Source organism: Micromonospora sp. NPDC005254 (genome assembly GCF_042872525.1).
Classification (GTDB): Bacteria; Actinomycetota; Actinomycetes; order Mycobacteriales; family Micromonosporaceae; genus Micromonospora.
Genome location: NZ_JBIAKM010000009.1, coordinates 1 through 112,743 on the forward strand (window position 1 = coordinate 1; position 112,743 = coordinate 112,743).

A 112,743-nucleotide genomic window follows, 5' to 3' on the forward strand; every position below is an offset into this window, starting at 1 on the left:
GTTCTAGCTTGGTCGCTGAACCAACTACCGGAGACCTCTTCAATTAGCGACCACCGCCACGCCCAATATCGAGGCCCTACGAAACACGGCCTAGGTCGTGGTCCAGCCACAGCTCGTCCAGACGCTGGCCCCGGTACCGCTCGAGGAGGTCAACTCCGGCGGCACTGGTACGGGCCACCTCGGCACTACGGCCATCCACGAACGAACGGAGGTCATCGACCAGGACGATCACTCGGAGGGCATCCACGCGATGATGATGCCTGGCACCGTCAGGATCCGACATCCGGATTTGCCGCTGGTAATGCGTGGCGATCGTGAACGTGCCCCCTATCAATGCGGCTGAGGGAGCCAGCGCTGGTGCCAGCCAAGGCACAGGGCAGGCTGCTTACCATCGGTCGGCGGTCGATGATCCGGTGCGGGGAGCAGGTTGGGAGCAGCGAAGCGCCGTGAACAGCCTCGAACTGCGTCCAACGGCGTCGAACTGCCCTCAACTGCACCCACCCCTGCCTGCGGCCCCACGTTGCCGCAGGTCAGAGTCGGTGTGGCGTCCTGGTTCCCGCGGAGTGCTCCGCAGTTCTGTGATGCATTCGACAACGCTCTATGTCGCCTGGTAGGGGAGTGTGTGCAGGTCAAGGCGGTAAGGAGCCGACGGTTGCCCGACCTTGCAACTGGGAGCAGGCTGGGGTGCAGGTTGGCGAAGTGGTCTCCGCGCCCGAAGTGCTCATCGACGCCGGACGGAGACGAGGGCTTTGACCTGTAGTGATGAGGTCGAGCGGTGCGGCGTGACCTTCCAGTAGAGGTCGAAGTGGTCAGGCGTTGCTGCTCCCGGGATGGCTGGCGCCGGCCGACGTCCCGGTTCGCCTAAGGCCACGTCTAAAGGCGTGCTGCAGATCGATGTGGAGCGTTGCGGGTGAGCTTGCTGGAGTGCGCCGCTGTTTCGTCATTCGAGACACCGATCCCACGGGCAACGTCCTAAGCAGGCCCTTCAGGCTGCGGACCTCTTCGGCGTGCCCGAAGCCGTCGGGGTTGTCCCTCGGAGGCGGTAGGGCAGCGTCCGCTCATGTCGATGAGCGGGTAGGAGATCATGCGCGATGATCCGGTGCGGCATAGGAGGTGTCACTGTTCGGTGCTGAGCTGAACTTTCGTGTATCGCCACGTGCCAGTACTTCTTTGATCATCGGGCGGGTGTAGGCCTTCTCCGGATCCTTCGAAGCATCGCCGCCGTGGTAATACTCGCCTTCGTCGAACGCCTCGAACACGTCAAGAAACACCTCGGGTAGCGCTGTGTCGAAGGTGGCCGTGTGGTGAGCATGAAACCAGTTGACAATCTCGTCGCACGTCCCAAACGGCAATCGGCCCTGGTCATAGCGGGTGGCCAGTTCCATGGCCAGACCATCCAGGAAGGCGTCGTAGTCGAGCCGGGTCCACGCCGTCCATCGTTCGATGTCCTCTGTTCCCGTGATAATTTCCTCGCCGCGCGCGTCCCGGCTGACGAGCTCCGTCAGCACCTCGCTCATCCGCATACGGAATTCCACCACGTACGCGACCGCCCGACGACTCTCTTGTCGATCATCCAGTAGCTCCCTGCCTCGAGTGCCGGTGAGCCGGCAGAGGTCCTGCACGCTTCTGCCGCTGATCACGCGCGACCCATAACTAGAGGTGGTCGCAGTACGGGGAGCAACGACGGCCAAGGGCGTGACCCAGGTCCCGTAGAAGAGTGCCCAGGCGCTTGACCTCTTCCGCGGTGGGCGGAGTGATGGCTGCGCCGGCCGCGATGTGCTCTCCGGCTTCGTACAGCGTGACGTACAGACCTTCGGCGGTTGCGCGGTCGAGCCGCAGAACGATGTCATCCCCCATACGCAGACCCTAATCACACGTCTCGCGGCACCGGTTGGCCAAGGCCGGGTGCGCGGATCTGTCGCTGACCACCTTGCCTGGTCGAGTTCGGAGGATTGCGGCTCATCTCAACCGGTGTCGGCGGTACTGCGGGAAGGGCTCGCCGACCTCGATCCCATTTTCGTCCAGTGCGTTGTAGATCGTCAGCCAGCCGTCGGCGAATCGCAGGCCCAGCGCCACGGTGCCGTCCGCCAGGTCGCCCCCGGCGTACTCCAGGAGCTCCACCGCCTCAAGGGGTTGCCCGCGCCGAGCAGCCAACGGCGCGGGAGCATCGTCGCACCACCGTAGGCGGAAGCCATCCGAGGTCGGCCACATCGGTGCCCGGGTCACGTCGATCGTGCACCAGGTGATCGACAGGTCGTCGAACTTTTGATGGTTGATCTCCAGGCGCTCCTCTTCGAAGTCGAGCACCACCGGGCAGTCGGCGAACCACGAATCGTCGTCGTCCTCCCAGACCACCCAGGTAGACGTCAACCTGCGGCCCACAAGGCCCCGCAGTCGCTGAGCGTGACGACTGGCGACGTCAGCGACTCCGTTGCACCAGTTTGGCTGGTAGCCGGGGATACCGAAGTTGAACGTCATCGAGGCAAGGTAGTCCTGATCCGGACAATCCTCGACGGGGTATCCGGGTCTGCTGCGAGGTGTTCACGGGCAGGTCAGTCGAACCAGTTGAACAGCAGGTCACCAAGCCGGCCCGGACGGTGGTAGGTGACATCCCGGCGTTCTTCGTCGGTTAGCAGCCGGAGGTACCGATCCTCGATCGGTTGCTCCAGCTCCGCCGCAGCGGCGACCCGCAACCCCGCTCGGCGATAGATCTCCCGGCCTGGGACGTCAGCGAACAACAGGGTGATCAGATGAGGATCTCGCGGTTGAGCTGCGGCGACCAAGGCGGCCGCGGAGTTGAGAAGGACGTACAACGGCTTGCCGTCACTGAGTCGCACACCGATTCGGTTGTAGTTTCGGCCGACTGCTGGTTCCTCGACCGAGGTGGTGACCGCACCACCGGCTCCTCTAATGCTCTCGTACACCGAGGCCAGCCATGTGGCACACGCCGCCGAGTCAGGGCGCGGCGTGGTCACTCCGGCTCGTAGCAGATCGATGATGGGCACGCAGGGCATCATCCTGTATCGCAGCGGTGTCTCTACGGCGAAGCCCGGGAACGAGCGCTTCCGTCTGAAGCCCGCGACCTGGCATCCGGATCAGCCGCCGTCCGTGCGCGCTACCCTCAGCCGGCGCCGTCACGCTCCGTGGCCAGCCTCCCGTGCCGGTCGACGTCCGGAACTGCCGATGAGGGTGTCGGCGCGAACTTCGCTGCCGGTTCAAGTTGCGCCGTGGACCTATGCTGATGCGGTTCTGTAGGTCGAAGCCCGAGTACCGATCTTTGCCAGGGAGCCGGCGCCATTGGCGAGGGGGGTCGTGCGGCTGCCCGGGAGACCAGGCTGTGGAGCCGCTGTGAGCAGGCTTATCGCTGAGTCCCGTCCGGGCTGTCGGCCGTTCTGGCACACGTGCGTCCTACTATCGTGGAATGTCCGTGCCTGCTCGTCCGCCGTTGCCGCCCGACGTCGACCCCAATTTGTGGTTCGACACCGAGCGATGCGGACGGCACTACCTCCTCGACGGCAACCCGCACACGTTCGCCGGACGCATGTTCGCCTATTGCGCAGAGCGCGGCATCCGTACCCAGGTGTCGAAGGGGGAAATCGGCGACTGCTCCGAGCAGACCCGGTACTTCGTACGGGGGTTCCTGTCCGGCAATGAGCTGCCCCCGCCGGTGTCCGGCGGCGGCACCGAACCGGCCCATCTCGCCTGGCGCGAGGCGGCCGCTCATTTCCGCAACACCGGATACTGGCTCGACGTCGACGCCGCCGGTGACATCGATGCCGCCCCGCCGGAGGACACCGAAGCGAATACCGATGGCGGCGTTGTGACCGAGGCCGAGGCGGAAGAGCTCCCCACCGAACTGCAGGCCTTGATACGAGAACAAGCAACGGCACGCGTGGCGCTTGTGGTCGACGTGTCGACCAGCGATGCGGACCGTGCCGTTGAGGTGGCCACAACACTCGCCCAACGGGTCCGCAGGCGGACCTGTGACGGCCCCGGCCCTGTCGAGGTCAGTCCGCCGGTGTCGTTCACCCGGGTGTATGCGCTGGTCGGCGTCACCGGACACCGCCCATGGGTGGCGATGCAGACAGCGATGACAGCGCTGGGCCGCAGCGGCTGGGCTCCCTCGGCCGCGGTCGAGGGCGAGCAGTACGTGACGGCGGAGTTCAGGGCGTACCGCGAGCTCAACCGAGGTCTCGACGCGCTAGGAGTGAGCGCGGTGGAGATTCACGCCGGCTATGGACTGGGCCACGACCCGTCCCGTACGCCGGGCAGTCGGTAGCAGGGCGAGTGACGACGGCAGCCAGCCCGGCTACCGCCCCGCCCTCGATCGGGCAAGGTCACCGTGCTTCGGATCGGTGCCGCGCTCACTCTTCTGCCGCGGACAAGGCGCGTCGATCGTGAGCGTGCTCCCCGATCGACCGATGCGGCTGCGGGAGCCAGCGCTGGCGCCAACCACAGCACTGGGCCCGAGCTCACGATCGGTCGGCGGCCCGGTGCCGCCCCGGTTTGGGGGAGCAGGTTGGGAGCAGCGAGGTGCCCTGAACGGCCTTGAACTGCATCCAACGGCGTCGAACGGCGCTCAACTGCACCCACCCCTGCCTGCGGCTCCACGTTGCCGCAGGTCAGAGTCGGTGCAGCGTCCTGTTTCACACGGAGTGCTCAGCGGATTTGCGCAGCGGTCGACAGCATTCTATGTCCCCTGGTAGGGGAGTATGTGCAGGTCGCGGCGGTAAGGAGCTGCTGGATGGTCTGGCCTTGCAAGTGGGAGCAGATTGGGTGCAGCTTTGTGAGGTGGTCGCCGCGCCCGAAGTGCTCACCAACACTGGAAAGAGCCGAGGGCTTTGACCTGCGGTGAGGTGGGCGAGCGGTCGGCGTGACCTCCCAGAGAACACCGAAGTGGTCGAGGTTCGCTGCGCCCGGTCTGGCCAGTGCCGGCTGTCGGCCGGGGGCTCGTTGACGCCGCTCGCGATGTCGTGCTGCATCGACCTGCGGCTCTGGCATCCGCCGTGGTGGCGCCGGTGTACATCCCGGACGCTGAGACACGAATCCCACCGGCAACCCCCTGGCCAGGGATTCCGGTCCGGTGACCTCTTCGGCGGACCGAAGGTGTTAGCGTCCTTATGGTCTCTGGACATCTGCGGGTCGGACGACTGTCCCGCGCCGCCTTAGAAATTCCCCGACGTGGTCGTAGAACGCCGAGCACGCCTGTTCACCGGCCCGTCTGACCCACCCGGGTCTAGACGGCAGCTACAGGAGTTGGTGGCAGCGAGTGGGGCGCGTTCAGGATTGCTGACCCTGGTTGCGCAACGGCCGGGCTTGGTCGACACCGCACCAGGCCCGGCCGCTGCGTCACGCGGCTAGGAAATGTTCCAGCGCCGGTTCCAGTTCACGCTGCAGGTCCATACCTGCAGTGGTGCGCCGATGTCGTAGCTGACATCCTTGACGCCGAGGCACTTCTTGCTCGTCATGTTGACGAGTTGCAGCCAGGGGTCACCCGGCGTCGCCGGAGCCGCGATCCATTCCTGCGGATTCGCACGCTTCAGCCTCCGTGCTCATGTGGTGCACCGACCGTGTAGAGAAGTGTGGCGAGCGACAGGAGCGCCACAATGATGCGGATTCTCATGCCGGCCCCTCAGCTTCCTTCTGTCATTGGTGCGCCGATGGTGTAGAGCAGCAGGGCCAGCGACGCTAACGTGAGCATCGCGTAGGCGGCCTGGCGCCAGACGGTGGACATGGTCATGTTTCACCTCCCGTGATGTGCTGGGGTACCGGATCGGGTTGGTCGTGGCGGCGACGCATCGCGAGCGCCGTCAGCGCGACGGTCCCGGCGCCGATGAGCACGTCGCCGGGACTGACGAGCTTCTTCAACGGCGTGACCGGGATCGTGTCACCGAGGAGCGCGAACCGGGTCGCATCGTCCGCGGGTTCGTTCTTGGGCGTGGTGAGATCCGGCCGTAGGCCGACCGCCTCAGCCCCGCTCGGCTGGTATGGCATGCGTCCGTTGAGGGCGACCGTCACTCCGTTGGCGAGCGCACCTACCGTGATGGCGACGCCAGCGACGCGGATCGCGAGCGGCCATCTGGGAAGGTTCACGGCCAGCCACCACAGGACCAGGCCGAATACGACGACCAGCGTGCCGGGATGCCGCAGGGCAGCCACGTGGTACTGCGCCGCCTGGACGACGGCGGCCAGCCACAGGAGCCACACGGCCGAGAGTCGGATGCTCCGCAAGCCGGCGATTCGACCCCCGCTGGCGTAGCCGACAAGGACACCCACCATCGGCGGTGCGATGAGCAAGATCAGACTGTGGATCGACATGGCGCCACCGTGTGGGCCTCGAAGGCCCTAAGTCCGGTCATTTGCGGTCCCTCTCGTGGAGTTCCCCTCAACAGACCAAGTCCAGTGTGGATTGCCGGATCTGATCACGGCATGGTTCTTCCGTCCATCGGTTCACTGATGATCGGGCTTCACGCGTAAGGGTTGAGGTTGCGTCCGCTGGAGTGGTGTACGACTTGCCCGTGATGGGCCGACCATGTGACGCGGAGCGGTGAGGAGAATGTCGGCAACGACACCTTCCTCACCGCTCCTACGATCATGCCTCATGGATCACGCCCAAGTGGACGGCCACTCACCCGTGATAAGGCGGGTCTTGTAGTGCCACCAGTTGTCGGGGCCGTAGACCTTGACGGCGACCTTGCTGCCCGACGTGGAGTGTGCGCAGTTCACGCCGTACCCGGTCTTGATCCGTCCACCGATATCGTTCTCCCAGCCGCCCCAGTCCCCGGCCGGCCACAGCTGACGCTTGTGATTGACGTCCCCGCCGGCTGCTTTGACGTAGATCTCCAGGGTGCCGCCCGGGTTCCGCATGCCACAGAAGCTGTCGTAGATCAGGCCGCCGAGACTGTACGCGCCGGACCAGTTCCCGTCTGCTTGGACCCAGCTGTGAAAGAGTTGTCCGGGATTCGAGAACCCGGTGGCATTCCCAATCCAGAACACCTCGTCAGAGCCGTTCTGGTTCACCAGCCACATCAGCTCTCCCGGCTGAGCGGTGAACCAGGCGCCGGGCGCGGTCGTCTCGAAGACGATCCCGCTCGCGGGCGGTGGCCCCGCGTACGCGGGGGCACCGGGTATCAGGATTCCGATGATCAGCATGGCTGCGACCGCGCATCTGCGCAACATAAGCTTCTTCCCATCCATGTATGTTGACGTGCGCTCATCCTGCGGGAGCCCGCTTGCCGAAACCTTGCGACTTCCTGCCCGTACCGCGTCCGTACCAGGGGAAGGCCCGTTTGCCGGTGGCGAGGTACCGCCACCCGGCCGGGTTCACGCAGAGGCCACATGTCGGCTCCGGCCGGCGTTACGCGGGGTTCTCCCGTTGGCGATCTCATAGCACCATGTCGTTAGCGGATCGGTGCACAACGTCGTGGAATGGCAATAGTCCGCACCACGTCCGGATCTTTCAATCGACGGCGCCGACCGCGGCCACCATGAGAGACAGCGAAGGCAACGATGTCCAAGGTTTCCACACTTGACCCTCCGATGTAGCGTCGACCATCGGCACGTTGGTCGGGATTCGGGGATGCCTCAGAGGCCGGCTGACGCCTCGAGGTGGAGCAGTTCGCTGCGGACCCGGTCGCCATCTGGATGGGCGAGTTCCTGAAGTACGACGAGGGCTTGTCGGTACGCGTCGCGAGCGCAATCCAGCCGGCCGGCGGCGCGGTGCCTCTCGGCGAGGTGGGTCAGTGTGACGGATCCGTAGTACCGGTCGCCGAGGTCGCGGTATAGGTCGATCGCCCGCTGGTAGCTGGCGACGGCCTCGTCGTCGTCGCCGAGGTGGTGGTGGGCGTATCCGATGGTGTCCCAGGCGTTGGCCAGTCCGGCTTGGTCCCCGAGATTCCGGGTCACCTCAATGGCCTCCTGGCCTGGGATGAGGGCGTCGTGGTGGTCGCCCAACAAGATTTGATACCAGCTCACCGCGTTCAGCGCGTGTCCCAACCCGTGTCGCAGGGCGTTCGCCCGGCAGATGGCGACCGCCTGTCGCGCGTGGTCGAGTGCCTCCCGGTAACGGCTCTGCTGCTCGCGCAGCATTCCGAAGTAGTGATGTGTCCGGGCTTGTCCCTCAAAGTCGTCGCGCTCCCGGTACAGCTCGAGTGCTGCCCGCAGGTGCGCCTCGGCCTCGTGGCCTTCGCGCAGCCGGATATGGGTGCGGGCGAGGTGGACGTGAGCGGAGCCTTTCGCGGCCACGTCGGTCGACCGTGCCGCCGCGCGCAGCGCCTGCCGTTGGATCGTGACCTGTTCGTGCCACATCCCTTGCCGGTACAGGAACGTCGCCGTTGCGTCCGCCAGGTGCCAGGCGTATGAATCGAAGCCGGCGTTCACGGCGTGGTCGACGGCGGCGAGCAGGACGCGATGCTCGGCGGCGAACCACCGTAACGCACCGGTGTGGTCGGTGGGCGGGTCCACGGTGACCCCAGCACGCGGGAAGTCGAGAGGGCTCGAGTCGCGGGCGGGTTCGAGTAGCCGGTCGGCGGCGCGGGCGGTGTGCAGGTAGTGGTCCAGCATCCGGCCGGTCACGGCGTCGGGCTGTTCGTCAAGGGCCAGCTGGCTCGCGTACTCGTAGACGAGATCGTGCAACGTGTACCGGCCGAGGGCGTATTCCCCGATCAGGTGAGCCCTGGTCAACTCGGACAGGACCGGGCGGACTCCTGCCGGGGGCAGACCGAGAAGACTTGCCGCCGCGCCCGCTGATATTTCGGGTGAGGGATGCCGCCCGAGCAGCCGGAAGAGCCGTGCCGCGGCCGGGCCGAGGGCCTGGTACGACCAGGAGAAGACGCAACGCACATCGGTGCTCGCGTCGCCGGTGGACAGGGCGTTCAGGCGGTCTCCGTCGCGCAGGTCGGCGGCGACGTCGGCGAGCGACAGACCTGGTTGGATGGCGGCTCGTGCGGCGGTTATGGCCAGCGCGAGCGGGAGCCCGGCGCATTGGTTGACGATTTCGACGATGGCGTCCGGCTCGGCGTCGGTTCGGCGGGAACCGATGCGGTGTGTCAACAGGCGGCGGGCTTCGTCCGGGCTGAGCGCTTCGACGGTGAGAGGGTGAGCGTCGTCTGCGGCGACAAGCCCGGACAGCGGGTTGCGGCTGGTGACCAGGGTGAAGCAGTACGGCGCGCCGGGCAGCAGGGGGCGGACCTGCTCGGCGTCGCGGGCGTTGTCCAGCACCAGCAGCATCCGTCGGCCTGCGAGCAGGCTGCGGTACAGGCTGACTTGGGCCGCCGGGTCGGCTGGCAGCCGCTGCGGTGTGACACCCAACGCGTCAAGGAACCTCCGGACGGCCTCATCCGGGTTCATCGGCGAGCCGCCTGGATCGAAGCCGCGCAGGTTGACATGCAGTTGCCCGTCGGGGAACCGGTCGGCGACCCGATGGCCCCAATGTACGGCCAGAGCTGTCTTGCCCACCCCAGCGGTGCCCGACACGACCGCGATGGCGACGGCCGGGTACGGCTGCCGGTGGGTGTGGAGCATGTCGTCGAGCCGCGCGAGGGCCTCGGCTCGGCCGGTGAACCGGCGGACGTCGGCGGGAAGCTGGGCCGGGATGTGGGCCCGGTCGTCGCTACGCGACGGGGCCGCGAGGGGTCGTGACTCGGCTTGAAGGGTGTGTTGAGCGGACGTGACGTGCTGTTGCCGTAGAACGCGCCGGTGGACGTCCATCAGGTCGGGGGACGGCTCGATACCGAGGTCCTCGACGAGTCGCCGTCGGATACGGGCGTAGGTGTCGAGCGCGGAAGCTTGCAGGTTGCCGGCGGCCAAGGCTGCGATGAGCCGCGTGTGGAGCGGTTCGTGCAGGGGGTTGGCCGCAGCGAGTTCACGCAGTCGTGGTAGGCAGCGGTCGGGTTGGCCGGCTGCGAGGGCCAGGTCGGCGTGGCGCAGGGTTGCCGCGATCTGCTCCTCGGCCACTGCGGTGGCCAGGAATTGGTGGTGCAGATTCGGCACGTCTTCCAGCGGGTCGCCGCGCCAGAGCGCCAGCGCGGCTTCCAGAAGGTCGAGTGCCGCCATCGGCTCGGCGGCGCGGGCATGGCGCACCTGGCGGCGGAATTCGGCCAGGTCGAGCTGCTCGTCGGCGAGGTTGAGCTGGTATCCGGCCGGGGTCCGGGTGATCAAGGCGGCCTGGCCCGGTCCGGTCGGCTGCAGCGCCGACCGGAGCCGGGACAGGTAGGTGTGCAGCGCGTTCGCCGGCGCCGCGGGTGGGGTGTCCCAGAGCAGGTCGATCAAGTCGGAGACCGGTACCGGAGTGTTGACCGACAAGGCGAGCCGGCCTAGCAGAGCGCGACGCCCCCCGCGGCCGACCGGCGCCGCCACGTGCCCGCGGTTGACGGTCAGCGGGCCGAGGATCGCCAGCCGCAGCGGTTCGGCGGGGCAAACCTGCCTGGAGGGCGGGATCGGGCCTGAAGGGCGGGTGGCCGCGCGGCGGAGCGTGGCCGCGTCGTGAGGGGGCAGGCCGAGCGCGGCGACGAGCGCCTCGACGGCTGTGGGCCTGGGTCTGCGGCTACGGCCCTGTTCGAGGTCGCGTATGGCGGCCACGCTGAGACCGGCTTGTGCGGCAAGTTCCCGTTGGCTGATGCCGCCCGCCCGTCGGCCGGCCCGCAGCAGCGCGCCGAATCCGCTTCCTTCTTCAGTGGTGTCCATGCTCACGCCCCGTGCGTCATACCTTGCCTGCCGCCTATACCGCGGTGTCCATCGATGTCGCCCGAGCGGCAGTGAACAAGCCGCTGAAGTGACCCTATCGGCTGGACACCTCGAGGTCTGTCAACAACTCGTCGTAGATCCTTCGCAGATCGAGCAGCGTCTCCGCTGCTGCAACCGCGGACACCCCGGCGCGACGCTCCCGTGGCGTAGAAGATCATTGGCCGTGTCGGCAGCAGGGTACGGGTCGTCTAGCCCGGGTGCCTCCCCCGGATCATCCGCCGCCGTCACGTCAAGCATCCGGACGATGGCCTTGGGAAGCCGGCCCGGCAGGCGAGGTGAGTGCCGCAACATCGGAAGAAGCTAACGGCGGACCACAGGTACTGGTCCCCTCGATGAGGAGCGACGCGTGCCCGAGCCCAGTGCAGCCGCGTGGGCCGCGACCTCTTCGGCGGATGCGAAGAAGTCAGCCGTGATTCTCCCGGTCGTCAATCGGGCGACGTCCGCTCATGCCGATGACAGCGCGTTGGCTCGGTCCTGCACCATCGTTCCAGCGTTAGGGTCACGAGCATGACCGATCAAGACGCTCGCGAGATCGCACTCGCCTTCCTCGCTGACCGCATGGGCGAGGTCCGCGCCGGTGAATGGGTGATCACCGGTGTGCGGGAGCACGAGGCCGCATGGTCTGTGGGCTACCAGTCACGCGCCTTCATCGAGTCAGGCCGCATCTCCGACGCGTTGGTCGGCAACGGGCCGGTGGTCGTGCCCAAGTCCGGCGCGGACCCATGGCTGGCCTGGTCCGGTCGGCCGGTAGAAGAACAGATCGCCGAGGGGCGGCCCACTCTCGGATGAACGCACTGACAGGCCGCCGGGCGGGAGGCATTGCTGCGGTGTGTCGTCAGTAGTGACTGAAGACCTGGCGAACCGTAATGCCGAGCACGGCCGACACTTGCGCTGCCTCGTCGGGCGACAACCAGCTGCGGCCTGGATTGCGAACCAGTAACTCGAATCGCGCAAAGGCGGCCGGCCAGTGGTACTCCAGGTCGTTGAGCGAGACGGCTGCGCTGCAGCACGGTGTCACGGTGTCCAGTGTTGCGAAGCGAGTGGCATAGGCATCATCCATCCGCTCTTGCCACCAGTCGGCATCCAGCGGAGCCTTGCAGGCCGGGCAGCCGACTGCCTCGAAGTTGGCGCCCTGGTCAATGAACGTAACCTCGGCGTACTGGCAGGCGACCAGCTCGCCCGCGCCCGGACACATCGCCGAGACGACCTCGGCCGCAGTATCCGCGGCGCCCTGCGCCGGCACCCAGGCCGGCACGGTCGGCACGATACGAAGGAGATCCTCACTCACGCCCATATCCTCTACCAGCTGCCGCCAAGCCGATATCCGCACATGCCGCTGACATTACGCGGCGATCGTGAGCGCACTTCCCCATCAACCGATGCAGCTGTGGGGGCCAGCGCTGGTGCCAGCCAAAGCACTGGGCCGGCAGCTTACGAGCGGTCGACGGCCGGCGGTCGGCGAGCCGGTGCGAGCCGGGTTGGGGGAGCAGGTTGGGAGCAGCGGGGTGCCCTGAACGGCCTTGAACTGCGTCCAACGGCGTCGAACGGCGCTCAACTGCACCCACCCCTGCCTGCGGCTCCGCGTTGCCGCAGGTCAGAGTCGGTGCGGCGTCCTGTTTCCCGCGGAGTGCTCCGCGGTTGTGTGCAGCAGTCGACGGCGTTCTATGTCGCCTGGTAAAGGAGTGTGCACAGGTCGAGGCGGTAAGGAGCCGTTGGCCGGGCCCGGCCTTGCAACTGGGAGCAGATTGGGTGCAGGTTGGCGAAGAGGTCACCTCGACCGAAGTGCTCACCGACGCCGGACCGAGACGAGGGCTTTGACCTGTGGTGATGTGGTGGAGCGGTGCGGCATGACCTCCCAGTAGAGGTCGAAGTGGTCAGGCGTTGCTGCTCCCGGGTTGGCTGGCGCCGGCCGGTGCCACGGGTCGCCTAACGCCACGCCTGTAGGTGTGCTGCACATGGATGTGAAGCGTTGCGGGTGAGGTTGCTGGAGTCCGCCGCGGTTCCGTCATCTGAGACACCGATCCCACTCGCGGCGCCGTGGCCAGCGCATCCTCTGTGGTGACCCCTTCGGCGGACCCGAAGGCGTCAGCTTGGCACCTCCGCGGCAGTAAGGCGGCGTCCGCTCATGCCGATGAGCGGATGCTGTCCCGGTCAGGTGCTCGAAGGAATGCCTAGCCGGTTGGGGCGTCGGCCCGTTGAACGCCGCCGAGCAGCAGGCGGGCACCTTGGCGGACAACGTTCCAGTCGGTCTTCGGACAGCGGTCGAGGTTCTTGGCAAGCCAATGCCGCCGGTCTTCGTGTTCCCGCCGCAGATGGACGAGGTCAAGGTCCACGCCAGGTAGCCCGCCGCGGCGTTCCAGCTCCTCGACCCGCTGCCCCATGGCGTCCATCAGCTCGCGGTTGAGGGTGTGCACGGCCTCAAGGTATGCGGTGGTCGGGACGCTGAGCCGGACTGCGGGGTCGGCGGTGAAACCGATCTCGCCGTCGTCCTCGTGCCGCCAATCCATGGTGATCTCGTCGCGATCGCCGCGGGTGGTACGCCAGAACCGGAGCTTGGGAGGATTGCGCAGGTAACCGAAGTCCAGATGGTGCTCGCCGTGCCAGATCGCGGCCGTGACGACTGGATGGTCGGGCACGTCCGCGTTCCCGTCGTCGGTCCGTTCCTCACCCGGTTCGGCCAAGAACTCGAGCGGGTCACACGTCCACTGCGCGGGGTCGGAGGCAATGAATGGCTGCAGATCGTCGGGCACCGGCTCCAGCACCTCAGGTGTAAGGACAATGACGTCTTCCCAGAGCCGGGCCAGGTAATAGTCGATGTAGGGATGCGGGTGAACTTCCCGGGTGCGGCACAGCAGCTCCTGCCCGCTTGCTTCAAGCCAGTACCAGCCCTCGGTGAGCCCGAACCAGTGGAGCCTCGGCTGGTCACTGCCCCACGGCGACACCTCGTCCAGTGGGTACAGCTCGAACCGGAACCTGATCATTGAGCCTTTTCCAACCTGATCTTGCAGGTCAGGGACGGTGTGCGTAGCCCGGTGATCGATGAGGGCGAGGCTCCAGGTAAGACAGCAAATCGACCAAAACCCGATGCCCCAACACGGGAGCCTCGCCTGTGCTGTCTTACCCGTCCACGATCTCATTGTCCAGCCGGACCCTGAACCACCTGGCCGATCGTATCCGCAGCCACCGCAACCAGCGTCGATCCAGGTGGCGACGCCTCGACGCGGGACGGCAGGCACTTCTCGCTCTGGCTCACCTGCGCAACGGTGATACCTACACCCGCCTGGCTGCCGGGTTCGCCGTCGGCGTGAGCACCGCATGGCGGTACGTGCAGGAAGCGATAGCCCTGCTCGCGGCGACCGCCGATGACCTGGCCACCGCCATGGACCGGATCCGCCGGCTGGCGTACGCGATCCTGGACGGCACCCTGATTCCGATCGACCGGGTCGCCGACCAGAGGCCGTACTACTCCGGAAAACATAAGCGCCACGGCGTGAACGTGCAGGTCATCGCCGACGCGGCTGGCCGCCTCGTCTGGGCTTCGCCGGCACTGCCCGGCTCGGTCCACGACCTGACCGCAGCCCGAACCCACGGCATCATCGAGGCGCTGACCAGAGCTGATGTGATGACCTTCGCGGACAAGGGCTATCAGGGAGCCGGCGGGAGCGTGCGCACGCCGTTCAAACGGAGCCGCTTCCGGCCCAAGCTGTCACGCCGGCAGAAGGCCGTGAACCGCGCCCACGCGAAGATCCGCGCCCGCGGCGAACGAGCGATCGCCACCCTCAAGACCTGGAAGATCCTGACCAAGCTGCGCTGCTGCCCACGCCGAGCGACCACGATCGTGCAGGCCATCCTCGTTCTCCACCGCGTCGAAGCCAACCGCTACGCAGGATGAAAAGGGCTCATTGGACTGATCCCTGCGATGCCCGCGCGTCTGCTGGGTCGCCTGGCCGTGCCGGAGGAGGCGGATTCGCATTCGGTGGGTGCTCACCGGTTCGACCACTCGGCCGGTGGTGAGCCCGAGTGCCTGACGGCGTTGCGAGCGCTGGGGCCGCTGCCGGTGGAGCGCCTGCTCGGCGCGCTCGAGTTGGTTGTCGGCCGCCATGACTGGAGTTGTGCGCCGGACCTGGTGGCGGGTCTGCTCCGGCCGCCGGATGCCCAGTATGTGTGGATGGCCGCAGGTGGTCACGATAGCGAGGCGACGTCCGCGACGGCTTTGCTGCACCGACTGCGTCCCGGACTGGCCGACCGTACGGTTGTGTTGGTGCGAGAGCTTGCGGCGCACCCTGTGATCGCGCCGCTGCTGGCGGTCACGCCGGCGGCGACCAATGAGCCATCGATCGCGGCCGAGCACGGTGCAGCTCATCTCGGCTTGGCGGTGGCGGTTGCTGGTGCCGTGGTCCACCAGGCGGCGCCACCAGTGATCGTGGAGCGTGCCGCCGCTACCGTCGGCCTGGGAGTCGGCGCCGCGGTGCTACTGCTGCGGGACGCACTCATGCCTCCGGCATATGCGGCGGCGTTGCTCGCCAGGATCCGCGCGGAGTACCTGCTGCCGCGCCATATGTCCGGCACGGTGACCGTGGCCGAGCACCGGTTCGGGCTTGCCGAGCATGAGTTGCCCGAGCAGGCCGACTTCGCAGGCAACGGGATGGTCGCCGTGGCCGACGGCGGCATCGTCGTGCGCACCGGTGTCGCGGCGGGCATGGTCCGCGTTGAATTGGCCGTGCTCGCGGAAGCCCCGGACGAGCTGGAGTCCGGCTGGGAGGAGATCGTCGAAGTGAGCTGGCGTGCCGCCGAGGGGCGCGCATCAGTGATGGCGCCGGACGGCACGGGCAGCCGCGGCCTACGCCGGCAGACCCCGCCGTGGCCCGGCGAATACCGGACCCGGGTACACGCCCGCGGGCGCGACGACCTCGACGCCGAGCTCGAGAGCTACAAGCTCGTCGTCTGGGGCGCACCCGCCGCACCGGAAATCGCCTACAAGCTCACCGACCAACTTGGGCACCGGCTGCGCGGCGACCCCGAGCCGGCCCGGCCCCCCGAGCACGCGTACCGATGGATTCGCCGTAGCCCGCTCTCCCAGGCGGCGACTGTCACCGTCGTCACTGGCGCTACGGTCGAGCAGGCGTTACGTGCGTTCGGAGCCGACCCGGACCAGCCGGAATCGGTCGATGACATTCAGCGCGACCTGTCACTGCGTCGTGCCATCGACCCCTGGATCACCGTGCTGGACGGCGGTGACGCGGTCCTGGTCGTGGAGGACAACGGCTTCCGCGGCACGGACGCCGCAGTGCTGCGTAACGCGTCGGCCGGTGGCCGGGCCGCCAGCATGTTCTGGAACGTCAACGCCGTCACCCGGCTCTCCTTCGCCGAGGCAGGTCAACTGCTCGCTGCCTTCGAGCCATGGGGGCGCGACGAGTACCCGCCGGAGGTTGCCGCAGCTCTCGCCGGGATCGACTTCGCCGAGCTCGGTGATCGCAGTGAGAAGGGACTGGTCGCGGTCGCACGGTTCACCGGCCGGGGCATCACCGCTGCCGACCTCAACCGGATCCGCGCGGCCGGCATCGGTTACCGCATAACAGGATAGGCACCCAGCCGCACCGCGGTCCGAGACGAGGACCTCAGCCACATCCATGACAGCGGACGATGGATCCTGTTCCAGCCCGACGCATACCGCCGAGGTGCTCTAGCGGCTGTCCACCGCCAGTCACCCGCTACAGCTGGCCACGAGCTACGTGGAGGTAGCTCGGAATATCCATTGCCATCCGATCGGCGCAGCGCCTACCTTGAATGAGCAAGGTCGTCCCGACCAACCTGAGGAGTTCCCCGTGTCGCAGTACGCCTACACCGAAACCACGCGGCTCATGCCGCGCGGCGGTGTCGTGCTGCCCTCGATTGGACGAGCCCACGATCTGTGCGCGAGTGAGCGGAACTGGAAGCCGGGGTGGCGGCGCGAATAGCGCCAGCGCAAGCTGCGAAGCCGCCCACCCTGACAGGGATAGGGCGGCTTTCTCGTTACTGGAACAACTTCATAGGGGCGTAGCTCAACTGGTGGAGCACCGGTCTCCAAAACCGACGGATGCAGGTTCGAGTCCTGCCGCCCCTGCTTTTCGTCCCGGCTTCGGACGGCGGCGTTGTAGATTCTCAACTCCACAGTGGATGGCATTGGTAAGGCCCCAGCCGGCGCCCGTATGGGCCGGCCGGGGGCACTACCTCCGGGACGAGGGAGACGGCTGACCCGCTCGCTTTGGGAGCGAGAGACACGGGGTTCGACACCCCGGTCCCGGACGATGGGGTTGTAGCTCAGTTGGGAGAGCGCCGGTTCGGCAGACCGGAGGTCGAGGGTTCGAATCCCTTCTTCTCCACGCTTCATGGGCCGTTGGAGCAAGCTGGCAGCTCACCTGGTTCTCAGCCAGGAGGTTACGGGTTCGAGCCCCGTACGGCCTACGCACGCAGGATGCCATGCGGTCGTGGTGAACTTGGCGGACACGTCGGTCTTCCAAACCGAAGAAGCGGGGTCGTTGCCCGCCGACCGCTCAACCGTTCCGGGATGCTCTGCTGGCAAGGGCGACGGGACTTTGGATCCCGGTACGAACGCAGGTTCGATTCCTGCTCCCGGAGCTCGCACTTGACCAGCGGAGAAAGTCGTCTCGGATCTGCGAATCCGGAATTCGACTTCCTCTTGGTGGATGGTTCGACTCCGGCCGGGGGCTCCACGCGGTTGTAGCTCAGTTGGTAGAGCGCGACGTTGCCAACGTCGAGGTCCCGGGTTCAAGTCCCGGTAGCCGCTCGATGTCTCTTACATAGAGACAATGCGACATCACCGAGTTGACACCTATCGTTGAAGTGCCAGTGGACGCCGATTCTCGTCATCAACGCCGACCTCGGCCCGCTCCACCGGGTCACGGTCGCCCACGCGATCCGGATGCTCTGCCGGCGGGTCGCCGAGATCCACGAAGCCGAACCCGACCAACTCATCGGCGTGTTCCCCATGCCGAAGGTGGTCCGGCTCGTCCGGTACGTCGGCACCCGGTGGCGGTACACGAAGGGCCCCGCCTGGTCCAAGGGCGGCGTCCTGGCCCGCGACGAATGGCGGTGCGGCTACTGCGAGGGTCCGGCCGTGACGGTCGACCACATCCTGCCCCGCTCCCGGGGTGGGGCGAACACCTGGCGCAACACGATCAGCGCCTGCTACGCCTGCAACCAGCGCAAGGGTGATCGGACCCCGGCCGCGGCTGGGATGCCGCTACGGCGGCAGCCGGTCGCGCCTGCCTGGTCGTCGCTCGCGCAGCGCTGACTTTCGGCCGGCGAGCCGGTCCCCGTGCTGACCGACGGGGCGAAGGGTTGGTTCTCGCGACCAGCTACCGGCCGCCGGCCCTCATTCCGAGATGGTGCAGCTGGCAGCACGTCCGATTCTGGTTCGGAAGATCGGAGGTTCGAATCCTCCTCTCGGAGCGCAAGGGGATGGCCCGGAAGCAGGGCACCCGGCGGGTTACGGCCCGTCGGGAGTTCGCCGGAGTAGCGCCCGGCTCCCCGCGCCAAGCCCTCGTAGCCCAACGGCAGGAGGCAGCGGCATGAGGTGCCGCGCAGTGTGGGTTCGAATCCCTCCGAGGGCACCAGGCCGGCGTAGCTCAGTTGGCAGAGCACGCGCCTTGTAAGCGCGAGCGGGCCGGTTCGATCCCGGTCGCCGGCTCCACACACCCGGTGGGTGTCTCGCGGGCCGGGACGCCCGTAAGGCAGGGATAGCGCCCCTGACGGTGATCCGTCGGTGAAAACGGCGGCGCCGCCCCGGCACGCGAGAGACCCACCGGGACCACGCCAGCGAAGCTCACCATGGCAGAGCGCGCCCCTCGTAAGGGCGAGGATGCGGGTTCGACTCCCGTCGCTGGCTCTCTCGCCGACGTAGCTCAGGTGGTCAGAGCACTCCGCTCATAACGGAGAGGTCCGGGGTTCGAGTCCCCTCGTCGGCACGCAACATCACGCGCTCGTGGTGGAACTTGGTAGACACGCACGGCTCAGGTCCGTGTGCCGAAAGGCGTGGGAGTTCGACTCTCCCCGAGCGCACGCAAGGGCTGAGCGCTGGTGCGCAGGAGAGATTCGCAATCCCTCCCCGCGGGGTTCGACTCCCTGTCGGTCCACGTTGTAGCGCAGCGTGACTAGAGCACTTACAGCCAGTGGGATGCTCTACATGCCAGCGAGCTACATAGTCGATGACGTGCAATTCGCCGCCGTGGTTGCCCGCTGCCGCTCATGGCGGCAGGTGCTTCGGGAGACTGGCAGCAAGATGACCGGGACCAACGCGGCCCGGCTCCGAGCTGCGCGGTTGAACCTCGACGTCTCCCATTTCACCGGTGCTCGAAAGTGGACGGACGACGAGCTGCGGGACGCTGTAGCCGCAGCCCAGTCGTGGAATGAAGTCGCTCTCCGACTGGGCTGCCCCGCGACATCGGCGAAACGGCGGGCCATGCGCCTCAGCCTCGAATACGGGCACCTTGACCGGCGGGCCCAGGCGTCGCTGCGTTCGCTGCCCGCAGACATGCAGCCGCAGCTCGACCGCGTCAGGTTCGCAGGCGAGAACTTGGCCGCCGCGTGGCTCCAGCTCGCCGGCTGCACCGTCGCGATGGTGCCAGGTCAGGCGCCCTACGACATCGTTGCGGGCTTTCCCGACGGGAGCATGAAGAAAGTCCAGGTGAAGACCACCCAGACACGGCAACTCAGCGACCGCGGCCTAGAGCCTCGGCCGCGATTCTCGCTCACCGTCTTCGCCTACGTCTCCGCGCTGGAACGGGCACAGCTCCCGTACAGCGGCGACGAGGTCGACTACTTCTTCCTGATCGCATCGATCGACGGGATGTGGTTCGTGCCGCACGCTCGCGTTGCCGGTCAGACCAGTTGCAATCCTGGCCCTGAGTACGACGAGTTCCGCGTCCACTGGCCCGTAAGAAATGAGTAACCGCCGGCCGCCGGCCGGTCCCGATGCCGACGCAGAGCAGCTAGGAGTGCTCGCCACCCTGTCACGGTGGAGACCGCGGGTTCGAGTCCCGTCGTTGGCGCAACCAACTCGATCGCAGAACAGCCGACCAACGGAGGCGACGATCATGAGTTTCACGATGCTCCCGGGAACCCGGGCACCCGTCAGGGTGTGGACCGACCCGGACACCATCGAGCAGCTGGCCGCCCAGCAGCTCCGCAACATCGGCGCGCTGCCCTGGGTTCAGGGTGTCGCGGTCATGCCGGACGTCCACTACGGCAAGGGCGCGACCGTCGGCTCGGTGATCGCGATGCGGCAGGCCGTCTCGCCGGCCGCTGTCGGCGTCGACATCGGCTGCGGCATGTCGGCGGTCCGGACCTCGCTCACCGCCGCCGACCTCCCGGACGACCTGGCCGGACTCCGCAACGCGATCGAAGCGACCATCCCGGTCGGGTTCAACCAGCGCGACACGGTGGTCAACCCCCGCCGGGTGCGCGGCCTGGAACAGGCCGGCTGGGACGACTTCTGGAACCGCTTCAACACCCTGCACGACGGGGTGAGCAGGCTGGAAGGTCGGGCCCACAACCAGATGGGCACCCTCGGCGGCGGTAACCACTTCATTGAGGTGTTCATCGAGCAGGGCGGCCCGGACGCCGGGCAGGTGTGGTTGATGCTGCACTCCGGGTCCCGCAACATCGGCAAGGAGCTGGCCGAACGGCACATGGCGGTCGCCCGCACCCTGTCGCACAACGCGGAACTGCCGGACCGGGACCTGGCCGTGTTCCTCGCCGGCACGCCGGAGATGGACGCGTACCGGCGGGACCTGTGGTGGGCGCAGGAGTACGCCCGCCGGAACAGGGCGGTCATGCTGGCCCTGCTCTGCGGCGTGGTCCGCGCCCAGTTCCCGCACGTCACCTACGGGGAGCCCATCTCCGCGCACCACAACTACGTCTCCGAGGAAACCTACGACGGGGTGGAGGTGCTGGTGACCCGCAAGGGCGCGATCCGCGCCGGCCGCAGCGACCTGGGCATCATCCCCGGGTCGATGGGCACCGGGTCGTACATCGTGCGAGGCAAGGGGAACACGGACGCGTACTGCTCGGCGTCCCACGGCGCCGGCCGGCGGATGTCCCGGGGCGAGGCGAAGCGGACGTTCACGGTCGATGACCTGGCGTCGCAGACTGCCGGGGTGGAGTGCCGCAAGGACGCCGGGGTGGTCGACGAGATCCCGGGCGCGTACAAGGACATCACCGCTGTGATGGAGCAGCAGTCCGACCTGGTCGAGGTGGTCGCCCACCTGAAGCAGGTCGTGTGCGTGAAGGGTTAGACCGGTCGGTGCCCGGCGGGGCACCGATCACCGTGAAGGGTTGGCCGAGTCTGGTCGATGGCGCCGCGTTGCTAGCGCGGAGCGGGGAAACCCGCCGGAAGTTCGAATCTCTCACCCTTCGCCAAGCCGTCGTAGCTCAGCCTGGGTAGAGCACGGAGCTGATAACTCCGGGGTCCCCGGTTCAAATCCGGGCGTCGGCACGCAACAGAAGGTCTTGCCTCCGTAGCTCAGTTGGACAGAGCGCGACGCTACGAACGTCGAGGTCGCTGGTTCGAATCCAGTCGGGGGCTCTTACGGGACGTGGCGCAGTTTGGTAGCGCACTTGGCTGGGGGCCAAGGTGTCGTCGGTTCGAATCCGGCCGTCCCGACTGAACGGGTACTAGCTCAACTTGGTGGAGCGCCGGCTTCGGGAGCCGGAGGATGGGCGTTCGAATCGCCCGTACCCGACTCATGGTGAGGCCAGCCGAGGGCAGGCGACGGCCGCTGTCTCGAAAACAGTTGGGGTGAAAGCCCGTGTCGGTTCGATCCCGACCCTCACCGCCAAGCGCCGCGCGACTCTTATTGTCGGACTCTTAGTGGATGATCGAGGGCGTGGAGAAGCGATGCTCGAAGTGCCAGCAGAGGAAGCCGCTTACGGATTTCGCGTTGAACCGTCAGCGACCGGACGGCCGGACGACGTACTGCAAGAGCTGTAAGAAGCAGTACAACGCGACGTATTACAACCTGACCAAGGACCGGCACAACCCAAGCCGCGCAGAGCGGCGGGTACGCCACAGAGCAGGAAACACCCGTCGATTGATCGAATACCTCTCGACGCACCCCTGCGTCGACTGCGGGGAGACCGACGTCGTCGTTCTCGACTTCGACCATCAGCGGGACAAGATTGCCGACGTCAGCCGCCTCCTCAAGGACAACGCGCCGTGGGTGCGCATCGCGGCGGAAATCAAGAAATGTGATGTGGTTTGCGCAAACGACCACCGGCGTCGGACTGCGCGGACTCAGGGATGGGCTCGCCTCACCGAGCCCCAAGCGCCGCTAGCTCATGGGGTAGAGCTGCTGACTCTTAATCAGTAAGTGCAGGGTTCGAGTCCCTGGCGGCGTACCAATTCCCCCGGTAGCTCAGCGGATAGAGCGCTGGTTTCCTAAACCGGGTCGTCGCAGGTTCGAATCCTGCCCGGGGGACAACGCGGGCCGCTAGCTCAATGGCGTAGAGCTGCGGACTTTTGATCCGAGGGTTCGGGGTTCGAGTCCCCGGCGGCCCACTTGCGGGATGGCGCAGTCATGGAAGCGCGCTGGGCTCATAACCCAGAGGTTCCCGGGTTCGAATCCCGGTCCCGCTCCCGCCCTGGTAGCTCAGCGGGAGAGCGCCGTCCTGACGCGACGGAGGCCGGGGGTTCGACACCCTCTCGGGGCACGCATGGAGCCGTCGACTAATGGCAGGTCGCCGCCCTTTCAAGGCGGATCGTGCGGGTTCAAATCCCGTCGGCTCTACCAACGTCCAGTTCCCAGGCACAGAGCGCGCCGAACGGCGAGTGCGGTGTCACCGAAGATCGCCGGTTCGAGTCCGGCCGCCTTGGGACCTGGCCCTTTCCCCTGTAGCTCAAAGGTAGAGCGGCCGGCTGTTAACCGGCTGATCTTGGTTCGAGTCCAGGCAGGGGAGCCAAGCCCGTGTAGCTCAGCGGCAGAGCACCGCTCCCACACAGCGGGTCGCCCTGGTTCGAGTCCAGGTACGGGCACTGGCCTTCGGGCCGCAGTTGTGGCTGTAGCTCAGTGGTAGAGCGCCCGGTTGTGGCCCGGGAGGTCGCGGGGGTCAGTACCCGCCAGTCACCCCAAGGGAGTGCGCCACCGATGGTGAGGTGGGCCGGGCTGTAACCCCGGTGCGTTCGCGCTCAGGGAGTTCGAATCTCTCCACTCCCACGCATGCCTGCGTAGCTCAGGGGACAGAGCACCAGCTTCCGGAGCTGGGTGTCGGGGGTTCGATTCCCTCCGCGGGCGCTTCTGCCTGGTCGTGTGCCCGAGTGGTGAGGGAGCGGTCTGCAAAACCGCGTACGCCGGTTCGATCCCGGTCACGGCCTCAACTGCCATCCACTGTCGGATAACGAGCGAGATGCTCAGGTCGACCAACTGCCGGGGCTCAGGACGCGCTGCGCGTCACCGGATCTCGTTGTCGGGGTGGTCGCTGTCGTAGGCCTGACGGGCTTCGGAGATGGCTGCGCGGTGTGCCAGTGACCAGTCGGCGAGTGCTTTGACGAGGTGGGTGAGGCTTGTGCCGGTTGCGGTGAGGCGGTAGTCGACCTGGGCGGGCACGGTCGCGTACACGGTCCGAAGGACGAGGCCGTCTCGTTCCAGGCGGCGCACCGTGAGGGTCAGCATGCGCTGGGAGATCCCGTCGATGGCGCGCTGGAGTTGGCGGAAGCGTCGCGGCCCATTGGCGAGTTCGACGATCACGAGAACCGACCACTTGTCGCCCACCCGGTCAAGAACGTCTCGGATGCCGCAGTCTGCGTGATCCGGCTGTCCGCATGGTTCGAGCTCGGCGGCTCCCGCAGTTACTTCGGTGTGCGCTGGTGACACGAGACTGCCTCCTTGTGAGCCACCGGGCGCGGGTCCAGGCTCTCACTGTAGTTACTGAAGAGAACCACGGTAGGGGACCGAATCGCAATGATCATGGTGACCGGCGCCAACGGACAGCTCGCTTCGCTCACACTCGCAGAGCTCGGCGAGCGAGACGTACCCGCCTTGGCAGGAAGTCGCACTCCCACCAGCGCACAGCGCCACCTTGACTTCGACGACCCCGCAACCCTCGATCTCACAGGCGTTTCGACCCTGGTCCTCGTCTCGGCCGGGTATGCCGAGGACGACCAGGTCATCGCGCGTCACCGGACTCTTCTCGACGCTGCAGGCCGCGACGGCGTGGCCCACGTGGTTTACACCAGCCTGACCAGCGCCGGGGACCACCTCGGGTTCGCGCTCGCCCACAGGGCCACCGAGCAAATGATCAAAACCGGCGGGCTCGCGTGGACCATCCTGCGAAACGGGCTGTACGCCGAACTGTTCGGTGCCTTGCTCGCGTGGACTCCCGACGGCCTGGAATCAGCATTCGGGACCGGTGCACTCTCCGCGGTAGCGCGGGCCGACCTGGCAGCTGCCGCAGCCGTCGTCGCAAGCGAGCCCACCGCGCACGTCGGCAAGGTGTACGACGTGGTCGGGGACCCGATTACCGCTGGCGGTATCGCCGACCGTCTCGGCGTCGCGCACCACACAATCGGCCTGGGTGAGTACCGCACCCGACTTCTCGGCGAACCCAACCTGCTGCCGTTCCAGCCGCCGATGCTGGCCTCAATCGCCACCGGTGTCCGCCACGGGTTCCTCGACAACACCAGCCCCGACCTCATGCGCCTGCTGGATCGACCGCTCACGGATCCACTCACCGTCGCTGCGGATGCCACGGCCGCCACGCGCCCTGGCACGCACTGACACAGATGCTTCACAAGAATGCCCTCCGCTCATGCCGATGCGCGTGCGAGGGCTTGAGGGGCTGCAACGGCGTTGAGTTTCGCTATGGTGTCCATTCTGTCGTCCCATGCACCCGACCTCTGACCCTCTAGGGGAGCGTCATGACCGCTACGTACAGGAGGCACGGGTGAGGCTTCTTCTGACGTCCGGGGGCGTCCAGAACCCGAGCATTCGCAATGCGCTGGTCGACCTGCTGGGCAAGCCGATCGCCGAGTCCACGGCCCTGTTCATTCCGACCGGTGTCTACCCCTTCCCCGGCGGAGGTGAGAAGGCGTGGAAGGCGATTCACGGCCAGGCCACCATCCCGCTGACCCAGCTCGGTTGGAAATCCCTGGGGATATTGGAGCTCACCGCACTGCCGACCATCCGAGAAGAGAACTGGGTCCCGGCCGTCCGGCAGGCCGACGCCCTCCTCGTCTGGGGCGGCGATGTGCTCTACCTGACCTACTGGCTGCGCCAGTCGGGTCTGGCCGACCTCCTACCGTCGCTGAGCGATACGGTTTACGTGGGGGTGAGTGCCGGGAGTATCGCGGTCACCCCGTACAACTGCGATGCCGAGTTCGACCTCGAATTCGTCCCCGACGGCAGCGACATGGCGGAGGGCGCTGACCGGGCGCTGGGGCTGGTGGATTTCACGCTGTACCCACACCTCAATCACCCGGACATGGAGGGCACCGAGCTGTCCACCATTCAGAAGTGGGCGTCCGGAATCCCGGTCCCGACCTACGCCATCGACGATGACACCGCCATCAAGGTGGTCGACGGCGCCGTCGAGGTTGTCTCCGAGGGGCACTGGAAGCTGTTCCCCTGATAGCCGCCGCCAACAGCGATCGGCATGCCGGGTGTCAGTGCGGGTACGCGCCGGACTGGGCCGGGCCCCACACCAGAGCGAGGCCGTCCAGCACTGTGGATCGCGGGCGAGGAGCCGCTGCGGTTCCTTCGCAGCGGCACCACAACCGTCGCCGGACGCGGACCAGCCTCCATGGCGATCATCGACCCATCCCGCTACGATCCGATATCGACAGATAACTGAGCGTCAATACGGCGGTGGTCGCAAGCCCTGGACGCTGGCAATCCGGCGCCGCTACGAACGTGGTGCCGGCCTGAGGATCACGCCGCCTCGACGAAGGGAATCCGGATGACGGAGAGCGCGCAGACCACCGAGAGTCGGACGGTTCCGCCCGCGCGGCCGTACCCGTTCAGTGTGCCCGACCGCCTCGTCGTCGATCCGACCTATGGCGAGCTGCGCGAGAACGAGCCGATGACCCGGGTAAAGCTCCCCTACGGCGAGGAGGCGTGGCTCGCCACCCGGTACGAGGACGTCCGTACGGTCCTCGGTGACGTGCGGTTCGGCCGCGCCCTGTCCGTCCAGCGCGACGAGCCCAGGCTCACCCCGCGCCAGCAGTACAGCGGCATGCTGACCATGGACCCGCCCGATCACACTCGGCTGCGCCGGTTGGTGGCGAAGGCGTTCACGGCACGTCGGGTGGAGGCGCTGCGACCCCGAACCCAGGAGATCGCCGACAGGTTGGTCGACGACATGGTCCGGCTCGGTCCTCCGGCCGACCTGGTGGAGCACGTCGCCACGCCGCTGCCGATCCAGGTGATCTGCGAGCTGCTCGGGGTCCCGTACGCCGACCGCGACCGCTTCCACGTCTGGTCCGAGGCGATCGTCTCGACCACCTCGCTGCCCCTGGAAACGATCCAGGAGTACCTGAACAATCTCTGGGGGTACATCGGTGGTCTGGTCGCCGAGCGGCGCCGCGACCCGGGGATCGACGACCTGCTCGGCGCGTTGGTGCGGGCCCGCGACGAGAATGAGGATCGGCTCAGCGAGACCGAGCTGGTGGAGCTGGCCGGAGGGCTGCTCGCAGCCGGCCACGAGACCACGGTGACCCAGATCCCCAACTTCGTCTACGTCCTGCTGCACAATCCGGACCAGCTCGCTCAGCTGCGGGCCGATCCGTCGCTGGTGCCGGCCGCGGTCGAGGAACTGTTGCGGTACGTGCCGCTCGGCGTCGGCTCCTCCTTCGCCAGGTACGCCAAGGAGGACGTCGAGGTCGGCGGTGTGCTGGTCCGGGCAGGTGAGCCGGTTCTCGGCTCGCTGTCGTCGGCGAATCGGGACGGTACCGTCTTCGCCGACCCGGACCGGCTGGACTTCGACCGCGAGCAGAAACCGCACCTGGGCTTCGGGCACGGCGTACACCACTGCGTCGGCGCGCAACTGGCCCGCATGGAGTTGCAGGTCGCCGTCGCCACCCTCGTGACGCGCCTGCCCGGATTGCGGCTTGCCGTGCCGGAAGCCGAGCTGGAGTGGAAGCGGGGCATGTTGGTGCGGGGCCTGCTCGGCATGCCGGTGGTCTGGTGAGTACCGCGTGGCGGATCGGGGTGGACTCGGGCCGCTGCATCGGCACGAGCATCTGTGCCGGTACCGCGCCTGAGCACTTCCGCCTGGTGGGCGGCCTGTCCGAGCCGCTGGCCGACGTCGTCGCCCCGGCCGACGTCGTCCTCGACGCCGCCGACTCGTGCCCGGTGGAAGCGATCACGGTCCGCGACGCCACCGACGACCGGCTGATCGCGCCGGAGGAGTGACCCGACCGAGGGCCGCGACGGTCGTGCCGCCGCGCTGGGCGCGAAGACCGGCGCGGGCGGCGGATCATGGTAGGAGCGAGGCCTCGGCGCACGCGTTGGCATTGCTGCGGTCGCCGCCTATGGTGGAGACATGTCCCCGGTGACGTTCCGCTCTCCTGTCGTCACCGGTGTGGCGGCAATCGGGGCTGCCTGCGTGGCGACGGCGGCGTGCCGGATGGTCGGGATGCGAGTGCCGGTCGTCCGCGTGCTGCACATCGCGCCCACCTCCCGGCTGTCGAGCCCGGCGCGAACCGGCCGAGGCCCCCCGCGGAATCGTTGCATCACGGAACGACCGCCAGGGCGAAGCTATCAAGCTTCGGCCCTTTTCTTTTTCCCTTCGAAAGGCAGAGGTAGACCATGAGCGTCGATCATCGAACCGTCGACCAGGGTTGGCTGGCTGATCTGCGAGCGTCCCTGGCGGAAGACTTCGCCACGCAGACGGCTCGGCTACGGGAATTGACCGAGCTCAACGCGGACACCGGCGACCCGAGCGAGGCCCACAACCGGGCCGCACTGCTGGTGGCCACCCGCCGCAACATCGAGCAGATCACCGGTGCGCTGAGCCGCATCAGCGACGGCACCTACGGTGCCTGCACGAAGTGTCGCCAGAACATCCCGGCCGAGCGGCTCGAAATCCTGCCGCACGCGCAGTTCTGCGTGTCCTGCCAGGCGAAGCACAACGGCTGATTCCCGGTGTGGCTGCCGTGCCTCGGTGGGCACGGCAGCCACAGGCCGTCACGCAGGAGATGACTCCGCCACGGTGACGACGTCCAGGACGTCAAGGATTCCCAGCAGCCCGGCGAGGGTCACGGCCTCGGAGCGGGTCAGGGTCAGCGAGTAGGTGGCGTCGGGGTCGTCGGGGGACTCGTAGACGAGATCTCGCCGGCCGCCCGAATGGTGCGTGACCACGCCCACGCGGCGGCCGTCGGCGGTGGTGAACATGCGGCGTACCCCGATACCGGGCAGCGGGGTCAGTTCGACAATCATGGGGACTCCAGCGGGCAGGGCGGCGAATGTGCGCGGCGGCTCGGCAGCGGCGCAGGCCGGCGAGTGTGGCCAGGCGAAGTGCGGCGGGGCGCGGTGACAGCGCGGCCGACCGGCCATGGCGGCCAGCCGGGCGGCGCCATGGGACTGGCGCGGGCGGGGCGAGTGGATCAGGCAAGGCCCCGCGCATGGCGCGGGGGAGCACGATCCGCCGACCAAGCGGGCACACAACCGGGGATCGCCCGCCGTGCGGAACGGAACACGATGCACAGCCCGATCGACCGGGTGGCGGAGAGCACCAGTACGAGCACGGCAAGCAGCAGCAGCATCGTCGGCAGCGGCGCTCGCCCGCCGACGCGCCGAAGGCTGCGTCGATCGTGCATGCCCGAACCATAGCCGTCGCCCAGAGTGGAGACCACATCCGCATCGGGTGACCGCCCATGCCCCGCCAGCAACGCCGGCGACGACCCCGCGCGCCGGGCTGGATAGTCCATCGCTTCGTGAGCGCCGGAATGCTACGAAGGGACGTGCCTGACATGACCAGTTCCCTTGATGCCACGTCCCTGGAGACTCCGCGGCTGCTGTTGCGCCGCTGGCAAAGCAACGATCTGGACGGCTTCGCCGCGGTGAACGCACAGCCCGAGGTCATGCGCTACATCCATGACGGCCGCACCCTGGACCGGGCCGCGACCGCGGAGCGCCTGGCCAACTATCAGCGGCACTGGGAGGAGCACGGCTTCGGCCTGTACGCGGTGGAGATCAAGGAAACCGGCGAGCTGGCCGGTTTCACCGGGCTGGCGGTGCCAACCTTCCTGCCCGAGATCATGCCGGCCGTGGAAATCGGCTGGCGGCTCGGCCGCGCGTACTGGGGCCGGGGCTTCGCCACCGAGGCGGCCCAGGCCGTGGTCGCCCACGCTCGTGCCGAGCTCGGACTGCGGCGGCTGGTCAGCATCCACGTTGTCGGCAACGAGGCGTCGGCGCGAGTGATGGTCAAGCTGGGCATGGCGCTGGACCGCGAGACCGTGCAGCCGGACACCGGCCGCCAGGTCCGGGTCTATGCGATGGATCTGTAAGCGGTCCACCCAGCGGCCGTCCCGACAGCCGTTTCGGGGAGCCCGCTCACGATGAGCCGGCTCCCCGGAACCTGGCCCGGGCTCGAACGGTGCTTTCCCCTACGGCGACGGCTCGCACAAGTGGATCCCACCGGTCTAGCTGATCCGAGCAGAGGCGGTTGTGGTGAGGACAGCGCGTCGGTGAAAGGCTCTCTTGCCCGTTGGCGGCGATCCTCGCGAAGTCGCGGGACGTATCGACTGTGTGATGATCGGGTGGTGCGGGTGATGATGGCCACCGATGCGGGGCACCCGGGGCGGAAGAATGAGGACTTCGCCGGTGCCGTGCCGTCCGGCATGGTTCTGGTTGACGGCGCGGGTGGCATCGCCGGCGCCGAGAAGGTCTGCCATCACGGCGTTACCTGGTACGCCACCCGTCTCGGAGGTGCTCTCCTGGGCGCGCTGTCTGATGACCGGACCCTACGTGAGGTGCTGGCCGAGAGCATTGAGCGGATCACCGACGAGCATCGCGACACCTGCGATGTCACGAATTCCATCAGCCCTTACTCGGCCGTGGCGATGCTCCGATTCTCGGATGGTCTCGTCGAGCACCTGGTCCTCGGAGACGCCGTGGCGGTCATCGGCCGGACCGGGGCCGATCCCTTCGTCGCCCACGATCCGCGCGAGGTGATGATCGCCCGCTCCGTGGAGGCCCGGCTGAAGGGCGTGCCGGAGGGCACTGACGAGTACCGGCGACTCCTGCTGGAGTTGCGTGCACAACGGAACAGCCCGGGCGGTTTTTGGGTGGCCAAGGACGACCCGCGGGTGGTGGACGAGGCGATCACCGGCAGCTGCCCAACGGACGAGATGACCGTTGCTGCGCTGCTGAGCAACGGCGTGAGCCGGCTGGTGGACACCCTCAGACTGACCAGTTGGGCGGGACTGCTGCACCTGGCGGGGACGGTCGGACCCGGCGAGATCATCCGCTGGGTCAGGGAGGCTGAGGTTCGCGGCGACGTCGCCCCCGACGACGCGACGATCCTCTGCTGCAGCCGGACTAGACAGCTCGGCGACGGGTGACTCGATTGCCTTTTTCCGGCCGGGCATACTCGCTGCTCATGACGTACGACCTCGCGGTTTGGCAAGGCGAGCGCCCAGACGAGTGGAACGCGGCCGAGACCTTCAGCGCCTTGTACGACCAGTCCAGGCAGACCGCTTAGCCTGGACGGCGTCCCCATGCCGAGATCAGCGGCGCGAGGGTGAGGTCGAGCTCGCCGGCATCGACGGCGGCCAGGTGCGCGTCGATCTCGGCGTCGTCGGCCAGCCCGGCGGCGAGCAACTCGGCGCGGACCATGCGTACCGTCGCGATCTCCAGCCGGTCGCAGGCCACCCCACCGACTGGGAAGCAGCCGGCCGCCGCCACATCGACCAGGCCCGCCGCGCGCAACGCCTGCGGCAGCGTACGGCCGTAGCGCAGGTCGGCGCCGCGGCGCGTCATCAACTCCCGGACGGCACGCCGCAGCCGGTTGGCACGCCGCTGCGCCGGACCGACCTCATCGAGACAGGCCAACGGCTGCAACTCGGTGTCGGCATCCTCGACCAACAACCAGCCGCCGGGCCGCAGCGCCGCCACCATCGTCGCCAACGCCCGGGCCCGGTCGGGCACGTGAACGAGCACGAGCCGCGCGTGTACCAGGTCAAACGTGCCGGACTGCGGCGGCGGGTCCCCGACGACGTCGTGCCGAAGAACCTCGTACCCGCCCTGCGGGTCCAACCAGGCCGGATTGATGTCCGTGGCCAGCACGTAACCGGCTGGTCCGACGGCCGTGGCCAGGGCCTCGGGAATGCTGGGACCTCCGGCACCGACTTCCCAGCAGCGCCAGCCCGCCCGCACTCCGAGCCGGTCGAGGTGCCCACGCGTGACACCGTCGAACAGTTCGGCCAGCCAGCTGAACCGTTCGCCCGCCTCACGCCGGGCATTGTCGAGCAGGTAGCGGTGATCCGGGGCAGGCTCCGTGGAGTGTGGCGACGGGGTCCTGGTCTGCGCGCCCGCAGTATTCACCGGTCCGCCCGTCGTGTGCGGCTCGGGCCCGGGATCGACGACGGGCTGCGATGAACTCATGCCCACATCCTCACGCCCGATCGCGTACGGCGTCAGCGCGACACGGGCTGAAACCAGACACAGCAACGCCTCGACCGGCCCAGTCGCAGGGGGCTCACGAGTCGGCGAGCCGAAGGAGATCACGTAGGTGGGCAACCTCGGAGCGGTTCTCCGGACCGAATCGCTGCAGTGCTCGGCGCCACGCGTCCACCGCCGCGAGCAGGTCGCCCGCGGCGTGGTGCGTGGTGCCGAGGTGGGTGAGCGTGCGTTTGAGCGGGACGCGCGCCGACGGTGCGCTGGCGACGGGCGCGGTGGCTACCGGCGCGCGAGCTGCGGGGGTGGCGTCGTTCGGTGCCCTCGCCGTAGGGGCGCTGGCCGCCGGGGCCGTGGCTGTCGGGGTGCTGGTCATCGGGCGGCTAGCCATTCGCCGGGCGGTCGTGCGGGAGCCGCGCGTCGGCCGGTTGGAGATCGACGAGCTGGTGGTGCACAGCCAACCCGCTGCCGAGGGATGACCCGCTCCCGCGCTGGGCGCGAGACCGTCGTTGGTGGTGCGCGGGACACCGTGGAGGTGGCGGGCAGCACCGAGTCCGGGAGACTGGCGGGGCATCAACTCGCCCGGGTCAAGAACCAACGCGGTGCGGTCCGTCGGCGGGACGCGTTCGCGCCGACGGACCGCACCGGAAACGACGCCTACGGTTTGCGGGCGAGGAGCCCGACGAAGGTGTGATAGGTGTCGGTCTGCATCGGCGCGGGCGTGCCCGGCTCTGGACGCCACTCGGCCAGCGGCACCAGCCCCGGCTCCAGCAGCGTCAGCCCGTCGGCGAACGAGAGGATCTCCTCGTCCGTACGCCAGCGGCCGGTGCCCAACGACTCGTTGAAGACCCGCTCGACCTCGCGGGCCTTGCGAGAGCCTTCAGGGTCCCGCTCACCCGGGTCGCGGAAGTGTGAGATCGCCACATAGCTGCCGGAGGGCAGCGCGTCGATCAACGCCGCCGCCACCGCTCGCGGATCCTCGTCGTCACCGAGGTGGTGCAGGATCGCGAAGAGCAACAACCCGATCGGTCGGTCAAAATCGAGAAACCGACGTACGTCCGGATGGTTGAGGATTTCCTGTGGTGCCCGGACGTCCGCCTGGATCACCGTCGCGGTGCCCTCCGCGGCGAGCAGGGCCCGTCCGTGTGTCAGGACGATCGGATCATTGTCCACATACACCACCTGAGCCTTCGGGTTCTGCTCGGTGGCGACCTCGTGCACGTTGCCCTGGGTGGGCAGCCCCGATCCGATGTCGAGGAACTGGTCGATGCCCGCCTCGGTGACCAGGAAACGAATCACGCGACGCAGAAAGGCCCGGTTCGCCTGACCGGCTGCCGGCCCATCCGGTGTGATCCGCAGGGCGTGCTCGGCGACCTGTCGGTCGACCTCGAAGTTGTCCTTGCCGCCGAGGAAGAAGTCATAGACCCGGGCCACGCTGGGAATGCTGGGGTCGATGCCGGGGGGTGCCGCCTTGTCGCGGGTCACAGGCGTCTCCATTCGATCGGGACGGGCGCAGTCTGAGGTCTGCGGGCGGTGCCGGATTGCGGCGAGTCTAGCGATCGGAAGGGTTGAATTTTACCCCGACTGGTATCGCTCCCAGCGAACCGTCCCGTGACCAGCACACTCGTTCAGCGACGCCGGCTGGCGGTAGGCCCGGCGCCATCACGGTCATGTTGCTGGCGGTCGGCCGGGACCCGGCGCCGCGTCCCGTTAGGCTCGCCGACATGCCGGACAGCACTTCGACGTCGCGCGTAGTCGGCGGCGATGTCATCGAAGGGCGGCAACGCCTCATCTTCGTCAACAAAGGTGATCACTACGCACTCAGCACGCTCGGCGTTTTCGCGGACGGCGTCGTCCTCTGGCGATACGGTTCAACTGATCTCGACGGCCTTCGCGCTGTGTTCGACGATGGAACGCTGACCCTGACGCCACCCGAGGGCTCTTCGCTGATCATCAGCGACACGGCGAGAGGATCCGTGCCGGCACTGGAGTCGTGGCTGACTCCGGAGCTGGTGATCGGCGAACTCGCCGACGAGGTGGACCTTCTCAACAACCGGCCGGATTCCTCCCGGCGCTGCTGGAACGCACTGCTGGTGTACGCCGCGGAGCCGACCGGGGCAAACCTGGAAATCGTTCGCGCGCTGTATCACGCGGTGCCCGAACACCGCCGGATCTACATGCTCGGTGACATGGACCAGAACGACGTCCCGGTCCGGATCCTGCTCGCTGAAGTGGGTGAGACGATCCAGGCCAGGCGCTCAGGCCACATGCTCACGGTGACCCCCGAGGCCCGGAAGCAGGCACTCGACTATTTCCGCAGGAGCGAGGCTGGTATCGCCAAAGCCCGGACACAGCAGGTGGCGGACGGACCGGAGACAACCGTCCCGCTGACCATCGGCGGGCACGTCTATCCGCAGGGCTGGCCGGACCCCGCGGGCCTCGAGGTCCTGCAGATCGACTATCCGGCGACGGTGATACACGGCGGCCGGGAGTACGCGAGCGTCATGCACGCCTACTGGGCGCTGTCCACTGATGACGCCGAATGGCGCCATCGGATCGCCACGGCCGTCCGTGGCCTCGACGCCCGGGCTGTCGGCGAGGAGGCACCCCGGCGGGCAGGCTGGCCGGCGGCGCGGCTGAGCGTGATGGCCTCGCTGCTGCGGGACAAGTTCGAGCGCCATCCGGCGATGGCGGAAACGCTGCTGGGCACGGGTGACGCCCGGCTGCTCTACAACGACTGGGCTTCGAAGTATTGGAGTTCGAGCGGCACCAACTGGATTGGACGGCTGCTGGAACTCGTCCGGTCGGAACTGACTCACCGATAACCGGTCCCGCCGAAAGGGATCACCGGCCCGTGAACGGTCCGGGCCGGTGATCAGGAGACAGTGTTGCGGGTCAGCGGCCCTGCAGGCGCTTCACGTTGTCGCCGAAGGTCCAGCCCTTCGACCCGTCCCAGTTCGCCGACCAGGTCATCAGGCCCTTGATGCCGGGGACACTGTTGTACGCCTGGGTGACCAGCGACGTCGACATGTAGCCGCCACCGGCACCGGACTGCGCGGGCAGGCCCGGAACCTGCTTGTCGTACGGCACGCGGATGGTGGTGCCCTGGATGGTGAGGCCGTTGTTCAGGCACTGCGTCTGCACCGTGAAGCCCTGCACGGTGCCGGCGGGGTACGAGTCGCCGGCGCAGCCGTACATGCTGCCGTTGTAGTACTGCATGTTCAGCCACCAGAGCCGGCCGTTGTCCACGTACTTCTTGATGATCGGCAGGTACGAGCCCCAGATCGAGCCGTAGACCACACTGCCGCCGGTGACGTAGGCCGTCTCCGGTGCCATGGTCAGGCCGAAGTTCGAGGGCATCCGGGCCAGCACCCCGTCGATGATCCGGATCAGGTTGGCCTGCGACGTCGACAGGGTGTTGATGTTGCCGCTACCGGTCAGGCCGGTCTCGATGTCGATGTCGATGCCGTCGAAGTGGTAGGCCGTCAGGATCGGCACGATCGTCGCGATGAACCGGTCGGCGACCGCGGTGGAGCTCAGGTCGATGCCCGCGGCGGCCCCGCCGATCGACATCAGGATCGTGGCGCCGGCGGCTTTGGCCTGGCACATCTCGGCCGGGGTGGCCACCTTCACGCCAGCGTCCATGCCGTTCTCCCAGAGGACCGTGCCGTCTGAGCGGATCACCGGGAACGCCGCGTTGATCACGTTGTAGCCGTGCTGGTTGAGCCGGCTGTCGGTGATCGGGATCCAGCCGAGTCCGGGGTGGACACCGTTCGAGGCACCGTCCCAGTTCTCCCAGTAGCCCTGCAACACCTTGCCGGTGGGCCGCGACTTCACCGCGCAGGTCCCGCCGGTTGGCGGCGGCGTGGTGGGGGGAGGTGTGGTCGGAGGCGGCGTGGTGGGTGGCGCGGTCGTCGGTGGTGGCGTGGTGGGCGGCGGCGTGCTTCCCGAGCACGCGCCCAGGTCACGCCACAGCGACGGGGTCGCGGCGGGGTTCCAGCCGGCGCCGGGGTACGCGGTGTGGGTGACCAGAGCCTGGTAGAGCCGGCCACCGTAGGTGACCTGGGTGCCTGCCTGGTAGGTGGTGCCCTCGGCCCAGGCCGGCGCGGTGCAGGCGACCAGCGCGACGGCGTTGGCCGAGGGCACGGCCGCCATGCTGCTGGGGACGAAGGCGACGGCGGCCGTGACGGTCATCGCCGCCCCGGCCACCACTGCGAAAATCCGACGGCTTTTCATGGCTCACTCTCCGGCTTCGGCGACCCGTGACCTCCACATATTGACGTTCGTGTGGCTTAATAGCAAGGGTTGTTTACAGATAGCGGCCGGGTCGTCGCCGTCGCCGGCGGCTCCGGGGCGCCCAGCCGGGTCCGGGGCCGCCGAGGGGACCGGTGCCCGGGTGCCGCGGCGACCGCCTCGACAGGCGGCGGCGACTGTCGTGCTGGATACTTCCCCGATGACCAATCCTGACCTCGATCCGGACGTCTATCCACCCCTCGATCCTCGCGAGCCCGTTCCGGAGACCGCCGAAGAGCTGCTTCCCGGTACGCCGAATGAACTGCCGGCCGCGCCGACTGAACCGATGCCCGACGACGGCGAGCCCGGAGGCGTACCCGAGCCGGCGTGACAGTCGTCCGGCAGCGCTGTCCGACCCCTAGGCGGGGGTCAGCGTGTAGACCCAGGTGATCTCGGCGTTGCGGGACCCCGCGCATGGTCGCCGACCGAGGCGTGAGATACGTTGGCGATCATCGATACGTGGCGGGATCGTCGACGTATGACAGGCGTGTTCCCGTCCTCGCTGATCCGCCGCCTACTGCCGGGTCTGCTGGCCGCCGTCGTGGTGTCGACGGCGGTGCTCACCACCGCGATCAGCGCCGCTCCGGCAGCCGACGCCGGGGCCGCGCCGCCGGCCGCGTACCCCGGAATCGTCCCGGCCCCCGGCGGGCCCGCGGCGCCGACGCCAACCACGGCGCCCAGTACGCCGAGCACCTCGCCCTTCCCGCCGAGCGCGCCCACGAACCTGACCGCCAGCGAGGTCCGGACCGGGTCGGTCACCCTCACCTGGACGGCCGCCAGGCCGGGCTGTTGCGCCGTCACCGGCTACGACATCACGTACTACCAGGCGTTCGACGACGTCATCTACAGCGCCAGCGTCGGGGCCGTCACCACCACCACGATCAGCAACTACCTCCGGCCGGGCAAGCAGTACTCGTTCCGGGTGGCCGCCCGGGACAGCCTGGGACACCGCTCGGCCTCGACAGACGCGCTGACCGTGGTCACCCCGGTGACGGACACCGGCCCGGACACCACCCCGCCGAGCGCCCCGCAGAACCTGGCCGTCGGCGAGGTGACCGCCTCGACCGCCACGCTGTCCTGGTCGCCGTCGACGGACAACGTCGGCGTGCTCGGGTACAACGTCTACCAGTTCGACGGCTGGTTCACCTCGACGCTGATCGCCACCGTGCCGGGAACGACGTACACGGCGTCGCTACCCCCGTCGACGCCGCTTCGCAACCTGTTCTACGTACGGGCCCGGGACGCGGTGGGCAACGTGTCGATCGCGTCCAACACGGTCGCCCTGCCCACGACGTCCACTCCGCCGCCCCCACCGCCCTCGACCTGCCGGGTCACCTACCGGAACCAGTCCGAGTGGCACGGCGGCTTCGTGGCCACGGTGACGGTCCAGAACGCCGGGGCGGCACCGATCGACGGGTGGATCGTCACCTTCAGCTTCCCGGGAGACCAGCAGGTCATCTCGGGGTGGAACGCCACGGTCGGCCAGACCGGCGCCACCGTGACCGCCCGTAACGTCGACTGGAACCGCGTCCTCGCGCCGAACGGCTCGGCGAGCTTCGGCGTCCAGGGGCGGTGGAGCACCAACGACGCGCCGCCGACCAGCTTCTCGTTGAACGGCGCCCCCTGCACGGTGGGCTGAGCGCGTCCCTATTGGAGGATTCTCGTGAGCACACCCCACCGCCGCCGCAGAGCACTGCTCGGGGCTGTCACGGCCGGCATCCTCGCCGCCTCGACCACATTCGGCGGTACGACCGCGCCGGCCTCCGCCGCGAACACGCTCAGCATGCGGGGCGCCGACGTCTCCTCGTTGCAGCGCAGCCTGGATCTGGGCGCCAGGTACTACGATGCCGGCGGTGTCGCCCGCGACCCACTGGACATCCTGAAGTCCGTCGGCGTCAACTACGTCCGACTGCGCGTCTGGAACAACCCGATCAGCGGCTACAACAACAAGAGCAAGGTCTTGACCCAGGCGAGGGCGGCCAGGGCGAAGGGCCTCAAAGTGCTCATCGACTTCCACTACTCCGACACCTGGGCCGACCCCGGCAAGCAGTACAAGCCGGCCGCCTGGGTCGGCCACAGCCTGAGTCAACTGCGCACCGACGTCTACACCTTCACCTACGACGTCTGCTCCAGCCTCCGAGGGCAGGGCACCCCACCGGACAGTGTGCAGATCGGCAACGAGATCAACGTCGGGATGCTGTGGGACGAGGGCAAGGTCGTCAACAACGACTTCGCCCCGCTGGCCGGCTTGCTCAAGCAGGGCTACAACGCGACCAAGGCGTGCGGCAGCGGCATCCCGGTGATGATCCACACCGCCGACGCCGACAGCAACGCCAACGCGCGATGGTTCTACGACGGCAACCGCGCCCAGGGTGTGCAGTGGGACATCACGGCCCTGTCGTACTACTGCATGTGGCACGGGACCCTGGCGAACCTCTACAACAACATCGTCGACCTGCGCGGCCGCTACGGGAAGCCGGTGGTGATCGTGGAGACCGCGTACCCCTTCACCCGGAACAACGCGGACAGCGAGCCGAACGCCATCGGCGACGCGACCTGTGACGGCATCAGCGCGACCTGGTCCGGGCAGGCCCAGGAGTTCGACTGGGTCCAGAACACGGCCCGCAACGCGGGAGCCATCGGTGTCTTCTACTGGGAGCCGACCTGGTACGCCGTCAACGGCAACGGCTGGGATCCGGCCAACATCAACGGCACCGGAAACCAGTGGGACAACATGGCGGTCTTCGACTGGTCCGGGCGGGTGAACCCGGGCGTGCGCTGGACGCCCTGACCCGTCGCCCGACGCGCGCGACCGCGGTCAGGACCGCTTCCGGAATGGGGCGAGGACGGCGCGGATCTGGTCGGCCGCGCCCCAGTCGTCGTCGAACTGGGCCAGCACGGCGAGGTGTTGCCGCAGCTGGATGATCGGCATGCGGGCCTGCCAACCGCTGTCGAGCGAGGTCAGTTCCGCGTAGACCTCGAACATCCGTCGCGCCTCGGGCGGAGGCGAGGTGGACCACACGTGGGCGAGGTCGACCTCGGCCCACACGTACGACACGGCCGGATCGATCAGCGCGGGCTGCCCGTCCGGAGTGGCCAGGATGTTCTGCACCCACAGGTCGCCGTGCGTCAGGCAGGCCGGCCGGTCCGGCAGCAGGTCGGGCAGCCGGTGACACAACCGCTCCAGCGCCGCCCGGTCGCCCGCGTCCAGTGCCGCCTCGACGCGCGGCTGCCCGAGCCACCGAAGCAGCCGGTGCTGTGCGAAGAAGGCGTAGCCGTCGTCATTCCAGGTGTTGATCTGGCGGCGACGGCCCAGCCAGTTGTCGTGGTGCCATCCGAAGCGAGGATGGGTCGTGCTCATGTGCATGCGCGCGAGGACGTGGGCGAACTGCTCCCAGAAGACCTCGCTGCGCGGCCTCGGCTCCAGCATCGACAAGACGAGAAGTTCCCGGTCCGCCAGGATCACCTCGGGTGCCGCCACACCGCCGAGCTCGCGCAGGGCGGCCAGCCCTTCGGCCTCCGCGAAGAAGACGTCGTCGGCCGGAGCGTCGGCGAAGGCCTTGACGAACACCGGCGGCGCGTCCCGGCGGGTGGCGATGCCCGCGAGCGCAGCGATCCCGCCCGTCACCGGTTCCACCGCGACGATGTCGCGCATCCTGGGCCGGAGCAGGCGCTCCAGCAGGACCGTCGTCGAGCGCATCAGGTCCGACTCCTCGGGTGCGGTGGTTCACGTCGCGCGCAATCCTAGGTGGCGGATGCCCGCCTCCCGAACGATCGACGATCGACGATCGTCTTCCGGCCCGCTTCCGCCGACGGGTCAGGGTGTCAGGCCGGCCTGGATCGCCAGGATGGCGGCGCCCACTCGGTCACGGCTGCCGGTCTTGGCCAGCACATTGGTGACGTGGGTCTTGACGGTGCTCATCGAGAGGAAGAGGCGCTCGGCGATCTCGTTGTTGTTGAGCCCGGCGCCGATCAGGGCGAGCACGTCGGTCTCCCGCGGGGTCAGCTGGTAGACCGCCAGGTCCACGCGGGTGGCCGGCCCGGTAGCGCGTACCCGGTCGAGAACGGCGCCGGTGACCTCGGCGGAGAGGATCGCCTCGCCGGCGGCGACGGTGCGTACCGCGGCGATCAGATCGGCTGCGCTGCACCGCTTGAGGAGGAACCCGCGCGCGCCGGAGGCGATGGCGTCCAGGACGTAGGCGTCGTCGTCGAAGGTGGTCACGACGATCACGGCCGGGGCGTGCGGGATCGCGGCCAGCTCGCGGGTGGCCTGCAGACCGTCGAGCACCGGCATGCGGATGTCCACGAGGGCGACGTCGATGCGGGGGTCGCGACGCACGGCGTCGAGGAACTGCCGGCCGTCGGCCGCCTCGGCGGCGACATGGATGTCGGGTTGGGACCGCAGGATCAGGCCGAAGCCGTCGCGGACCAGCTGCTGGTCGTCGACGATCGCTACCCGGATCACGGGTTCGCCACCGGCAGGGTGACCTGCACCAGGGTGCCGCCGCCGGGTCGCCGCGTCAGCTCCCAGCTCCCACCGCGCGCCCGCACGCGCTCCTCGATGCCCAGCAGGCCCGAACCGCGCCTGGGGGTCTGGGGCGGCCCGACGCCGTCGTCGCTGACCCGTAGACGGGCGTGGTCGCCGACGCGGACCAGTTCGATCCAGGCCGCTGTGGCCTTCGCGTGGCGGGCGATATTGGTGAGGGCCTCCTGGGCGATGCGGTAGGCGGTCAACACGCCGATCTCGTCCAGACCCGGCTCCGGGTCCACACGTACCCGTACCGCCACGCCCTGCTGGCGCAGCGGCTGCGCGAGCAGCTCGTCGATATCGGACAGGCGGGGCGGCGCGCTCACCGCGATCGCCGCGTGCGGATCGCGCAGGTGCACGACGAGCGTGTCCAGTTCGCTCAGCGCGGTGCGGCCGCTGCCCGCGATCGCCCGCAGCGCCGCCCCCGGGTCGGCGCTGAGCTGGCCCGCCTCGGCCTGGACCACCATCGCGGTGACGTGGTGGCCGACCACGTCATGCAGCTCGCGGGCCAGGTTGGTGCGCTGCTCGAGCCAGGCCGCCTGGCCGCGCAGGTCGTCCGCCTCCCGGGTGAGCGCGCGGCCGCGGGACCACGACCGCAACAGGATCGCCAGGACATAGCCGGCCGTCACGAAGACGAACGGCTGCTCGTACATTCCTCGCCCGGTGAGCAGCGCGGTGGTGAGGGCGCCGGCCGCGCCGAGCAGGCCAGCCAGCCACCCCAGCCACGGACGCCGGGCTGGGTCTTCGCAGCTGGAGAGGAACACGAGGCAGGCGGCCGCGAGGCCCAACTGCACCGACTCCCCGGTGCTCACGATCGCCACGAACCCGGCACAGGCCGCGAAGACCAGGGCGCGGTAGCGGGGCCGCAGCGCCGTGGCGCCGAGGCCGACCGGCACCACCAGCCACGCCCAGCCCGCCGGCACGGACAGGCCCCCCTCGACGGTCGTGATCACGAGAGCGATGATCAACCCCGCCAAGGCGTACGCCAGCCCGCGCACCCGCTCGGGGTCACGCAACCATTCCCGGATGTCGGTCATCACCTCAACAGTCTCCGCGACCAGCTCGGAGACTGACCAGTACCTCGGTACCAGATCGGGCGGTACCCCGGTGCTGCCCCGGCGAGCGGATCGGCACCACGGCACGTTCCGCCGAGAGGCGCACCGCACGACGCTTCTGGGGTGACTCTCGTCGACTCCCGCGCCGCCAGCAGTGTCGGCCCTCTCCGCACGGTTCCCAACTACATCACCGCCGTCCGCACGGTCGCCGCGGTCACCGTCGGGATCGCCGCCCTCGTCGCGGGATCGGTGGCATTTATGGCGGTAGCGTATGGCATCTACTGGATCGGGGACATGCTCGACGGCTGGGCTGCCCGGCGGCTCGGACAGGAGACGCGTGCGGGGGCCGTCCTCGACATCGTCAGCGATCGCGCGTGCACCGCCGTACTCTGCGTGGGCCTGGTCTCCCTCGTACCCGAGGTCGCGGTCGTGGCCCTGGTGTTCCTGCTGTCGTTCCTGGTGCTGGACACCATGCTGTCGCTGGCGTTCCTGTGCTGGCCGGTGCTCAGCCCCAACTACTTCCACCTGGTCGACCGCCGGGTGTGGGCGTGGAACTGGTCTCCGGTGGCCAAGGCCGCCAACACCGCCGGGGTCGTCGGGGCCATCGCGTTCGGGCAGTACCGGCTCGCGCTGGCCGTCGCCGTCGCCGTCGTCGTGGTCAAGCTGTGGTCGGTCGCCGCGGTGGCCCGGCTGCTCGACCGGGACGGCCACGCGTGAGCAGCCTCGCCGAGGCGGTCGCGGGGCTCGGTTACGGTCTCGCTTCGGCCCTCGTTCCGGTCGTCAACGCCGAGGCGTACGCGGTGGTCGCCGGGCACCGTGGCGGCCACGTTGTCGTCGCCGTGCTCGCCCTGGCGCTCGGGCAGACCGCCGGCAAGCTGCTCCTGTTCGAATCCGCGCGTCGCGGAACGGGGCGGCTGGCCCGCCGGCTCAGGAGACAGAGCCGGTCAGGTCGTACGGCGGCCCGAGCCGCCCGGTGGACCGGGCCGATCCGGCGTTGGCTCTCGCGCCGCCGCACCGCCCTTCCGACCGTGCTGGTCTCCGCGGCGGTCGGGGTCCCACCGCTGGCCGTGGTCAGCTTCGCCGCCGGCACTGCGGGCCTGCGCCACTGGGAGTTCGCCGTCGCCTGCCTTCTCGGGCGGGTGATCCGATTCGCCCTCCTCGTCCTGCCGGCGACGCTGGCCTGACCCCCGCCGTCGGGGGAGCGGCGACGAACACGACGGCTCACCCGTGCCCGCCGACACGCTCGCGACACTGCCGGTCGCTCATTCCCAGGGCGGGAGATGTCGGCCCACATATGCACGGGCCCGCGGGATCGGGTCTCGCCAGTACCGGTCGGGCATGCGGTGGTGGTGCTCGGCGCAGAATTCGGCGAGATCGGTGCTGATCGGGACGCGTTCGAGCGGGTGGCCCTCGAAGGCCGCGTTGACCGCCAGGACCTGCTGCTCCGGGTTCCAGCCCGAATGGTCGAACGCCCAGCCGCCCCAGACCGCGTACGTGTGGAAGACCGGCAACTCGCCCGCCAGGCGCACCGCCGCCACCTCGATCGACCGGTCCGGGTACGTGTCTCGACAGACCCAGGCGAGGATGTGGCAGGCCCCGGCGGCGAAGAAGGCCTGGTCGGTCCGTCCCCACGCGACGCGCTGGTCTGATCGCTCGATCGCCGTCCGGCGAAAGGCTCCCGCTGCCTCCACCACGCGAACGCTAGTGGGTGACCCGCGGCCTCCGCTCACCCCGCCCAACGTCGTCCGCCGCGAGTCACTCGGCGAGGCGGATCGCCAGTGGGCCACGCCGTCCCAGTGCCCACACGGCGAGTGCGAAGCAGCAGAGTCCCATTCCCGTGATGGTGACCGCTGTCCAGCCGCCCGCGGACCAGAGCGTGGTCGCGGCGGCGGAGCCGATGGCGGCGCCGACGAAGTTGCCGGTCGCCAGTGCCGTGTTGAGCCGGCTGCGGGCCTCGTGGGAGAGGGCGAACAGTCGCGCCCGGTTGAGGAGGGCCTGCGTCTGGAGAGCGACATCGATCATGATGATCGCGATGATGAGCAGCGCGACGGACCGGCCGGCGAACGCCGCGACGACGAAGGCGCCGAGGGCCAGTGTCCACGCCACCCCGGTGGCCGGAAGCGACCAACCACGGTCGTGCAGACGACCGCCGCGCAGGCCGGAGAGGACACCGGCGAGGCCGGCCAGTCCGAACATCCCGATCACCGCTACCGGGTATCGGAACGGTGGGCCGCTGAGCAGGAACGTCAGCGCCGTCCAGAACAGCGAGAACGCGGCGAACCCGGTGGCGGCCAGGACCAGCGTCCAGCGGGCCGCCCGCTCGCGCAGGACCACCGCGCCGACCGAGGCGATGAGCTGCGGGTATGGCAGGCGGGTGCGCGGCGCCAGCGGTGGAATCGCGCGGTACAGCAGGACCGCGAGCAGGACGGCGACGACTGCGGCGAGGGCGAAGGTCGTACGCCAGCCGGCGGCACCGGCGACGAACCCGCTGATCGTACGGGAGGCGAGGATGCCGCTGAGGGTCCCGGATCCGACGACGCCGACGATCCGACCGCGGTGGGCGTCGCCGGCCAGGTCCCCGGCCAGCGGCGTGAGGACCTGCCCGGAAATCGTCGTGACGCCGAGGACGGTCAGCGCGAGCAGAAGAACGCCGAACGACGGCGACAGCGCGCACAGCAGCAACGCGGCGGCCGAGGCCACCAGCAGCACCGGGACGAACCGGCGGCGGTCCAGGACGTCGCCGAGCGGCACGAGCAGCAGTACGCCGACGGCGTACCCGGTCTGCGTCGCGGTGACGAGCCAGCCGGCCGTCGCGGTGGCGGCGCGGAGGTCGCCGGCGATGAAGCTGAGCAGCGGCTGCGCCCAGTACAGGTTGGCGATCGCCGCTCCCGCTGCCAACGCGAGCAGGAACGTCAGCCGGCGACTCATCTCGGGCGGCGGTGCCGTGCCGGACGCTGCCACCCCGCCACGCTAGTGGATTACGGCTTGCGGCGGAGTTCGCGCAGCACGCCGTGACGGCGCACGGCCCACGCGAGGCGCCGGACGCTCGGGTGCCACACGAACAGCACTGCCGCCCGACGGATCAGGCCGAACCGGTTGTCGCTGACCTGGTTCTCCATCGCCTGCCAGATCAGCTCGCGCACCTTGGCGCTGCCCAGGGCCGCCCGTACCTCACGTCGTACCGCAGGGTCCTCGGCCGCCGAGGCGATGGCGGCGGCCAGGCCCGGTCGGGCCGCAAGCGGCTCCACCGCCGCGGCGACGAGCGGCCGGCGTACCTCGTCCTGTTCCAACAGCAGCAGCACGGCCTCCCGGATCTCGACCGTCTCCAGGCCGGAGCGCAGCAGGCTCAGCAGGCTGCGCTCGACCTCGCCGTCGTGATCCGGGACGGACAGCGTGGCCAGCAGCACGGACACCTCGTCGAGATCGATGAGGTGTCGCACCCCGCTGCGGAACTCCGGCAGCTCCCAGGCGACCTGGAGAGCCTTGACGAGATCGCGGTTCATGCGCCATCCGCTACCCGCAAGCGACCGCCGGCGAAACTCCGGCGGCCGGCCCGGCGGTGCCCGGGGCGGTTGGGGAACTATCGTTCTGGGGTGCACATCCGTTTCGACGTCCCCGCTGATCCCGACTACCCGGGTCGCGTGGCGGCCACGCTCGGCGGTGTTCGGCTGCGCAGGTACAGCTACGTCGGCGCGGTGCTGGCGGTGGTGGGGGTGATCGGTCTGGTCGTCTCGCGGGGGTTCGCGTCCGGCGAGCGGACGGCACCGCTGTGGGTGGCGATGCTCGTGGGCGGCGTGCTGTCGATGCTGTACCTGCCGTGGGTGCGGTGGCGCGCGCGTCGCCGCTCGGGTCGCTACGCGGTCGAGGGCGGCTACGACATCACCGATGACAACATCATGATGCGCAGCGGCTCGGAGTCCGGTGGTATCGCGTGGGACGGCGTCGCCCAGGTGCAGGACACCCCGGATTTCTGGATCGTGTACGTCGGCCGGATGCCGGCGACCGTGATCCCACGGTGGTTGATGTCCGCCGAGGACGCCGAGACGTTGCGAGCCTTCATGGTCGACCGCGGGCTGCTCCGACCGCGCTGACCTCGTGTGCCGCCGACGCGCCGGGGCAGAGCACGGCGAAGCCGAGGGCGAGAACCCGACGTTTCAGGACCGGTTACGGGGCTGGGCGAGGAAGCGCAGGTACGCCACCCGGTCGAACGGGTTACCGTCGGTGCGGGGCCGACGCGGCGGGTCGCCGGACACCGGGCGGTCACCCCCGGGCGCCGACGACCACAGCCCCTCCCCGCCGGACAGGTCCGGCAGCAGCCGCTGCGCCTCCGGTTCGAGTCGCGCCGGCAGCAACCCGCTGATGCGCCAGCCGGCAGCGATGTCGGCCCGGCCACCGAATAACGCGCGGGCGGCGTGATCCCACTCGGAAGCGTGATGCTTGATTCAATAGGAATCTGTCAATAGATTGAGGGCGGGCGCCGCCGAGGTCCGGGCAACCGGGCGTCGGCGACTGACAGGTCCACCCCGAGCCGGGCACGTCGGTCGTACGCATCGACCAGTCGCTGTGGCGCATCGCCGCGCCGCACCCGGCGCGTTGTCGCGCCGCGTCCGCTCCGGACGCGCGCTGCCGCGCCGATTTCCCCAGCTCGATGGCAGAAGGACTTTTCATGACGATTCTCCGCGCCCGCCCCGCCCCGACCCTGGCGGTCGTCGCCGCGCTGGCCGCCGCCGTGACCGCGACCGGAACGGCCCTGCTCGTCGTCCCCGCCGCGGCCGCCCAGGGTTGCCGGGTCGACTACACGCCCAACCAGTGGCCCGGCGGATTCACCGCCAACATCAAGGTCACCCCCGGCGACAGCGCCGTCTCCAGTTGGACCGTCACCTGGAGGTACGCCGGGGACGAGCGCGTCACGAACGGCTGGAACGCCACGGTCAGCCAGTCCGGATCGACGGTGACCGCGCGCAACATGTCGTACAACGGCAGCATCCCGGCCGGCGGTTCCGCCGAGTTCGGCGTGCAGGGCACGTACGGCACCAGTGGCGGCACGCCGACCGGGTTCAGCCTGAACGGCGTGCCGTGCAACGGCACCGGCCCGACCCCGACGACCGGCGTGCCCACCACCCCTCCGCCGACCACCCCTCCGCCGACCACCCCTCCGCCGACCACCCCTCCGCCGACCACCCCTCCGCCGACCACCCCTCCGCCGACCACCCCTCCGCCGACGACGCCCCCGCCGACCACCCCGCCCCCGACGACGCCTCCGCCCACGACGCCTCCGCCCACCACCCCGCCGCCGGCCGGGTGCGCCGGTGCGGTGCTCTGCGACGGCTTCGAGAACCAGACCGGCGCGACGCCGTCGGGCGACTGGACCGTGGTGAACCCGGACTGTTCGGGCGCCGGCACGGCCACCATCGACACGGCCACCACGCACAGCGGCAGCCGGGCCGTCCGGATCAACGGCGCAGCCGGGTACTGCAACCACGTCTTCATCAGGTCCACCAAGAATCTCAGCAGCGTGGGCAGCGTGCGGTACGGCCGGATCTGGGTACGGCACACCACCGCCCAGCCCACCGACCACACCACGATGATGGCGATGGCCGACGCCGCCGACGGCAACCGGGACCTGCGGATGGGCGGCCAGAACGGCGCCCTGCAGTGGAACCGCGCCTCCGACGACGCGACGCTGCCCGAGCAGAGCCCGGCCGGGGTGGCGCAGAGCGTCCCGCTTCCCACCAACCGGTGGGCCTGCCTGGAGTTCATGGTGGACGGCTCGGCCGGTCAGCTGCGTACCTGGCTGGACGGCACGGCCATCGCGGGGCTGACCGCGGACGGCGTGCCGACGCACGACATCGACGGCCAGTGGTACAACCGCACCTGGCGTCCGCAGCTCACCGACCTGAAGCTCGGCTGGGAGAGCTACGGCAACGGAGCCGACACCCTCTGGTACGACGACGTCGCGGTCGGGTCCAGCCGGATCGGCTGCTGACCCTGCGAGGTCCGGTAGCTCTGGTCAAGGGTGTGGCCCGCTCGACGTGTCACACCCTTGGCCAGCTCCGACTGCTGCGCCGGTGCTGATCCCGACCGCCCGGCGGATCGGGCCGTCCCACCGGCCGAGGGCGCTGTCACAGCGCACCGATAGCCTGCTGCCATGGCGAGCGCCGAACTGGAAGAGTTGATCGTCGCGGACGCCGACGCGCTGCGCGCATGGTTGTCGGAGAACCACGCCACGTCGCCCGGCGTCTGGCTCGCCCTGACCAGGAAGGGCGGCACGGTCACCACGCTGACCTGGCAGCACGCGGTCGACGAGGCGCTGTGTTTCGGCTGGATAGACGGGCAGGCCCGCAAGCGGGACGAGCAGACCTCCTGGATCCGGTTCACCCCTCGCCGACCCCGTAGTGTCTGGTCCCAACGCAACGTCGAACACGTCGCCCGGCTGGAGGCGCAGGGACGGATGCTGCCCGCCGGCCGCGCCGCGGTGGAGGCCGCGAAGGCCGACGGGCGGTGGGCTGCCGCGTACGCCCCGGCGTCGGAAGCCGAGGTGCCGGCCGACCTGCTCGCCGCCATCGCCGCCGAACCCGCCGCCCAGGCCATGTTCGACGTGCTCACCAAGACCAACCGGTTCGCGCTCGTCTACCGCCTCAACGCCGTCAAACGGGCGGAGACCCGCGAGCGGAAGATCGCCGAGTTCGTCGCCATGCTGGCCCGCCACGAGACCATCTCTCCGCAGAAGGCCAGGCCGCCGAGCGCGCCATCCTCGTGATCACGGCGCTCCGCCGGCCCTGACCCGGCGCGTCGTACCTGCCACCGGTCGTCCTCGGGACCGGGCCCGACGGCTACCGGAACGGTCAACTGGCTGTCCACGGCCCCGGGGGCGGCGAAAGGGCCTTCAGTCGGCGCCGTCCACGCGGGCGGCGATGTCGCGCAGGGCGGCGATGTGGGCGCTCAGAGCCGCCCGACCGGCCGTGGAGAGGTTGATCCAGGTCCGTGGGCGCTTGCCCACGTAGCCCTTGCGGACCTCGACGTACCCGCCGTCGCTCAACGTCGAGATCCGCTTCGACAGGGCGGAGTCGCTGAGCTCCACGGCGTCGCGGACGAACGCGAACTCGGGCGGTGGCGCGTGGCCTGGCCGTCACGTCGCTGCGGGAGGTCGCAGTCGGGCGGGAGACGACCGAGCCGGAGGTCGACGCTGTCCACCCTGCGGTCAAGCAGCTCGAAACCGTGACCCGCTGGCGGCGCCCCGCAGCTCAGGCGGAGGAGCGCAGGCGCGAACCCGAGGCGTCGACGGTCTGCCGCGTGCCGTGCACGGTGACGCCGGTCAGCCGGATGCTTCCCAACGCCTCGGGGATGCGCGGATCGGTGGCGAGATGGCCGTTGCTGACGTCGAGCCCGAGCATCGACCGCAGAAGCAGCAGAGGGGCGCCGCTGGCCCAGGCCTGGGGATTGCAAGCGGTGGGGTAGGGCACGGGCCGTCGTCCGAACGATCGGTCGTACCCGGAGAACGCCTCGGGCAGGCGGTAGTCGAAGTGGGCCGCCGCATCGAGCATCGCCATCGCGATGCGGTTGGCCGCATCCCGGTGGCCGTACCGGGCGAGCCCGGCGGCGATGATCGAATTGTCGTGCGGCCACACGGTGCCGAGGTGGTAGCCGATGGGGTTGTACCCCACGTCCTCGGTGGACAGGGTCCGGACACCCCACCCGGAGAACATCGCGTCGGACATCAACTGCCGAGTCACCGCGGCGGCACGATCGGGCGGGACGATTCCGCTCCATAACAGGTGGCCCATGTTCGAGGTCATCGAATCGATGGGCCGCTTGTCGGCGTCGAGGCCGATCGCGTAGTAGCCGCCGCGCGTCGGCAGCCAGTAGTCGCGGTTGAACCGCTCGCGCAGATCGGCGGCCTCGCCACGCAGGCGTCGCGCCAACGGAGGGTCGGCCCACGGTCCGTCGGCGAGTTCCGCGGCGCGGAGCTTGGCGTCGTAGGTGTAGCCCTGGAGCTCGCAGGTGGCGACCGGCAGGTCGGGGAGCCTGCTGTCGACGAACTGCACACCGTCCGGTGAGTCGCGCCAACACTGGTTGCGCATCCCGTCCGGGGAACGCGTGGCGTACTCGACGTAACCGTCGCCGTCGCGGTCTCCGAATACGTCGATCCACCGCAGAGCGGCGTCGGCGTTGGGCCGCAACTGCCGCACCAACGCGTCGTCGCCCGTCCACCGCCAGTACTCGGAGAGCAGGATGAGCCACAGCTGGGTGGTGTCGGCCGAGCCGAAGCAGGGGCCGTACGGCGCGATGCCGAGCTGCGTCAGCTCCCCGGATCGGAACTCGTGCAGGATCTTCCCGGGCTCCTGGTCGCTGAAGTCGTCGACGGCGTTGCCCTGGTGCGCGGCGAGCGTCACCGGCGCACCCGCGCGACGTCCGGTCCACAGGTGATGCTCTGGTAGGCGGTGACCAGCGCGTCCCGCCCGAAAATGGTCAGGAACCAGGGCATTCCGGCGGCCAGCAGGACGACCTGTTCGCCGTTGATCTCCTTGACGATGCGCATCGACAGCAGGTCGACGGCGGACTTGTGATAGACGTTGCGCAACAGCTCCGAATCCGCGCTGAGGTCCGGCTTGTTGGCCGCCCACCGCGACGCCATGTCGTCGGCGCCGGGGTCGTGTGCCTCACCGAAGGTGCGGCTGGGCGGCCGTGCCGATGGAGTCCGAGCCCAATTCCGGGGGCATGTCGCGGTTGGCGCCGCCGTGAGCCTGTTCCTGCTGTTGCGTCGGCCGAGAATTCATGGCACCCGCGCCTCCCCCGATGGCAGGGGGCGGCTCCGCCGTGCCCGTTCGCAGTCTAGGACTCGAAAAGATGACCTCGCTGCGATATCGAAGGGCACTGCCGGCGGCGACACGGACGACCGATCGTGCCGGTGGGCGGGACACCGCGCGCCGGCACGATGGGCGGCTCACGCCGGCGTGACGCCTGCCCTGCTCCGGCCCACGGTGGTGAGGTGCGCGGGTCGGGCTGGTCCGTCCGCTGTGGCCGGTTCCGTGGCACTCGGCCGGTTGAGCATGTTATCGATAACATGCTATCTTTCGGCGCGGGAGCGAAGGGCACGCTCCCAGTCACCTCAGTCAATCGGCACAGGCAACGCAGAGGGCTCGCCCCTCCCGCCGCCTCGCCGGTCGGTGACCAGTCCGGGCCGCTCCGCCACTGCCAGGCGACCGCAGGCGGTCGTCGGACGACCCTGGTCCGGCTGCATTCCCCCTTGCCCCGTCACGGACAACCCCGGCAGCGACGGTACGGCCCGTACGCACCCGTGTGCGCCATGCCGGCCTCAGGAGCATGCCGGCCCGCACACCGGTGCGAACCGACTCGTTGACGGCGAGGTGCATGTCCTACGGACGATCAACGGCAAGGAGTCGAGCAATGGTCAAACGGAGACAACTCTTCTCGTTCATCGCGGCCGCGGTGGTTCTCGTCGCGGCGACCGGTGGTGCGCTGCGCGGCGGATTCGGCGCCGAGGCGTTGGCTGCCACCAACGGCACCCTCGCGGCGACCGCGGGGTGCGGCAAGGCGCCCACTCTCACCAGCGGGACGCGCACGATTTCCAGCAGCGGCCAGAATCGCAGCTACATCCTCCAGATCCCGGGCAGTTATGACCGGAACCGTCCGTACCGACTGGTCTTCGGCTTCCACTGGCTGAACGGCTCGGCCAACAACGTCGCCTCGGCCGGCTACTACGGGCTGGCGCCGTTGTCGAACAACAGCACGATCTTCGTCGCGCCCCAGGGTATCGACGCCGGTTGGGCCAACACGAACGGTCGGGACCTGACCCTGTTCGACGACATCTCCCGGCAGGTCGAGAACGACCTCTGCGTCGACACGACCCAGCGTTTCGCCCTGGGCTGGAGCTACGGCGGGGCCATGAGCTACGCGGTGGCCTGCGCCCGCCCGACCGTCATCCGGGCGGTCACCGTGCTCTCCGGCGCCAACCTCAGCGGCTGTAACGGCGGTACCCAGCCGGTCGCGTACTTCGGCATCCACGGCATCTACGACAGCGTGCTGAACATCTCCCAGGGCCGGGCGCTGCGCGACACGTTCGTCAGGAACAACGGCTGCACCGCACAGAGCCCGCGCGAGCCCAGCCGAGGCAGCCTCACCCACATCACCACCACCTACTCCGGCTGCCGCGCGGGTTACCCCGTGCAGTGGGCCGCGTTCGACGGCGACCACACCCCGAGCCCGGTCGACGGGTCGTCCAGCCCCAACGACTCCAGGACCTGGACCTCGGCGGAGATCTGGCGATTCTTCACCCAGTTCCAGTCCACCACGCCGCCCACGACCGCCCCGCCGACCACGGCCCCGCCCACCACGCCGCCTCCGACCACGCCCCCGCCGACGACGCCCCCGCCCACCACGCCGCCTCCGACGACGCCGCCGCCGACCGGGGAGCCGGGCAGCTGCGCCGCCACCTACCGGGCGGTCAACAGCTGGCCGGGCGGCTTCCAGGGTGAGGTCACCGTCGCCAACAACACCGCCACCTCGATCAGCGGCTGGACCGTACGCCTGACCCTGGCCAGCGGCCAGGCCATCAGCAGCCTCTGGAACGGCACCAACACGGGCACCACCGGCAACGTCACCGTCCGCAACGCCGCGTACAACGGCACCCTGGCGCCGAACGCCTCGACCACCTTCGGGTTCACCGCCACCGGCAACGGCGACACCCCGCCCAGCAACGTCACCTGCACGAGCCCCTGACCGTCCGAGCTCGGGGTCCGGAGCCACCAGCTCCGGGCCCCGGGCCGGGGTTCCACACCGCAGCGACCGCCACGGCGGTGGGCAGCGTCCGCGCCGCGGGCCGTGCGTCCGGTGGTGCGAGCTCGGCGCCGCGCCTGCCGGACGGCGGGGCGTCGACGCCCGAGGAGGCCGGGACCAGACCATGTGCGGGCGTCGATGTTAGCGTCAACCATCCCAGATCGCCGGATGCGCCTTCCCAGGTCGAGGACCTCGGACGGCATTGTTGCCGTGCATGATCGGCGTCGATCGGTCGCGTCGTGCGCGGGCGCGGGCCGCCGGCTCATCGAAGCGCCAATGTTACGTCTTGACGAACAGCATGTTATCGCTCACAGTCGATGGTCAAGGACGGCGACGGCTACGGCTCACGGGGCGGGCCTGCGACGCCGACCTTGATTCAGGCGTGCGTCCACAGCATGCAGGGGATCTTGTTAGCGCGAACATTCCCGACGCATGCACCCGGTCGCGTGTCGCGGTGCGCCCAGCTTCGGGTGACCGTTCGGCTCCTGGTGATTGAGGAGGATCATGTCTGCCTTTGGTAGGTCTCCGTCGACGGCACCGCCCTCGCGGCGGCGAGGGTGGTTGGTGCGAGCAGTCGCCGCCGGCGCGGCAGCGGTGGTGGTCGCCGGCGCCGCCGCGATGGCGGTGTCGTCGCCCGCGGCCGCGGCGACGGTCGACACCAGCGCCTGGTACGTGTTGGTCAACCGCAACAGCGGTAAGGCCCTGGACGTCTACAACCTGGCCACGAACGACGGGGCGCGGATCACCCAGTGGACGCGTAACAACGGTAACCAGCAGCAGTGGCAGTTCGTGGACTCGGGAAGTGGCTACTACCGGCTCAAGTCGCGGTTGTCGGGCAAGGTGCTTGACGTCTACAACCGTTCGACCGCCAACGGCGCGGCGATTGTGCAGTGGACCGACAACAACGGCACCAACCAGCAGTTCCAGCTGGCCGACTCGGACAGTGGCTACGTGCGGCTGATCAACCGCAACAGCAACAGGGTGATGGAGGTGCAGGGCGCCTCGACCGCCGACGGCGGAAACATCGTGCAGTACGACGACTGGAACGGCACCAACCAGCAGTGGCAGCTCGTGCGCGTCGACGGCGGGGGCAACCCCACCACGCCGCCGCCCACCACGCCGCCCCCGGGCGGCACGTGTGATCTGCCGTCGTCGTACCGGTGGTCGTCGACCGGCGCGTTGGCGCAGCCGAAGTCGGGTTGGGTGTCACTCAAGGACTTCACCGTCGCCCCCTACAACGGACGGCAACTGGTCTACGCCACCACCCACGACACCGGCACCCGGTGGGGCTCGATGAACTTCGGCCTGTTCACCAACTGGTCCGAGATGGCCTCCGCCAGCCAGAACACCATGAACAACGCCACCGTCGCCCCCACACTCTTCTACTTCGCCCCCCGCAACATCTGGGTCCTGGCCTACCAGTGGGGCGGCACCGCCTTCTCCTACCGCACCTCCACCGACCCCACCAACCCCAACGGCTGGTCCGCCGCCCAAACCCTGTTCACCGGCAGCATCACCGGCTCCGGCACCGGCCCCATCGACCAAACCCTCATCGCCGACAACACCACCATGTACCTCTTCTTCGCCGGCGACAACGGCAAGATCTACCGCGCCAGCATGCCCATCGGCAACTTCCCCGGCAGCTTCGGCAGCACCTACACCACCATCATGAGCGACTCCACCAACAACCTCTTCGAAGCCGTCCAGGTCTACAAACTCCAAAACCAGAACCGCTACCTCATGCTCGTCGAAGCCATCGGCTCCCAAGGCCGCTACTTCCGCTCCTTCACCGCCACCAGCCTCGCCGGCACCTGGACCCCCCAAGCCGCCACCGAAAGCAACCCCTTCGCCGGCAAAGCCAACAGCGGCGCCACCTGGACCAACGACATCAGCCACGGCGAACTGATCCGCACCACCGCCGACCAAACCTTCACCATCGACCCCTGCAACCTCCAACTCCTCTACCAAGGCCGATCCCCCAACTCCGGCGGCGACTACGGCCTCCTGCCCTACCGCCCCGGCCTCCTCACCCTGCAACGCTGACACCCACCACCTGACGACCCGGGGCGGGCTCGGCACCACGCCGAACCCGCCCCGCGTCGCGTGCCAGGGCCGCCCGTCCGTGCCAGGGTGGGTCATGCCATTGAATGCACACCACCTGAGAACATCGGTCGCCGTGTCCGACATCGCGAGGGCCGTCGCGTTCTACGAAGGCAAGCTGGGCCTGGTGGCGCTGTGGTCCGCGCCCAGCGCCACCATCGCCGACGGCAGCCGCATCTACGCCTCCGGTGGCGGTCCGGCCCTCAACGTGTACCAGTCGGTCACCGCCGGGAAGACCCAGGCGACGCTGGCGACGTGGTACGTCGACGACATCGACGAGATCGTCGACGAGCTGACCTCGTCCGGCGTCGAGTTCGCCCGCTACGAGCAGATCGAACACGACTCGAAGGGGATCACCGAGCGGGCCGGCAATGGTCGTATCGCGTGGTTCCAGGACCCGGACGGCAACACCTTCGCCATCGAGGCCGACGTCTGACCGACCGCGGGGTGCCGCCGCGCGGGGATCCGGCCCGCTGAACTCTGCCGGGGCGCAGAGGGCGACGGATCGACATGCCGCGAGCTCTTCTCCCACATTGCCGCGTTGTTGCCGGGTCGGTGCGATCCGACCATCTTCCGCGAGGGAATTCGGCCCTCGTGTCGATCTCGACCGCTCGACGTTCGTCGGAGCAGTGACAGCACCGGCGGTCGAGTAGGGAGATCGATGACCATGCGCAGCAGCCTGTGGGGACTGATATCCGCGCGTGCGAGCATCCTCCGCCTGATGCCCAGAGCGGGCTTCGGCCTCCTCGGCGCGCTCCTCCTGCTCAACCTGCTCCTCGCCGCGCTGCCCATCGCGTTCGTCATCACGTCCAGCGTGGTGCTCGGCAAGGTGCCGGGGGCGGTGGACGGCGGCCTCGATTCGACGGCCTGGCGGGAGCTGGTGCCGGTCTTCGCGGCGGCGGCCGGCATCTTCGTGTTGCAACAGGTGTTGGCTCCGGCCCAGCTCTCGCTGGGCGAGCTGCTGGCGCGGCGGATCGACGGCACCGTGGTGGACGACGTGATGCGGGCGTCCACGCGCAGCACCGGGGTCGGGCCGATGGAGGACCAGTCCGTCCTTGCCGACCTGCGCTACGCCGCCCGCGAGCTGGAACACGGCCTGCAGATGTGGGGGCCGGGCAGCGCCTGCGCCGGCACTCTCGCGCTGATCGCGCGGTACGGCCAACTGGTCGGCTACACGGCCATCATCGGCGTCGTCTATTCCTGGTGGGCGGCCCTGGCGGTGGCCGTGACCGTGCTGTGGTTCCGCAACGTGCAGCGCGGCGGCCTGCGCCGCTACGCCCATGCCCGGTTCAGCCTCATGCCCCAGCAGAACAAGGTGGAGTACGTCCGCAACCTGGCCGTGCAGGCGCCGGCGGGCAAGGAGATCCGGGTCTTCGGGCTGGCGAACTGGATGGACGGCGAGATGCGCTCGTCCTACCGCGCGTGGTTCACACCGCTGTGGGCGGCGCGGCGGCGCGTCTACCTGTGGCCCGGTGTGTGGTCCACCGGGTTCAGCCTGCTCGCCTGCGGAGCGATCTTCGCGACGATCGGCGCCACCTCGATCAGCACGCTGACGCTTACCGAGTTCGTCCTGATCATGCAGGCGGCACTGGGCGCCATCCGGCTGTCGGTGTTCTACCCGGAAGCCGACCTGGAGACCGCGATCGGCACCGAGACCCACCGGGCGGTGCGACGGTTCTCCGATCACATCGACCGGTACACCGTGCTGGAGCCGACCGGCTCCGGGAGCCCGGCACCCGAGCCGGTCAGTGAGATCCACTTCGACGACGTGTCGTTCCACTATCCCGGTCAGGACCGGCCGGTGCTCGACGGCCTGGACCTGCGAATCCCGGTCGGCAGCTGCACCGCGATCGTCGGGCTCAACGGCGCGGGCAAGACCACCCTGGTGAAGCTGCTCGCACGGCTCTACGAGCCCGACCGCGGCGCCGTACGTCTCGACGGGGTCGACATCCGCACGTTCGAGCTGTCGCAGTGGCGGGCCCGGCTCGCCGTGATCTTCCAGGACTATCTGCGCTACGAGTTCTCCGCCGCGGACAACGTGGCGTTCGGCGCGGTGGGCTCGGCGGACGATCGGGACGGCGTCCGGGAGGCCGTGGCCGCGATGGGCCTGACCGACGTGCTGAACTCGCTGCCCCGCGGCCTGGACACGCCGCTGGCCGCGCATGTCACCGGCGGCGCCGAGCTGTCGGGCGGCCAGTGGCAGCGGCTGGCGCTGGCGCGGGCCTTGTTCGCGCTGCGCCACGGCGCGTCGGTCGTCGTGCTCGACGAACCGACAGCGAGCCTCGACGTACGCGCCGAGGCGCAGTTCTTCGATCAGTTCGCGGCGCTCACCCAGGGTGCCACCACGCTGCTCATCTCCCATCGTTTCTCGACGGTCCGGCACGCCGACAAGATCGTGGTGCTGCACGACGGCCGGGTCAGCGAGGAGGGCTCACACGACCAGTTGCTGGCCCGCAACGGGCGCTACGCCGAGCTGTTCAGGTTGCAGGCCAACCGCTTCGCCGACAACACCGACACGGACCGGGACGAGGTGCTGCTGTGAGGGAGATGTTCTCCGGCGTCGGCAAGCTGCTGTCCGCGGCATGGCGGATCGACGCGCGCAAGACCGTGGTCGCCACCTTCCTCATGCTGGCCCTGGCCGCGTCGGCCGCCCTGCTCGCCGTCGCGCTCGGCATGATGACCGACGCGGTCATCGGCGGGGACGCTACCGAGGCCGCCGTGTTGGGCGCGGTGGTGGCCCTGCTCGCCATCCTGGCGCAGTCCTCCGGCCAGTTCGCCATGGTCGCGTACTTCGAGCTGTCCGAACTGATCGAGCTGGACCTGCACCGGGAGTTGCTGGCGGTCTCCAACGGATCTGAGGGGATCGGCCATCACGAGCGCCCCGAACAGGTCGACGAGCTCACCGTCCTGGTCCAGGACAGCGGGCAGTTCCGCAGCAGCATGGAGTCGCTGTTCCAGGCGGCGACGATGGTGCTGGCGGTCGTCCTGGGCGCGGCGATCCTGGCGTGGCAGAGCCCGTTGCTGCTGTTGCTCCCGGTGGCCGCGGCCGTGCCGTTGTTCACCGGTCGGCTGGCGGAAAGCGCCCTGGAGCGGGCCAAGACGGCGGTCGCCGAGCCGACCCGTGTCGCGCTCAACCTCTTCCAGGCCACCACCACCGCCCGCTACGCCGGCGAGCTGCGGGTGTTCGGCGTGGAGAAGGAACTCCGGCAGCGGTACGCGAGCCTGTGGCGAACCGCCACCCGTGGCCTCTACGGCGCGCACCTCAAGGCCATGGCGCTACGCGCGGCGGGTCAGGTCGTCTTCGGCCTCGCGTACGTCGGAGCGGTGTTGCTCGTCGTGCGCAACGCGATAGCCGGGCAGCAGAGCGTCGGCGAGGTGGTCCTGGTCATCGTGCTGGCCACCCAGGTCAACCAGCAGGTGACCGGCGCCGTCACGCAGCTGCAACAACTGCAACGTCTCGCCAACACCTATCTACGGCTGGATCGGTTGCGCGACGCGGTCGCCGGCGCCGGGTCCCTGGCCGACCAGCCCGTCCCGGACCGGCTGGTCACCGGGATCGCCTTCGAGAACGTGAGCTTCAGCTACCCGAGCGCCGAACGGCCGACGCTGCGCGATGTCAACCTGACGCTGGCGGCCGGCAGCACGGTGGCGATCGTCGGTGAGAACGGCGCCGGCAAGACGACCCTGGTCAAGCTGCTGTGCGGCTTCTACCAGCCCACGGCCGGCCGGATCCTCGTCGACGGTGTCGACCTGCGACGGCTGCCCGTCGAGCGGTGGCGCGAGCGGATGGCCGCCGGCTTCCAGGACTTCGTGCGGTACGAGATCCGGGCGCTCGAGGCGGTCGGTGTCGGTGACGTGGCGCGGGTGTCGGACGAGGCCGCGGTCAACGACGCGTTGGTGAAGGCACACTCCACCGACGTCCTGCGCGCCCTGCCGGACGGGTTGTCCACCCAGCTCGGCACGTCGTACGCCGATGGCGCCGAGTTGTCCGGCGGGCAGTGGCAGAAGCTCGCCCTGGGTCGGGCGCTCATGCGGGACAACCCGATGCTGCTGCTGCTCGACGAACCCACATCGGCCCTCGACCCGCAGGCCGAACACGAGCTGTTCGAGCGCTACGCCGAACACGCGAGGCGCACCAGCGCGCGGACCGGGGCGATCACGGTGTTGATCTCGCATCGCTTCTCCACGGCACGGATGGCAGACAAGATCATCGTGGTCGGCGACGGGCAACTGCTCGAGGTCGGAGACCACGACACCCTGATGCGCGCCGGCGGCTCCTACGCCGAGATGTTCGCCATCCAGGCCAAGGCCTACAGCTGACCGACCACACGAGGGAGAGAGAAATGGGCCATCGGATCCGGGTATCCGTCATCATCGCGACCTACAACTCGGCCGACCTGCTGGCCGACACACTGCGTTACCTCGTCCGGCAGACGATTCCCACCAACGAGTTCGAGGTGATCGTCGGCGATGACGGTTCGACCGATCACACCGCCGAGGTGGTGCGGTCCTTCGCCGGCACCCTCCAGGTCAAGTACGTCTTTCAGGAGGACCGGGGATTCCGTGCCGCCGCCGCGCGCAACGCCGCCGCCCGGCTCGCCGTCGGCTCACTGCTGATCACTCTCGACACCGGCTCGATGGTCGGTCCGGAGTTCCTCGCCGCGCACCTGGCCGCCCACGAGGGCGGCGAGTCGCGGCGGGCGGTGATCGGCCTCAGCTACGGCTACAACCCCGAGGTGCCGATGGCGGGGGTGGACGAGCTTCTCGCGCAGATGTCCCCGGAGACGGCGGTGGAGCAGTTCCGCGACCTACCCGACTTCCAGGACATCCGCCAGTCCTACTTCGCCGACTGCGAGATGGACCTGAGCCGGCGACTGGTGGCCTGGCAGGCATTCTGGACCTTGAACTCCTCTGTGCGGACCGACGACTTCCGCCGGGTCGGCGGCTTCGAGGAGAAGTTCGAGGGCTGGGGCGGCGAGGACATGGAGTTGGCGCTTCGGCTGCAACGGGCCGGTCTGACGATCGAGATCGCGCCCGACGCCTGGGTCGTGGTGGCGCCGCACGACCGCGATCACAAGGCGAACTACGACGCGCTCTTCGCGAACATGCGGATGTTCCTGAGCAAGTTCCCGGAGCCCGTGGTCGAGATGGGCTTGGGCGTGATGCTCGACAAGGGGGAGTTCTGGGCCTGGGAGCAGACGTACCGGGAGCTTCTGGACTGGCGGCAGCAGACCGGCGGCCTGAGCGTCTCCGACGAGATCGCCAGGGCCCTGGCGGACGTGCCGGCTGACGAGTCGGTCGCCATCATCGGATGCGGCGCCGAGCTGCCCGCGACGGTGACCAGCGCGATCCTCGTCGACTTCGACGACCAGCTCCTCGACCGTGCCGTGCGTTCGGGGGACCACAGCGGCTACCACGCCGTCGGGCTGCACACGCTGCTGGCCGACGACAGCGTCGACACGGTCGTCATCACCTCCCGGATGGCCGGCCTCTGGGGCACCTGGGGTGCGGAGATCCTGGCCGAGGCCGACCGGATCGGCCGGCGCACCATCTCGTACGCCGGCCCGGCAACCTCGTGAACCCGTAGGCCAGTTCGAAGAGCTGGACCGACCATGCGAAGGAGCACCATGGGCCACCGGCGGCGGGTATCCGTCATCATCGCGACCTACAACTCAGCCGATCTGCTGTCGGAGACCCTTCGGCAGCTCGCCCGGCAGACGATTCCCACCGACGATTTCGAGGTGATCGTCGGCGATGACGGTTCGACCGATCACACCGCCGACGTCGTGCGGTCCTACGCCGACCTGTTGCACATCGCGTACTTCCATCAGGAGGACCGCGGGTTCCGGGTCGCGTCCGCGCGCAACGGCGCGGCCCGGATGGCGGTCGGCGGGCTGCTGGTCATTCTCGACACCGGGTCGATGGTGGGCCCGGAGTTCCTCGCCGCGCACCTGGCCGCCCACGAGGGCGGCGAGTCGCGGCGGGCGGTGGTGGGGCCCAGCTACGGCTACAACCCCGATTCGCCGATGGTGGGGGTGGACGAGCTCCTCGCGCAGCTGTCGCCCGAGTTGGTGGTGGAGCGCTACCGCCACCTACCGGAGTTCCAGGACGTGCGCCAGCCCTACTTCGCCGGCTGCGGCATGGACCTGAGGAAACGGTCGATCCCCTGGAAGGCCTTCTGGACCGGAAACTGTTCGATCCGGATGGACGACTTCCGCCGCGTCGGCGCCTTCGAGGAGCGATTCCAGGGCTGGGGTGGCGAGGACATGGAGCTGGGTTTCCGGCTGCACCGCGCCGGCCTGACGATCGAGCTCGCGGCGGATGCGTGGGCGGTTGTCGCGCCGCACGACCGCGACCACAAGGCCAATTTCGACGAGCTGTTCGCCAACATGCGGCTGTTCCTGAGCAAGTTCCCCGAGCCCGCGATCGAGATGGGTCTGGCCGTGATGGTGGAGAAGGGGGAGTTCTGGCAGTGGGAGCCGACGTACCTGGAGCTCCTCGACTGGCAGCAGCGGGCGCGGGGCCTGAGCGTCTCAGCCGAGATAGCCGACGCCCTGGCGGATGTGCCCGACGATGAGGCGGTCACCATCATCGGGTGCGGCGGCGAGCTGCCCGCGTCGGTGACCGGCGCGACCCTCGTCGACTTCGATCACGAACTCCTCGACCGGGCCGTGCGTTCGGGGGACCACAGCGGTTACCACGCTCTCGGGCTGTCCACGCCGCTGAGCGACGACAGTGCCGGCACGGTCGTCATCACCTCGCGGATGGCCGGCGTCTGGGACACCTGGGGAATGCAGATCCTCGCGGAGGCCGGCCGGATCGGCCGCCGGACGATCTCGTACGCCGACCCGGTGCTGCCGACCGCACATTCGCAGCAACCCCACTTCGAAGGGAGAGCCGCATGACAACCCTGGTGGTGTCGCCGCATCTCGATGACGCGGTGCTGTCCTACGGCGGCCACCTCGTCCAGTTGGCCGACGCTGGCGAACACGTCGTCGTCTACACGGTGTTCGCCGGGAGTCCCGCGCCGCCGTACTCGCCGATCGCGACCACCTTCCACGACCAGTGGGCGATCGTCGGTGATCCCGTGGCGGCGCGGCGCGACGAGAACGTCGCGGCCCTCGCCACGCTCGGCGTCGACCCGCCGTATCTGTGCGGCCCGTTCCTCGACGCGATCTACCGCAGGAACGCGCAGGGCGGCTGGGTGATCGACGACGAGAACCCGATGGATCACCATGCCGACGACGAGGACGATCTGGTCGCCGCTGTGGCCGCCGACATCGAGCGGGTGATCGGTGAGTTCTCCGTCGACCGGGTCGTCACGTGCGCGGCGGTCGGCAATCACGTCGACCACCGGCGCACCCGCGACGCCGTCCTCGCCGCGGTGGCCAGGACCGACTCGCCGCTGTCGCTCTGGGACGACTTCCCCTACCTCGCGTGGCCGGGAGTCAACGTCATGCCGGCGCTGCCGGCGGGCGTACGCGTGTCGGAGCCGGTGGCCGTCGCGATCAGTGACAGCCAGTGGGCCCGCAAACTTCACGCGGTCGGCGCCTACGCGAGCCAGATCGCGATGCTGGAGAGCGGTGGCCAGACCATGAGCGAGCAGTACGCCGAGGACTGCGCGAACCGCCGCGACCTCCACGGTGTCGACGGTTTCTACGAGACCGTCCGCGAGGTGCTGGCACTCACAGATTCCGCTGGACTTCGGTCAGGCGCTCATTGAGGAACGCGCGCTCGACGTCGTTGTCGGTGAGGGTCAACGCCTCCTCGTAGGCCGTCCGGGCCTGCGACCACTGCCCCAGTTGGCGCAGGAAGTCGGCCCGGGCGGCACTGAGGTACCCGTACGTGGCCAGGGCCGGATCAGCGAGCAGGGGATTCAGCGCGTCGAGGCCGGCCCGGGGGCCGTCGCGGAGCCCGATCGCGACGGCCCGGTTGAGATCCACCACGGGCGAGGGCCAGAGCCGGAACAGGGCGTCGTAGAGCGCGACGATCTGGGCCCAGTCGGTGTCCCGCCAGCTCGCCGCCTCGGCGTGCAGGGCGGCTATCGCGGCCTCCAGGGCGTACCGCGTCGGTGGCCGGCGGCGCAGCGCGTCGGTCACCAACGACCGGCCCTCGGCGATGAGCTGCCGGTCCCAGCGGGAGCGATCCTGCTCGGACAGCAGCACCAGGCGCCCGTCCGCGGACATTCGGGTGTCCTGGCGCGAGGCGTTGAGCAGCAGCAGCGCGAGAAGCGCGCTGATCTCGGCGTTGGTCGGCATGAGCAGATGCAGCATGCGGGCCAGGCTGATCGCGCTGTCCACCAGATCCTGGCGAACCAGGTGGGCGCCGAGCGGCGCCGTGTGCCCGGTGGTGAAGATCAGGTGGACGACCTCCAGGACGGCGCTCACCCGCTCCTCGAGCTGGTCCGGGCCCGGCACCCGGTACGGGATGCGGGCCGCAGCGATCTTCTTCTTGGCCCGGGTGATCCGGGCTGCCATCGTCGCCGGCTGCACCAGGAACGCGCGGGCCACCTCGGGTGTGGACAGCCCGCAGACCAGGCGCAGGGTCAGGGCGACCTGCGCCTCCCGGGCCAGGGCGGGGTGCGAGCAGGTGAAGATGAGGCGCAGCCGGTCGTCGACCAGGCCGTCCTCGGGCCCCGGCGTGGTCTCGTCGGCGACGAGCAGCGGCATCTTGCGACGGAACACCGATTCGCGGCGCAGGACGTCGCGGGCCCGGTTGCGCGCGATGGTGGTCAACCAGGCGCCCGGTCGGTCGGGGACACCGGTCTCCGTCCAGGTCTCCAGGGCCTGTGCGAACGCGTCCTGCGTGCATTCCTCGGCGAGGTCGAGGTCCCGGGTCAGGTGGGCCGTGGTGCTGAACACCTGGGCCCAGTCGCGGCGGTGCGCCTGGGCGACCGCCGCGACAACCTCGTCTTTCATCCGTGGGTCGGCCACGTCAGCCGTGGTCGACCACCGGGCGGATCTCCACACCGCTGTGCGAAGCGTGCACCTCGGGAAGCAGCGTCGCCATCGACAGAACCTCGTCCAGGTCGGTCGCCTCGATCAGGTAGTAGCCGCCGAGCGCCTCCTTGGTCTCCAGGAACGGGCCGTCGGTCGTCTGGATCTGACCCACCGAGTCCGAGCGCAGCGTGGTGGCCGTGGGCGCCAGCTCCAGCTGCTGACCGTCGATGATCTGCGTGCCGGCCTTGGCGACGAACGCCTCGTGCGCCGCGTCGTGCGCCTTCCACTGCTCGTCGGTCATCGCGTCCCACTGCTGGGCGTCGCCGTAGATGAGGATCATGTACTTGGCCATCTCTCATGTCCCGTCGTGTGCCGGCCCCCTCGGTGGTGGCCTCTACATTACGACGGGTCGCGCGGGCGGTAGATCGACAGCAACACCGAAAATCTGGGCCTCGCTGGCCCGGTACGTGGCCCGCGGCGACCGGCCGGCTGACGTGTTCAGTCCCTCGCGTGTGCGAGCAGGCGGTCCAGGGGTTCGAGGTCGAACGGGGTGTCCAGGCCGAGGATGACGTGGGTGGCGCCGGCCTTGAGGTAGGCGTCGACCTCGTCCACCTCCGCCGTCTCGATCATCGTGGTGCGCTCGATCTCGGCGGGGTCGCGGCCCAGCTCGGCGCACCAGCGGTCGAGGACGGCGCTCTTGTGGGCGAAGCGCTCCGCCGAACCGAAGTCGTTCCACATGTCCGCGTACCGGGCCACGATGCGCAGGGTCACCTTCTCACCGCCGCCGCCGATCAGCAGTGGCACCCGTGCTGCCGACGGGACCAGCGCGGCCAGGCGGGACCGTACGGTCCGCACGCCGTCCTCCAGCGCCCGCAGCCGTTCGCCGGCGCCGCCGAACCGGTAGCCGAACTCGGTGTAGTCCCGCTCGAACCAACCGGCGCCCAGGCCCAGGATCAGGCGACCGTCGCTGATCTGGTCGACCGTGCCCGCCATGGCCGCGAGCAGGTTGGGGTTGCGGTAGCTGTTGCACGTCACGAGCGAGCCGAACCGGACGCGCCGGGTGTCGGCGGCGAGCGCGGCCAGCGTGGTCCAGCACTCGTAGTTCGCGCCGTCCGGGTCGCCGTAGAGCGGATAGAAGTGGTCCCAGGTCCAGACGGTGTCCACACCGAGCTCGTCCGCCGCACGCCAACCCTCGCGTAGCTGAGCCATCTCGCAGTGCTGCGGCTTGAAGAGCACGCCGACCTTGAATCGAGCCATGACCGTCTCCTCTGGATTTACGCGTTATCGAGTCGAGGATGCCCGCCACGGCCCCGCAAAACCTCTTCACAATTGCTGTTCCGCCGTCATGAAGGCACACGCGGAGTGGATTTCCGCGCTCGGCAATCGAGAAGAAATATGGAGCCGGGGAGGTCATTAGGTTCAGCGGCAGATACCGCTCTTCGCACCACCGGATCCCTGCCCGGTGCCGTGCACCGAACCATGGAGGCCCGCGATGGGTAAATGCCCGATCATGCTCGATCCTGAGGGGCGTGACATTCATGCCGAAGCTGCCCGGATCCGCGCCGAGGGCCCGGTCACCCTCGTCGAGGTTCCCGGTGGCTACCACGCCTGGTGCGTCACGTCGTACGACATTGGCAGGAAGCTGCTCGCCGGTGACCAGCTCTCCAAGAACGCGAAGGAGGACTGGCCCCCGTTCGTGCGCGGCGAGGTGCCGCACGACTGGGAGCTCATCACCTGGGTGGCGATGGACAACCTGACCGTTCGTGACGGCGCCGACCACGACCGGCTGCGCAAGCTGGTGTCGCACGCCTTCACGCCGCGCGAGGTCGAGAAGGCCCGACCCCGCGTCGAGTCGATCGTGCAGCGGCTGCTGGACGACATGGAGGCCAGTACGCGGCCGGGCGAGACGGTCGACATCAAGGGGCAGTTCACGTACGCACTGACCGCCACGCTCATCTGCGATCTCTTCGGCGTGCCGGAGGAGGTGCGGGAGGAAGCGCTCAAGGGCACCAAGCAGAACAGCCTGACCAACCACACCGGCGAGATGGCCGCGGCGAACCTCGACCAGTGGCACGACGCCATGTCCAAGCTCGCCGCCCGCCGCCGTCAGGACCCGGGAGACGACCTGACCAGCGTCCTGATCGCCGCGAACGAGGACGGCGAGACGCTCTCCAACGAGGAGCTGATCGGTAGCCTGCACGTCCTGCTCGGCGCGGGATCGGAGACGTTGAGCAACGTGCTGGCCCACTGCATCATCGACCTGAGCACCCACCGCGACCAGCTGGAGCTGATCCGCACCGGGCAGTACACCTGGATGGACGCCTTCGACGAGGCCGTCCGCAAGGACGCCGCCGTCGCCCAGCTGCCCTTCCGCTACGCGAAGGAGGACATCGACGTCGCCGGCGTCCACATCGCCAAGGGCGACCTGGTCCTCATCGCGTACGCCGGGATCGGCCGGGACCCGGCGCTGCACGGCGACACCGCCAACGACTTCGACATCACCCGCCCGGACAAGACGAACCTGTCCTTCGGGCACGGCGAGCACTACTGCCTGGGGCGGCCGCTGGCCACGATGCAGTCGATGGTGGCGCTGCCGGCCCTCTTCGAGCGCTTTCCCGACCTGACCCTGGCCGTGCCGCGCGAGGAACTGCCCCCGCAGGGCTCGTTCATCATGAACGGCTACGACCGCGTGCCGATGTACCTCACCGCCGCGGTCCCCGCGGTCGCCTGAGCCCCGTGCCGACCGTCATGGCGGTGGCCACCACGATGGTGGCCACCGCCATGCGTACGTCCTGGGTTTCCCTGAGACGGTCTGGCGCGGGCTCAGGGCAGTCGCGTCAGACCGGCGCCGGACAGCAGGTGCACGGTGCCGGGCGGGGTCGGGTCGCCGCCGAGCCGCAGGAAGGCCGCACCCGCCGCCTCCGGCGTCAGCACCGGGCGCATGGGCTCGACGAACGTCTCGGGCGGGACGCCGGCGCGCTCGGCGTACGCGTCGACCGCCGCCCGGCCGAGGCCGGTTTCCGGAGTGAGCTGCGGCAGCACCGTGTGGAACGTGATGTCCAGCCCGGCACGTGCGGCCTCCTGGGCCGCGTAGTCGGCGAGGAAGCGTACTGTCGCTTTGCCTCCGGCGTAGCCGCCGCTGAGCACGGAGCCCTTCAGCGCGGCGCCGCTGCTGGTCACGATGACCCGGCTGCCGGGCGCCAGGGGCTGCCGCAACACCTGACGCAGCCAGAGGAACGCGATGCGCACGTCGGTGTTCCAGGGGGTGGAGAACGACTCCCAGGTCTGCTCCGTCAGCGGACGCAGCTCGGGTGCGGCGCCGGCTACCAGGGCGAGGACGTCCGGCGGGTTCCGGCGGAGGACGTCGAGGCTGGCCGGGTCGGTGGCGTCCGCGTCGACCAGGCTCAGGTTGCCGTGCGCGCCGGCCAGGGCGGCCAGCGGTGCGGTGTTCCGCGACAGGGCGGTCACCGTCGCGCCAGCCGCCAGGAACGCCTCGGTCACCCCACGGCCGAGGCCACGGCTCGCGCCGACCACGAGCACCTTCCGATCGGACCAGTAACTCATCTCGTCCACCATTCATGATGCCGTCGGTCAATTGGTCACCGTAAAGCTACGATCCTGGTCGAGCCCGATCTTCTTTCAGAATGCGCGGTTCCGCACGACGCTCTGATGTGTCTTTTCCGGCCGACGCCCAGGGGTTAACGTGACTTCCTGAATTCCCGGCAACGACCTTCAGCGCTTCATGCAGCCGCCCGTTTGCGCCATCCGCTTCCCGGCGGGGGCACGATGGGGCCGTACCAGGAGGAGACCCCGTGCAGACAACCGAGACGTCACACCGAACCGATCTGACGAAGAGGGCGGCCGACATTGTCCCGGTGCTCCGGAAGAATTCGTTGTGGCAGGAGGAGAACCGCCGGCTCGCCGACGAGAGTGTCGAGGCGATGACGGCTGCCGGAATCTTCCGCATGCGTACCGCGGCGCGCTTCGGCGGGTACGAGGTGGACGCCCACACACTGCTGGACGTCGGCATCGAGCTGGGTCGCGGCGACGGCGCCGCGGCGTTCGACGTCGCCGCCTGGTGGATCACCTCGTGGAACGTCGGCCTGTTCCCGGACGAGGTGCAGGACGAGATCTTCGCCGACCCGGACGCCCGGATCAGTGGAACGCTGGCGCTCAACGGCACCGGAGTCCCCAAGGACGGCGGCATCGTGGTCAACGGTGAGTGGGCGTTCAACAGTGGCGCCGCGCACAGCGGGTGGAAGCTGCTCTCCACCCTGCTCATCCCGTCCGAGGGCGAGCCCGAGCCGGTGATGGCAGTGGTGCCGATGAGCGCGCTGCGCATCGTGGACGACTGGCACGTGTCCGCGCTCTCCGGGACCGGCAGCGTCAGGGCCGTCGCGGAGGATGTCTTCGTGCCCGGCGCCAACATCATGCGGATCGCCGCGTTCACCGCCGGCGAGTACGCGTCCGAGCGCAACCGGGACCTGCCGATGTTCCAGTCGCCACTGGTCGCGGCGGTGGCGGCGTCGACCTCCGGCAAGATGATCGGCATGGCGCGTGCTGCCGAGGAGCAGTTCTATGCCCGGATCAACGAACGGCCCATCTCCAACACCAACTACGAGCGCCAGGCGGACGCGCCGATCACGCACCTGCAGGCGGCCGACGCCGCCCTCAAGATCGACGAGGCCGAGGGGCACGCGCGCAGGCTCGCCACGTTGGTGGACGAGCGCGGTCTGACGCGGGAGCCGTGGACGGTCCGCGACCGCGCGTACGCCAGGGCCGTGGCGGGTCGTGTGCCGCAGCTGACCGCCGAGGCGGTCGACATCCTGGCCGGCGCGTGTGGCGCATCGTCGATCTACACGCGGGAGCCGATCCAGCGGATCCGGCGCGACGTCCGCGCGGTCACCCTGCACGCTCTGCATCTGCCGACGACCACGATGGAGCTCTACGGCCGGGTGCTGTGCGGCCTGGAGCCCAACACGTTCTTCATCTGATCGGTCCACCAGCTCGCGGATGTCCACCGATACGTCGGTGGGCATCCGCGCGCGCGTACACGGATGCGTCCGGCGACCCGCTCCGAGCCGGCACCGAATTCCATCGCCGGCGGGACCAGGCGGCCGGCACTTCTCGGACGTTGCGCCCTGCCGACCCGGCGCACGCTGGAAGACGCCAGGACGGCGCGGCTCCGGCCACGATGGTCATCAGTTGCCATCGATGGACGGCCGACGGAAGTGGGTAGCAGATGACCACCAACACACAAGCTCCGGTCCTGGACGGATCGGACCAGGCGGCGATCGGCGCCGTGTCGGCCCGGATGGTGAAGGCCTGGGCGGCCCATGACGCCGACGCCTTCGCCGACCTGTTCGCCGAGGACGGCACGCTCATCCTGCCGGGCGTGTACGTGAAGGGCCGCACGGCCATTCGCGACTACATGGCGGATGCCTACCAGGGCGTGTACGCCGGCACGACCGTCACCGGGAAGCCGATCGACGTCAAGCCCCTCGGGCCCGGCGCGGTCGCGTTGTTGACCGTCGGCGGGGTGATCGCGGCCGGGAGCACCGACCTGGCCTCCGCGGACGCCATCCGGGCCTCGTGGATCCTCGTCAAGCGCGACGACGCCTGGGTGCTCTCGGTCTACCAGAACTGCCCGCGTGACCCAGCCTGAGTAGCACGTTCTGAGGGCCGGCCAGCTGGCCGGCCCTCACGCGTCAGCTCCGCCGGCGTCACCGGCACAGTCAGTCCGTCGGCGCCGCCCCGCCGGGCCGACGTCCCTGTCCGGTCGACCCGTGTGCCTCGGCGCATCGGCTTCGGGTGTCAGGCGCGGTCGCCGTCGTCGGCCGTCCCCTGGTTCGCCGGCACGAGGCCGAATCGGCGGGACAGGTGATGCTGCTGCCCGAGCTGGCGCATCGCCGCGAACGCCTGGTGTAGCAGGACGTTGCGCGCGAGGGCCTCGATGCGCGCGGTGCGGTCGTTCGCGATCCGACCGACCTCGTGCCGGGCGAGCCGGTCGGCTGCCTCCCGGTAGACGTCGAGAAAGTCCGGATCGCAGTCGCAGCCCAGGCGCCGCATCGCGGCGAGCGCGAGGGTGAGGTGTGAGCGGGCGGCGGCGTCCGGGTTGACCTGCCAGCCGGACGATTCGATGATGCGGTTCGCGTCGGCACGGGCGAGATCGAGGCTCTCGTCCTCCTCGGCGGCGGTGTCCTTGCCCGCCATCGACACCTGGTTGAGCACCTCGAACAGCTCGATCGACGACAGGTGCTCGTCCTCGGCGGCGATCAGGAGCCGCCGTACCGACGTGAGGTCGAGTTCACCGATGGAGGTGAATATCTTGATCAGCCGAAGGCGTCGTAGGTGATTCTTATTGTAAAGTGCCTGGTTGCGTCCCGTGGGTTCGCCGGGTGGGAGCAGGCGTTCGCGCAGGTAGAACTTGATCGTCCCGACCGGCACCCCGGACTGCCGACTCAGGTCAGATATTCGCATCGTGGCTCCCGGTGATCAACGTTTCAGGCCCGTGGATCGCGACCGCTCGTGCTAGCTGTGGCTGCGCCGCGGAAATAACGCTGTCGTTGCGGCGTCGCTGCCGGCGGAGGTCGTCGTGGCTGTCCTGGGCTGGTGTGGACCGAGAAGCACGGGTGATCGGCTCCTTCCGGGTGGTGCCGGATGCGCAATCGAGGTGGCTGATGGTTGCGCCGTCCGATAGGAGACTAGGAGACTCGGACATACTTCGGCAACCCTTAATTACCACACAAACACTGTTAGTAACCAGAGCTGGCCTCCCAATCATGCCCGTCAGTGGCCGGTGAACGGATCGGCGTGACCCGCGTTCCGCGAGCCACGCCCGTTGTCGCGGTTGACCGCACAAATAGAACTGTCCACCATGAAAGCCCTGGCTGAGACACGTATCTGAGGCCCCGCCGGCATGCTGATCACGTATCTGGCCGGTGTTACCGGCGGGTATCGTCGCAGGGGCGGCCGATGACGGCAGGAGGCCGGCCCGACCTGCTGGCACGCCGTCCAGAGTCCGTCACCGCCAATCCGCCACGACCGGCTGCGTGCACTCCGAGCAGTGCCAATGGTGATCAATTCCAGTCATGCGCCGACGGATCAAGGCCGCCCGGCCGACCTGGACCGCTTCGGCCACGAGGTGTGCATATATCGGTGATTCACGCTATCCATATCCAGTAGCGCCAATACCCGCTGCTTCTCCACGATTGCGTCGCGCGCTCACCCAGGGTTGATTGCCGACGTGCCGTCCGATAGTGTTGCGATAAGTCGAGAGATCATTCGACGTAATTGACCGCACTGTTCCGGCTTTTATATTCAATTGTCAGGTAGGCGCGCACATATCTGACTGCCACGAGTTGAATGATGCAGCGGAACAGCACCTGGGGGAGTGTCATGAAAGACGTTTCTGAGCAGGCGGTGCTGCGGGCAGTCGCAGCGATGCATGACCGCATGGGTGAACAGTTGACTGTCGACGACATGGCCCGTGCTGCAATGTTCAGCAAATTCCACTTCACTCGCATCTTCCGGCGGGTGACCGGTGTGTCGCCGGCCCGCTTCCTCTCGGCGCTGCGCCTGCAGCGGGCGAAGGACCTGCTCATCACCACATCGATGAACGTCGCGGACATCAGCGTCCGCGTGGGTTACAACAGCGTCGGTACGTTCAGTTGGCGGTTCAGCCGCAGCGTCGGTATGTCGCCCACCGCGTTCCGTCGACACGCCGGCTACACGCAGTCTATCCACCCGCACTTCGAGTGGCGCTCCGGCCGATCGCCGAGCGGCCAGGTGTCGTGCCAGGTCCGTCTCGCCGAGGACGATGACCACCCGCTTATTTTCGTCGGTCTGTTCAGCGGCCGTATCCCGGAAGGACGTCCGGCGCGGTGCGCCGTTCTGCAGCAACCCGGCTGGGTCCACTTCGACGCGGTTCCCCTGGGCTCGTGGTACCTGTTGGCCCAGTCGGTGTCGGCCGATCCGGACGGTGCCGAGCAGCGCGCCGACGTGGCCGATCGTGCCGTGTCGGTGGCGACGTACGGCCCGCTCACGGTCCGCGCCGACTCGAAGGTCACCGCGAACATGGTGCTGCGGCGCAGCAGCGCACTGGATCCGCCGGTGCTGCTCGCCCTGCTCGACGCGCGCAAGTACGCGCTGAGCCAGGCCCAGCACGGCAGTACCGCGGTGCGGGACCGGGTGGGCGCGGCCGCCTGAGGACGTCACCCCGCAGGGCAGGAGGCGGCCGAGTCCGGGCGTGGGTGTGCCGATGCGCGAGGCGTGCGGTCACCGGCGGGCCCGCAAACAGCGGGAGCAATCGGGGAATCTGACGCGGGAGGTTCTGATGGTCGCGAGACGGGTTGCTTCCTCGGTCGCTCAGAAGCACGTCAGGTTCCTGACCGTCGTGCCCGCCGCGACGGCGCGTGGACTCGTCGCGGCGGTGTATCGCCAGGTCGCCGAGGAATTCCAGATCGTGGTGCCGCCGGCGTTGTTGCACTCGCCGTCCGACGATGTCCTGGCCGCCTACTGGACCCTCACCCGGGAGCCGCTGTTGCCGGCCGGAGTGGTGGACCGCGCTGTCAAGGAAGCGGTCGCGGCAACGGTGTCGGTGGCCAACACCTGTCCCTACTGCGCCGATCTGCACGTGGCGGGCCTCTTCGAACTCTCCGACGAGCGCGACGCCGAGGCGATCGCCGCGGACCGGCCTGACGAGATCGCCGACATCCGAATGCGGCGCTTCGTGCAATGGGCCCGCGGCGCACACCGTGCCGACGGGCCGCCCCTGCCGGCCGGAGTGTCCGAAGTGGAGCGAGCGGAGCTGGTCGGGGTCGTGGTGGGCTTCCATTACCTGAGCCGCGTGGTCAACGTCTTCCTTGCCAACTCGCTGCTGCCGCAGGGCCTCGGCCCACGCGCGCGGCGCCGGCTCAATCAGGGGCTCGGCCGGGTGCTCCGGCCCACCCTCCGAGGACAGCACCTCGCCGGCCGAGCCACCCGCCTGCTCGACGCCGCGCCGCCGACCTCGGACGTCAGTTGGGCCTCGGGCAGCCCACGCATCGCGGACGCGATGGCGCGCTCCTACCGCGTCTTCGAGGTCGCCGGCGAGCGCTCGCTCGACCCCGCGGTCCGCAGCCTCGTGGTGACCCGGCTCGACGGGTGGGCCGGGGAGGACGCCGGCCTCAGCACCCGCTGGTGCGAGGAGCTGATCGAGCCGCTGACCGCACCGCAGCGGGCGGCGGCACGTCTCGCGCTGCTCACCGCGTTCGCCTCCTACCGGGTCGGCCCCGAGGTCGTCGAGGATTTCCGCCGCCACCATCCGGCGGACGCCACGCTGGTCGACGTGGCCGCCTGGGCCAGCTTCGCCGCAGCCCGTCGGATCGGGGTCCGGCAGAGCGCACACGAGGAGAAGAACGGCGGACGCCCGCGGCGTGACAATGGCGCTGTCGTGCCTCGCGAGTCGTGAAAGGCGCGTACGAAGAGCCAACGCCGGTGGGAACCAGTGTCGTTTCTCGTTGGCCCCGTGCTGTGTTGATGCGGCGCGTGAATCGAACCCCACGGAATAGGAGAACCGAATGGTGGTCGCACCGGTTCGCACACTCAACCATGCCTATCACCGGGCAGCGCTCGGGGGCTTCCTGGTGATCACGCTCGCGCACTGGGCCGAACACCTGGTCCAGGCTTACCAGATCTGGGTGCTCGGCTGGGCCCGTCCCCAGGCGCGCGGCGTGCTCGGGCAGTTCCTCCCGTGGCTGGTGACCTCGGAATGGATGCACTACGGGTACGCGCTGGTCATGTTGGTCGGCCTGTTCCTGCTCCGCCCCGGCTTCGTCGGCCGGGCCCGCACCTGGTGGACGGTCGCCCTGGTGATCCAGTTCTGGCACCACATCGAGCACTTCCTGCTGCTGTTGCAGGCGCAGCTGCACACCAACTTCTTCGGCGCGGCGGTGCCGACCAGCGTCCTGCAACTGATCTACCCGCGGGTCGAACTGCACCTGTTCTACAACTCGGTCGTGTTCCTGCCGATGATCATCGGGATGTATCTGCACCTGCGCCCGAACGATCGGGAACTGGAGCAGACGCGCTGCAACTGCGTGCAGACGCAGCCGCACCCGAGCGTCGTAGCGGCCTGACCGTGTCCCGTCGGACCCGCCTGCTCATCGCCGCCGTGCTGGTCCTGCTGCCACTGGGTTTGCTCGTCGCGGTCACCGACCGCGCGCCGGCGGTACGCCTGATGGGCAGCTCGCCCGCCGACGCGCAGAGCCTGACGACGGCGCCGGGCGAGGCACGACTGAACCTGTCGGCGGCCGCCGACCCCGCGCTGTCGCACCTCTCGGTCGTCGACAGCGCGGGGCGGCGGGTGGACTCCGGTGCCGTGACCGCCGGGCCGGGCGACATCCTGCGGGTGCCCGTCCGGATCGAGGCCAACGGCACATACACGGTCGTCTACCACGTCATCGGCGTCGCTGGCGGACAGACCAGCGGCGTCATCCGCTTCGCCGTCGGCACGCAGGCGTCCGGCGCCACGGCCGCCGACGCCGACGCGGGGCACGAGCACGGCGTCGACGGTCTCAGCGCGGTACTGCTCCTGGTCAATCTCGTCACGGTCGTCGTCCTGGTGATCCTGCTCGTCCGCCGACCAGCGCCACGCCGCGTACCTCCGCGGTAGCGCCCTTGACGAGCCGCATGGTGAAGGGCCCCGGATGCCGAGACATCCGGGGCCCTTCACCGTGCGGTTCAGCTCCGCAGGGCCGCGACGAACGAGCGCAGGTCACCGACCAGCAGGTCCGGCTGCTCCATGGCGGCGAAGTGGCCACCCCGCTCGAACTCGGTCCACTGCACGATGTTCGGGAAGCCACGCTCGGCGAAGCGCCGGACCGGCTGGCCGGGGTCGCGGGGGAAGATCGCCACGCCCAGGGGCACCGGCAGGGGCGGGGGAGGCGGCGGGGGAGTCTTGGCGATGGGCAGGAGCTCGGCGTTGTCGTAGTAGAAGTGGGCCGACGACGCGCCGGCGCCGGTCAGCCAGTACAGCATCACGTTGGTGAGGATCCGGTCGCGGTCGATCGCCTCTTCGGGGGCCTTGGTCGAGTCGCTCCACTCGTGCAGCTTCTCGACGATCCAGGCGAGCTGGCCCACCGGCGAGTCGTTCAGGGCGTACGCCAGCGTCTGCGGCCGGGTGGCCTGGATCTTCATGTACCCGGACTGGTCGTCGACGTAGTTCATCAACAGCCCCAGCCGTCCCCCCTCGACCTCGGTCAGCCCGGCCAGATCGGCGGGGTCGCCCGAGGGTGGCGTCGGCAGGAAGTTCACGTGCGCCCCGATGACGTGCTCGTGATCGAGGCCCGCCAACACCAGGCTGATCCAGGCGCCGAAGTCGCCGCCCTGGACGACGTACCGCTCGTAGCCCAGCCCGGCCATCAGCTCGGCCCAGGCGGCGGCGACCCGCGGCATGGTCCAGCCCGGACCGCTGGGGGGCCCGGAGAATCCGAAACCGGGAATGGTGGGAATGACCAGGTGGCAGGCGGTCGCGGGGTCGCCACCGTGTGCCCGCGGATCGGTGAGCGGCCCGATGATGTCGGTGAACTCGGCGAAGGAACCGGGCCAGCCGTGCGTGATGATCATGGGCGTGGCGTCCGGCTCGGGGGAGCGCACGTGCAGGAAGTGCACGGTGGTGCCGCCGACCTCGGTGGTGAACTGCGGGAAGGAGTTGAGCCGGGTCTCGGCGGCACGCCAGTCGTAACCGGTTCGCCAGTACTCCACCAATTCGCGCAGGTAGGTCGCCGGCACGCCCCGGCTCCAGTCCTCGGCGGGCGAGTCGGCAGGCCAGCGCGTGTCGGCGAGACGGCGGCGCAGGTCGTCCACGGCGGCTTGCGTAATGTCGATCCGGAACGGTTTCATGCGGCAATCCTCACTCGATGAGGGAACGGAACGCCATTCCTCGCGACAAGAGACATCGCGGCGGCGTCCGCGGACCATGTTAGCGATGCGAAGGTGGGCCGGAAAGGCTTCCGGAATCCCTTTCCGGACAGAGCATTCTGGAAGAAGTAATGGCGCTTCCGGTCGATACCATAACTGGCAACAATTGATTCTTGTCCCAATCCAGGAGGCTGACGGTAATGGGCGTTCCGCTGATTGCGCATGCGGTGGTCCTCGGCGGCAGCGTCGCCGGATCACTGGCGGCCCGGGTGTTGTCCCCGGCCTGCGAGAGGGTCACCGTCGTCGACCGCGACGACCTCTTCGGGCCGGTGGAGCCCCGCCAGGCGGCGCCACAGGGCCACCACATCCACGCTCTGCTCGCCCGCGGCCAGCAGATCCTGGAGGAGCTGTTCCCGGGTTTCACCGACGAGCTGGTGGCCGGCGGGGTGCCGATCGGCGACTTCGGCACCAGCCTCAGCTGGTACTTCAACGGCCAGATGATCCGTAAGGCCGAGACCGGGCTGGTCTGCGTCGCGAGTGGTCGGCCGCTGCTCGAGTCGCGCGTACGGGCCCGGGTTCGGGCCCTCGGCAACGTCACCTATCGAGAGCGCACCGACATCGTGGGTCTGGTCGCGTCGCCGGACCGGCAGCGGATAGCCGGCGTCCGCGTGCAGGGACGGGCGCCGGGCGCACCCGAGGAGGTCCTCGACGCCGATCTGGTCGTCGACACCACCGGACGCGGCTCGCGGACGCCGCTCTGGCTGGAGGAGCTGGGCTACCAGCGGGTCCCGGAGGAACGGGTCAAGATGGACCTGACGTACACCACTATGGACTTTCACGGCCCGCTGTCGTTCGACCCGATCGGCGAGGACATCGCGCTGCTCCCGGTCGCCACCCCGGCGCAGCCGCGCGGCGCGATCTTCGCCCGGATGCCCGACCGGTACGCCGTCTCGCTGACCGGCATCCTGGGCGACCGGCCGCCGACCGACCACGAGGGCTTCCTGGCGTACGTGCAGTCCCTGCCCGTGCCGGAGATCTACAAGGCGGTCCGCGACGCCGAGCCGATGGGGCCGGCGGCTTCTTTCCGGTTCCCGGCGAGCATCCGTCGACGCTACGATCGGCTGGCGCGGACGCCGGATGGGCTGATCGTCCTCGGTGACGCCGCGTGCGTCTTCAACCCCGTCTACGGCCAGGGCATGACGGTGGCGGCGATGTCCGCCCGATTGCTTGGTGAACACGTGCTCTCCGGTCCGCCGGCGCCGCGGGCCTTCTTCCGCGACCTGTCCCGGCTCATCGACGCGCCCTGGGACATGTCAGCCGGAGCCGACCTCGGCTTCCCCGGTGTCGTGGGCCGACGGACGGCGAAGGTGCGGATGGGCAATCTGTACATCCCCCGCCTGCAGGCGGCAGCGGCTCACGACGGCGTGCTGACGACTGCCTTCCTGCGCTCCGCGGGCCTCGTCGACCCGCCGCAGGCTCTCATGCGCCCCGCGATCATCTCCCGCGTGCTGCGCTCGCGGCGCTGACCCGCTTCAGCCATCGAGACGAAGGACAGCGACATGGACACAGCTCAGCTCGCCGGCACCGCAGCGCCGCCGGACTCGCGCCGATGGTGGGCGCTCGTCCTGCTGTGCACCGCGAACTTCATGGTCATCCTCGACACGCAGATCGTCATCCTGGCGCTGCCGACGATCGGCGCCGACCTGCGACTGGCGCCCAGCGCGGCCCAGTGGGTGCTCAGCGCCAACCTTGTCACCTTCGGTGGCCTGCTGCTGCTCGGTGGCCGAGCCGCCGACCTGCTCGGGCGTCGCCGGATGTTCTTCGCCGGCACGGTGCTGTTCCTGCTGGTCTCGCTGGCCTCGGGCTTCGCGTGGAACGGCGAGGTGCTGATCGCCGCCCGGGCCGTGCACGGCCTCTCGGCGGCTCTGATGGCGCCGACCGCGCTCTCGATCCTCACCAGCATGTTCCCGGAGGGCCGCGAGCGGCATCTCGCCCTGGCCGGCTGGGCCGGCATCGCCGGTGTCGGCGCGACCGTGGGTCTGCTCATCGGCGGCTGGCTCACCAGCAGCTTCGGCTGGCCCGCCGTCTTCTTCGTCAACGTGCCGGTGGCGCTTCTGATGCTGGCCCTGATCCCGGTCCTGCTGCGCGAGAGCCGGGACCTGAACGCCACGCGCACGTACGACGTCGCGGGCGCCGTGACGAGCACCGCGGCGCTGGTGCTCGTGATCTACGCCCTCGTGACCGCGCCGGCGGAGGGCTGGCTCAGCGTCCAGACCCTGAGCACCGCCGCCGCCGCGATCGTGCTGGCCCTGGTGTTCGTCGCCATCGAGGCCCGGTCCAGCGTGCCCCTGCTGCCGCTGCGGCTGCTGCGCTCGGCGTCTCTGGTCGGCGGCAACCTGGTCATGGTCACCATGATCATGTGTGCCTTCGGGATGTCGCTGGCGATCGCCCAGTACACCCAGGGCCCGCTCGGGGACACCCCGCTGGAATCCGGCATCCGGCAGTCGATCATGCCACTGATGGCGTTGGTCGGTTCGTACGCCGGGCAGTCGTTCATCACGCGGTACGGCTTTCGGCCGGTGGCGGCGATCTGCCTCGTCCTGCTCGGTGCCGGCAGCCTGCTGCTGGCGCAGGCGGTGGCGGCCGGTGGCTCGTCCGTCGGGCTGTTCATCGGGCTGTTCGTCTTCGGCACCGGCCTGGGGCTCGGCACGGTAGCGGCCTCGGCGGCTGCTCTCGCCGGTGTCGCCGAGACCGATCTCGGCCTCGCGTCGGGGATGAACACCGCCTCCCAGCAGATCGGCGGCGGTCTGGGGATCGCCATCGTGTCGACCGTGCTCGTCTCCTTCTCGGCCGACGCCGGGCCCGCGGCGGGCTTCCGCCCCGCGTTCATCACCTGCGCGATCTTCACCGCCCTCGGGCTCGTCATCGCCATCGCCCTGCTGGGCGGACGCCGGCAGGTCGCCCCCACCGAACTCGCGACCGTCCCCCGGCACTGACCGGGCTGTCCGGACGCCATCGAACTGAGAGGCAGAACAGTGACCGAACACCAGTATCCCAAGGTGATCGCCGACCTGGCCGCCGACGGCGACGACCTCGACCGCCTGGTCAGCGACCTCGACGTGGCCGCGTGGGCGCTGCCGACCCCCGCGCCCGGCTGGACCGTCGCCCACCAGATCGCCCACCTCGCGGCCACCTTCCGCATGGCCGGACTCGCGGCGGCCGACCCCGACCAGTTCGTCGCCATGACGGGACGGCTGGGCGCCGACTTCAACGCCAACGTGACCGCGGCACTGTCCGGCTACCTCGCCGAGGAACCCGCCGAGTTGTTGCGGCGCTGGCGTGAGGAGCGGGCGTGGGCCGAGAAGGCGCTGGGCGCCCTGCCGATGAACCAGCTCGTCCCGTGGTTGGTGCGCCCGCTGCCGGCGGCGGTGCTGGCCATGGCCGGGATGATGGAACTCTTCGCCCACGGCCAGGACATCGCCGACGCCCTCGGCGTCCGGCGCACGTTCACCGACCGGATCGGGCAGATCGTGGGATTCGCGGTCCGGACCTGGGACTTCGGTTACCAGGCGCGCGGCCTCGAAACCCCGGACGTCGAGTTCCGCTTCGAGATCACCGCGCCGTCCGGCGCGCTGTGGGAGTTCGGCCCAGCCGAGTCGCCGGAGCGCGTCACCGGGCCCGCTGAGGACTTCTGCCTCCTGGTCACCCGCCGCCGGCACCGCGACGATCTCGCGGTCCGTGCCCAGGGGGACGTCGCCACGCACTGGTTGGAGATCGCCCAGGCCTATCGGGGCCCCGCCGGCCCAGGCCGGGAGCCGGGTCAGTTCGCCAACTGATCTGAGGCGTCGTCGCCGGGTGGACACACCCGGCGGCGACGCCGGTCCCACCCGACCATGCGGGACCACGCCGAAAGCCCAGCGCAGGGCCGGGAACCGACCGGGCACGCTCGGAGACGCGCAGCTCCTCGAACCCGGCCAGGATGAAATCGTCGCGGTGACCGCCGCCGTGGCACCGAACGAAGGGTGGCCGGTATGTCGAGAGTGTTCGGGTCGATGCGCCGCATGGTTCTCGCGCCTTCGCTGGAGCAGGTCTCCTTCGCCGCGCTCGGATTCCCGGTCACGGCCTCCGCCACCACAGTCCACCTGGAGGCGATCCCGCAGGCGGTGGTCTGCGGCTTCGAGTGGGGGATCGAGGGTCCGAGCGTCGCCGAGCTGGAACGCCGGCTCGCTCTCGTGGACCCGGAACGTCGTGGCTTCGCCTACGAGGGCGCGACGATGGCCTACACCGTGCTCGATGCGACGGCAGGCGGTTCCCGTACCCGTGAGTTGCTGGAAGGGCCGGGGCGCCCGCACTACTTCCTCGCCTGCATCGGCATCGGCTTCGCGATGGCCCGGCTGCCGCGCGTGTTGTGGCGCAAGGTGCTGCCGGACCTCACCGGGATCCCCTACCACCCGACGATGAGCTGGCTGGCCGTCGACGGCTACGGCTTCGACAAGGCGTACTTCGACCAGGCCACCTGGATCGTCGGGCAGCGACGGCCGCGGCCGTACCCGTGGCAGGGGCACGCCGACTACTTCCCGCGGGCGTTCGACCAGGGCGTCGGCCGGGCGCTGTGGTTCCGGCACGCGGCCGATCCGGCGGCGGTGGCCGCGACCGTCGACGGCTTCGCGGCCCCGCGCCGCGCGGACCTGTGGAGCGGTGTGGGACTGGCCGCGACGTTCGCCGGCGGGTGCGACACCGCGGGCTTCGAGTCGTTGCGGTCGTTGGCCGGCGAGTACGGCCCGCACCTCGCCCAGGGCGCGGTCTTCGCGGCCAAGGCGCGGACGTGGGCGGGCTACTGCCCGGAGCACACCGACGCGGCGGCGCGGGCGCTGACCGGCCTGTCGTCGGAGGCCGCCGCCGAGCTGGCCGATGCCGCGGCGGTCGACGCGCCCGCCGACGGCCTGGCCTACGAGGAGTGGCGGCGGGTGATCCGTGAGCGGGTCATTCAGCCCGCCGGCGTCAGCGACAGCTAGGACCCGCGCGCGGACGACGACCAGAGGAGCCTTCGATGACCACCAACAACGCCGATCCGGCGGCGCTGGCGCCCCGTGATCTCGCCATCTTCGTCAAGAGCACCCCGATGCCGGACGTCCGCGCGCTGATGAGTGGGGAACGCCGGGACGCCCTGTTGCAGGAGATCTTTCGGCGGATGCCGGACGTGTTCCGGGCCGACCGGGCCGCCGGTCTCGACGCCGTCATCCACTGGGTGATCGGTGACCGGCCCGACCGCGGTGTCGACCGCTACCAGCTGGAGATCGCGGACGGGGTGTGCCGGGTGTCGCCCGTCGCCGATCGCGAGCCCAAGCTGACGCTGACGATCGGCGGCGCCGACTTCCTGCTGGTGGTGACCGGCAACGCGCATCCGGTCGTGCTGACGATGAAGGGCCGACTGCGGACCCGGGGCGACCTCGCGCTGATCGCGAAGTTCCCCTCCCTGTTCGACGTGCCGAAGGTCTGACAGGGCCGGCTCGGCCGGCTCGGCCGGCCCCGGCCGAGGCCGGCCGACGTTCGCCGGTCAACCCGCCGTTTCGTACGCCGTGGCGAGCGCGTCGCCGTGCCGGCGTGCCGCGGTCAGGGCGGCCCAGGCCGCCAGGCCGAGCAACGCCGCGTCGTCGTGGCCCTCGGCACGGACCGCGGCCACCGCCGAGTCGGGCACCCGGTACGAGGCGAAGGCGACGAGCATCGCCAGTCGTCCGGTTGCCCGGTCCGCAGAGGACAGACCCGCCAGCCGTGAGTCGAGCCAGTCCGCCACCCCCGCCAGGTCGTCCGGAGCCTCGTCGTCGACGAGGCACTCGCGTACCAGCAGGCGTACGGCAGGAGGCACCGACCGCTGCCCGGCGTCCTCGATCACCGCCGCCGCTCCCGTCATGGCGGCGGCGACGTGTGGCAGCCCCGCCGCCCAGCGGAGGTCGTCCGGCAGGCGCCGCACCGTGCCGGCCGTGCCGGGCAGCAACGGCAGGGACTGCCCGGCCACCGCCTCCCGGCCGGCCAGCCGACCCATCAACCGTGCCGCGACGCTCCGGGCGCCACCGAGCAGGGGAGCGGGAACCGCCGCCAGCGGTGAGTCCCGCAGGAAGACGTTCACCATGCGGTTGAGGTAGTGGAAGTCGACGGCCACGCCGATCAGCTCCGGCGACAGGACCGTCGGAAGCGGCGAGGCGCCCCGGCGCCCGAGCCCGCGTACGGCTGCCTGGTGGACGTCCACGCAGTAGGGACAGGTGTTGGCAGCCGACACCGCGGCCGCCACCGCCTCGCGCTCCCGACGGCTCGTCGTGCCCGAGACGAGCAGGGTCTCCCGCAGGATGCACCAGGCCGCGGCGAGCAGTCCCGGCGCGGCGGCGTGCAGGGCGATGGGCGGTGCGAGCAGGCCGAAGTCGCGTTCGACCTGCTCGTACACCTGACGGACCCGCACCGGCGCGGCCTCCGGAGGTACCGGGGTGACGTGTCGCAGGTGCGCGAAGGTGGCCCGCCGCGTGAGCCCGGCGACCGTGAAACTCATGACCGCAGGCGGGCGATCGCACGCCGTCCGGCGGTCTCGCCGTCCGGCGACGGCGCACCGTAGGTCACCTCGACACCCCGCTCCTGTGCGGCCCGCACGATGCCCGGCATGGCGCGTTCGGCGAGGGCCGCGATCGTCGAGGCCGGGTTGACCGTCAACGCGCCGGGCACCGCGGAACCGTCGGTCACGAAGATGCCCGGGTGCCCGCGCAGCTCGTGGCGGTCGTCCAGGGCCGAGGTCGCCGGGTCGTCGCCGATGCGGCACGAGGCGAGGGGATGCACGGTGTACGCGCCCACCAGGTCGTTCGTCCACGGCATCACGCGGGACAGCCCGTCGCGCTCAAGGATGTCCTTGACGTCGGCGTCGGCCAGCGACCATCCGCGCCACGTGTTCGCCGTGGGCCGGTACCGCAGCGGGCCGTGGCCCAGCATCTGCTGCGAGAAGCGGTGGGCGTTGCCGGTCTCCGGCGGCGGGCCGAAGACGCCCTCGTTGTCGTCCTCCGACATCGTGAAGATCGTCAGCCACGACTGCCAGCGGCGCAGCATCTCCTTCTTGTCCCGGCCGAACCAGCTGGGGCTCGCGTCGGGCACCTGCGCCAGGATCGTGCCCAGCGCGGGCGGGAAGTAGAGCTGTTCGAGGGAGTAGCGCTCGAACTCGGGCAGGGCGCCGTCGAGCCGGTCCCAGCTGGCGACCGTCGGACCTCGCCCGATCTGGTACGCCTCGTAGGCCCGTCCGTCCGGCCGCGACAGCTTCAGCACCTCGCGGACCCGATCCTCGTCGAACACGGCCGTGTTGAGGCGCTCACCGTTGCCGGAGAAGTACCGCCCGACCGCGTGCGGCATCCGGCCCAGGTGCGGCTCCGAGCGTTGCAGGATCACCGGTGTGGCGCCCGCGCCGGCGGCGATCACGACGATCTTCGCGTCGATCGTCCCCTCGCCGTGCAGGATCCGGTAGTCCTCCTCGTCGACGACGCGATAGTGGACCCGGTAGCTGCCGTCGGCGTTACGGACCAGGTGCTGCACCTCGTGCAGCGGCCGGATCTCGGCGCCGTGCGCCAGGGCGGCCGGCAGGTAGTTGAGCAGCAGCGAGCGTTTGGCGTCGAAGCGGCAGCCGGCCATCATCCAGTTGCAGTTCGTGCACATGCCCACGTCGATGGCCGACGGCGCCGGGTTGGCGGTACGTCCGGCGTGGTGGCAGGCGGCGGCGAACAGGCCACCGGCGTACGGGACCCGGTCCCACGTCTGCTGGGTCACCGGCAGCGCCTCGGCCACCCGGTCGTACCAGGGCTCCAGGGTGTCGCGGCTGATGGCGGCGGGCCACATGCGTCGCCCGATGCTGCCGTGGCGCTCGAAGACGAAGCGTGGCGCCCGCGGCATCGTGGCGAAGTAGACCACGCTGCCGCCACCAACGCAGTTGCCGCCCAGCACGCTCATGCCGTCGCCGATGACGAAGTCGAAGACCCGGGTGTACGACGCGCCCAGCTTGAAGTCGTGCTCGAAATCGTCGGCCTTGAGCCACGGGCCACGCTCGAAGACCTTCACCCGGGCCCCGCCGGCGGCGAGGTGGTACGCGGCAATGGCGCCGCCGAAGCCGCTGCCGATGACCAGGACGTCGGTGGACTCGGTGGCCGTCATGCCGGGCTCCCCGTGGCGGTGGTGGACGGGTGGGGGTTGGCGAGCTGCCGGCCGTACGAGAACGTGGGGAACCGCCAGAGCCCGTCCGGGTCGGGCGTCTCGTACCTCATCGCCAGCAGGCCCGGATGCCCGGCGGCCAACGCGTCCACGGTGTGCAGGTGTGGCGCGCTGTCGAAGGCCATGTTGCAGAAGAGCGCCAGCCCCACCCACATCTGCTTGTCCGGGTGATCGGGGCTGGTCAGCTTCTCGATCAGCGCGGTCCGGGCCTCGAACGGCAGGCCCACGAAGGGCGGCAGGTCCGGGTTCAGGTCGAGGCCCGTGGCGGCGGCGTGCTCCCGGGCGTACTCGTCGAGTTCCACGCAGATCGTGTCGAGCGCCGGCGCCAGCCCTCCGGCGGGGTCTTCGAGCAGTTCGATCGCGCCGCCCGTGACGGCACCGCCGCCGACGTCGACGCCGGCGATCGCCGCATCGTCAGGGCCGCGTTTCTCGCCCGGGATGATGGTGTCGGCGAATGCCTCCAGAATCATCGTGCGCACCCGGTGTTCGGCCGCTTCGTCGGATTCCACGGCACGCTCCTTTGCGGAAGTCCGGACGTCAATTCCGGAGGTGTCGTTCGGATGCCAGTCATCGTGGTATGGGCCACCCCCCGCGTTCATCTCCTGTGTTGCGCTAACCGGCCCGTAATGGTCATTTCCGCTGTCCACTATCCACTCCACCATTGACCGATGCCGGTGAGCAGCGGAAACCTGCCGATCCCCGGACGCCGTCGGCGACCGCCGCAATGCAGGAGAAGTTTCGCTCCACATAGTCGCGTAACAATGAGGTCTCAGCGGGAGGGCCGGAGCATACGATGAGTTCATTGACCAGACTTCGACGCCGTATCATGACCCCCGACGTGGGGCAGACCAAAGTCAGCACGCGCGGATTCCATCTCAAGAACGAGCAGGCCCGCGAGCGCCTCGAAACAGTCGGTAGCTCGTTCCTGCACGGATTCGGGGCGGCCGCGGAGGCGAATGGCCCGGCAGATGCGGCACCCACGGTCGAGGCCACGCCGGCCGCGTACCGGGGCTTCGCCTACGAGGGTGCGGCGATGGCCTTCGCCATCCGCGACGCCCTGCCCGGGCGTCCGCGGCACGTCGCGCGGTTCCTCGCCGACCACGACGAGCACGTCTACATGGCGTACGTCGGAGTGGGCTGGGCGATGGCCCGCCTGCCGCGTCTTCTGTGGCCCCGGCTGTACGCCCCGGACCCGCTGCTGCGCTGGCTCGTCCTCGACGGGTACGGGTTCCACGAGGCGTACTTCAGGACCGACCGGTACGTGCGCCAGCGGCGTCGGCCGTCCACCTTCGCGTGGCCTGCCGACGGCCCCCGGGACTACTCGGTGCGCGCCATCGACCAGGGCATCGGCCGGGCCTGCTGGTTCGTCGCCGGAACGGACCCGGAGCAGCTCGTCCGCCTCCTCGACGCGTTCCCCGCCGACCGCCGGCGCGACCTGTACGCCGGGGCCGGCCTCGCCGTCTGCTACGCGGGCGGCGCGAGTGAGCGGGAACTGACCTGGCTCGCCGAGTGCGCGGGGACGTACCGGCCGGACCTCGCGCAGGGCGCGTCGTTCGGCGCCGCGGCCCGGCTGCGTGCCGATCTCGTCACCCCGCACAACGAGCTGGCGACCCGTGTCCTCTGCGGCATGACGGTGAGCGACGCGACACGGGTGACCGACGAGGCGCGGGTCGGGCTGCCCCCGGACGACGTCCTGCCCGCCTACGAGGTGTGGCGCCAACGCATCAGGAACGCCTTCGACCCGTCGCCAGCGACCCGAAAGCTGAGTGAGCAATGACCAGTATCGCCGTGGTGGGGATGGCGTGCCGCTACCCCGACGCCCGTTCACCGCAGGAACTGTGGGAGAACGCGATCGCGGGTCGCCGGGCGTTCCGGCGGCTCCCCGACGTCCGGATGAACGCCGACGACTACTTCGACGCCGACCCGGCCGCCCCGGACCGCTTCTACGCCCGCAACGCCGCCGTCATCGAGGGCTACGAGTTCGACCGGGTCGGCTACAAGGTCGCCGGCAGCACGTACCGGTCGACCGATCTGGCCCACTGGCTGGCCCTGGAGACCGCCGCGACGGCACTGGCCGACGCGGGTTTCCCGGCGGGGGAGGGGCTGCCCCAGGAGCGCACGGGCGTCATCGTGGGCAACACGCTGACCGGCGAGTTCTCCCGGGCCAACCAGATGCGGCTGCGCTGGCCGTACGTGCGGCGGACCGTGGCCGCGGCGTTGCGGGCAGAGGGCTGGGACGACGAGAAGCTGTCCGCCTTTCTCGCCACCTACGAGGAGGCGTACAAGAGCCCGTTCCCGCCGGTGAACGAGGACACTCTCGCCGGCGCCCTGTCGAACACGATCGCCGGACGCATCTGCAACCACTTCGATCTCAAGGGTGGCGGCTACACCGTCGACGGCGCCTGCTCGTCCTCGCTGCTGTCCGTGGTGACCGCGTGCCGGGCACTGCTCGACGGAGAACTGGACGTCGCGATCGCCGGCGGTGTCGACCTGTCCATCGACCCGTTCGAGGTCATCGGCTTCGCGAAGACCGGCGCCCTGGCCAGCGGCGAGATGCGGGTCTACGACCGCGCCTCCAACGGGTTCTGGCCCGGTGAGGGCTGCGGCATGCTGGTCCTGATGCGCGCCGACGAGGCCGCCGAGGCAGGTCACCGGATTTATGCCTCGGTCGCCGGCTGGGGCGTCTCGTCCGACGGCCGCGGTGGCATCACCCGGCCCGAGGTCGACGGCTACCAACTCGCCCTGCACCGCGCGTACGACCGGGCCGGTTTCGGCATCGACACCGTCGGGCTGTTCGAGGGTCACGGCACCGGCACGAAGGTCGGGGACACCACCGAGCTCACCGCGCTGTCCAGCGCTCGCGAGACGGCGAATCCCGACGCGCCGCCGGCCGTCATCGGCTCGGTCAAGGGGATGATCGGTCACACCAAGGCCGCCGCCGGGGTGGCCGGCTTCATCCGCGCCGCCATGGCCGTGCACCACGAGGTGCTTCCCCCGAGCGTCGGCTCCGTCGACCCCCACGAGCTTCTCACCGCCGACGGCGCACGGCTGCGCACCCTACGCAAGGCCGAAGCGTGGCCGAGCGCGGTCCCGGTGCGGGCCGGCATCACCGCCATGGGCTTCGGCGGCATCAACACGCACGTCGTGCTCGAACGCCACGGCCCGCGCCGGCCCGTGCCGGACCGCCGCGTCCGTACCCTGGCCGCCTCCGCCCAGGACGCGGAGCTGCTGCTGGTGGACGCGGCCTCCGCGCCGGAACTGGCCGTTCGGCTCGCCGAGCTGAGCACCTTCGTGTCCGCGATCTCGTACGCGGAGTTGGGCGATCTCGCGGCGACGCTCCACCGCGACCTGCAGGACCGGCCGTTCCGGGCCGCGGTCGTGGCCTCGTCACCCGAGGAGGCGCAGTGGCTGCTGACCGCGGCTGGTGAGGCCGTCGAATCCGGCGAGACGACACTGATCCGCCCCGACGGCCGGTTCCTGCTCGGACACGTCAGCGGCCCGGCCCGGATCAGCTTCCTCTTTCCGGGGCAGGGTTCCGGACGCGGTGTCAGCGGTGGCGCGCTGCGGCGGCGGTTCGCCGAGGTCGAGGACGTCTACCTGCGCGCCGCGCTGCCCACCGGCAGCGACGTCGTCGCGACCGAGGTCGCCCAGCCGCGCATCGTCGCCGGATCACTGGCCGGGCAGCACGCCCTGGCGCTGCTCGGCATCGAGGCGTCCACCGCGATCGGGCACAGCCTCGGCGAGATCGTGGCCCTGCAGTGGGCCGGCGTCATGGACGAGGACACGCTCCTGCGCGTCGCCGGCGTCCGGGGCCGGACCATGGCCGGGCACAGCCAGGCCGGCACGATGGCCGACATCGGGGCGCCCCCCGAGACGGTCGACGGGATCATCGCGGGGCTGCCGGTGGTCGTGGCCGCCTACAACGGGCCCCAGCACACCGTGGTCTCCGGGTCGGTCGACGCGATCGAGGCGGTCTGCCACAAGGCTCGGGCCGCCGGCCTGAGCGCGACGCGGCTGCGGGTCTCGCACGCCTTCCACTCCCCGCTGGTCGCACCGGCCGCGGACACGTTCGCCGACGCCCTCGCGGGCGAGACCTTCCACCAGGTCGGCGCCCGGGTCGTCTCCACAGTCACCGGTGAGGTGCTGCCCGCCGGCACCGACGTGCGCGGCCTCCTGCGCCGCCAGATCACCGACCCGGTCCTGTTCAACCAGGCCGTCGCGTTCGCCGCCAAGAACACCGACCTGTTCGTCGAGGTCGGGCCCGGACGGGTGCTAACCGGGCTGGCCACGACGGTCACGGACGTCCCGGCGGTCGCCGTGGACACCGACAACGACTCGCTCGCGAGTCTGCTGCGGGTCGCCGGGGCCGCGTACGTCGTCGGCGCGGCCCCGGCCCCGGCGGCGCTGTTCGACGGGCGGTTCGTGCGGCCGCTGGAGGTCGGCGCCGCGTTCTCCTTCCTGACCAGCCCCTGCGAGCAGGCGCCGGAGCTCAGCGCGGCGATCGAGCGCGGGCCGGCCGTGGCGCCGCCGTCCACCACCGCCGATGCGGTCGGGGTGGGGGAGGAGTCCACCGAGGACCTCATGCGGCGGCTCACCGCCGAGCGCGCCGAGCTGCCGATCGAACTCGTCCGGCCGGACAGCCGCCTGCTCGACGACCTGCACCTGAGTTCGATCACGATCGGCCAGGTGGCCAACCAGCTCGCACAGCGTCTGGAGCTGCCACCGGCGCAGATGCCGCTCAACTTCGCGACCGCCACCGTCCGGGAACTCGCGGCGACGATGGAGACCCTCGCGCGTACGGCCCGGGACAGCGACGCCACCGCCACGCCTGTGGTGGCGGGGGTGGCCGGCTGGGCGCGGCCCTGGCGGCTCGACCTCGACGAGGTGCCGTTGCCGGCGGTTCCCGGCGACGCCACCGCCGCGAACGGCCCGTGGCACGTGCACGCGTCAGCGGAGCACCCGTTCGCCGCGACCCTCGCCGCGGCGCTCGAACAGGCCGGGCTCGGCGGCGGCGTTCTGGTCTGCCTGCCACCGGACTGCACCGAGGAGCAACTGGAGCCGGCCCTGCGGGGAGCGCAGCAGGCCCTCGCCGCCGGCAGCACCCGCTTCGTCCTGGTCGGGCACGGTCGGGGCGCGGCGGCCATCGCCCGGACGTTGCATCTTGAGGCGCCGTCCGTGCTGGTCACCGTCGTGCACCTGCGGGCCACCACTGACTCGGCTGTGGAGCTGGTGGTGCGGGAGGTCGCCGCGACGACCAGCTTCACCGAGGTGCACTACGACGACGGGGTGCGGCGCGTCCCGACGCTCCGCGCGCTGCCGGTACGCCCCGCGACGGCGGTGGCCCCGCTCGGCGCGGACGACGTGCTGCTGGTGACCGGTGGGGGCAAGGGCATCACTGCCGAGTGCGCCCTCGCCCTGGCCACCGACAGTGGCGCAAGCCTGGCGGTGCTGGGCCGTTCCGACCCCGCCGAGGACGCCGAACTGGCCGCGAACCTGGCCCGGATCGCCACCGCCGGCGTCACCGTGCGGTACGCCCGCGCCGACGTCACCGATGCCGCCGCCGTCCGGCAGGCGGTGCGGGACCTCTCCGCCGAACTCGGGCCGATCACCGGTGTTCTGCACGGCGCCGGCCGCAACGAACCCGCCGGACTGGCGAGCCTGGACCCGGCCGCGTTCCGTCACACCCTGGCACCGAAGGTCGACGGCCTGCGGGCGGTGCTCGACGCGGTCGAGAAGCCCCGGCTCCGGCTGCTCGTGACGCTCGGCAGCATCATCGGCCGGGCGGGGCTGCGGGGCGAAGCGCACTACGCCACCGCCAACGACTGGCTGGCCGAGGAGACCACGGCCTTCTCCCGGGCGTACCCCGAGTGCCGCACCCGATGCCTGGAGTGGTCGGTCTGGTCGGGCGTCGGCATGGGGGAGCGGCTGTCGGTCGTCGAGTCGCTCAGCCGCGAGGGCGTCACGCCCATCACCCCCGACCAGGGCATCGCGATTCTGCGGCGTCTGGTCGCGGACACCACCGCGCCGGTCGTGGTGGTGATCAGCGGCCGCACCGAGGGCATCCACACAGTCCGGTACCACCAGCCGGCGCTGCCGTTGCTGCGCTTCGTCGACCGCGCGCTGATCCGCTACCACCAGGTCGAACTCGTGGTGGAGACGGAACTCAACGTCGGCACCGACCGCTACCTCGAAGATCATGACCTGGACGGCAACCTGCTGTTCCCCGCGGTCTTCGGGATGGAGGCCATGGCGCAGGTGGCCGCGGCCCTCTCCGGCGCCGACGTCCTCCCGGTCATCGAGCGGGCGGAGTTCCTGCGGCCCATCATCGTCGCGCCCCACGGGCACACGAGGATCCGGGTGGCTGCCCTGGTCACCGACGACGACGTCATCGAGGTGGCGATCCGCAGCGAGGAGACCGGCTTCACCGCCGATCACTTCACCGCCCGGCTGCGCCTCGGCGCCGACACGGTGCCCGACGGCCCTCCGGACCAGGTGCCGGACGGTCTCGCGCCGGCCTCGATCGCCCCGCTCGACGACCTGTACGGCGGCACCCTGTTCCAGGGCGGCCGGTTCCAGCGGATCCGGCAGTACCACCGGGCCGCCGCCCGTCACGTGGACGCGATCGTGGAGGCCGACGAATCGACGGCGTGGTTCGCCCCGTACGTCTCCGCGACGCTGCTGCTGGGCGACCCCGGCGTCCGCGACGCGCTCATGCACGGCAACCAGGTGTGCGTACCGGACGCCACGCTGCTGCCCGTCGGTGTGGAACGCATCCACCCCGGCGGGGAGAAGCTGTCGTCCGCCCGTGAGCTGCGGTACTGCGCCACCGAACGCGAGCGCGACGGCGACACGTACGTCTACGACATCGCCCTGCGCACGGAGTCCGGGATGACCGTCGAGCGGTGGGAGGGACTGCGGCTGCGCGCGGTCCGCAAGCAGGACGGCGCCGGCCCGTGGGTGGCGCCGCTGCTCGGCCCCTACCTGGAGCGTGGGCTGGGAGACCTCGGGCTCACCGGCGTCGCCGTCGCCATCGAGCCCGACGCCCCGGCACCCGAGCCGGGCGAGCGCTCCGCCACGCGCCGACGTGACAGCGCCCGCGCCGTCGGGCAGGCGCTCGGGCGGCCGGTCGAGATCACCTACCGGCCGGACGGTCGGCCCGAGGTCGCCGGGGAGCACACCGTCTCGATCGCGCACGGCGTCGGGGTGACGCTGGCCGTCGCCGGGGCGGGCGTCCTGGGCTGCGACCTCGAGAGCGTGGCGCGGCGCAGCCCCGAGGAGTGGAAGGGCCTGCTCGGCCCCCACGCCGGGCTCGCCGAGCAGTTGGCCGGCGACTCGGGCGAGGACGCCGACACCGCCTCGACCCGGGTCTGGACCGCGGTCGAGGCGATGCAGAAGGCCGGCCTGCCGATGCGCGGCCCACTCGTCCTGGGCGGTACGGCCCGTCCCGGCTGGGTGCTCTTCGCCGCCGGCGGCGCTCGGGCCGCCTCGTTCGTCACGAGCCTGCGCGGCAGCGACGGACGCGTCGTCATCACTGTTCTGGCCGGTGCGGAGGGATGAGCATGGAGAGCTACTACGAGCTGCGGCACACCGTCGGGTTCGAGGAGACGAACATCGTCGGCAACGTCTACTACGTCAACTACCTGCGGTGGCAGGGCCGCTGCCGGGAGATGTTCCTCAAGGACCGGGCGCCGACAGTCCTCGCCGATCTGCAGGACGACCTCAAGCTGTTCACGCTCAAGGTCGAGTGTGAGTTCTTCGCCGAGATCACCGCGTTCGACGAGATCGCCGTCCGGATGCGACTGCTCGAACTGGCCCAGACGCAGCTCGAGTTCGGCTTCGACTATGTGCGTACCGGACCGGCGGGCGAGACACTCGTCGCCCGCGGCGCCCAGCGCGTCGCCTGCATGCGCGGCCCGAACAACCGGACCGTTCCCACCCGGGTCCCGGAAGCGCTCGAACGCGCTCTGGAACCCTATGCCGCCGCCGGGGTCCGGCGATGACGACCTTCGGTACGGAAGAGTTGACGGACCCGGTGCTGATGCGCCGCGTCTGCGGGACCTTCGCCACCGGTGTCACTGTGGTCAGCGTCGGCGGGGACGAGCCGCACGCCATGACCGCGAACTCGTTCAGCGCGGTGTCCCTCGATCCGCCGCTGATCCTGGTGTGTGTCGGCCGGGACGCCCTCATGCACCAGGCGCTCAGCCGGGCCGGCGCGTTCGGCGTCTCCGTGCTGGCCGCCGATCAGGAGGCGGTGGCGCGCTACTACGCCGACCGACGCCGCCCGCTCGGACAGGAGCAGTTCGAGTTCGCCGAGTGGCGGCCGGGCGCGCGGACGGCGGCGCCGTTGCTCGGCGGCGCCGCCGCCCACATCGAGTGCGAGCTCTGGCGGTCGTACGACGGGGGAGATCACACGATCTTCCTGGGCCGTCCGTGCGGGATGCGCCGGCACGACGACGGCGACGGCGAGGCCCTCGTGTTCCTCGGTGGCCGGTTCCGTCGGCTCGAGAGGACGCCGTCGGCGGTGGTGACGTCATGACCGCCGTCACCCGGTCGGCGCCGTCCCTTCCCGGTCCGTCGCGCGCGTCGGCCGTCAGCATGCTCATCACGATGGGCCGCGACCGCCTCGGCATGATGACGTCGGCGGCCGCCCGCTACGGCGACGTCGCGCTGCTGCCGGTCGGTCCGAAGGAGCTCTACTTCTTCAACCACCCCGACCACGCCAAGCACGTGCTCGCCGACAACGCGGCCAACTACCACAAGGGCATCGGTCTGGTGCACGCCCGCCGAGCGCTCGGCGACGGGTTGCTGACCAGCGAGGGTGAGCTGTGGCGCAAGCAGCGCAGGGTGGCGCAGCCGGCGTTCCAGAGCCGGCGCATCGCCCAGCAGGCCGGCATCGTCGCCGAGGAGGCGGCGGCCCTCGTCGGCCGGCTGCGGACGCTCGGCCGCCACGGCCCGGTGGACGTGCTCCAGGAGATGACGGGTCTGACTCTCGGCGTGCTCGGGCGCACGCTGCTCGACACCGACCTCGGGAGGTTCCCGTCGATCGGGCGCGACTTCGCCGTGGTGCAGGACCAGGCCATGTTCGAGCTCGCGTCGTTGAGCGCCGTGCCGCCCTGGGTGCCGCTGCCGCGTCAGGTGCGGTTCCGGCGTGCCCGCCGTCGTCTGCAGACGATCGTCGACCAGCTCGTCGCCGAGCGCGGGAGCCACACCGGTGACCGCGACGACGTGCTGTCGCGGCTCATCGTGTCGGCCCGGGCCGAGCCCGACCCCCGGGTCGGACGGCAGCGGCTGCGCGACGAGCTCGTGACCCTGCTGCTCGCCGGGCACGAGACCACCGCCAGCACGCTGAGCTGGGCGCTCTACCTGCTCGACAGGCATCCCGAGGTGCGCCACCGGCTGCGGGAAGAGGCGATCGCGGTGCTGGGCGACCGGCTGCCGACCTTCGACGACCTGGGCCGGCTGCGGTACACCGCGATGGTCATCGACGAGGTGGTGCGGCTGTACCCGCCGGTGTGGATCCTGCCCCGCAAGGCGCTCGCCGCCGACGTGGTGGGCGGGTACGCGGTGCCGGCGGGCGCCGACGTGCTGGTCTGCCCCTACACGCTGCACCGGCACCCGGACTTCTGGGACCAGCCCGAACGCTTCGATCCGGAGCGCTTCGACCCGGCCCGCACCACCGACCGCCCGCGGTACGCCTACATCCCGTTCGGTGCGGGGCCGCGGTTCTGCGTCGGGAACCACCTGGGCCTGATGGAGGCCGCATTCGTCCTCGCCGTACTGGCCCGGGACCTGACGCTCACGACTGTCGCCACGCACAACGTCGTACCCGAGCCGATGTTGTCGCTGCGCATACGCGGCGGCCTGCCGATGACCGTGCGTCCGGCGGACTGAGGACACCGCCGGGTGACCGCGGACCGCTGTCACCCACGACCGCACCACCCGAACGCCCGACCCGGCCGGGTCGGGCACCACCCGAGGGGGATCGTTGCCACCGAAACCAGTGGGTCCGCTGCGCAGACTCATTCCCGTCGTCTTCGTCCTGGTACTCGTCGCGGGGCTGTTCACGATCTCGCGGCTGCCGTCCGCATCCGCGGCGGACCGGCGCGCGATGGCGTCGCAGTTCGCGTTCACCGAACTGCCCATCGCCCTGCCGCCGGGTCTGCCGCAGCGCACGATCCGGACGGTGAACCCGAAATACGAGCACATCCGGTCCTGGATCTCGTCGGTCGGCGCCGGAGTGGCGGTCAACGACCTCGACGGGCAGGGCGGCGCCAACGACCTCTGCCTCGTCGACCCCCGCAGCGACAGCGCCATCGTGACTCCGGCGCCCGGCGGTGGCGCCCGCTACGCGCCGTTCGTGCTGGACCCGGCGCCGTTGCCGATGGGACCGGCGATCGCCCCGATGGGCTGCACACCCGGCGACTTCAACGTCGACGGCCGGACGGATCTGCTGGTCGTCTACTGGGGACGAACCCCGGTCGTGTTCCTACAGACCGGAAACGCGGCGAGCCTGAGCCTCGCGTCGTACCACCCGGTCGAGCTGATCCCGCAGCAGCAGACCACCGACGGCCGCTACCGGGGGCCGCTGTGGAACACCAACGCCACAGCGGTCGCGGACTTCGACGGCGACGGCCGGCCCGACATCGGGATCTTCAACTACTTCCCGGACTCCCAGGTGCTCGACGCACAGGGCCTGCCGAACGTGCAAATGAACCACTCCATGTCCCGCGCCCAGAACGCCGGCGGGGCGCACATCCTGCGCTGGACCGCGGCCACCACCGGCGCCGAGCCGAGCGTCACCTACGAGGAGCAGAGCGCGATCGACCCCCGGTACGCCACCGGATGGACGCTCGCGTCGGCCTCCGCCGACCTCGACGGGGATCTGCTGCCCGAGCTGTACCTCGCCAACGACTTTGGCAACGACCGCTTCTTCCACAACGTGTCGGCCCCCGGCCGGATCAGGTTCGCCCTGGCGGAGGGGCGTCGCGGCCCGCTGGACCCCAAGTCGCTGGTCGTGGGCCACGACTCGTTCAAGGGGATGGCCGTCGACTTCGCCGATCTGCGCGGCAGCGGCCGGTTCGACGCCTTCGTCAGCAACATCACCGAGTCGTGGGGGCTGGAGGAGAGCAACTTCGTCTGGCAGAACACCGCAGCCAACCCACAGGAGGCGCGGGAACGGCTGTCGAAGGGCATCGCTCCCTTCGAGAACAAGGCATCGGCGAAGAACCTCGCCTGGGTCGGCTGGGGCTGGGACGTCAAGATGGCCGACTTCGACAACAGCGGACGGCTCGTCGTGGTGCAGTCCTGCGGCTTCGTCAAGGGCACGGTCAACCGGTTCAACTGGCTGCAGGAGTTGGCCGCCAGCAACGACCTGATGCTGCGGGAGCCGGACATGTGGCCCAACGCGCAGCCGGGCGACGACATCGCCGGCTCCAACGCGCTGGCGTTCTGGGCACCGGAGGACAACGGCCGCTACGTCGACCTGAGCCCGCAGCTCGGACTCGACGACCGTACCCCGACCCGCGGTGTCGCCGTGGGTGACACCGACGGCGACGGCCGCCAGGACTTCGCGGTGGCACGCCAGTGGGGGCCGCCCGCCTACTACCACAACACCAAGGCGCAGGTCGGCGACTTCCTCGGGCTGCGGCTGCACAGGCCCGCGCTCGGCGCCGCCACGGGCAACGATGCCCGCACCCCGGCGTACGGCGCGCAGGCTCGGGTGACCACGGCCGACGGCCGCACCCAGCTCGCCCAGCTCGACGGCGGCGGCGGGCACTCGGGCAAGCGCAGCTTCGACCTGTTCTTCGGCCTCGGTGACCAGGGCAGCACGCCCGTCACCGTCGAACTGAGCTGGCGCGACCTCGACGGTGTCCAGCATCAGCAGACCCTGCCCCTCTCCGCCGGATGGCACGACCTCACGCTCACCGACCGAGCCCAGGAGCTGACCACACCATGACGGACGTCAAACGCGCCCCGGTGGGCGTGACCACCACGGCCGAGGTCGCCGACGCGACCCGCAACGGCAGCGGGCCGGACCGGGCCCGGGCCGGCGTCGACCGGCGACCGCCCGTACCCCGGGTCGACAAGCGCGACCCCCGCTACCTGGCCCTGCGGAACTTCGCCATCTCCATGTCCATCCTCAACGTGCTCGGCTACACGGTGCTCGGGTTCGAGCAGCCCTGGACCTGGCCGCTGTTCGCCCTGGCGATCGGGTACACGGTCGAGCTCGCGATCGAGGCGGTCGCCGCCCGTTCCCTGGGTCGCCGACCGGCCTACAGCGGCAACGGCGCGTGGGGCGTCTACACGTTCCTGCTGCCGACCCACATCACCGCGCTCGCCGCGAACATGCTGCTGTACGCCAACGACCTGTTCTGGCCGATCGCCTTCGCCGTGGTCGTGGCCGTCGGGCAGAAGGCGGTGCTGCAGGCCCCGATCGCCGGACGCATGCGGCACTTCATGAACCCGTCGAACTTCGGCATCACCATCACGCTGCTCGCGTTCTCCTGGGTCAACGTCGCGCCGCCGTACCACTTCACGGAGAACGTGCCCGACGTCTTCCGGATGTTCATCCCGATGGTGGTGCTCACCGCGGGCACGATCCTCAACGCGATGCTCACGAAGAAGGTCGCGCTGATCGTGGGCTGGGTCGGCGGCTTCGTCATCCAGGCCCTGATCCGGCACTTCGTCTGGGACGTACAGCTCTGGTCGGCGCTGAGCATCATGACCGGGGTGGCGTTCGTGCTGTTCACCAACTACATGATCACCGATCCGGGCACCACGCCCTCCAAGCCTCGCTTCCAGTTCATGTTCGGCGCCTCGGTGGCCATGGTGTACGGCGTCCTGATGCTGTTCAACGTCGTCTACACCCTGTTCTTCGCGGTCACGATCGTGTGCCTGGCACGGGGTCTGTTCTGGTGGGGCAGGTGGCTCGCCGAGCGGCGGGGCACCCGCACCGCGGTGCAGCCGGTGCCACCGCCAGCGGCGGTGGAGCTGCCGATCGCCCGCTGACCCTGTCGATCCGCGTGGCCCGGCCGGCAGTCCTCCCAGGCGGAGATCCGCAGTGCGAGGACGGCCCGGCCGGGCCACGGACGGAGAGCCAGTCAGCGCATCCTGCCGTCGCAGAATTCGAGAGAGGCTGTCATGACCGCCACCCAACGACCTGCCGTGCCGAACGCGGCCACCCCGACGCCGGCACGCTCGGACCGGCGCGGCGCGCTGATCGTGGGCAGTGTGCTCGCGGGAATCGCGCTGTCCCTGCTCTGGTCGTACCAGTTCGTCGACCAGACGATCGGCGACAACGTCGCCAACACCCTGCTGGGCCACGACGCGAAGGCGACCGCGATCGGCGGCACCGCGGCGGGCCTGCTGTTCGCGTTCGTCTCGGGCCTGGCGGGCACGTTCACGGCCTGCAACATCGCCATGGCCGCCTCGATCGGGCCGATGACACACGCCGGCGCCGGCGGCACACCGGCGGCGGGGCTGCGCTTCATGCTCCGGCCGGTGGGCCTGCTGGCGCTGGGCATGGTCGTCGTCTCCGCCACGTACGGCTTCGTCGGAGTCCTGCTCGGCGACTCGCTGCCGCAGCTGTCGACGGCGACGACCGCCGGTGGCATGCCCGTACGACTCGTGCAGTCGGTGGTGGTCTTCGGTCTGATCGGTCTCGCGTTCATCTACCTCGGTCTCGCGGCCCTCGACAAGGTCCCCGATCCGTTCGCGCGCCGCCCGTTCGCCCGCGTCTTCGTGCTCGGCATGCTGGTCGGCGCCTTCCTGATCGGTCGGCCGTACCCGTTGTTCCACAAGCTCTTCCAGTGGGCCGCCGACAACGGAAACCCCCTGTACGGGTCAGCCGCCTTCGTGTTGCAGTCGCTGGGCAACATCGCGATCGTGGGCATCCTGTTCGCACTCGTCGTCCTCGCCACCCGCGGAGGGCTGATCCGCTGGCTGTCCGCGCGACCGGCACGCACCCTCGCGGTCACCGGGTCGCTGCTGCTCGCGCTGGGCGTCTTCACCCTCGTCTACTGGACCGTCCGGGTGCCGGCGATGTTCGGCTACGGCTGGTTCCCGACGATGCCCTACAACTGAGCGCGGGTGTCGGCGTCGTTCGGCGGTGACAGGATCTCGATGTACCCGTCGGTGCCGTGCACTCGGATCCGCTGCCCGTCGCGGATCAGCCTGGTCGCGTCCGCCACCCCGACGACGGCGGGCAGGCCGTACTCCCGGGCGATGACCGCCCCGTGGGTCATGAGGCCGCCCACCTCGGTCACCAGGCCCTGGACCGCGACGAACAGGGGTGACCAGCTCGGGTCCGTGTAGGAGGTGACCAGGATGTCGCCGGGTTCCAGCTCGGCCTCGGCGATGTCCAGCAGGACGCGGGCTCGGCCCTCGACGATCCCGCCGGAGACCGGGAGGCCGGCCAGCGCGCCGGCCGGCACATTGTCGCGCCGGTACGACCCGGCGATGGCCTCACCCTCGGAGGTGAGCACCCGGGGCGGCGTGAGCGTCCGGTGCCACCGGAACGCGTCCCTCCGCCGCTGGATGAGGTGGTCGTCGACCTGGTGCGTCCGCACGACGTCGCGCAGCTCGGAGAAGGTGAGATAGAAGATGTCGTCCCGGTCGCGGAGCACGCCGTCCCGCACGAGGCGCTCGGCCTCCGGAAGCAGGGCCTGCTTGTAGACGAAGTAGCGGCTGATGATGGCGTACTTCGGATACTCCCGGTACCCGATGAAGGTGCGGACCCGGTCGATCATCCGCGTGGTCTCGGCGGCCTTCCGGTCCCCGTCCGGCAGGGCCCGCAGCCGCTCCAGCAGCTCCTCGCGCTTGCGCTGCGCCTCCTGAAGCCCCTGCGCGAAGCGCCGCCCGGCGGCGCCCGGTTCGAGGAGCCTGATGTTGTCGAGGATCAGGGGTACGAGCGTGGTGGGGCGTTCGCTCCAACGCGGTCTGGTGATGTCGATCTCGCCAACGCAGCGCATGCCGTACCGGTCGAGGTAGGCCCGGATCGCGTCGCGCGCCTCGGTCCCGCCCGCGAGCCTCGGCAGCTCGTCGAGGAAGCCGTCGTCCTCGACGTCCCGCAGGAAGGCCACCACCTCAGGATGCGGTCGGATGACGTCCGCGACGTCGAGCAGTGCCAGGCCCATCTCCGACGTGATGTTGCCCGGGGCGGACAGCGTGAGGGTGTCGGCGGCGTTCTTCTCGCCCAGCCATTCGGACAGCTGCTCGTTGAGCCACCAGGTGGCCTCCATCCCCGCCATGATCGCCTGCATGCTCAAGGGATCACTGAGGATCCGCTTGTGCTCCTCGAACGCCTTCAGCAGGAAGTCGAACAGCGCCGGGCCCGTCACCGTCGCGATGTCGTGCCGCAGGGCGGCGAGAGACGCCTCGCTGCGCTCGATCAGCTCGGTGACGATCGCCGGGTCGTTCTCGATCGGGGCGGGCGTGCCGCCGACGGGCGGGCCGCTGGGACCGCCGTCCGGGAGCGTCGGAACGAAGTCGGGGCGGGCGAGGACGGTCTCCAGCGCGTCCCTGGTCAACGGATCGGACCTCTCCGCCATGCGGAGGAAGCCGGCACGGCTCGCGGGCGCTGCCAGCAGCCGGGTGGCGTCGACGAACAACCTCCCGCCGGCCTCGTGCATCGGCGCCATGGCCGTCAGCTGCCACATGGAGAGCCCCAACGGCTTCATGGCGTCGGTCATCATCTGCTGATGCCCGACGGAGAGGTAGACGTGGTTCTCCCGGTCCTGGGCCGCCGGGACGGGGAACAGCGTCGTGATCGGCCGGCTCTGCACGATCTCGACGTCACCGTCGACCAGGCACCATTCGATGTCCTGCGGGTGGCCGAAGTGCGCTTCGATCCGCCGGCCCACGTCCACCAGCCGCAGGACCTGCGCGTCCGTCAGCGCCGGCTGCTCCTGTCGTTCCGGGCTGATCGCCTGCCTCGTGGTCCCGCCGGCCGGCAGCGCCTCGATGGCGAGACGCTTTCTGGCGATCGTCCGGTTGATGATCGCGCCGTCGCGCACCCGGTAGGAGTCCGGGTTCACCAGCCCGGAGACCAGGGCCTCGCCGAGGCCGAAGCTGGCCTCCACGGACGCGACCTTCCGGTTGGACGTGACGGGGTCGGCCGTGAAGAGGACGCCGGCCGCCTGTGGAAACACCATCTTCTGCACGACAACGGCCAGGTGGACCGCCCGATGGTCGATGCCGTTGCGCTGACGGTAGGTGACCGCCCGCTCGGTGAAGAGCGAGGCCCAGCACCGGCTGACGTGCGTGCGAATCGCCGCCGGACCCCTGACGTTCAGGTACGTGTCCTGCTGGCCCGCGAAGGAGGCCGTCGCCAGGTCCTCCGCCGTGGCGCTGGATCGGACGGCGTAGGCAGCTTCCTCGCCGTGCTGGCTGAGCGCCCGGCTGATGGCCGCCGCCACGTCGTCGGGCAGGGCGACCCCTTCGATGGCCCGGCGGATCTGGGCGCTGAGGTCGCGGACCGCCTCCCGGTCGTCCGGCTTCAGGCGCGACAGGTGGTCGAGCTGATCGTCGATCGAGGGCACCTCGGCCATGACCCGTCGGAAGGCGTCCGTCGTCACGCAGAAGCCAGCCGGTACGCGGATGCCGTCAATCCGCGACAACGCCCCCAGACGGGCGCCCTTGCCGCCGACGATCGCGACCTGCGTCTCGTCGACCTCGTCGAGATCTCGCACATACTGGTCGATCATCGCGCCCCGTTTCTTCGTCCGTTCCGGTGTCCGGCGGACGATTCTGCGGCAAGACCCGGGTCTTGCGGCAAGACCCCCGTTGCGATATACGTTAAAGTGGGAGCGGATAGCAGTGGTGTTTTTCCCGCTGTGAATGAAATCGTTCCGCTGATTCGTGCCTGGTTCCGCCCTTGCGGCAGGCCGTCCGGCACGTCCTCGCCGGCCCTGCACGCGCCGCACAATCCCCGTCGAAGCGCCCCGCGGCAGCGCGGCGCACACCGTCGCCGGCGCACGGCGCCGCGTCGACGCTGCACCGGGTATCGAACCCGATCGGGGGCGAGCACGCGAGAGGAGATCGTCATGGCAGCGACCGCGCAGATCCTGTTCGTTCAGGGCGCTGGCGCCGGCACGCACGACGAGTGGGACAGCAGGTTGTTCGACAGTTTGCGGCGCGGGCTCGGGGACTCGTACGAGGTTCGTTACCCGCGGATGCCCGACGAGGGCGACCCGAGCTACGCCACCTGGAGCGCCGCCATCCGGCGGGAGATCGCGGCACTGGACGACGGCGCCGTCGTCGTGGGCCATTCGGTGGGCGGGGCGATCCTCGTCCACGCGCTCGCCGAGCGGCCACCCGAGCGGGACCTCGCGATGATCGTGCTGATCGCCGCCCCGTTCGTCGGCGCGGGCGGCTGGCCCGGCGACGAGTTCGAGCTGCCGCACGACCTCGGTGCCCGGCTGCCGCGTGGCGTACCGGTGCGGGTGTTTCACGGGCTCCAGGACGAGACGGCGCCGCCGTCGCACGCGGACCTGTACGCGGGCGTGCTCCCGCAGGCGCGGGTGTACCGGCTGCCGGGGCGCGATCACCAGCTGAACGACGACCTCGGTGACGTGGCGAAGGTGATCAGGCTTGACACGTCTGGCTAATTGCATTAGCTTAAAGCTAACGCAATTAGCCGAACATGGAGGATCCCATGACCGAGTACCTGACCGTCGATGGCGGCACCCTGGCGTACGAGGTGACCGGCGCCTCCGGGCCGCTCGTCGTTCTCGCCCACGGCATGGGTGACAGCCGCGAGGCGTACCGCTTCGTCGTGCCGCGCCTGGTGGCCGCCGGCTACCGGGTGACCGCCGTCGACCTGCGGGGTTGCGGCGAGTCGAGCGCGCAGTGGCCCTCCTACAGCCGCACCGACATCGCCGGCGATCTGCTCGCGGTGATCCGCCACCTCGGCGGTCCGGCCGTGTTGGTCGGCCACTCGATCTCCGGCGGGGCCGCCACCATCGCCGCCGCCCAGGCGCCCGAGCTGATCACCGGCATCGTCGAACTGACCCCCTTCACCCGCAAGCAGTCGATCAAGCTGGGCGACCTGCGGGTCGCCCGCTACCGCAAGGGCATGGCCCGGCTGCTCGGCACCGGCCTGCTGGGCAGCGTGCCCCTCTGGCGCAGTTACCTCGACATCGCCTACCCGGCGAAAAAGCCGGCCGACTGGGCCGCTCGCACGGCCCGGATCGACGCCATGATGCGCGAGCCCGGCCGGATGGCGGCGATGCGCAAGATGGGCCAGTCGGCGCCGGTCGACGCCGGGGCGCAGCTGGGTAACGTCCGCTGCCCGGCCCTGATCGTCGAGGGATCGCTCGACCCGGACTGGGCCGACCCGCGAGCCGAGGGGGAGGCGATCGTGGCCGCGCTGCCGGCCGGGTTGGGTCGCCTCGAGGTCATCGAGGGCGCGGGTCACTACCCGCACGTGCAGTACCCCGACGAGACGGCAGCCCTGCTGCTCGCCTTCCTGGCCACGAACGCCCGCGCCTAGGGTCAACGCCCGCCTAGGGTCCTGAGCCCGCCTAGGGTCCTCGGCCCGCCCTGCTCAGGCCAGCAGCTGTTCCCGCATCCGCGCGCCCAGGTTGATCCGTCCCACCGCGCGCGGGCCGGCCGGATCGTGCACGTCCACTGTGTTGTTGCGACGCATCAGCGCACGGATCGGAGGTGGCAACCGGGGCGGGTCGTCCATCGCGGCGAGGATCTGCGCGGCGCTCGTGATCAGTCGATCGACGAAGGCGGCGGCGTCGGTGTCCACCCGCACCCGGCCGTACTCCCAGCCGGCGGTGGTGAGGTCGAGCACCTCGAACACATGGATCACCAGCGGGTTCGGGTCGGTCACCCGATCGAGCCGGGCCGCCCGGCCGCCGACCACCGCGACGGCGGCGGCCACCTGGGCGTACGGGTGGAAGCCGCACGGCAACGCGAACAGCGGCCACCGCAGGCCGGGACCGGCCTCCATCCACAGCGGCCGGTAGTTGCGCCGGTGCACCAGGAGCCGCCGGCCCGTCCGCCGGTGGATGTCCTGCGCCTGCGCCCGCAGATCCACGTGTGCCTCGTCGGCGACCTGGCTCAGAATCCGGGCCGCCACCACCAGGCCGTCGTCGCCGCCCAGCATTCCGGTGGCCGCTTCGACCTGCGCGGGAAACGGGTTCCGGGAGTGCGCGCCGTATCCGTGCTGGAGGTCTCGCAGCAGCGCCTGCTGCCGCCCCGGGTCGAGCTGGACCCGCCCGCCGCCCAGCAACCGCTGGAGCCAACGCATGTCGCCTCGTTTCAGCAGAGCCGTCCCGAACCGTGGCAATGTTATGCGTCGGACGTTCCCCGCGTGCCGCAGGGGTGAGCATGGAGCGGCGTGCGCCGGCCGGGCGACGCGCGGGTCGGTGCCCGCGACCGCGCCCGGCCGGCCCCGCCTACCGGGGCGGGTCGCTCAACTGCGGCTCCACCGCTGGCTGGCTGCGCCGTTGCAGTCCCAGATCTGGGTGCGTGTGCCATTCGCCGTACCGTTGCCCACCAGGTCCAGGCAGCGGCCCGAGGCGACCGCCGTGATCGAGCCGTCGGCGTTGAAGCGCCACTGTTGGTTCGCCTGGCCGTGACAGTCCCAGATGATCACCGATGTTCCGTTGGCGGTGCCGGCGTTGTAGACGTCGAGGCACTTGCCTCCGTAGACCCGCAGCTCCTGAGCGCTGGTCGAGGTCCAGGACTGATTGGCCTGGCCGTGGCAGTCCCAGATGATGGTCGTGGCGCCGTTGGTCTGGGACGCGCCGTTGACGTCCAGGCACCGGCCGGCGGACGTGCTGCGGATCGTCGACGTCGTGCTCGGTGGGGGAGTGCTCGGTGGGGGAGTGCCGCCGCCGGTGACCAGGAACATGGCGGCGCCGTGCGCCGGCACCGACGCGCTGATCGTGCCGGTGGACGTCGCGGTCGTGTGGGACCACAGGTCACGTACGGCGTACGAGCCGGCGCTGCCGAGCCCGAGCGCGCTGGCCGTGGTGGAGATCGTGGTCGTGCCGCTGCCGCGGTTGAGCAGCACTGTGGCCACCCCGCCGGTGGACATCGGCTTGCGCCAGACCTCCAGGTCGCCGGAGTCACTGATCTTGCGGCCCTGCTGACCGCCCCAGTCCTGGTTGACGGCGATCACGTCGGTGTTGGTCAGGATCGTGCGGGTGGCCGCCGACATGGTGCGGATGTCGTTGCCCGCCAGCAGCGGGGCGTTCAGCAGCGCCCACAGGCTGAAGTGGGCCCGGGACTCGGTGTCGGTGGGGCCGTTGCCGACCTCCAGCATGTCCGGGTCGTTCCACGCGCCGGGTCGGGCGTACGACTCCTTGCCGACCTGCTGGTCGAGAATGCTCATGATGGAGTTCCAGTTCCCACCGATGTCGCCGGTGGTACGCCAGGAGTTGCCCACCCCCGCGCCCCAGGTCCAGACGCTGTCCTGTCCCCAACTGCACAGGCTGTAGAGGATCGGCCGGTTGGTGGCCGCGAGCGCGTCCCGCATGGCGGTGTAGCGCTGCTGCGCGCTCCGACCGAGGTGGTCGCCGCAGTTGTCGTACTTGAGGTAGTCGATCCCCCAGGATGCCCAGAGGTTGGCGTCGCGTTGCTCGTAGTTGATGCTGGCCGGGTACCCGGCGCAGGTGAGGGTGCCGGCTGAGGAGTAGATGCCGAGCTTGAGGCCCTTGTCGTGGACGTAGTCGGCGAGAGCCTTGATGCCGCTCGGGAACTTCTGCGGATCGGCGACCAGGTCGCCGCTGGCGTTGCGCTGTTTGGTGGACCAGCAGTCGTCGATGTTGACGTAGCGGTATCCGGCCGCGGCCATGCCGCTGGAGACCAGCGCGTCGGCCGTCTGCCGGATGAGCGTCTCGTTGACGTTGCACCCGAACGCGTTCCAGTCGTTCCAGCCCATCTGTGGCGTGCGGGCCAGCCCGTTCTCCAACGCCTGCGCGGGTCGGGTGGTGGTGAGCACCACCGCGCCGCTGACCACCGCGGTGCCGAGGGCGGCCGCGAGGAGCGCGGGGAGCAGTAGGGCGATTCTTCGTCTGAGCACGTGCACTCCTTGCGGGTGGTTGGCGGCGAGGGCCGGCTGCCGGTCCACAGGAGCCAATGACATAGATAATCGCCAATTTAACTCGTACGACACATGGCGTCAACGGCGCCGGCATCCGGCGCGAACCTCGGGCGTCGGACCCGCCGCGCAGCCCTCCTGACCCACACTGTGGGACGGTATTTAGTGAGGGTCATCTATATTGACGCCAGCTCGGCGGCGGCGACAGGATCTCGGCACCACCACCACCGCGATCTCCCCTGGGAGGCGTCATGCCCCGTCCCCGCCTGCCGCTCCTGCGGGCAGCCACCCGACTCGCCGCGCTCGCCGCGGCCACCGCCGGTGTGCTGCTCGCCGTCGCCACACCCGCCAGCGCCGCGGTCCCCACCGGCCGCTACGTCGCGCTCGGCGACTCGTACACCGCGGGTCCCCTGATCCCCACCCAGGTCGACCTCAACTGCCTCCGGTCGAACCGCAACTATCCCTCGCTGGTGGCCGCGTCCGCCGGCTCGACGTCGTTCGCTGACGTGAGCTGCTCCGGCGCCACGACCGACGACATCCTCTACGGCGGCAGCGGCGAACTGGGCATCAACGTGCCACCGCAGCTCAACGCGGTCACGTCGAGCACGGCGCTGGTGACGGTGCAGATCGGCGGCAACGACATCGGCTTCTCCGGCATCATCAGCGAATGCGCCGAGGCGAGCCTCAGCAGTCCGCTCGGCTCACCGTGCAAGAACCGGTACACCGCCGGCGGCACCGACCAGCTACAGGCTCGGATCGCGGCCACCGTGCCGAAGGTGACGACCACGCTGCAGGCGATCCGTCGGGCCGCGCCGAGCGCGCGGATCGTGGTGCTCGGATATCCGGCGATCCTGCCCGACAGCGGATACGGCTGCTGGCCCGTCGTCCCGATCGCCTACCAGGACGTGCCGTACCTGCGCGGTATCGAGAAGTCGCTCAACGCCATGCTGGCCAGCGCCGCCGGGGCGAACGGCGCCACCTACGCCGACGTCTACACGCCGTCGATCGGTCGGGACGCGTGCAAGGGCAGCGGCACCCGATGGGTCGAGGGGTTGGTGCCGCAGAACTCGGCCGCGCCCTTCCACCCGAACGCGCGCGGTGAGCAGGGCATGAGCAGCGCGCTGCTCGCCACCCTGAACAGCTGACCGAGCAGGATCGCTCGCGCCGGCCCCGTCACGCGAAGACGGCGGGGCCGGCAGTCGAAGCTGAGCCGGGACGACCGGCGCCCAGTGGTCCGCGTCGCGCCGCTGGCGACATACGTCTGAAAAAGGGGCGTCGAGCGGAAGACGTCACCGCTGTCGGCGGGCGTTGAGCCGGGCGGCCTGGCGCGTCAGGTGGTCGCGTTCGGCGAGGTTGGGGGCCTGGTGGGCCGCCTCGACGTACAGGCGGGCCGCCGTCGCGAGCTGGCCGTCGCGCTCGTGCAGGTACGCCGCCACCGCCGTGTGACGGGGCAGCGAGTCGTCCAACGCCGCGAGCGCCGCCAGACCGGCCCGGGCGCCGTCGGCCTCACCCACGGCCACCGCGCGGTTGAGCCGGACGACCGGGCTGTCGGTCAGGCGTGCCAGCTCGTCGTACCACTCGACGATCTGCACCCAGTCGGTCTCCTCGGCGGTGGGCGCGTCGGCGTGCAGCGCCGCGATGGCGGCCTGGGCCTGAAAATCGCCCAGCCGGTCGCGGGCGAGGGCCGCCTGGAGGATGTCGACACCCTCGGCGATGACGGCGGTGTCCCACCGGCTGCGGTCCTGCACGGCGAGCGGCACCAGGCTGCCGTCGGACGCGGTCCGGCTGGCGCGGCGGGCGTGGTGCAGCAGCATGAGGGCGAGCAGCCCCGCCACCTCGGGATGGTCGATGGCGGCCGCGAGCTGCCGGGTGAGCCGGATGGCCTCGGCCGCGAGGTCGACGTCGCCGGTGTAGCCCTCGTTGAAGACCAGATAGAGGACGCGCAACACGGTGGCGACGTCGCCGGGCTGGTCGAACCGCACGGTGGAGACGGTGCGTTTGGCCCGGCTGATGCGTTGCGCCATGGTCGCCTCGGGCACCAGGTAGGCGTCGGCGATCTGACGGGTGGTCAGCCCGCCGACGGCGCGTAACGTGAGCGCGACGGCGGACGACGGCGTCAGCGACGGGTGGGCGCAGAGAAAGTAGAGCTGGAGGTTGTCGTCCACCGCCGGCGTGGGCCCCGGCGCCGGCTCGGAGTCGACCAGGTCCTCACGACGGCGACGGGCAGCGTCCGTTCTCGTGGTGTCGAGGAACCGGCGCCAGGCCACGGTGATCAGCCAACCCTTCGGGTCCCGCGGCGGGTCGGCCGGCCAGACGCGGATGGCCTCGACCAGCGCGTCCTGCACGGCGTCCTCGGCCGCCGCGAAGTCAGCTCGGCGGCGGACGAGGACGCCGAGCACGCCCGGCGTGAGGCTCCGGAGCAGTGCGTCGTTCATCGCCGAGGTCATTCGGCGATGGTGGGGGGCTCGGTCAGGGACGGAGCCGCGCGCCGTTTCTCGACATGGCCGCCAAGAGAACTTTTGCGGCTCACGGGCGGAGGGCGGCGTCCGGCCGCCGGGAACCGGGCGGCCCGGTGCTGCCCCGCACGACCAGCGCGGTGCCGAGCTCGTACCGCTCCTGGGGCAGGGAATGGCCGTCGGCCAGCGCCAACGCGAGCCGGGCAGCGGTGGCCCCGATCTCGCTGAACGGCTGTCGCACCGTGGTGAGCGGTGGCGTGGTCCAGGTCGCCTGGTCCACGTCGTCGAAGCCGACGACGCTGAGGTCGTCGGGGATTCGCAGACCGGCCTCGTGGGCCGCCGCATAGACGCCGAGCGCCTGGAGGTCGTTGCCGCAGACGACGGCGGTGGGCGGTTCGGCCAGGGTCAGCAACTCACGGCCGAGGTCACGGCCGTCCTCGAAGCTGAAGACTCCGCGTCGTTCGAGGCTGCCGTCGAACGGAACGCCGGCATGGTCCAGCGCGGCTCGGAAGCCGTCCAGGCGAGCCCGCGCGGACAGGTCCTGCTGCGGCCCGGTGACCACTCCGATCCGTCGGTGGCCGAGGTCGAGCAGGTGCCGGGTGGCGGCCAGGGCGCCGCTCCAGTTGTTCGACCCGACGGCGGGCGTGGGGAACAGCTCGCCGACCGGATCGATGGCCACGAGCGGGATGCCCATGGCGGTCAGCTGTCTGCCATGCTCGGCGGTGACCAGGGAGCAGACCGCGATGACGGCGGTGGGCTGCCGCAGCAGCAGGGGCTCCATCCAGGGCAGTTCCGCCGCCACCCGATGGCGGATGTCGATGAAGCCGACCGTGCAGTCCCGGGAGCCGGCGACCTCCTGGATCCCCCGCAGGATCTCCAGGGCGATCGAGGACAGCATCTGGTGAAAGAGCACCTCGATGCAGAGGGTTCTCGCGGCGGTCTCCGGCCGGCGGTAGCCATGGTCCCGCAGCAGGGCCTCCACCCGCTGCCGGGTCTGCTCGCCCACCCCGGCGCGGCCGTTGAGAACCTTGGAGACCGTGGGAGGGGACACCCCGGCGAGCTCGGCGATCGTGGCGATGGGCAGGTCACCGCGCCGGGGCTTGCGGGGGTGGTGCCGCCGGCTCTCCTCGATCACACGGGGAGTCTACGGTGATCCGTCGATGGCGAGCCGGTCCGCGCTCAGTCGATCGGCCGCGCTGCCGGGCGGTAGTCGAACCAGTCGAAGGCGGCGCTGTCCTCGGTCACGTACATGCCGATGACCCGGCCGGTGAAGCCGCCGGCGACCTCGGTGGACAGGTAGCGCCCGTCGAGCTCGGCCAGCAGGACGCGGCCCCCGGAGGTCTCCACCTCGAACGAGATCATGTCGGAGGTGGCGGGGCGTACACCGAAGGGTTCGTCCGCGGCCGCCAGGTCCGCCGCGGAGGTCACGGTCGGCGGGTAGAGGTCGTCGGTCCGGGTGGCGATCGTCAGGACCAGCGGGCCAGCGGGTACGTCGAGGGACGCGAAGACCTGCCGGAACGGCCCGACCCGGCCGACGACGCGGACGCTGCCGGCGCGGACCTCCAGGTCGTAGTGGTGCGCCTCGTCGATTCGGATGGTGAGCCCGGCCGTGCCGCTGCCCGGATCCACCCGGGTGCCGGCACGGCAGTCATGGTGGCGCTGGCGCGTCGCCACGATCGTCGCGCCGGCGCGGTCCAGCGTCGTACCGGTGGCGTGCAGGGTGAGCCATCCGGGCCGCTCGGTCAGCGACCAGGCCGCGTCGGGGCGGGAGCGGGGCGAGATCCAGCCGGGCGCGAGGGCGGTCGCGTCGAAGTCGTCGTGGTAGGTGACCGGGCCGGGCGGGGCCGCGAGGGCCGGTGCGCTGCCGGCGGGTGCGGCGGCGACCTCCCGGACGACGTCCACGACGGGCCACCCGCCGTCCCAGCGAACCGGTACCAGGAACGTCTCGCGTCCGAGCACGTGGAAGGGCGGCCACTGGCCCTTCGCCCGGATGCCGAGAAGGACCATCCACCAGCTGCCGTCCGCGGCCTGCACCAGATCCGCGTGCCCGGCGGCCTGTACGGGCAGGTTGGTGCTGCGGTGCGTGAGGATGGGGTTGGTCGGCGCGGGCTCGAAGGGCCCCCGTGGGCTGCGTGAGCGGGCGACCGAGACGGCGTGGCCGGTGTGCGTGCCGCCCTCGGAGAGCAGCAGGTACCACCAGTCGCCGATCCGGTAGAGGTGCGGCGCCTCCGGGTACTGGCCGCCGGTGCCCGACCAGAGCGGAATCGGCCCCTCCAGCACCTGCCCCTTGTCCGGGTCGATCCGGTAGGCGTCCACTCCGGAGGTCGTCAGCCAGCAGGTGCCGTCGTCGTCCCAGGCCAGGGACGGGTCGACGTGGGGGAGGTCGAGGTAGACCGGCTCGGACCACGGGCCGGTGGGATCCTCCGCGGTGACGATGAGGTGTCGGCCCAGGCTGACGTTGGTGGTGATCACCCAGAACCGGCCGTCGTGGTGGCGGATGGTCGGCGCGAAGATGCCTCGGGACGCGTCGGCGCCCGGCGGGATCTCCAGCTGGCTGGGACGGTCGAGGACGTTGCCGATCTGTCGCCAGTTCACCAGGTCCCGACTGTGCAGGAGCGGTACCCCGGGGAAGTACTCGAAGCTGGAGCAGGCCAGGTAGTAGTCCTCGCCGACCCGGCAGACACTCGGATCGGGGTAGAAGCCGGGGACGACCGGGTTGTGGTAGCCCGAGACGGCCGGCGTGCCTGCGGACACTGGCGCCACCTCCTGCGGGGTGCATACCCTGATGCCACCAAATGTTCGCGATAACATCGTCTGCCCTGGATGCTACGAAGATGGCGTCGGGATGGCAACCCGGTCCGAGCGTCGGGGCGGGGCGGCCGGCCAGCGACCCCGGCGGGACGCTGGCGGGAAACATGGCCAACACCTCTTGACGAGCGGCACTGCCATCTACGAAGGTCTATTGAGGGAGAGGTGACGCGCTGTCGGGAGCTCGGCGCGTCGGTCCCGGCTGTGAACGTTGCTGCAGGGTGCGAACGGGCGGCACCTGTTAACGCTAACACCAGGGTGCCCCACCACACGTCTCGCACGAGACCTCGAACGGCGCGCTGGCCGTGGGCATGTCCACGACATTCGACTTCCTCGGCGGTGGCCCGGCACGGGCGCCGTCCTTCCCCCTCCTGCGCCTCTGAACTGCGCTGATTGGAGAGACCATGCCTGAAGTGACACGAAGGAACGTGCTCAGGGCCGGTGCGGCGGGCGCCGGAGCCGCGCTGCTGCCAGTCGCGTGGTCCGCCGTCGCCCGCGCCGGCTCGGTGGCGCCGCCGCAGGTGCTCGCCGCCGGCGACCTGGCCCTCTGGTACGACGGACCCGCGGGCACCGACTGGCTACGGGCGCTGCCGATCGGCAACGGCCGGCTGGGCGCGATGGTGTTCGGCAACGTCGACACCGAACGACTCCAGCTCAACGAGGACACCATCTGGGCCGGCGGCCCGTACGACTCCGCCAACACCCGGGGGGCGGCCAACCTGGCCGAGATCCGGCGGCGGGTCTTCGCGGACCAGTGGACCCAGGCGCAGGACCTCATCAACCAGACGATGATGGGAACCCCGGGCGGCCAGCTCGCCTACCAGCCGGTGGGCAACCTCCGACTCGCCTTCGGTTCCGCCAGCGGGGCGTCGCAGTACAACCGGACGCTCGACCTCACCACCGCCACCGTCACCACGACGTACGTGCTGAACGGTGTCCGGTACCAGCGTGAGGTGTTCGCCAGCGCACCCGATGCGGTGATCGTGCTCCGGCTGACCGCCGACCGCGCCAACTCGATCACGTTCAACGCCACCTTCGACAGCCCGCAGCGGACGACGATGTCGAGCCCCGACGCCACCACGATCGCCGTCGACGGCATCTCCGGCGCCATGGAGGGCGTCAACGGGTCGGTGCGCTTCCTCGCCCTGGCCCAGGCCGTCGCGACCGGCGGCACGGTCAGCAGCTCCGGGGGCACCCTGCGCGTCTCCGGCGCCACGAGCGTGACCGTCCTGATCTCGATCGGTTCGAGCTATGTCAACTACCGCACGGTCAACGGCGACTACCAGGGCATCGCGCGCAGCCGCCTCGCCGCCGCCCGTGGCGTGGGCGTCGACCAGCTGCGCGGTCGCCATCTCGCCGACTACCAGGCCCTGTTCAACCGGGTGACCATCGACCTGGGTCGTACGGCCGCCGCCGATCAGCCGACCGACGTGCGGATCGCCCAGCACGCGAGCACCAACGACCCGCAGTTCTCCGCCCTGCTGTTCCAGTACGGCCGCTACCTGCTGATCTCCTCGTCGCGGCCGGGCACCCAGCCGGCGAACCTCCAGGGCATCTGGAACGACTCCATGACGCCGCCCTGGGACTCGAAGTACACCATCAACGCCAACCTGCCGATGAACTACTGGCCCGCCGACACGACGAACCTGGCCGAGTGCTTCCTGCCGGTCTTCGACATGATCAAGGACCTCACGGTGACCGGTGCGCGCGTCGCCCAGGCGCAGTACGGCGCCGGCGGCTGGGTCACCCACCACAACACCGACGGGTGGCGCGGCGCCTCGGTCGTCGACGGGGCGCTGTGGGGCATGTGGCAGACCGGCGGGGCCTGGCTGTCCACCCTCATCTGGGAGCACTACCTGTTCACCGGCGACACCGGCTTCCTGTCGGCCAACTACCCGGCCCTCAAGGGCGCCGCCCAGTTCTTCCTCGACACCCTGGTGGCCCACCCGACGCTCGGCTACCTGGTCACGAACCCGTCGAACTCGCCCGAGCTGCCGCACCACTCGAACGCCAGTGTCTGCGCGGGCCCCACCATGGACAACCAGATCCTGCGGGACCTGTTCGACGCGGTCGCCCGCGCCAGCGAGGTGCTGGGCGTCGACACGACGTTCCGCTCCCAGGTGCGCACGGCCCGGGACCGGCTGGCGCCCACGAAGGTCGGCTCGCGCGGCAACGTCCAGGAGTGGCTCGCCGACTGGGTCGAGACCGAGCGGAACCACCGGCACGTCTCGCACCTGTACGGCCTGCATCCCAGCAACCAGATCACCCGGCGCGGCACCCCGCAGCTCTACGAGGCCGCGCGCCGGACGCTGGAGCTGCGCGGTGACGACGGCACCGGCTGGTCCCTCGCCTGGAAGATCAATTACTGGGCTCGGCTGGAGGACGGCGCCCGCGCCCACAAGCTCCTGAAGGACCTCGTGCGGACCGACCGGCTCGCGCCGAACATGTTCGACCTGCACCCACCGTTCCAGATCGACGGCAACTTCGGTGCGACCTCCGGCATCGCCGAGATGGTGCTGCACAGCCACACCGGCGAGCTGCACCTGCTGCCGGCGCTGCCGAGCGCCTGGCCCACCGGCCAGGTCGCGGGGCTACGCGCTCGCGGCGGATACACCGTCGGCGTGGCCTGGACCAGCGGGCAGGCCGACGAGATCAGCGTCCGCGCCGACCGTGACGGCACCGTACGACTCCGGGGCCGGCTCTTCACCGGTTCCTTCACCCTCGACGACGTCACCGACGGCAGCACGCCCACCACCACCCGGCCGGAGACGGATGTCGTCCAATTCGCCGTCCGCGCCGGGCACACCTACCGCGCCGCGCGGCCCGGTGTGACACCGTCGCCGACGCTGAGCAGCACGCCCACGCCCACCGTCACTCCGACCCTGAGCCCGACGCCGACGCCGACGCCGACCGTGACGAGCACGCCGTCGCCGTCCGGTGCGCGGGCCACGTACACGGTGACGAGTTCGTGGTCGGGCGGCTTCCAGGGCGAGGTCACCGTGACCGCCGGCGCGGCCCCGATCCGTGGCTGGACCGTCTCCTGGACGTTCCCCAACGGGCAGGTGATCAGCCAGATCTGGAGCGGCGCCCACACGCAGAGCGGCGCGAACGTGCGGGTGACGAACGTCGACTACAACGGGTCGCTGCCGGCGGGCGGCTCGACGACGTTCGGCTTCATCGCCTCCGCGACCGGCGTCAACAACCCGCCGACCGACCTCACCTGCACG

The 112,743-nt window shown here is 69.8% G+C and carries 95 protein-coding genes, 31 tRNA genes and 3 pseudogenes (1 of these 129 only partly in view); 87 read left to right on the forward strand and 42 right to left on the reverse strand.

Annotated elements, in window-relative coordinates:
- Positions 1 to 88: 88 nt before the first annotated feature.
- From ACFYPR_RS25210 to ACFYPR_RS25230, 5 genes and pseudogenes are all read right to left on the reverse strand, one after another.
- Positions 89 to 283, reverse strand: a pseudogene (locus ACFYPR_RS25210) (cyclic-phosphate processing receiver domain-containing protein); the annotation flags it as partial.
- Positions 284 to 1,082: 799 nt separating this feature from the next.
- Positions 1,083 to 1,517, reverse strand: coding sequence for a hypothetical protein (locus ACFYPR_RS25215; protein WP_387186675.1), 435 nt, complete (start codon positions 1,515 to 1,517; stop codon positions 1,083 to 1,085).
- A gap of 136 nt (positions 1,518 to 1,653) precedes the next feature.
- Positions 1,654 to 1,857 carry a hypothetical protein gene (locus ACFYPR_RS25220; RefSeq protein ID WP_355140068.1) on the reverse strand — a complete coding sequence of 68 codons (204 nt, stop codon included), beginning with the start codon at positions 1,855 to 1,857 and terminating at the stop codon, positions 1,654 to 1,656.
- 102 nt (positions 1,858 to 1,959) lie between these two features.
- On the reverse strand, positions 1,960 to 2,478 hold the full coding sequence (locus tag ACFYPR_RS25225; RefSeq protein ID WP_355140066.1) for a hypothetical protein: 519 nt from the start codon (positions 2,476 to 2,478) through the stop codon (positions 1,960 to 1,962).
- 74 nt (positions 2,479 to 2,552) lie between these two features.
- Positions 2,553 to 3,005, reverse strand: a complete 453-nt coding sequence (locus ACFYPR_RS25230; protein ID WP_387186678.1) for a hypothetical protein — start codon at positions 3,003 to 3,005, stop codon at positions 2,553 to 2,555.
- Positions 3,006 to 3,421: 416 nt separating this feature from the next.
- Here ACFYPR_RS25230 and ACFYPR_RS25235 point away from each other — a divergent pair, with 416 nt between their 5' ends.
- On the forward strand, positions 3,422 to 4,279 hold the full coding sequence (locus ACFYPR_RS25235) for a hypothetical protein (protein ID WP_355140064.1): 858 nt from the start codon (positions 3,422 to 3,424) through the stop codon (positions 4,277 to 4,279).
- Between the two features lie 1,457 nt (positions 4,280 to 5,736).
- Here ACFYPR_RS25235 and ACFYPR_RS25240 read toward each other — a convergent pair.
- From ACFYPR_RS25240 to ACFYPR_RS25255, 4 genes and pseudogenes are all read right to left on the reverse strand, one after another.
- Positions 5,737 to 6,318, reverse strand: coding sequence for a DUF5317 family protein (locus ACFYPR_RS25240; RefSeq protein ID WP_355140062.1), 582 nt, complete (start codon positions 6,316 to 6,318; stop codon positions 5,737 to 5,739).
- A 288-nt stretch (positions 6,319 to 6,606) separates the two neighbouring features.
- A complete protein-coding gene (locus tag ACFYPR_RS25245; RefSeq protein WP_355140060.1) occupies positions 6,607 to 7,152 on the reverse strand; it encodes a hypothetical protein in 546 nt (181 codons plus the stop codon).
- Positions 7,153 to 7,584: 432 nt separating this feature from the next.
- Complete coding sequence (locus ACFYPR_RS25250; protein ID WP_355140070.1) at positions 7,585 to 10,269, reverse strand: BTAD domain-containing putative transcriptional regulator; 2,685 nt, start codon at positions 10,267 to 10,269, stop codon at positions 7,585 to 7,587.
- Positions 10,270 to 10,479: 210 nt separating this feature from the next.
- Positions 10,480 to 10,683: pseudogene (locus ACFYPR_RS25255) on the reverse strand (helix-turn-helix domain-containing protein); the annotation flags it as partial.
- A 567-nt stretch (positions 10,684 to 11,250) separates the two neighbouring features.
- Here ACFYPR_RS25255 and ACFYPR_RS25260 point away from each other — a divergent pair.
- On the forward strand, positions 11,251 to 11,532 hold the full coding sequence (locus ACFYPR_RS25260; protein WP_355140058.1) for a YrhB domain-containing protein: 282 nt from the start codon (positions 11,251 to 11,253) through the stop codon (positions 11,530 to 11,532).
- Between the two features lie 46 nt (positions 11,533 to 11,578).
- Here the strand turns inward: ACFYPR_RS25260 and ACFYPR_RS25265 are convergent, their stop codons facing one another.
- The gene (locus ACFYPR_RS25265; RefSeq protein ID WP_355140056.1) at positions 11,579 to 12,031 is read right to left on the reverse strand and encodes a hypothetical protein; all 453 of its coding nucleotides are present in this window, start codon (positions 12,029 to 12,031) and stop codon (positions 11,579 to 11,581) included.
- A gap of 883 nt (positions 12,032 to 12,914) precedes the next feature.
- Positions 12,915 to 13,724: a DUF5984 family protein gene (locus tag ACFYPR_RS25270; RefSeq protein ID WP_387186673.1), complete on the reverse strand. Its 810-nt coding sequence runs from the start codon at positions 13,722 to 13,724 to the stop codon at positions 12,915 to 12,917.
- 128 nt (positions 13,725 to 13,852) lie between these two features.
- On the opposite strand from ACFYPR_RS25270, the gene ACFYPR_RS25275 reads away from it, so the two are divergent.
- The 36 genes from ACFYPR_RS25275 to ACFYPR_RS25450 all read left to right on the forward strand — a co-directional run bounded on the left by ACFYPR_RS25275 (position 13,853) and on the right by ACFYPR_RS25450 (position 23,113).
- Positions 13,853 to 14,635, forward strand: coding sequence for a transposase family protein (locus ACFYPR_RS25275; protein ID WP_354859541.1), 783 nt, complete (start codon positions 13,853 to 13,855; stop codon positions 14,633 to 14,635).
- 27 nt (positions 14,636 to 14,662) lie between these two features.
- Positions 14,663 to 16,327, forward strand: a complete 1,665-nt coding sequence (locus tag ACFYPR_RS25280) for a DUF6461 domain-containing protein (RefSeq protein ID WP_387262785.1) — start codon at positions 14,663 to 14,665, stop codon at positions 16,325 to 16,327.
- 446 nt (positions 16,328 to 16,773) lie between these two features.
- Positions 16,774 to 16,846: transfer RNA gene (locus tag ACFYPR_RS25285), tRNA-Trp, on the forward strand.
- Between the two features lie 186 nt (positions 16,847 to 17,032).
- Positions 17,033 to 17,105: transfer RNA gene (locus tag ACFYPR_RS25290), tRNA-Ala, on the forward strand.
- 8 nt (positions 17,106 to 17,113) lie between these two features.
- Positions 17,114 to 17,187, forward strand: a tRNA-Glu gene (locus ACFYPR_RS25295).
- Positions 17,188 to 17,204: 17 nt separating this feature from the next.
- A tRNA-Gly gene (locus ACFYPR_RS25300) sits at positions 17,205 to 17,277 on the forward strand.
- A gap of 7 nt (positions 17,278 to 17,284) precedes the next feature.
- Positions 17,285 to 17,361: transfer RNA gene (locus ACFYPR_RS25305), tRNA-Gln, on the forward strand.
- 96 nt (positions 17,362 to 17,457) lie between these two features.
- A tRNA-Gly gene (locus tag ACFYPR_RS25310) sits at positions 17,458 to 17,530 on the forward strand.
- A gap of 51 nt (positions 17,531 to 17,581) precedes the next feature.
- Entirely contained in the window at positions 17,582 to 18,037 is a 456-nt protein-coding gene (locus ACFYPR_RS25315) for an HNH endonuclease (protein ID WP_363937690.1), read from the forward strand.
- A gap of 85 nt (positions 18,038 to 18,122) precedes the next feature.
- Positions 18,123 to 18,195, forward strand: a tRNA-Gln gene (locus ACFYPR_RS25320).
- A gap of 87 nt (positions 18,196 to 18,282) precedes the next feature.
- A tRNA-Leu gene (locus ACFYPR_RS25325) sits at positions 18,283 to 18,359 on the forward strand.
- A gap of 1 nt (position 18,360) precedes the next feature.
- Positions 18,361 to 18,436, forward strand: a tRNA-Thr gene (locus ACFYPR_RS25330).
- Between the two features lie 121 nt (positions 18,437 to 18,557).
- Positions 18,558 to 18,631, forward strand: a tRNA-Thr gene (locus ACFYPR_RS25335).
- A gap of 5 nt (positions 18,632 to 18,636) precedes the next feature.
- Positions 18,637 to 18,710 (forward strand) — tRNA-Met (locus ACFYPR_RS25340).
- 11 nt (positions 18,711 to 18,721) lie between these two features.
- Positions 18,722 to 18,804 (forward strand) — tRNA-Leu (locus tag ACFYPR_RS25345).
- Between the two features lie 115 nt (positions 18,805 to 18,919).
- Complete coding sequence (locus tag ACFYPR_RS25350) at positions 18,920 to 19,693, forward strand: hypothetical protein (RefSeq protein WP_363937692.1); 774 nt, start codon at positions 18,920 to 18,922, stop codon at positions 19,691 to 19,693.
- Between the two features lie 25 nt (positions 19,694 to 19,718).
- Positions 19,719 to 19,793: transfer RNA gene (locus ACFYPR_RS25355), tRNA-Asp, on the forward strand.
- Between the two features lie 45 nt (positions 19,794 to 19,838).
- Entirely contained in the window at positions 19,839 to 21,038 is a 1,200-nt protein-coding gene (locus tag ACFYPR_RS25360) for an RtcB family protein (protein WP_363937695.1), read from the forward strand.
- A gap of 34 nt (positions 21,039 to 21,072) precedes the next feature.
- Positions 21,073 to 21,162, forward strand: a tRNA-Ser gene (locus ACFYPR_RS25365).
- Position 21,163: 1 nt separating this feature from the next.
- A tRNA-Ile gene (locus ACFYPR_RS25370) sits at positions 21,164 to 21,238 on the forward strand.
- 16 nt (positions 21,239 to 21,254) lie between these two features.
- Positions 21,255 to 21,328, forward strand: a tRNA-Arg gene (locus ACFYPR_RS25375).
- 4 nt (positions 21,329 to 21,332) lie between these two features.
- A tRNA-Pro gene (locus ACFYPR_RS25380) sits at positions 21,333 to 21,406 on the forward strand.
- Positions 21,407 to 21,411: 5 nt separating this feature from the next.
- Positions 21,412 to 21,485, forward strand: a tRNA-Pro gene (locus tag ACFYPR_RS25385).
- A gap of 5 nt (positions 21,486 to 21,490) precedes the next feature.
- Positions 21,491 to 21,581: transfer RNA gene (locus tag ACFYPR_RS25390), tRNA-Ser, on the forward strand.
- 486 nt (positions 21,582 to 22,067) lie between these two features.
- Positions 22,068 to 22,143 (forward strand) — tRNA-Lys (locus ACFYPR_RS25395).
- A 3-nt stretch (positions 22,144 to 22,146) separates the two neighbouring features.
- Positions 22,147 to 22,220 (forward strand) — tRNA-Arg (locus tag ACFYPR_RS25400).
- A 6-nt stretch (positions 22,221 to 22,226) separates the two neighbouring features.
- A tRNA-Lys gene (locus tag ACFYPR_RS25405) sits at positions 22,227 to 22,300 on the forward strand.
- 2 nt (positions 22,301 to 22,302) lie between these two features.
- A tRNA-Met gene (locus ACFYPR_RS25410) sits at positions 22,303 to 22,378 on the forward strand.
- Positions 22,379 to 22,380: 2 nt separating this feature from the next.
- Positions 22,381 to 22,452, forward strand: a tRNA-Val gene (locus ACFYPR_RS25415).
- Positions 22,453 to 22,457: 5 nt separating this feature from the next.
- Positions 22,458 to 22,532, forward strand: a tRNA-Glu gene (locus ACFYPR_RS25420).
- A gap of 95 nt (positions 22,533 to 22,627) precedes the next feature.
- A tRNA-Asn gene (locus tag ACFYPR_RS25425) sits at positions 22,628 to 22,701 on the forward strand.
- 1 nt (position 22,702) lies between these two features.
- Positions 22,703 to 22,774: transfer RNA gene (locus ACFYPR_RS25430), tRNA-Val, on the forward strand.
- Between the two features lie 20 nt (positions 22,775 to 22,794).
- Positions 22,795 to 22,870 (forward strand) — tRNA-His (locus tag ACFYPR_RS25435).
- Between the two features lies 1 nt (position 22,871).
- Positions 22,872 to 22,955: transfer RNA gene (locus tag ACFYPR_RS25440), tRNA-Tyr, on the forward strand.
- 5 nt (positions 22,956 to 22,960) lie between these two features.
- Positions 22,961 to 23,033: transfer RNA gene (locus ACFYPR_RS25445), tRNA-Arg, on the forward strand.
- 9 nt (positions 23,034 to 23,042) lie between these two features.
- Positions 23,043 to 23,113 (forward strand) — tRNA-Cys (locus ACFYPR_RS25450).
- Positions 23,114 to 23,189: 76 nt separating this feature from the next.
- On the opposite strand, the gene ACFYPR_RS25455 is transcribed toward ACFYPR_RS25450, so the two are convergent.
- Positions 23,190 to 23,510 carry a helix-turn-helix domain-containing protein gene (locus ACFYPR_RS25455; RefSeq protein ID WP_354862252.1) on the reverse strand — a complete coding sequence of 107 codons (321 nt, stop codon included), beginning with the start codon at positions 23,508 to 23,510 and terminating at the stop codon, positions 23,190 to 23,192.
- A gap of 189 nt (positions 23,511 to 23,699) precedes the next feature.
- Here ACFYPR_RS25455 and ACFYPR_RS25460 point away from each other — a divergent pair, with 189 nt between their 5' ends.
- The 5 genes from ACFYPR_RS25460 to ACFYPR_RS25480 all read left to right on the forward strand — a co-directional run bounded on the left by ACFYPR_RS25460 (position 23,700) and on the right by ACFYPR_RS25480 (position 27,872).
- Entirely contained in the window at positions 23,700 to 24,515 is an 816-nt protein-coding gene (locus tag ACFYPR_RS25460; RefSeq protein WP_387262788.1) for an NAD(P)H-binding protein, read from the forward strand.
- Between the two features lie 166 nt (positions 24,516 to 24,681).
- Positions 24,682 to 25,365, forward strand: coding sequence for a Type 1 glutamine amidotransferase-like domain-containing protein (locus ACFYPR_RS25465; RefSeq protein ID WP_355068501.1), 684 nt, complete (start codon positions 24,682 to 24,684; stop codon positions 25,363 to 25,365).
- Between the two features lie 327 nt (positions 25,366 to 25,692).
- The gene (locus ACFYPR_RS25470) at positions 25,693 to 26,922 is read left to right on the forward strand and encodes a cytochrome P450 (RefSeq protein WP_387262790.1); all 1,230 of its coding nucleotides are present in this window, start codon (positions 25,693 to 25,695) and stop codon (positions 26,920 to 26,922) included.
- The gene (locus ACFYPR_RS25475; RefSeq protein WP_354862258.1) at positions 26,919 to 27,146 is read left to right on the forward strand and encodes a ferredoxin; all 228 of its coding nucleotides are present in this window, start codon (positions 26,919 to 26,921) and stop codon (positions 27,144 to 27,146) included. Before ACFYPR_RS25470 ends, ACFYPR_RS25475 begins: the two co-directional genes overlap by 4 nt.
- A 396-nt stretch (positions 27,147 to 27,542) precedes the next feature.
- Positions 27,543 to 27,872, forward strand: coding sequence for a TraR/DksA family transcriptional regulator (locus tag ACFYPR_RS25480; RefSeq protein ID WP_387262794.1), 330 nt, complete (start codon positions 27,543 to 27,545; stop codon positions 27,870 to 27,872).
- A gap of 48 nt (positions 27,873 to 27,920) precedes the next feature.
- On the opposite strand, the gene ACFYPR_RS25485 is transcribed toward ACFYPR_RS25480, so the two are convergent.
- Positions 27,921 to 28,172: a potassium transporter TrkA gene (locus ACFYPR_RS25485; protein ID WP_354863283.1), complete on the reverse strand. Its 252-nt coding sequence runs from the start codon at positions 28,170 to 28,172 to the stop codon at positions 27,921 to 27,923.
- A 167-nt stretch (positions 28,173 to 28,339) separates the two neighbouring features.
- Positions 28,340 to 28,552 (reverse strand): hypothetical protein, encoded by a 213-nt coding sequence (locus ACFYPR_RS25490; protein WP_387262796.1) that lies wholly within the window; start codon positions 28,550 to 28,552, stop codon positions 28,340 to 28,342.
- A 153-nt stretch (positions 28,553 to 28,705) separates the two neighbouring features.
- Here ACFYPR_RS25490 and ACFYPR_RS25495 point away from each other — a divergent pair, with 153 nt between their 5' ends.
- A complete protein-coding gene (locus tag ACFYPR_RS25495) occupies positions 28,706 to 29,242 on the forward strand; it encodes a GNAT family N-acetyltransferase (protein ID WP_354863287.1) in 537 nt (178 codons plus the stop codon).
- 264 nt (positions 29,243 to 29,506) lie between these two features.
- Entirely contained in the window at positions 29,507 to 30,298 is a 792-nt protein-coding gene (locus ACFYPR_RS25500; protein ID WP_354863288.1) for a hypothetical protein, read from the forward strand.
- Positions 30,299 to 30,434: 136 nt separating this feature from the next.
- Here ACFYPR_RS25500 and ACFYPR_RS25505 read toward each other — a convergent pair whose 3' ends face one another.
- Entirely contained in the window at positions 30,435 to 31,340 is a 906-nt protein-coding gene (locus ACFYPR_RS25505; protein ID WP_387262799.1) for a methyltransferase domain-containing protein, read from the reverse strand.
- 236 nt (positions 31,341 to 31,576) lie between these two features.
- On the opposite strand from ACFYPR_RS25505, the gene ACFYPR_RS25510 reads away from it, so the two are divergent.
- Positions 31,577 to 31,831 carry a hypothetical protein gene (locus ACFYPR_RS25510; protein ID WP_387262802.1) on the forward strand — a complete coding sequence of 85 codons (255 nt, stop codon included), beginning with the start codon at positions 31,577 to 31,579 and terminating at the stop codon, positions 31,829 to 31,831.
- Between the two features lie 178 nt (positions 31,832 to 32,009).
- Here the strand turns inward: ACFYPR_RS25510 and ACFYPR_RS25515 are convergent, their stop codons facing one another.
- The gene (locus ACFYPR_RS25515) at positions 32,010 to 32,837 is read right to left on the reverse strand and encodes an SAM-dependent methyltransferase (protein WP_354861117.1); all 828 of its coding nucleotides are present in this window, start codon (positions 32,835 to 32,837) and stop codon (positions 32,010 to 32,012) included.
- Between the two features lie 239 nt (positions 32,838 to 33,076).
- Between ACFYPR_RS25515 and ACFYPR_RS25520 the strand changes: the two genes are divergently transcribed.
- Positions 33,077 to 34,177: an NADAR family protein gene (locus ACFYPR_RS25520; RefSeq protein ID WP_387262804.1), complete on the forward strand. Its 1,101-nt coding sequence runs from the start codon at positions 33,077 to 33,079 to the stop codon at positions 34,175 to 34,177.
- Positions 34,178 to 34,247: 70 nt separating this feature from the next.
- Here ACFYPR_RS25520 and ACFYPR_RS25525 read toward each other — a convergent pair whose 3' ends face one another.
- Positions 34,248 to 35,588 carry a carbohydrate-binding protein gene (locus ACFYPR_RS25525; RefSeq protein WP_387262807.1) on the reverse strand — a complete coding sequence of 447 codons (1,341 nt, stop codon included), beginning with the start codon at positions 35,586 to 35,588 and terminating at the stop codon, positions 34,248 to 34,250.
- Between the two features lie 217 nt (positions 35,589 to 35,805).
- Here ACFYPR_RS25525 and ACFYPR_RS25530 point away from each other — a divergent pair, with 217 nt between their 5' ends.
- From ACFYPR_RS25530 to ACFYPR_RS25540, 3 genes are all read left to right on the forward strand, one after another.
- The gene (locus tag ACFYPR_RS25530; protein WP_354861122.1) at positions 35,806 to 35,976 is read left to right on the forward strand and encodes a hypothetical protein; all 171 of its coding nucleotides are present in this window, start codon (positions 35,806 to 35,808) and stop codon (positions 35,974 to 35,976) included.
- 147 nt (positions 35,977 to 36,123) lie between these two features.
- Positions 36,124 to 37,284, forward strand: a complete 1,161-nt coding sequence (locus tag ACFYPR_RS25535; protein WP_387262810.1) for a cellulose binding domain-containing protein — start codon at positions 36,124 to 36,126, stop codon at positions 37,282 to 37,284.
- 24 nt (positions 37,285 to 37,308) lie between these two features.
- Positions 37,309 to 38,436 carry an arabinogalactan endo-beta-1,4-galactanase gene (locus ACFYPR_RS25540; protein WP_387262813.1) on the forward strand — a complete coding sequence of 376 codons (1,128 nt, stop codon included), beginning with the start codon at positions 37,309 to 37,311 and terminating at the stop codon, positions 38,434 to 38,436.
- Positions 38,437 to 38,463: 27 nt separating this feature from the next.
- Here ACFYPR_RS25540 and ACFYPR_RS25545 read toward each other — a convergent pair whose 3' ends face one another.
- From ACFYPR_RS25545 to ACFYPR_RS25555, 3 genes are all read right to left on the reverse strand, one after another.
- On the reverse strand, positions 38,464 to 39,345 hold the full coding sequence (locus tag ACFYPR_RS25545) for a fructosamine kinase family protein (protein WP_387262816.1): 882 nt from the start codon (positions 39,343 to 39,345) through the stop codon (positions 38,464 to 38,466).
- Positions 39,346 to 39,462: 117 nt separating this feature from the next.
- Positions 39,463 to 40,110 (reverse strand): response regulator transcription factor, encoded by a 648-nt coding sequence (locus ACFYPR_RS25550; RefSeq protein WP_354861129.1) that lies wholly within the window; start codon positions 40,108 to 40,110, stop codon positions 39,463 to 39,465.
- Positions 40,107 to 41,210 (reverse strand): sensor histidine kinase, encoded by a 1,104-nt coding sequence (locus ACFYPR_RS25555; protein ID WP_387262819.1) that lies wholly within the window; start codon positions 41,208 to 41,210, stop codon positions 40,107 to 40,109. Before ACFYPR_RS25555 ends, ACFYPR_RS25550 begins: the two co-directional genes overlap by 4 nt.
- A 141-nt stretch (positions 41,211 to 41,351) precedes the next feature.
- Between ACFYPR_RS25555 and ACFYPR_RS25560 the strand changes: the two genes are divergently transcribed.
- Together ACFYPR_RS25560 and ACFYPR_RS25565 are read left to right on the forward strand one after the other, a co-directional pair.
- Positions 41,352 to 41,945 carry a CDP-alcohol phosphatidyltransferase family protein gene (locus tag ACFYPR_RS25560; protein WP_387262821.1) on the forward strand — a complete coding sequence of 198 codons (594 nt, stop codon included), beginning with the start codon at positions 41,352 to 41,354 and terminating at the stop codon, positions 41,943 to 41,945.
- Positions 41,942 to 42,412 carry a VTT domain-containing protein gene (locus ACFYPR_RS25565; RefSeq protein WP_354861133.1) on the forward strand — a complete coding sequence of 157 codons (471 nt, stop codon included), beginning with the start codon at positions 41,942 to 41,944 and terminating at the stop codon, positions 42,410 to 42,412. Before ACFYPR_RS25560 ends, ACFYPR_RS25565 begins: the two co-directional genes overlap by 4 nt.
- 78 nt (positions 42,413 to 42,490) lie before the next feature.
- On the opposite strand, the gene ACFYPR_RS25570 is transcribed toward ACFYPR_RS25565, so the two are convergent.
- The 3 genes from ACFYPR_RS25570 to ACFYPR_RS25580 form a co-directional block, all read right to left on the reverse strand.
- Positions 42,491 to 42,919 carry a hypothetical protein gene (locus ACFYPR_RS25570; protein WP_387262824.1) on the reverse strand — a complete coding sequence of 143 codons (429 nt, stop codon included), beginning with the start codon at positions 42,917 to 42,919 and terminating at the stop codon, positions 42,491 to 42,493.
- Positions 42,920 to 42,983: 64 nt separating this feature from the next.
- A complete protein-coding gene (locus tag ACFYPR_RS25575) occupies positions 42,984 to 44,189 on the reverse strand; it encodes an MFS transporter (RefSeq protein ID WP_387262827.1) in 1,206 nt (401 codons plus the stop codon).
- Between the two features lie 17 nt (positions 44,190 to 44,206).
- On the reverse strand, positions 44,207 to 44,731 hold the full coding sequence (locus ACFYPR_RS25580; protein WP_387262830.1) for a hypothetical protein: 525 nt from the start codon (positions 44,729 to 44,731) through the stop codon (positions 44,207 to 44,209).
- 90 nt (positions 44,732 to 44,821) lie between these two features.
- Here ACFYPR_RS25580 and ACFYPR_RS25585 point away from each other — a divergent pair, with 90 nt between their 5' ends.
- Positions 44,822 to 45,319 (forward strand): YcxB family protein, encoded by a 498-nt coding sequence (locus tag ACFYPR_RS25585; protein ID WP_387262833.1) that lies wholly within the window; start codon positions 44,822 to 44,824, stop codon positions 45,317 to 45,319.
- A gap of 63 nt (positions 45,320 to 45,382) precedes the next feature.
- Here the strand turns inward: ACFYPR_RS25585 and ACFYPR_RS25590 are convergent, their stop codons facing one another.
- Positions 45,383 to 45,580, reverse strand: a complete 198-nt coding sequence (locus ACFYPR_RS25590; RefSeq protein WP_387262836.1) for a hypothetical protein — start codon at positions 45,578 to 45,580, stop codon at positions 45,383 to 45,385.
- Between the two features lie 314 nt (positions 45,581 to 45,894).
- Here ACFYPR_RS25590 and ACFYPR_RS25595 point away from each other — a divergent pair, with 314 nt between their 5' ends.
- Both ACFYPR_RS25595 and ACFYPR_RS25600 read left to right on the forward strand, forming a co-directional pair.
- A complete protein-coding gene (locus ACFYPR_RS25595; RefSeq protein ID WP_387262838.1) occupies positions 45,895 to 47,214 on the forward strand; it encodes a cellulose-binding domain-containing protein in 1,320 nt (439 codons plus the stop codon).
- A 162-nt stretch (positions 47,215 to 47,376) separates the two neighbouring features.
- On the forward strand, positions 47,377 to 47,988 hold the full coding sequence (locus tag ACFYPR_RS25600) for a YdeI family protein (protein ID WP_387262840.1): 612 nt from the start codon (positions 47,377 to 47,379) through the stop codon (positions 47,986 to 47,988).
- A 126-nt stretch (positions 47,989 to 48,114) separates the two neighbouring features.
- Here the strand turns inward: ACFYPR_RS25600 and ACFYPR_RS25605 are convergent.
- The 3 genes and pseudogenes from ACFYPR_RS25605 to ACFYPR_RS25615 form a co-directional block, all read right to left on the reverse strand.
- Positions 48,115 to 48,321, reverse strand: a pseudogene (locus ACFYPR_RS25605) (transcriptional regulator); the annotation flags it as partial.
- Between the two features lie 151 nt (positions 48,322 to 48,472).
- Positions 48,473 to 49,621: a hypothetical protein gene (locus tag ACFYPR_RS25610; protein ID WP_354861146.1), complete on the reverse strand. Its 1,149-nt coding sequence runs from the start codon at positions 49,619 to 49,621 to the stop codon at positions 48,473 to 48,475.
- On the reverse strand, positions 49,618 to 49,863 hold the full coding sequence (locus ACFYPR_RS25615) for a hypothetical protein (protein ID WP_387262842.1): 246 nt from the start codon (positions 49,861 to 49,863) through the stop codon (positions 49,618 to 49,620). Before ACFYPR_RS25615 ends, ACFYPR_RS25610 begins: the two co-directional genes overlap by 4 nt.
- Before the next feature lie 773 nt (positions 49,864 to 50,636).
- Here ACFYPR_RS25615 and ACFYPR_RS25620 point away from each other — a divergent pair.
- The 8 genes from ACFYPR_RS25620 (at position 50,637) to ACFYPR_RS25655 (ending at position 61,848) form a co-directional block, all read left to right on the forward strand.
- Positions 50,637 to 51,968, forward strand: a complete 1,332-nt coding sequence (locus ACFYPR_RS25620; protein WP_363939045.1) for a cellulose binding domain-containing protein — start codon at positions 50,637 to 50,639, stop codon at positions 51,966 to 51,968.
- Between the two features lie 561 nt (positions 51,969 to 52,529).
- Entirely contained in the window at positions 52,530 to 54,068 is a 1,539-nt protein-coding gene (locus ACFYPR_RS25625) for a non-reducing end alpha-L-arabinofuranosidase family hydrolase (protein ID WP_387262844.1), read from the forward strand.
- Positions 54,069 to 54,201: 133 nt separating this feature from the next.
- Positions 54,202 to 54,561: a VOC family protein gene (locus ACFYPR_RS25630; protein WP_387262846.1), complete on the forward strand. Its 360-nt coding sequence runs from the start codon at positions 54,202 to 54,204 to the stop codon at positions 54,559 to 54,561.
- Positions 54,562 to 54,846: 285 nt separating this feature from the next.
- The gene (locus ACFYPR_RS25635; protein WP_387262849.1) at positions 54,847 to 56,667 is read left to right on the forward strand and encodes an ABC transporter ATP-binding protein; all 1,821 of its coding nucleotides are present in this window, start codon (positions 54,847 to 54,849) and stop codon (positions 56,665 to 56,667) included.
- Between the two features lie 5 nt (positions 56,668 to 56,672).
- A complete protein-coding gene (locus ACFYPR_RS25640) occupies positions 56,673 to 58,445 on the forward strand; it encodes an ABC transporter ATP-binding protein (protein WP_387263102.1) in 1,773 nt (590 codons plus the stop codon).
- A gap of 23 nt (positions 58,446 to 58,468) precedes the next feature.
- Positions 58,469 to 59,704 (forward strand): glycosyltransferase, encoded by a 1,236-nt coding sequence (locus tag ACFYPR_RS25645; RefSeq protein ID WP_354856229.1) that lies wholly within the window; start codon positions 58,469 to 58,471, stop codon positions 59,702 to 59,704.
- A gap of 48 nt (positions 59,705 to 59,752) precedes the next feature.
- Positions 59,753 to 61,030: a glycosyltransferase gene (locus ACFYPR_RS25650; protein WP_354856228.1), complete on the forward strand. Its 1,278-nt coding sequence runs from the start codon at positions 59,753 to 59,755 to the stop codon at positions 61,028 to 61,030.
- On the forward strand, positions 61,027 to 61,848 hold the full coding sequence (locus ACFYPR_RS25655) for a PIG-L family deacetylase (protein WP_354856227.1): 822 nt from the start codon (positions 61,027 to 61,029) through the stop codon (positions 61,846 to 61,848). Before ACFYPR_RS25650 ends, ACFYPR_RS25655 begins: the two co-directional genes overlap by 4 nt.
- Here ACFYPR_RS25655 and ACFYPR_RS25660 read toward each other — a convergent pair.
- The 3 genes from ACFYPR_RS25660 to ACFYPR_RS25670 form a co-directional block, all read right to left on the reverse strand.
- Positions 61,811 to 63,043, reverse strand: coding sequence for a sigma-70 family RNA polymerase sigma factor (locus tag ACFYPR_RS25660; RefSeq protein WP_354856226.1), 1,233 nt, complete (start codon positions 63,041 to 63,043; stop codon positions 61,811 to 61,813). The genes ACFYPR_RS25655 and ACFYPR_RS25660 overlap by 38 nt on opposite strands.
- Positions 63,044 to 63,059: 16 nt before the next feature.
- Positions 63,060 to 63,416 carry a YciI family protein gene (locus ACFYPR_RS25665; RefSeq protein WP_354856225.1) on the reverse strand — a complete coding sequence of 119 codons (357 nt, stop codon included), beginning with the start codon at positions 63,414 to 63,416 and terminating at the stop codon, positions 63,060 to 63,062.
- A 146-nt stretch (positions 63,417 to 63,562) separates the two neighbouring features.
- Positions 63,563 to 64,321 carry an LLM class F420-dependent oxidoreductase gene (locus ACFYPR_RS25670; protein WP_354856224.1) on the reverse strand — a complete coding sequence of 253 codons (759 nt, stop codon included), beginning with the start codon at positions 64,319 to 64,321 and terminating at the stop codon, positions 63,563 to 63,565.
- A 235-nt stretch (positions 64,322 to 64,556) separates the two neighbouring features.
- Between ACFYPR_RS25670 and ACFYPR_RS25675 the strand changes: the two genes are divergently transcribed.
- Entirely contained in the window at positions 64,557 to 65,795 is a 1,239-nt protein-coding gene (locus ACFYPR_RS25675) for a cytochrome P450 (RefSeq protein ID WP_354856223.1), read from the forward strand.
- 92 nt (positions 65,796 to 65,887) lie between these two features.
- Here ACFYPR_RS25675 and ACFYPR_RS25680 read toward each other — a convergent pair whose 3' ends face one another.
- Positions 65,888 to 66,628: an SDR family oxidoreductase gene (locus ACFYPR_RS25680; protein ID WP_354856222.1), complete on the reverse strand. Its 741-nt coding sequence runs from the start codon at positions 66,626 to 66,628 to the stop codon at positions 65,888 to 65,890.
- A gap of 248 nt (positions 66,629 to 66,876) precedes the next feature.
- Here ACFYPR_RS25680 and ACFYPR_RS25685 point away from each other — a divergent pair, with 248 nt between their 5' ends.
- Both ACFYPR_RS25685 and ACFYPR_RS25690 read left to right on the forward strand, forming a co-directional pair.
- Positions 66,877 to 68,058, forward strand: coding sequence for an acyl-CoA dehydrogenase (locus ACFYPR_RS25685; RefSeq protein ID WP_354856221.1), 1,182 nt, complete (start codon positions 66,877 to 66,879; stop codon positions 68,056 to 68,058).
- A 248-nt stretch (positions 68,059 to 68,306) separates the two neighbouring features.
- On the forward strand, positions 68,307 to 68,729 hold the full coding sequence (locus tag ACFYPR_RS25690) for an SgcJ/EcaC family oxidoreductase (RefSeq protein ID WP_354856220.1): 423 nt from the start codon (positions 68,307 to 68,309) through the stop codon (positions 68,727 to 68,729).
- A 149-nt stretch (positions 68,730 to 68,878) separates the two neighbouring features.
- On the opposite strand, the gene ACFYPR_RS25695 is transcribed toward ACFYPR_RS25690, so the two are convergent.
- Positions 68,879 to 69,544 carry a MerR family transcriptional regulator gene (locus ACFYPR_RS25695; RefSeq protein ID WP_354856219.1) on the reverse strand — a complete coding sequence of 222 codons (666 nt, stop codon included), beginning with the start codon at positions 69,542 to 69,544 and terminating at the stop codon, positions 68,879 to 68,881.
- 918 nt (positions 69,545 to 70,462) lie between these two features.
- Between ACFYPR_RS25695 and ACFYPR_RS25700 the strand changes: the two genes are divergently transcribed.
- The 4 genes from ACFYPR_RS25700 (at position 70,463) to ACFYPR_RS25715 (ending at position 73,718) form a co-directional block, all read left to right on the forward strand.
- Positions 70,463 to 71,272, forward strand: a complete 810-nt coding sequence (locus tag ACFYPR_RS25700) for a helix-turn-helix transcriptional regulator (protein WP_354856235.1) — start codon at positions 70,463 to 70,465, stop codon at positions 71,270 to 71,272.
- A 127-nt stretch (positions 71,273 to 71,399) separates the two neighbouring features.
- On the forward strand, positions 71,400 to 72,515 hold the full coding sequence (locus ACFYPR_RS25705) for a carboxymuconolactone decarboxylase family protein (RefSeq protein ID WP_354856218.1): 1,116 nt from the start codon (positions 71,400 to 71,402) through the stop codon (positions 72,513 to 72,515).
- 109 nt (positions 72,516 to 72,624) lie between these two features.
- Positions 72,625 to 73,182 carry a hypothetical protein gene (locus ACFYPR_RS25710; RefSeq protein ID WP_354856217.1) on the forward strand — a complete coding sequence of 186 codons (558 nt, stop codon included), beginning with the start codon at positions 72,625 to 72,627 and terminating at the stop codon, positions 73,180 to 73,182.
- 2 nt (positions 73,183 to 73,184) lie between these two features.
- On the forward strand, positions 73,185 to 73,718 hold the full coding sequence (locus ACFYPR_RS25715; RefSeq protein WP_354856216.1) for a copper resistance CopC family protein: 534 nt from the start codon (positions 73,185 to 73,187) through the stop codon (positions 73,716 to 73,718).
- Positions 73,719 to 73,786: 68 nt separating this feature from the next.
- Here ACFYPR_RS25715 and ACFYPR_RS25720 read toward each other — a convergent pair whose 3' ends face one another.
- Positions 73,787 to 74,947, reverse strand: a complete 1,161-nt coding sequence (locus ACFYPR_RS25720) for an epoxide hydrolase family protein (RefSeq protein ID WP_354856215.1) — start codon at positions 74,945 to 74,947, stop codon at positions 73,787 to 73,789.
- Positions 74,948 to 75,165: 218 nt separating this feature from the next.
- On the opposite strand from ACFYPR_RS25720, the gene ACFYPR_RS25725 reads away from it, so the two are divergent.
- The 5 genes from ACFYPR_RS25725 (at position 75,166) to ACFYPR_RS25745 (ending at position 80,465) form a co-directional block, all read left to right on the forward strand.
- Entirely contained in the window at positions 75,166 to 76,491 is a 1,326-nt protein-coding gene (locus tag ACFYPR_RS25725; RefSeq protein ID WP_354856214.1) for an FAD-binding monooxygenase, read from the forward strand.
- Between the two features lie 33 nt (positions 76,492 to 76,524).
- Positions 76,525 to 77,961: an MFS transporter gene (locus ACFYPR_RS25730; RefSeq protein WP_354856213.1), complete on the forward strand. Its 1,437-nt coding sequence runs from the start codon at positions 76,525 to 76,527 to the stop codon at positions 77,959 to 77,961.
- A 39-nt stretch (positions 77,962 to 78,000) separates the two neighbouring features.
- The gene (locus ACFYPR_RS25735) at positions 78,001 to 78,801 is read left to right on the forward strand and encodes a TIGR03084 family metal-binding protein (protein WP_354856212.1); all 801 of its coding nucleotides are present in this window, start codon (positions 78,001 to 78,003) and stop codon (positions 78,799 to 78,801) included.
- Between the two features lie 195 nt (positions 78,802 to 78,996).
- Positions 78,997 to 79,980 (forward strand): DUF1702 family protein, encoded by a 984-nt coding sequence (locus tag ACFYPR_RS25740; RefSeq protein WP_354856211.1) that lies wholly within the window; start codon positions 78,997 to 78,999, stop codon positions 79,978 to 79,980.
- A gap of 35 nt (positions 79,981 to 80,015) precedes the next feature.
- Positions 80,016 to 80,465, forward strand: coding sequence for an SCP2 sterol-binding domain-containing protein (locus tag ACFYPR_RS25745; protein ID WP_354856210.1), 450 nt, complete (start codon positions 80,016 to 80,018; stop codon positions 80,463 to 80,465).
- A gap of 57 nt (positions 80,466 to 80,522) precedes the next feature.
- Here ACFYPR_RS25745 and ACFYPR_RS25750 read toward each other — a convergent pair whose 3' ends face one another.
- From ACFYPR_RS25750 to ACFYPR_RS25760, 3 genes are read right to left on the reverse strand one after another with little or no spacing between them, the layout of a single operon-like run.
- The gene (locus ACFYPR_RS25750; protein WP_387262857.1) at positions 80,523 to 81,506 is read right to left on the reverse strand and encodes a carboxymuconolactone decarboxylase family protein; all 984 of its coding nucleotides are present in this window, start codon (positions 81,504 to 81,506) and stop codon (positions 80,523 to 80,525) included.
- Positions 81,503 to 83,140, reverse strand: a complete 1,638-nt coding sequence (locus ACFYPR_RS25755) for a GMC family oxidoreductase (protein WP_354856208.1) — start codon at positions 83,138 to 83,140, stop codon at positions 81,503 to 81,505. The genes ACFYPR_RS25750 and ACFYPR_RS25755 overlap by 4 nt, the downstream gene beginning before the upstream one ends.
- The gene (locus ACFYPR_RS25760) at positions 83,137 to 83,706 is read right to left on the reverse strand and encodes a DUF5987 family protein (RefSeq protein ID WP_387262860.1); all 570 of its coding nucleotides are present in this window, start codon (positions 83,704 to 83,706) and stop codon (positions 83,137 to 83,139) included. The genes ACFYPR_RS25755 and ACFYPR_RS25760 overlap by 4 nt, the downstream gene beginning before the upstream one ends.
- Positions 83,707 to 83,990: 284 nt before the next feature.
- Here ACFYPR_RS25760 and ACFYPR_RS25765 point away from each other — a divergent pair, with 284 nt between their 5' ends.
- From ACFYPR_RS25765 to ACFYPR_RS25800, 8 genes are all read left to right on the forward strand, one after another.
- Positions 83,991 to 84,974: a DUF1702 family protein gene (locus tag ACFYPR_RS25765; RefSeq protein WP_354856207.1), complete on the forward strand. Its 984-nt coding sequence runs from the start codon at positions 83,991 to 83,993 to the stop codon at positions 84,972 to 84,974.
- Positions 84,971 to 90,754, forward strand: coding sequence for an SDR family NAD(P)-dependent oxidoreductase (locus ACFYPR_RS25770; protein ID WP_387262863.1), 5,784 nt, complete (start codon positions 84,971 to 84,973; stop codon positions 90,752 to 90,754). The genes ACFYPR_RS25765 and ACFYPR_RS25770 overlap by 4 nt, the downstream gene beginning before the upstream one ends.
- 2 nt (positions 90,755 to 90,756) lie before the next feature.
- Positions 90,757 to 91,197 carry a thioesterase family protein gene (locus ACFYPR_RS25775; protein WP_039905788.1) on the forward strand — a complete coding sequence of 147 codons (441 nt, stop codon included), beginning with the start codon at positions 90,757 to 90,759 and terminating at the stop codon, positions 91,195 to 91,197.
- On the forward strand, positions 91,194 to 91,733 hold the full coding sequence (locus ACFYPR_RS25780; protein ID WP_355068024.1) for a flavin reductase family protein: 540 nt from the start codon (positions 91,194 to 91,196) through the stop codon (positions 91,731 to 91,733). Before ACFYPR_RS25775 ends, ACFYPR_RS25780 begins: the two co-directional genes overlap by 4 nt.
- Entirely contained in the window at positions 91,730 to 93,088 is a 1,359-nt protein-coding gene (locus tag ACFYPR_RS25785; RefSeq protein WP_355068023.1) for a cytochrome P450, read from the forward strand. Before ACFYPR_RS25780 ends, ACFYPR_RS25785 begins: the two co-directional genes overlap by 4 nt.
- A gap of 94 nt (positions 93,089 to 93,182) precedes the next feature.
- Positions 93,183 to 95,153, forward strand: a complete 1,971-nt coding sequence (locus ACFYPR_RS25790) for a CRTAC1 family protein (RefSeq protein ID WP_355139888.1) — start codon at positions 93,183 to 93,185, stop codon at positions 95,151 to 95,153.
- Positions 95,150 to 96,205, forward strand: coding sequence for an enediyne biosynthesis protein (locus ACFYPR_RS25795; RefSeq protein ID WP_355139886.1), 1,056 nt, complete (start codon positions 95,150 to 95,152; stop codon positions 96,203 to 96,205). The genes ACFYPR_RS25790 and ACFYPR_RS25795 overlap by 4 nt, the downstream gene beginning before the upstream one ends.
- A gap of 132 nt (positions 96,206 to 96,337) precedes the next feature.
- Entirely contained in the window at positions 96,338 to 97,279 is a 942-nt protein-coding gene (locus ACFYPR_RS25800) for a hypothetical protein (protein WP_354856201.1), read from the forward strand.
- On the opposite strand, the gene rph is transcribed toward ACFYPR_RS25800, so the two are convergent.
- Positions 97,270 to 99,900, reverse strand: coding sequence for a rifamycin-inactivating phosphotransferase (rph, locus tag ACFYPR_RS25805; protein WP_387262866.1), 2,631 nt, complete (start codon positions 99,898 to 99,900; stop codon positions 97,270 to 97,272). The two genes, ACFYPR_RS25800 and rph, sit on opposite strands and share 10 nt — an antisense overlap.
- Before the next feature lie 339 nt (positions 99,901 to 100,239).
- Between rph and ACFYPR_RS25810 the strand changes: the two genes are divergently transcribed.
- Positions 100,240 to 100,803, forward strand: a complete 564-nt coding sequence (locus ACFYPR_RS25810) for an alpha/beta fold hydrolase (protein ID WP_355068016.1) — start codon at positions 100,240 to 100,242, stop codon at positions 100,801 to 100,803.
- Between the two features lie 47 nt (positions 100,804 to 100,850).
- Positions 100,851 to 101,687: an alpha/beta hydrolase gene (locus ACFYPR_RS25815; protein ID WP_354856198.1), complete on the forward strand. Its 837-nt coding sequence runs from the start codon at positions 100,851 to 100,853 to the stop codon at positions 101,685 to 101,687.
- Positions 101,688 to 101,741: 54 nt separating this feature from the next.
- Here the strand turns inward: ACFYPR_RS25815 and ACFYPR_RS25820 are convergent, their stop codons facing one another.
- Together ACFYPR_RS25820 and ACFYPR_RS25825 are read right to left on the reverse strand one after the other, a co-directional pair.
- Entirely contained in the window at positions 101,742 to 102,455 is a 714-nt protein-coding gene (locus tag ACFYPR_RS25820) for a hypothetical protein (protein WP_355068015.1), read from the reverse strand.
- Positions 102,456 to 102,620: 165 nt separating this feature from the next.
- Positions 102,621 to 104,234 carry a ricin-type beta-trefoil lectin domain protein gene (locus ACFYPR_RS25825; protein WP_354856196.1) on the reverse strand — a complete coding sequence of 538 codons (1,614 nt, stop codon included), beginning with the start codon at positions 104,232 to 104,234 and terminating at the stop codon, positions 102,621 to 102,623.
- Positions 104,235 to 104,503: 269 nt separating this feature from the next.
- On the opposite strand from ACFYPR_RS25825, the gene ACFYPR_RS25830 reads away from it, so the two are divergent.
- Positions 104,504 to 105,397 carry an SGNH/GDSL hydrolase family protein gene (locus ACFYPR_RS25830; RefSeq protein WP_354856195.1) on the forward strand — a complete coding sequence of 298 codons (894 nt, stop codon included), beginning with the start codon at positions 104,504 to 104,506 and terminating at the stop codon, positions 105,395 to 105,397.
- 144 nt (positions 105,398 to 105,541) lie between these two features.
- Here the strand turns inward: ACFYPR_RS25830 and ACFYPR_RS25835 are convergent, their stop codons facing one another.
- The 3 genes from ACFYPR_RS25835 to ACFYPR_RS25845 all read right to left on the reverse strand — a co-directional run bounded on the left by ACFYPR_RS25835 (position 105,542) and on the right by ACFYPR_RS25845 (position 109,462).
- A complete protein-coding gene (locus tag ACFYPR_RS25835; RefSeq protein WP_363936082.1) occupies positions 105,542 to 106,687 on the reverse strand; it encodes a DUF6596 domain-containing protein in 1,146 nt (381 codons plus the stop codon).
- Positions 106,688 to 106,778: 91 nt separating this feature from the next.
- The gene (locus ACFYPR_RS25840) at positions 106,779 to 107,843 is read right to left on the reverse strand and encodes a LacI family DNA-binding transcriptional regulator (protein ID WP_387181605.1); all 1,065 of its coding nucleotides are present in this window, start codon (positions 107,841 to 107,843) and stop codon (positions 106,779 to 106,781) included.
- Between the two features lie 44 nt (positions 107,844 to 107,887).
- Entirely contained in the window at positions 107,888 to 109,462 is a 1,575-nt protein-coding gene (locus ACFYPR_RS25845) for a glycoside hydrolase family 43 protein (RefSeq protein WP_387262869.1), read from the reverse strand.
- 458 nt (positions 109,463 to 109,920) lie between these two features.
- Here ACFYPR_RS25845 and ACFYPR_RS25850 point away from each other — a divergent pair, with 458 nt between their 5' ends.
- Positions 109,921 to 112,743, forward strand: the 5' portion of a protein-coding gene (locus ACFYPR_RS25850) for a glycoside hydrolase N-terminal domain-containing protein (protein ID WP_387262871.1). The gene runs 9 nt beyond the window's last position; only the first 2,823 of its 2,832 coding nucleotides appear in the window; its start codon is at positions 109,921 to 109,923; the stop codon falls past the right edge of the window.

Bases quoted from the DNA above. Each gene is read 5' to 3' on its own strand.
- ACFYPR_RS25620 (WP_363939045.1), top strand. From the start codon at position 50,637: ATGGTCAAACGGAGACAACTCTTCTCGTTCATCGCGGCCGCGGTGGTT.
- ACFYPR_RS25830 (WP_354856195.1), top strand. From the start codon at position 104,504: ATGCCCCGTCCCCGCCTGCCGCTCCTGCGGGCAGCCACCCGACTCGCC.
- ACFYPR_RS25780 (WP_355068024.1), top strand. From the start codon at position 91,194: ATGACGACCTTCGGTACGGAAGAGTTGACGGACCCGGTGCTGATGCGC.
- ACFYPR_RS25705 (WP_354856218.1), top strand. From the start codon at position 71,400: ATGGTCGCGAGACGGGTTGCTTCCTCGGTCGCTCAGAAGCACGTCAGG.
- ACFYPR_RS25765 (WP_354856207.1), top strand. From the start codon at position 83,991: ATGAGTTCATTGACCAGACTTCGACGCCGTATCATGACCCCCGACGTG.
- ACFYPR_RS25655 (WP_354856227.1), top strand. From the start codon at position 61,027: ATGACAACCCTGGTGGTGTCGCCGCATCTCGATGACGCGGTGCTGTCC.
- ACFYPR_RS25690 (WP_354856220.1), top strand. From the start codon at position 68,307: ATGACCACCAACACACAAGCTCCGGTCCTGGACGGATCGGACCAGGCG.
- ACFYPR_RS25740 (WP_354856211.1), top strand. From the start codon at position 78,997: ATGTCGAGAGTGTTCGGGTCGATGCGCCGCATGGTTCTCGCGCCTTCG.
- ACFYPR_RS25460 (WP_387262788.1), top strand. From the start codon at position 23,700: ATGATCATGGTGACCGGCGCCAACGGACAGCTCGCTTCGCTCACACTC.
- ACFYPR_RS25770 (WP_387262863.1), top strand. From the start codon at position 84,971: ATGACCAGTATCGCCGTGGTGGGGATGGCGTGCCGCTACCCCGACGCC.
- ACFYPR_RS25480 (WP_387262794.1), top strand. From the start codon at position 27,543: ATGAGCGTCGATCATCGAACCGTCGACCAGGGTTGGCTGGCTGATCTG.
- ACFYPR_RS25545 (WP_387262816.1), bottom strand. From the start codon at position 39,345: ATGCGCTCGACGACGGTCCTGCTGGAGCGCCTGCTCCGGCCCAGGATG.
- ACFYPR_RS25650 (WP_354856228.1), top strand. From the start codon at position 59,753: ATGGGCCACCGGCGGCGGGTATCCGTCATCATCGCGACCTACAACTCA.
- ACFYPR_RS25505 (WP_387262799.1), bottom strand. From the start codon at position 31,340: ATGAGTTCATCGCAGCCCGTCGTCGATCCCGGGCCCGAGCCGCACACG.
- ACFYPR_RS25745 (WP_354856210.1), top strand. From the start codon at position 80,016: ATGACCACCAACAACGCCGATCCGGCGGCGCTGGCGCCCCGTGATCTC.
- ACFYPR_RS25820 (WP_355068015.1), bottom strand. From the start codon at position 102,455: ATGCGTTGGCTCCAGCGGTTGCTGGGCGGCGGGCGGGTCCAGCTCGAC.
- ACFYPR_RS25615 (WP_387262842.1), bottom strand. From the start codon at position 49,863: ATGGCGTCGCGGTGGGCGGCCAACAAGCCGGACCTCAGCGCGGATTCG.
- ACFYPR_RS25815 (WP_354856198.1), top strand. From the start codon at position 100,851: ATGACCGAGTACCTGACCGTCGATGGCGGCACCCTGGCGTACGAGGTG.
- ACFYPR_RS25680 (WP_354856222.1), bottom strand. From the start codon at position 66,628: ATGAGTTACTGGTCCGATCGGAAGGTGCTCGTGGTCGGCGCGAGCCGT.
- ACFYPR_RS25730 (WP_354856213.1), top strand. From the start codon at position 76,525: ATGGACACAGCTCAGCTCGCCGGCACCGCAGCGCCGCCGGACTCGCGC.
- ACFYPR_RS25635 (WP_387262849.1), top strand. From the start codon at position 54,847: ATGCCCAGAGCGGGCTTCGGCCTCCTCGGCGCGCTCCTCCTGCTCAAC.
- ACFYPR_RS25260 (WP_355140058.1), top strand. From the start codon at position 11,251: ATGACCGATCAAGACGCTCGCGAGATCGCACTCGCCTTCCTCGCTGAC.
- ACFYPR_RS25280 (WP_387262785.1), top strand. From the start codon at position 14,663: ATGCCCGCGCGTCTGCTGGGTCGCCTGGCCGTGCCGGAGGAGGCGGAT.
- ACFYPR_RS25625 (WP_387262844.1), top strand. From the start codon at position 52,530: ATGTCTGCCTTTGGTAGGTCTCCGTCGACGGCACCGCCCTCGCGGCGG.
- ACFYPR_RS25525 (WP_387262807.1), bottom strand. From the start codon at position 35,588: ATGAAAAGCCGTCGGATTTTCGCAGTGGTGGCCGGGGCGGCGATGACC.
- ACFYPR_RS25695 (WP_354856219.1), bottom strand. From the start codon at position 69,544: ATGCGAATATCTGACCTGAGTCGGCAGTCCGGGGTGCCGGTCGGGACG.
- ACFYPR_RS25485 (WP_354863283.1), bottom strand. From the start codon at position 28,172: ATGATTGTCGAACTGACCCCGCTGCCCGGTATCGGGGTACGCCGCATG.
- ACFYPR_RS25490 (WP_387262796.1), bottom strand. From the start codon at position 28,552: ATGCACGATCGACGCAGCCTTCGGCGCGTCGGCGGGCGAGCGCCGCTG.
- ACFYPR_RS25785 (WP_355068023.1), top strand. From the start codon at position 91,730: ATGACCGCCGTCACCCGGTCGGCGCCGTCCCTTCCCGGTCCGTCGCGC.
- ACFYPR_RS25235 (WP_355140064.1), top strand. From the start codon at position 3,422: ATGTCCGTGCCTGCTCGTCCGCCGTTGCCGCCCGACGTCGACCCCAAT.
- ACFYPR_RS25710 (WP_354856217.1), top strand. From the start codon at position 72,625: ATGGTGGTCGCACCGGTTCGCACACTCAACCATGCCTATCACCGGGCA.
- ACFYPR_RS25350 (WP_363937692.1), top strand. From the start codon at position 18,920: ATGCTCTACATGCCAGCGAGCTACATAGTCGATGACGTGCAATTCGCC.
- rph (WP_387262866.1), bottom strand. From the start codon at position 99,900: ATGATCGACCAGTATGTGCGAGATCTCGACGAGGTCGACGAGACGCAG.
- ACFYPR_RS25800 (WP_354856201.1), top strand. From the start codon at position 96,338: ATGACCGCCACCCAACGACCTGCCGTGCCGAACGCGGCCACCCCGACG.
- ACFYPR_RS25500 (WP_354863288.1), top strand. From the start codon at position 29,507: ATGATGGCCACCGATGCGGGGCACCCGGGGCGGAAGAATGAGGACTTC.
- ACFYPR_RS25645 (WP_354856229.1), top strand. From the start codon at position 58,469: ATGGGCCATCGGATCCGGGTATCCGTCATCATCGCGACCTACAACTCG.
- ACFYPR_RS25220 (WP_355140068.1), bottom strand. From the start codon at position 1,857: ATGGGGGATGACATCGTTCTGCGGCTCGACCGCGCAACCGCCGAAGGT.
- ACFYPR_RS25245 (WP_355140060.1), bottom strand. From the start codon at position 7,152: ATGCTGATCATCGGAATCCTGATACCCGGTGCCCCCGCGTACGCGGGG.
- ACFYPR_RS25555 (WP_387262819.1), bottom strand. From the start codon at position 41,210: ATGACCGACATCCGGGAATGGTTGCGTGACCCCGAGCGGGTGCGCGGG.
- ACFYPR_RS25495 (WP_354863287.1), top strand. From the start codon at position 28,706: ATGACCAGTTCCCTTGATGCCACGTCCCTGGAGACTCCGCGGCTGCTG.
- ACFYPR_RS25535 (WP_387262810.1), top strand. From the start codon at position 36,124: ATGACAGGCGTGTTCCCGTCCTCGCTGATCCGCCGCCTACTGCCGGGT.
- ACFYPR_RS25240 (WP_355140062.1), bottom strand. From the start codon at position 6,318: ATGTCGATCCACAGTCTGATCTTGCTCATCGCACCGCCGATGGTGGGT.
- ACFYPR_RS25640 (WP_387263102.1), top strand. From the start codon at position 56,673: ATGTTCTCCGGCGTCGGCAAGCTGCTGTCCGCGGCATGGCGGATCGAC.
- ACFYPR_RS25675 (WP_354856223.1), top strand. From the start codon at position 64,557: ATGGGTAAATGCCCGATCATGCTCGATCCTGAGGGGCGTGACATTCAT.
- ACFYPR_RS25360 (WP_363937695.1), top strand. From the start codon at position 19,839: ATGAGTTTCACGATGCTCCCGGGAACCCGGGCACCCGTCAGGGTGTGG.
- ACFYPR_RS25595 (WP_387262838.1), top strand. From the start codon at position 45,895: ATGACGATTCTCCGCGCCCGCCCCGCCCCGACCCTGGCGGTCGTCGCC.
- ACFYPR_RS25795 (WP_355139886.1), top strand. From the start codon at position 95,150: ATGACGGACGTCAAACGCGCCCCGGTGGGCGTGACCACCACGGCCGAG.
- ACFYPR_RS25470 (WP_387262790.1), top strand. From the start codon at position 25,693: ATGACGGAGAGCGCGCAGACCACCGAGAGTCGGACGGTTCCGCCCGCG.
- ACFYPR_RS25225 (WP_355140066.1), bottom strand. From the start codon at position 2,478: ATGACGTTCAACTTCGGTATCCCCGGCTACCAGCCAAACTGGTGCAAC.
- ACFYPR_RS25700 (WP_354856235.1), top strand. From the start codon at position 70,463: ATGAAAGACGTTTCTGAGCAGGCGGTGCTGCGGGCAGTCGCAGCGATG.
- ACFYPR_RS25520 (WP_387262804.1), top strand. From the start codon at position 33,077: ATGCCGGACAGCACTTCGACGTCGCGCGTAGTCGGCGGCGATGTCATC.
- ACFYPR_RS25755 (WP_354856208.1), bottom strand. From the start codon at position 83,140: ATGACGGCCACCGAGTCCACCGACGTCCTGGTCATCGGCAGCGGCTTC.
- ACFYPR_RS25215 (WP_387186675.1), bottom strand. From the start codon at position 1,517: ATGAGCGAGGTGCTGACGGAGCTCGTCAGCCGGGACGCGCGCGGCGAG.
- ACFYPR_RS25750 (WP_387262857.1), bottom strand. From the start codon at position 81,506: ATGAGTTTCACGGTCGCCGGGCTCACGCGGCGGGCCACCTTCGCGCAC.
- ACFYPR_RS25270 (WP_387186673.1), bottom strand. From the start codon at position 13,724: ATGATCAGGTTCCGGTTCGAGCTGTACCCACTGGACGAGGTGTCGCCG.
- ACFYPR_RS25530 (WP_354861122.1), top strand. From the start codon at position 35,806: ATGACCAATCCTGACCTCGATCCGGACGTCTATCCACCCCTCGATCCT.
- ACFYPR_RS25835 (WP_363936082.1), bottom strand. From the start codon at position 106,687: ATGAACGACGCACTGCTCCGGAGCCTCACGCCGGGCGTGCTCGGCGTC.
- ACFYPR_RS25720 (WP_354856215.1), bottom strand. From the start codon at position 74,947: ATGAAACCGTTCCGGATCGACATTACGCAAGCCGCCGTGGACGACCTG.
- ACFYPR_RS25670 (WP_354856224.1), bottom strand. From the start codon at position 64,321: ATGGCTCGATTCAAGGTCGGCGTGCTCTTCAAGCCGCAGCACTGCGAG.
- ACFYPR_RS25775 (WP_039905788.1), top strand. From the start codon at position 90,757: ATGGAGAGCTACTACGAGCTGCGGCACACCGTCGGGTTCGAGGAGACG.
- ACFYPR_RS25580 (WP_387262830.1), bottom strand. From the start codon at position 44,731: ATGAACCGCGATCTCGTCAAGGCTCTCCAGGTCGCCTGGGAGCTGCCG.
- ACFYPR_RS25665 (WP_354856225.1), bottom strand. From the start codon at position 63,416: ATGGCCAAGTACATGATCCTCATCTACGGCGACGCCCAGCAGTGGGAC.
- ACFYPR_RS25660 (WP_354856226.1), bottom strand. From the start codon at position 63,043: ATGAAAGACGAGGTTGTCGCGGCGGTCGCCCAGGCGCACCGCCGCGAC.
- ACFYPR_RS25600 (WP_387262840.1), top strand. From the start codon at position 47,377: ATGGCGAGCGCCGAACTGGAAGAGTTGATCGTCGCGGACGCCGACGCG.
- ACFYPR_RS25810 (WP_355068016.1), top strand. From the start codon at position 100,240: ATGGCAGCGACCGCGCAGATCCTGTTCGTTCAGGGCGCTGGCGCCGGC.
- ACFYPR_RS25725 (WP_354856214.1), top strand. From the start codon at position 75,166: ATGGGCGTTCCGCTGATTGCGCATGCGGTGGTCCTCGGCGGCAGCGTC.